This window comes from Variovorax sp. 01T432 (assembly GCF_056398605.1).
Genome location: NZ_JBFTPS010000024.1, coordinates 1 through 105,511, shown reverse-complemented (window position 1 = coordinate 105,511; position 105,511 = coordinate 1). Strand labels below are relative to the sequence as shown.

Genomic DNA, 105,511 nt, shown 5'->3' with positions numbered 1-105,511 from the left:
GACCTTGCCGTCCTCGCGGTAGCTGCGGCGCAGCAGGTGGGTGCGATAGACCTGGTCCTTGTAGGTGCGCGTCGTAGTGACGACGTGAGCGGTGCCGGTACGAGCTGCCATGAAGAGAAATATAGTCGAACGATGTGAATCATTCAAGTCATTTTAGTGACTACATGTATCACCCGAAAAAATCCTCCGCAGAGGAGGATTCATCAGCGGCGACAAGTACTTGCCGTCGGTGGAGTGACTACAGAGAGCAGGGAACTTGCGCTTAGGAGCGCGGCACTCTGGCGCATCAAGCCGGAAACAGCGCGAAACCGGCTGCGCCGGGCCGCTGGTGTAGCCCCCTGCAAGGAGGTGGGCGGCCACACGAAGTGGGCAAGCCTGGGGGTGCGCCAGCTACTGAAGCGTTTCCTTGAGAGCCGGCGGAAGCGGCAGCGAAAAAACCGCGATGCCCTCCTCCCGCAGGGTCTCCGTCTGCTCGCGAGTGGCCTGGCCGCGGATGCCACGTTCCTCGGCTTCGCCGTAGTGCATCTTGCGCGCCTCGTCTACGAAGCGCTCGCCAACATCTTCGGTCTGAGCCAGCACTTCCCGCACCGCGCGCATCCAGCGCGCCTCGGGCGAGTTTTCGGCGGCGGGCGTGCTCGGCGCCACGGCTTCAGACGGCGGCCTCGGGCTGCCCAGATTCAGGCGCGGGGCCGCCAGGAGCTTGGTGATCTTCGTGTCGCCGCACAGGGGACACTCCACCAAGCCGCCCGCCAGTTGGGTTTCGAATGCTTCATGCGACGCGAACCAGCCTTCGAATCCGTGGCCGTGCGCGCATTGGAGGTTGAGGACCTTCATGCACGGATTATCAAGCCGCGCCGGAAAAGCTGTGCGTTTGCCAATCGAGGGTCCATGCGCCCGACAGCACGTTCTGCAGCCACAGCGTGCAGGTCAGGGTCTTGGCGTCCGACACGGTCCCGTTGCGGCACCAGTCGATCAGCTCCTCGGGCGTCGCCGTGAACACATCGAGAAACTCGCCGTGATCGAGCTGACGCGCCCCGAGCGAAAGCCCGCGCGCGAAGTAGACGTGGATGATCTCGGTGGAATAGGCCACTGCCAGATGCATCGCGCCGGCATGCGCCCACTCCCGCGCGGAATAGCCGGTTTCCTCGAGCAGTTCGCGCTGGCCGCAAAGAAGCGGATCTTCGCCGGCGTCGAGCTTGCCGGCCGGAAACTCGGTCATCACTCGCGCCACCGGGTAGCGGTACTGGCGCTCCAGCACCACGCGGCCGTCGTCCAGCAGGGGCACCACGACGACGGCACCGGGATGAATCACGTACTCGCGGGTCGCGGTCTGGCCATCGGGCAGGCGCACGGTGTCGCGCATGGCGCGCAGGAAATTGCCTTGCAGCAGCAATTCGCTGGCGGTGCCTTCCTCCCTCAGATGCGCATCATCCATATCAAGCTACTTTCGATGTTTCAGCAGGTAGCGCCAGGTGAAGCCCGGGAACGCGAAGACGATGAAGGTCGCTCCAGTGACGGCATAGAACTCCCACCCCTGCGGCGCGGTCTGGCCGACGCGGCTCTCGAAGAGCAAGCCGACTCCACCGGCCAGGAAATAGAGGATCACGAGTTCTACCACCCGGATCGCCAGCGATTTGACGCCAGCGGACAGCGGTACGACGCCCAGCAGCCGCTCATTGACGAACGGCAGATTGGCCGCCAGGACCGCCACCAGCAACACGACCCAGACCGATGCGCTCTGCGACACGGGACAGGATCAGGTGGCCAGCGTGGCCACGATCGCCTTCGCGCAGAGCGTCATGAGGCCACCGGGCAGGATGCCGAGGATCAGGATCAGCGCGCCGTTGAGCGTGAGGACGGTGCGCACATCGCGCGGTGCCGACACGGTCGTCGCCGTGAGGGGCACATCGAAGTACATGACCTTGACCACGCGCAGGTAGTAGAAGGCACCGATCAGCGACATCACGACCGCATAGACGGCAAGACCGATATACAGGCCCTGCCCCGACGCGATCAGTGCCTGCAGCACTGCCAGCTTCGCATAGAAGCCGACCAGCGGCGGCACGCCCGCGAGCGAGAACATCGCGACCGCCATCACGCCGGCATAGAGCGGGCTGCGCTGGTTGAGGCCGGCGAGATCGGTGATCTCTTCGCTCTCGAAGCCCTCGCGTGCCAGCAGCAGGATGATGCCGAAGCTCGCCAGCGTGGTCAGCACGTAGGTCACGATGTAGAACATCGACGCGCTGTAGGCGAACTCCGCGTTGTAGGTATTGCCGTTGACCACGCCCGCCACCAGGCCCAGCAGCATGAAGCCCATTTGCGCGATGGTGGAATAGGCCAGCATGCGCTTGAGGTTGGTCTGCGCGATGGCGGCGAGGTTGCCGACCAGGAGCGAGGCGATGGCCAGCAAGGCCAGCATCTGCTGCCAATCGATGGCCAGGGGCAGCAGGCCTTCCACCAGCAGGCGGATGATGATGGCGAAGGCCGCGAGCTCGGGCGCCGCACCGATCATCAGAGTGACGGAGGTCGGCGCTCCCTGGTAGACGTCGGGCACCCACATGTGGAAGGGCGCCGCGCCCACCTTGAACGCCAGGCCGGCAACGATGAAAACGAGACCGAACACCAGCACCTGATGGTTGACGTTGCGGCTCGCGATGGCCTTGAACACCTCATTGGTGTCGAGCGAACCGGTCGCGCCGTACATCATGGACAGGCCGTAGAGCAGGAAGCCGCTGGCCATCGCGCCCAGCACGAAGTACTTCATCGCCGCCTCGCTCGCCACGGCGTTGTCGCGGCGCAGCGCGACCAGCGCGTAGCTCGACAGCGTGAGCAGTTCCAGGCCGAGATAGATCAGCAGGAAGTTGCTGCCGGAGATCATCACGAACATCCCCAGCAGGGAGAACATGCTCATGGTGAACATCTCGCCGCCGCGCAGCATGTCGCGGTCGGCCGAGTAGGGCCGGCCGTAGACCAGCGTGACCATCAGTGCCACAGTCGCGAAGCACTTGAGCCAGTTGCCCATCGGGTCGCTCACGACCATGCCGCCGAAGCCGTAGACGGTGAGGCCCGCCGAGGCCTGAAGCCCGGCCAGCACGGCCACCGCCGCGAGCGTCAGCAGGGTCAGCACGTAGGTGCGCGTACGACGAGCACCGGTGGTGGACAGATCGACCAGCGCGATGATGCAGGCCATGACCAGCAGCACCATCTCGGGGTAGATCGTCATCCAGTTGAGCTTTTCAATCATTTCAAGGTACCTTGGAGATCGCCACGTGGCGCAGCAGCTCGGCCACGGAGGCATCCATCACGTCGGTGAAGGGCTTGGGGTGGATGCCCATCCACAGCACCGCGATGGCAAGCAGCGCGAGCATGAGGAATTCACGGGAACCGATGTCGCTCAATTCCTTGACGTGGTCATTGCCCACGGGCCCCAGGTAGACACGCTTGTACATCCACAGCGTGTAGGCAGCGCCGAAGATCAGCGCGGTAGCGGCGCCGGCGCCGACCCAGAAGTTCGACTTGACCGCGCCCAGGATCACCATCCATTCGCCGACGAAACCCGCCGTGCCCGGCAGGCCGCAGTTGGCCATCGCGAACAGCAGCGCGAAGGCCGCGAACTTGGGCATGGTGTTGACGACACCGCCGTAGTCGGCGATCTGGCGTGAATGCACGCGGTCGTACAGCACGCCGATGCCAAGGAACATGGCGCCCGACACGAAACCGTGCGCAATCATCTGCACGATGCCGCCTGACACGCCGAGGTCATTGAAAATGAAGAATCCCAGCGTGACGAAGCCCATGTGGGCCACGGACGAATAGGCCACGAGCTTCTTCATGTCCTGCTGCACCAGCGCGACCAGGCCGACGTAGATCACGGCGATCAGCGAAAGGCCGATCATGAGCCAGGCCCATTCGTGCGCGGCATCGGGAGCGATGGGGATGGAGAAACGCAGAAAGCCATAGGCCCCGAGCTTCAGCATGATCGCCGCCAGCACGGCGGAGCCGCCGGTGGGCGCCTCGACGTGGACGTCGGGCAACCACGTGTGCACCGGCCACATCGGCACCTTGACGGCAAAGGCCGCGAAGAAGGCGAAGAACAGGAAAGTCTGTGCGCTGGCGGGCAGCGGCAGCTTCTGCCACGTGAGGATGTCGAAGCTGCCACCCGAGGTGTTGTACAGGTAGATCAGCGCGATCAGCATCAGCAACGAGCCGAGCAACGTGTAGATGAAGAACTTGAAGGCTGCGTAGATCTTGTTCGGTCCGCCCCAGATGCCGATGATCAGGTACATCGGGATCAGCGTGGCCTCGAAGAAGGTATAGAACAGCACGCCGTCGAGCGCGCTGAAGGCGCCGATCATCAGGCCCGACAGGATCAGGAAGGCGCCCATGTACTGGTTCACGCGCTCCGTGATCACTTGCCAGGCGGAGATCACCACGATCACCGTGATGAAAGCCGTCAGCAGCACCAGCCACAGCGAGATTCCGTCCACGCCGACGTGGTAATTGATATTGAAGCGCTGGATCCAGCTCGTCTTCTCGACGAACTGCATCGAGGCCGTTCCGATTTCGAAGCGCGTATAGAGCGGCACGGTCGCCAGGAAGCTCGCGATCGAACCGATCAGAGCGACCCAGCGCACACCGTTGGCGCGGTCGTCCCGGCCGAACGCCAGCAGCAACGCGCCGACCACGATCGGCAGCCAGATGGCAAGGCTCAACAAACCCATTTTTCTTTTTCTCCAGCGAGAGCGCTTACCGTTTGAACCAGACGAAGTACGTCATGAGTATGAAGATGCCAAGCAGCATCGCGAAGGCGTAGTGATAGATGTAGCCCGACTGCGCCCACCGCACGACGCCCGCGATGCGGCCGACCAGCCGCCAGGAGCCGTTGACGATGGCGCCATCGATGATGCCCTGGTCGCCGCCCTTCCACAGACCGGTGCCGAGCGCGCGCGTAGCGCGTGCGATGACGTTCTCGTTGAACCAGTCCATGTAGTACTTGTTTTCGAGCAGGCGGTACACGGGGCCGAAGGCGCGCTTGATCGCCGCGGGCACTGCCGGATTGATCATGTACATGTACCAGGAGAGGACCACGCCAGCGAGCGCCAGCCAGAACGGCGCGGCACTGAGGCCGTGCAGGGCCATTGCCACCGGGCCGTGGAAGGCCTCGGCGAGCTCCTTCATGGCGGGATGCCTGCCTTCATCGATGACGATCGCGCCCTTGAAAAAGTCGCCGAACAGCATCGGGTCGATGGTCATGAAACCAATCACGACCGAGGGGATGGCGAGCAGCACCAATGGCAGCCACACCACCCACGGCGACTCGTGCGGCTTGTGGTCGTGCTGGTCGCCATGGCCGTGCGCGTCATGGGCATGATCGTCGTGGTGGGCGTCCGGGTTCAGGTCGTAGCGCTCCTTGCCGTGGAAGACCAGGAAGTACATGCGGAACGAATAGAACGCGGTGACGAACACACCAGCCAGGACCGAGAAGTACGCGAAGCCGGAGCCCCACAGGTGGCTCTCGTGCACCGCCTCGATGATGCTGTCCTTCGAATAGAAGCCGGCGAAGAACGGTGTGCCGATGAGCGCAAGCGAGCCCACCAGCGAGGTGATCCAGGTGATCGGCATGTACTTGCGCACGCCGCCCATCCAGCGAATGTCCTGGTTGTGGTGCATGCCGATGATCACCGAGCCCGCGCCGAGGAACAGCAGCGCCTTGAAGAAGGCGTGGGTCATCAGGTGGAACACGGCGACCGAATAGGCCGACGCGCCCAGCGCGACGGTCATGTAGCCGAGTTGCGAGAGTGTCGAGTACGCGACGACGCGCTTGATGTCGTTCTGGATGATGCCCAGGAAGCCCATGAAGAGCGCGGTAATGGCACCGATCACGAGGATGAAGCTCAGGGCCGTGTCGCTCAGCTCGAACAGCGGCGACATGCGCGCCACCATGAAGATGCCGGCCGTAACCATCGTCGCGGCGTGGATCAGCGCGGAGATCGGCGTCGGGCCTTCCATCGAGTCGGGCAGCCAGACGTGCAGCGGGAACTGGGCGCTCTTGCCCATCGCGCCGATGAAGAGGCAGATGCAGATCACGGTGATCAACATCCACTCGGTGCCAGGGAAGCTCAGCTTCGACAGCGCGTCGGCCTTCGCGAAGGCTTCGGCGTAGTTCAGCGTGCCGGCGTAGGCGGCGATCAGCCCGATGCCGAGGATGAAGCCGAAGTCGCCCACGCGGTTGATCAGGAAGGCCTTCATGTTCGCGAAGATCGCCGTCGGCCTGTTGAACCAGAATCCGATCAGCAGGTACGACACCAGACCCACCGCTTCCCAGCCGAAAAAGAGCTGGAGCATGTTGTTGCTCATTACGAGCATCAGCATCGAGAAGGTGAAGAGCGAGATGTAGGCGAAGAAGCGGTTGTAGCCCTCGTCATCTTCCATGTAGCCGATGGTGTAGATGTGCACCATCAGCGAGACGAAGGTCACCACGCACATCATCATGGCGGTGAGGCCGTCGACCAGGAAGCCGATCTCCATCTTCAGGCCGCCGACCACCATCCACTCGTAGATGGTGGCGTTGAAGCGCGCGCCGTCGGCGACCACGCTCTTGAGCGTCATGGCCGAAATGATGAAGGAGATCAGCACGCCGAGAATGGTCAGCGAATGCGTGACCTTGCGGCCGATGTGATTGCCGGCGAACTTGGTGCCCCACAGGCCGGCCACGACGGCGCCGACCAGGGGGGCCAGCGGGACGGCCAGCAGTGTGGATGCGGAAAGCGTTGCGCTCATACTGGTCTCAGCCTTTGAGCGAGTTGAGTTCGTCGACGTTGATGTTCGACTTGTTGCGGAACAGGAGCACCAGCAGCGCCAGCCCGATCGCCGACTCCGCCGCCGCCACGGTCAGGATGAAGAACACGAAGATCTGGCCGTGCATGTCCCCGAGGTAGTAGGAGAACGCGACGAAGTTCATGTTGACGGCGAGCAGCATCAGCTCGATGCACATCAACAGCACGATCAGGTTCTTGCGGTTCAGAAAGATACCGATGACCGACAGCGCGAAGAGCATCGCGCCCAAGGAAAGGTAATGTCCCAGTGTGAGCGTCATGCCTTGGTCTCCCCTGCGGCCGGTGCTTCTTCAACGACGGGCCGAGCCGCCTGCGTGACCGGCATCTGGACGATGCGCACGCGGTCACGCGCCTTCACGCGCACTTGGTCGGCGGGGTTGACGTACTTGCTGTCCTTGCGGGTGCGCAGCGTCAGCGCGATGGCGGCAACGATGGCGACCAGCAGGATGACAGCAGCGATCTCCAGCGGATAGAGGTATTGCGTGTACAGCAGCTTGCCGAGCTCAAGCGTGTTGGAGGTGCCCGGCCCGGACGCCATCAGGTTCTTGGGCTCGCTGGGGCGGAAGCCGCCCATCAGCACGCCGGCCATCTCGAGCGCTATCAATGCGCCGACGCCAGCGGCAAGGGGAAAATGCCGCCAGAAGCCCTGGCGAAGGCTGTCGACGTTGATGTCCAGCATCATCACCACGAAAAGGAACAGCACCATCACCGCTCCCACGTAGACGAGCACCAGCGCAATGGCAAGGAATTCTGCGCGCAGCAGCAACCAGATGGCTGATGCCTGGAAGAACGCGAGCACCAGATAGAGCGCGGCATACACGGGGTTGCGCGCGGTGATGACGCGGAAGGCCGCGAAAAGCAGCACCGCCGCAAACAGATAGAACAGACCGGTCTTGACGTCCATGGATCGAATTCGTTACGTTGGGCCAGACCGCGTCAGCGGTACTTGGCGTCGGCCGCCTTGTTGGCGGCGATTTCTTTTTCGTAGCGGTCGCCGACAGCGAGCAGCATGTCCTTGGTGAAGTACAAGTCACCGCGCTTCTCGCCGTGGTACTCGAAGATATGCGTCTCGACGATCGAGTCGACGGGGCAGCTTTCTTCGCAGAAGCCGCAGAAGATGCACTTGGTCAGGTCGATGTCGTAGCGGGTGGTGCGGCGAGAGCCGTCATCGCGCACATCCGATTCGATGGTGATCGCGAGCGCGGGGCACACGGCTTCGCAGAGCTTGCACGCGATGCAGCGTTCTTCCCCGTTCTCATAGCGGCGCAAGGCATGAAGGCCGCGGAAACGCGGCGACAGCGGCGTCTTCTCTTCGGGGAACTGCACGGTGATCTTTCGGCTGAACGCGTACTTGCCGGTCAGCGCCAGGCCCTTGAACAACTCGAACAGCATGAAGCTGGAGAGGAAGTCCTTGAGCGAGAACGGCTGCGAGGGCAGTTTCGATGAGCGCGCAAGCGCGCTGGCGGTGTGCGCAGACATGGCGGTTCCTGTTATTTCCAGATGTTGTAGGGGGTCTGCATCCAGGCGCCGACCACCACGAGCCACACGAGCGTGACCGGAATGAAGATCTTCCAGCCCAGACGCATGATCTGGTCATAGCGGAAGCGCGGGAAGGTGGAGCGGACCCAGAGGAACATGGTGACCACGGCGAAGGTCTTGATGCCCAGCCAGATCCAGCCCGGAATGAAGCTGAGGAAGGCGAAAGGTGGCAGCCACCCGCCCAGGAACAGGATGACGGTCAGGATCGACACCAGCCACATGTTGGCGTATTCGGCCAGGAAGAACATGGCAAAGCTCATGCCCGAGTACTCGATCATGTGACCCGCGACGATTTCCGACTCGCCTTCGACCACATCGAAGGGATGGCGGTTGGTCTCGGCAAGGCCGGAGATGAAGTAGACGAAGAAGATCGGCAGCAGCGACAGCCAGTTCCACGAGAGGAACCCGATGCCCATCGATGCGAACTGGCCCTTGCCCTGCCCCGCGACGATGTCGCTCATATTCAGGCTGGCGGACACCATCAGCACCACGACGAAGCAGAAGCCCATCGCGATTTCATAGCTGACCATCTGGGCCGATGCGCGCAGCGCGCCAAGGAAGGCGTACTTCGAATTCGACGCCCAGCCGGCGATGATCACGCCATACACCTCCAGCGAGGTGATGGCCATGACGAACAGCAGGCCGGCATTGATGTTGGCGAGCGCGACATCGGGGCCGAAAGGAATGACCGCCCAGGCCGCCAGGGCCGGCATGATGGTCATGATCGGGCCGAGCAGGAACAGGCTCTTGTTGGCGACTGTGGGAAGGATGATTTCCTTGGTCAGCAGCTTGAGCGCATCGGCGATCGGCTGCAGCAGGCCCAGCGGGCCGATGCGGTTGGGGCCGATGCGGATCTGCGTGAATCCGATGGCCTTGCGCTCCCAGAGCGTGAGGTAGGCGACGGCGCCCATCAACGGGATCACCACGACGATGATCTTGATCAGCGTCCAGATGACGGGCCAGGCCAGGCTGGTCCACCAGCCGGCGGCGACCAGGCCCTGGCCGAAACCATGCAGAGCGTCGATCATGCGAGCACCTCCGTCGCAGCCTGGGCTTGCGCCAGGCGCGCATCGGCGGTGAGTTGCAGCGAGGGCGCGCGACGAACGATCGAATCGAGCTGGTAGATGCTGGCGACGACCGGTCCGGCCGCGGCGCCATTGCCGCCTTCGACTGAAGCCGCGGTGGCGTTGTTCAGCCTGTCCGCCGACACTTGAGCGTTCAGGCCGATATCGGCCAGCACGTCGGCCGCCGATTCGTAGGAGAAGCCCGAAAGACCCAGCAGGTTGGCCAGGACGCGCAAGACCTTCCAGGCCGGACGCGCTTCGCCCTGCGGCTTCACGACGGCGTGGAAGCCCTGCACCCGGCCTTCGGCATTGACGAAGGTGCCCGGCGTTTCGGTGAACGGCGCGATCGGCAGCAGCACGTCGCTGAATTCGAGGTTGGCCTTGAAGGGGCTCAGCGTCACGACCATCTGAGCGTGGGCGAGGGCCTCGACAGCCGCGGCGCCCGCGGCGGAATCGAACACCGGTTCGGTGTTGAGCAGCAAGACGGCCTTGAGCTTGCCGGAGAGCATGTCGAGCGCATTCAGTCCGCCATCCTTCGGGAAGGCGCCGACGATCTGCGCGCCGACGGTGTTGGCAGCCTCGGTGAGGTAGCCGACGCTGGCGCCGGTCTGTGCGCCGATCCAGTTCGCCAGCGCCAGCAATGCGCCGGCCTGTGCGTGATGGGCGGCCGCATTGCCAAGCAGGATCGCCTTGCGTTCGCCGCCGAGCAGCGAGGCCGCCATGGCCTTGGCGGCATCACCCGCTGCGGAGGACCTCGCCACGGGTGCGGAGGCGCCGGTGCTTTCGGCAATCGCGCCGGCGAGTTCGGCCAGCGCCTCCACCCAATCCTGGGCGGGAACACGCGCTGCGTTCGCCACGGGAATGGCCCACGCGTCGGCGTCGGCAAACAGATCCGGCGAGGTGATCGCGCTGAGCACGCCGCCCTTGCGCACCGACTGACGGATGCGCTGGGCGAACAGCGGATGGTCCTTGCGCAGGTTGGTGCCGATGACAAGCACTCGCTGCAGCTGGGATAGCGAAGCGATCGAGGTGCCGAGCCAGCGTGTACCTTCGAAGGCAGCGAACTCGGCGTTGCGCAGACGGTAGTCGATGTTGCCGCTGCCCAGTCCGTTCATCAGCAGTCTGGCCAAGTGCAATTCCTCGAGCGTGCTGTGCGGACTGACCAGCGTGCCGATGCTCTGCGCGCCATGGTCGGCCTTGATCTGCTTGAGGCCGTTGGCCACGTATTCCAGCGCGGTCTGCCAATCGACCTGCTGCCACTGGCCGCCCTGCTTGAGCATGGGCTGCGTGAGACGCTCAGGGCCATTCAGTGCCTCGTACGAGAAACGGTCGCGGTCGGCAATCCAGCACTCGTTCACATCTTCGTTCTCGAGCGGGACCACGCGCATGACGCGGTTGTTCTTGACCTGGACGATCAGGTTGGCGCCGGTCGAATCGTGCGGGCTGACCGACTTGCGGCGCGACAGCTCCCAAGTGCGGGCGCTGTAGCGGAAGGGCTTGCTCGTCAACGCCCCGACCGGGCAGATGTCGATCATGTTGCCGGAGAGTTCGGAATCCACCGAGTCGCCGACGAAGGTTTCGATTTCGGAATGTTCGCCGCGCTGCGTCATGCCGAGTTCCATCACGCCGGCCACTTCCTGGCCGAAGCGGACGCAGCGCGTGCAATGGATGCAGCGGCTCATCTCTTCCATGCTGATGAGCGGGCCGACGTCCTTGTGGAAGACGACGCGCTTCTCTTCTTCATACCGGGAAGAGGAGCCGCCATAGCCGACGGCCAGGTCCTGCAACTGGCACTCGCCGCCCTGGTCGCAGATCGGGCAGTCCAGCGGGTGGTTGATCAGGAGGAACTCCATCACCGACTGCTGCGCCTTGATGGCCTTGTCGCTCTTGGTGCGCACGATCATGCCCTGCGTCACCGGCGTGGCGCAGGCGGGCATGGGCTTCGGCGCCTTTTCGACGTCCACCAGGCACATGCGGCAGTTGGCGGCGATGCTGAGCTTCTTGTGATAGCAGAAGTGCGGGATGTAGGTGCCCGCCTTGTCGGCCGCATGCATGATCATGCTGCCTTCGATGATGTCGACCTTCTTGCCGTCGAGTTCGATTTCAACCATTTGTATTTTTCTCGCTCAGGCCTTGACGGGCGTCTTCGGGACGTAGCCGGGAATCAATGCCTCGAACTCGTGGCGGAAGTGTTTGATCATGGCCCGCACCGGCATCGCGGCTGCATCACCGAGCGCGCAGATGGTGCGGCCCTGGATGTTGTCGGCGACCGAGTTGAGCAGGTCCATGTCGGTGGCCTTGCCATGGCCGTTGTGGATGCGGTCCACCACGCGCCAGAGCCAGCCGGTGCCTTCTCGGCACGGCGTGCACTGGCCGCAGGATTCGTGCATGTAGAAGTACGAGAGACGCTTGAGCGACTCGACCATCGAGCGGCTGTCGTCCATGACGACCACGGCGCCGGAGCCGAGCATCGAGCCCGCCTTGGCGATGGAGTCGTAGTCCATCGTGCAATCCATCATGATGCTGGCCGGCAGCACCGGCGCAGACGAGCCGCCAGGGATCACGGCCTTCAGCTGGCGCCCCTTGCGCACGCCACCGGCGAGCTCGAGCAGCTTCGAGAACGGCGTGCCCATCGGCACTTCATAGTTGCCGGGCAGTTCGACATCACCGCTGACCGAGAATATCTTGGTGCCGCCGTTGTTCGGCTTGCCGCATTCGAGGTATGCGGGACCACCGTTGACGATGATCCACGGCACGGCCGCGAAGGTCTCGGTGTTGTTGATCGTCGTGGGCTTGCCGTACAGGCCGAAGCTCGCCGGGAACGGAGGCTTGAAGCGCGGCTGGCCCTTCTTGCCTTCGAGCGATTCGAGCAGCGCGGTTTCTTCACCGCAGATATACGCGCCGAAACCGTGCGCGGCATGAAGCTGGAAGTTGAAACTGCTGCCCAGGATGCCGTCACCCAGATAGCCCGCCGCGCGCGCTTCTTCCAGCGCCTCTTCGAAGCGGACATAGGTCTGGAAGATCTCGCCGTGGATGTAGTTGTAGCCTACGCTGATGCCCATCGCGTACGCGGCAATGGCCATGCCCTCGATCACGATGTGCGGGTTGTACTGCAACAGGTCGCGATCCTTGCAAGTTCCGGGCTCGCCCTCGTCCGAATTGCAGACCAGGTATTTCTGGCCCGGGAATTGGCGGGGCATGAAGCTCCACTTGAGGCCGGTCGGAAAGCCCGCGCCGCCGCGTCCACGAAGCCCGGAGGCCTTGACCTCGGCGATCACCTGGTCTGGGGTCAGGCCTTCACTCAGGATCTTGCGCAGCGCCTTATAGCCGCCGCGCGCCTCGTAATCGGCCAGACGCCAGTTGGTACCGTCCAGACCCGCATAGATCTGCGGCGTGATGTGACGATCGTGAAAGCAGGTCTGGACGCCGGTCGCCTGGAACTGCGAGAGCACTTGCTCGGGGGACATCATTTACCTTCCTCCGCGGTCGAACTGCGCAGGCCGTCGACCAGCTGGTCGAGCTTTTCGTTGCTCATGAAACTGCACATGGTGAGGTCGTTGACCAGCATCACCGGCGAATCGGCGCAGGCGCCCAGGCATTCGCTCTGTTGCAGCGTGAACATGCCGTCAGGCGTCGTCTCGCCCATCCGGATGCCCAACTTCTTCTCGAGGTGCGCCAACGCCACCGCGCCGTCGCGCAACTGGCACGGCAGGTTGGTGCAGACGTTGAGCTTGTACTTGCCCAGCGGGCGCTGGTTGTACATGTTGTAGAAGGTCGTGACCTCGTGCACCGCGATCGGCGCCATGCCGAGATAGGCCGCGATCTCGCGCTCGCGCTGCAGGCTGACGAATCCCTCGTCCTTCTGCACGATCGCAAGGCAGGCCATCACGGCCGACTGTTTCTGGGCCTCGGGGTACTTGGCGACTTCACGGGCAAAGAGCGCCAGCGTGGCTTGCTTGAGCGGAGCGACGCTGCCTTCAGTGCCATGGGTGGTGTCGGAATTCATTTGCACGCTCACCTGTCAATTTCACCGAACACGATATCCATGGTGCCGATCACCGCGACGGCATCGGCAATCATGTGGCCGCGCGACATCTCGTCAAGCGCGGCCAGATGGGGAAAGCCCGGCGCGCGGATCTTCAGGCGGTACGGCTTGTTCGCACCGTCGCTCACCAGGTAGATGCCAAACTCTCCCTTGGGGTGCTCGACGGCGGCGTACGCCTCGCCTTCGGGCACGTGAAAGCCTTCGGTGAAGAGCTTGAAATGGTGGATCATCTCCTCCATGTTCGCCTTCATCGATTCCCGCGCCGGGGCGGCCACCTTGTGGTTGGCCGTGATGACCGGGCCGGGATTCGCACGCAACCAGGCAGAACACTGCTGGATGATGCGGTTGGCCTGACGCATCTCTTCGACTCGAACGAGGTAGCGGTCGTAGCAGTCGCCCGTCTTGCCGACGGGCACGTCGAATTCCATGCGATCGTAAACGTCGTACGGCTGCTTCTTGCGCAGGTCCCATTCGACGCCGGAGCCACGCAGCATCGGGCCGGTGAAGCCGAGATTCAGGGCGCGCTCGGGCGTGACGACGCCGATGCCCACCGTGCGCTGCTTCCAGATGCGGTTGTCGGTGAGCAACGTCTCGTACTCACCCACCATCTTCGGGAAGCGCTTGCAGAAGTCGTCGATGAAGTCCAGCAACGAGCCTTGGCGGTTCTCGTTGAGTCGCGCGATCGCCTTGGCGTTCTTGATCTTGCTGACCTTGTACTGCGGCATCGCATCGGGCAGATCGCGGTAGACGCCGCCTGGGCGAAAGTAGGCCGCATGCATGCGCGCGCCTGATACGGCCTCGTACATGTCAAACAGGTCTTCCCGCTCGCGGAAGCAGTAGATGAGCATGTTCATCGCACCGCAATCCAGGCCGTGCGCGCCGAGCCACAGGAGGTGGTTCAGCAAACGGGTGATCTCGGCGAACATCACGCGGATGTACTGCGCGCGCTCGGGAACGTCGAGGCCCAGGAGCCGCTCGATCGCGAGGCAATAGGCGTGCTCGTTGCTCATCATCGACACGTAGTCGAGCCGGTCCATGTAGGGCAGCGACTGGATGTACGTGCGCGATTCGGCAAGCTTCTCGGTCGCGCGGTGCAGCAGGCCGATGTGAGGGTCGGCGCGCTGAATGACTTCGCCGTCGAGTTCGAGCACAAGACGAAGCACGCCGTGCGCCGCCGGATGCTGGGGACCGAAGTTCAGCGTGTAGTTCTTGATTTCGGCCATCAGTGGAGTCCGCCGTAGTTGTCTTCGCGGATCACGCGCGGGGTGATCTCGCGCGGCTCGATCGAGATGGGCTGATAGATCACACGCTTCTGTTCCGCGTCATAACGCATCTCGACGTGGCCGGACACCGGGAAGTCCTTGCGGAACGGATGGCCGATGAAGCCGTAGTCGGTCAGGATGCGGCGCAAGTCGTCGTGGCCTTCGAACACGATGCCGTAGAGGTCGAATGCCTCGCGCTCGAACCACCCCGCGGCATTCCAGACGCCAGTCAGGGAATCGACAACCGGGAGGTCTTCATTGGGCGCAAACACCTTCAGGCGCACGCGCTGATTCAAACTGACGGAGAGAAGATGGGTGACCACGCAGAAGCGCTCACCCTCCCACTCGCCCTCGCGGTAATCGGAATAATCCATGCCGCACAGGTCGATCAACTGCTCGAAGCGGCAGCCGGGCGCATCGCGCAACAGCGTGGCGGCTTCGAGGTAGTCGGCAGGCGACACAACCACGGTCACTTCGCCCAGGGCGAGCTTCACGCTCCGCGCCTTCGCGCCAAGCGTTTCGGTGATCTGGGTCTGCAGCGCTTCGGGAGAAATCGCAAAATCGGTCATCGTCTATTGCTCTTCAGGCGCGCGCGATCGTGTTGGTGCGGCGGATCTTCTGCTGGAGTTGAATCACTCCATACAGCAGCGCTTCCGCGGTCGGCGGGCAACCCGGCACATAGACGTCAACCGGCACAATGCGGTCGCATCCACGCACGACCGAATAGCTGTAGTGGTAGTAGCCGCCGCCATTGGCACATGACCCCATCGAGAGCACCCATCGGGGCTCGGGCATCTGGTCGTACACCTTGCGCAGCGCAGGCGCCATCTTGTTGCACAGCGTACCAGCCACGATCATCAGATCGGACTGGCGTGGACTCGGCCGGAACAGCATGCCGAATCGGTCGATGTCATAGCGAGCGGCGCCCGCATGCATCATCTCAACGGCACAGCAAGCCAGACCAAAGGTCATCGGCCACAGTGATCCAGTCTTGGCCCAATTCACCACCGAATCGTAAGTCGTGGTGACGAAGCCTTCCTTCATGACGCCTTCAATGGCCATTTTGCGGATTCCTTGTCATTCCCAATCGAGCGCGCCCTTTTTCCACTCGTAGACGAAGCCCACGACGAGGATGGCGAGAAAAATCATCATCGCCCAGAAGCCGACAACGCCGATTTCCTTGAGCGCAATGGCCCAGGGAAAGAGAAAAGCAATTTCGAGGTCGAAAAGAATGAAGAGGATGGCGACGAGGTAGTAACGCACGTCGAACTTCATGCGCGCGTCTTCGAAGGCTTCGAAGCCGCATTCGTAGGGCGCGTTCTTTTGGGCATCAGGCCGGTTCGGGCCGAGGATGTAACCCAGAACCTGAGGCGCGACGCCTACACCGACACCGACCAGGATGAACAACAGGACGGGGAGGTAGGTATCGAGGTTCATCGGGAATTTGACCATTTGTCACCAGCAGGAAGCTTTCCTGCCGGTGAGATTTGGTGCGGTCGGCGAGACTCGAACTCGCACAGCTTTCGCCACTACCCCCTCAAGATAGCGTGTCTACCAATTTCACCACGACCGCGGTTTTCTGTCCGAATGGCATGAGGAACCTTGTGAGGTTTTGGCTTTCCGGACAGCTTTAGAGTTTACCCTGAAATGAAGTCGTTTTCACTGGACGACTGCATCGAAACCTGAAGGATCACTTCGACGGGATCTGAGCGGCGCCCGATGCGGGTGCGACGGGCGTCGGTGCCGGGGCAGTGCCCGATGGAATCGTCGCCGCGCCCGAGGCCGCGGGCGCGGGAATCGCGACCGCGGCGCGTTCGAGCAGGCTGTCGCCACCGGTCGGCCGTGCATGGCTGAAGTAGGCCAGCATGAGGGTGCACGCAAAGAACACGGCGGCGAGAACCGCTGTGGTGCGCGAGAGGAAGTTCGCACTGCCGCTGGCGCCGAAAAGGCTGCCGGCACTGCCGCTGCCGAAGGCCGCGCCCATGTCGGCACCCTTGCCGTGCTGGACCAGGATGAGGCCGATCATCGCGAGTGCGGTGAGCATCTGTACGCCCACCAGGATATTGAGGACCACGTTCATTCGTTCTAACTCCTAATTTGTTCGCAGCGGTGCACGTCTCAGCGCGCCGCTGCAATGATCTGCAGAAAGTCGGGGGCCTTGAGCGAGGCACCACCGATCAGTCCGCCGTCGATGTCTGTCTGGGCCAACAGTTCGGCCGCGTTGGCAGCGTTCATGCTGCCGCCATAAAGAATACGGATGCCCGCGGCGTGCTCGCTCGCCGCGTGGTGCAGTTGCGCACGCAGCACAGCGTGCACGGCCTGCGCCTGCTCGGGGGTTGCCGTCTTGCCCGTGCCGATAGCCCACACGGGTTCGTATGCGACGACGATCTCGCTGATGCAGTGGCCGTTGACGTGGATGATCGCCGCAAGCTGGCGCTTGACGACTTCTTCCGTGCGCCCTGCCTCGCGCTGCGCCAGCGTTTCGCCGACACAGACGATGGGCGTGATGCCATTGGCCAGCGCAGCGGCCGTCTTGGCCGCTACCAGCTCGTCCGTTTCGCCGTGGTACTGACGGCGCTCCGAGTGGCCGACGATGGAATAGCGCACGCCGAAGTCTCTCAGCATGGCTGCCGATTGCTCTCCGGTGAACGCGCCACTGGGATGCGCCGACACATCCTGCGCACCCAGTGCGATCGGCGCGCCGTCGACGAGCGATTGGACCTGGGCGAGGTACGGCGAGGGAACACACACCACGACTTCACACGCCGGCGCGCCGAGCCCCTGCCGCAGGGCCTTGATCAACGCCTCGTTGGCCGCGAGGCTGCCGTTCATCTTCCAGTTGCCGGCGATCAGCTTCTTCTTGGTCATGTCTGTCTTGCTCACCAAGTCAGGACGATCTTGCCGATGTGCTGATTCGACTCCATCAGCGTGTGCGCCTGCGCGGCGCCGCTGGGCTCGCCCGCGGCAGCGAAGACGCCATGGATCACCGGCTTGAAGGCACCGCTCTCGAGCAGCGGCCAAACCTTCTCGCGCAATGCCTTCGCGATCGCACCCTTGAACGCGATCGGCCGCGGACGCAGGGTCGATCCGGTGATGAGGAGCCGCCTGCGCAACACTTGCGCGGCATTGAACTCGCTCTTCACGCCGCCCTGCACGGCAATGATGACGAGCCGGCCGTCGTCGGCCAGGCATTCGATCTCGCGCGCGACGTAGCTGCCCGCCACCATGTCGAGCACCACGTCGACACCCTTGCCGCCGGTGAGGCGCTTGACCTCTTCGACGAAATCGGAGGTCTTGTAGTTGATCGCATGATCGGCGCCAAGCCTCTTGCAGGCTTCGCACTTGTCGTCGCTGCCGGCCGTCGCGATCACGGTGGCGCCGAGCGCCTTGCCGAGCTGGATGGCCGTGACGCCAATGCCGCTCGTACCGCCCTGAACGAGCAGCGTCTCGCCCTTTTGCAGGCGGCCGCGCTCGAACACATTGCTCCAGACGGTGAACACAGTCTCGGGCAGAGAAGCCGCTTCGACCTCGCTCCAGCCCTTGGGCACCGGCAGACACTGCACGACGGGCGCAACACACAACTCGGCATAACCCCCGCCCGCGACCAACGCGCACACGTGGTCGCCGATCTTCAAGCCCGCGTCGCTCATCGCCTTCTCGTCGCCCGCCACGATCTCGCCCGCGACCTCGAGGCCCGGCAAGTCCGAGGCGCCCGGCGGCACCGGATAGTTGCCGGTCCGCTGCAGCACGTCAGGGCGATTCACGCCGCTGGCGGCCACACGAATCAGCAATTCACCCGCGCCTGCAACCGGCGCGGGACGTTCCACCATGCGCAGCACCTCAGGGGCACCGAACGATGTGATCTCAATGGCTTTCATGATCTTCTCTGGCTGCAGCGCCCGCCCCGCCGGCGAAATCGCTGAATCTCGAACGAAAGAGCGACGGCGTCGCCGCCGTCGCGCCTCATCAGGCCTGATGGTCGCCGCGATTCGAATCGTGCAGCGGCAAGGGCTGCTGCTCGGTCACCTGCTCGGCCGGCTCGCCGCCGCGCTCGTTGCTGTTCTCGAAGCGCGGTGCGCGTTCCTGACGCGGCGGGCGGTCGCCACGGTCTTCACGCGGCGGACGATCGCGACGCTCCCCACGATCGCCACCCCGATCCTCGCGCGGCGGACGGTCATTGAACTCCATGCCGGCCGGGCGTTCGCTCAAGGCCTTCATGGACAGCTTCACGCGGCCCTTCTCGTCGGTCTCGAGCACCTTGACCTTCACGATCTGGCCTTCGCTCAGGTAGTCGCTGACCTTCTCGACGCGCTCATGCGCGATCTGGCTGATATGCAGCAGGCCGTCCTTGCCGGGCAGCAGGTTGATCAACGCACCGAAGTCGAGGATCTTCGTGACCGGGCCTTCATAAACTTTGCCGATTTCCACTTCCGCGGTGATCTGCTCGATGCGGCGCTTGGCCTCTTCGGCCTTGGCCGGATCGGTCGAAGCGATGGTGATGGTGCCGTCTTCGTCGATGTTGATCTGCGTGCCGGTCTCTTCGGTCAGCGCGCGGATCACCGAGCCGCCCTTGCCGATGACGTCGCGGATCTTCTCGGGGTTGATCTTCATGGTGAACAGACGCGGCGCGAAGGTGGAGACTTCGGCCTTGGCCTCGCCCATCGCTTCCTGCATCTTGCCCAGGATGTGCATGCGTGCTTCCTTGGCCTGCGCCAGGGCGACCTGCATGATTTCCTTGGTGATGCCCTGGATCTTGATGTCCATCTGCAGCGCGGTGATGCCGTTGGTCGTGCCGGCCACCTTGAAGTCCATGTCGCCCAGGTGATCTTCATCACCCAGGATGTCGGTCAGCACGGCGAAGCGGTTGTCTTCCTTGATCAGGCCCATGGCGATGCCGGCCACGTGCGCCTTCATGGGCACGCCAGCATCCATCATCGAGAGGCAGCCGCCACAGACCGAAGCCATCGACGAGGAGCCGTTCGACTCGGTGATCTCCGACACGACGCGAATGGTGTAGGGGAACTCTTCCTTGCTTGGCAGGCAGGCGACCAGCGCACGCTTGGCGAGGCGGCCGTGGCCGACTTCCCGACGCTTGGTCGAGCCCATGCGCCCGACTTCGCCCGTGGCGAAGGGAGGCATGTTGTAGTGGAACAGGAAGCGGTCTTCGTACTCCCCGGCCAGCGCGTCGATGCGCTGCGCGTCGCGCTCGGTGCCGAGCGTGGTCACGACCAGCGCCTGGGTTTCGCCGCGCGTGAACAGGGCCGAGCCATGGGTGCGCGGCAGCACACTGTTGCGGATCTCGATGGGGCGCACCGTGCGGGTGTCGCGGCCGTCGATGCGCGGCTCGCCGGCGAGGATCTGACCACGGACGATCTTCGATTCGATGGCGAACAGCAGGTCATTGACCTTGCCCGCGTCGAAGGGCTCGCCGCTGTCCTTGAGCGACGTCATCACGCTGGCGTTGGCCTCGCGCAGGGCTTGGGTGCGGGCTTGCTTGCTGCGGATCTGGTAGACGGCGCGCAGCTTTTCTTCGGCCAGGCCCTTGACCTTGGCGACGAAGGCCTCGTCCTCGGCCGGCGGCTGCCAGTCCCACACCGGCTTGCCGGCGTCGCGCACGAGTTCGTGAATCGCATTGATCGCGATGTTGGCCTGCTCATGGCCGAACACCACGCCGCCGAGCATGATTTCTTCGCTCAGTTGCAGGGCTTCGGACTCGACCATGAGCACGGCCGCTTCGGTACCGGCCACGACCAGGTCCATCTGCGAGCCCTTGCGCTCGGTCTGGCCGGGGTTCAGGACGTACTGGCCGTTGATGTAGCCGACGCGCGCCGCACCGATCGGGCCGCTGAACGGAATACCGGAGATCGACAGGGCTGCGCTGACGCCGATCATGGCGGCGATATCGGCATCGACTTCTGGATTGAGCGACAGCGTGTGGATAACCACGTGCACTTCGTTCAGGAAGCCTTCGGGGAACAGCGGGCGGATCGGGCGGTCGATCAGGCGCGAGGTGAGCGTCTCATGTTCGCTCGGCTTGGCTTCGCGCTTGAAGAAGCTACCGGGGATCTTGCCGGCCGCATAGGTCTTCTCGATGTAGTCGACGGTCAGCGGGAAGAAATCCTGGCCGGGCTTGGCGGTCTTGGAGGCGACGACGGTCGCGAGCACCACGGTGCCTTCGATGTCCACGATCACGGCGCCGCTGGCCTGACGGGCGATTTCGCCGGTTTCCAGGATGACGGTCTTGCCGCCCCACTGGAAGGACTTGGTGACTTTGTTGAAGAGGCTCATGTTAGCTCCTGTTTTGATAGCGGCTCACCCTGTGTTGCACACAGATCCCGCGGGGTTGGAGCGCTTTTCAGAACACGATGCCATTCCAGAGAAGCTCGGGGGAGAACTTCGATGGAATGACACAGCTTCGCTCTGTTTGGCACTCCGAAAACGATTCGCGAAGTAAAAAACGCCTGAGCTAGCGGACTAACCCAGGCGTCTTTTCATGCGATTCGGCTTACTTGCGCAGACCCAGCTTGGCGATCAGCGCGGTGTAACGGTCGGCATCCCTGGACTTCAGGTAGTCCAGCAGCTTGCGGCGGCGGCTCACCATGCGCAGCAGGCCGCGGCGACCATGGTGGTCCTTGGCATGCGTCTTGAAGTGGGGGGTGAGCTCGTTGATGCGGGCGGTCAGCAGTGCGACTTGCACTTCGGGACTGCCGGTGTCGTTGGCGGCGCGGGCGTTGTCCTTGACAACTTCGGCCTTGATGGAGGCTGCGATCATGTGAATTTTCCTGTTCCGGAGTGTTTGACTTGCGGTGGGCGCTGGAACTGCACTCACCGTGCGCCTTGCGGCATGCAAAGCCTGGGGATTATAGCTCGCCCCCAGGCTGCGGTACTTCGTATCCTTCGCCCTCCCCCGGCCGGGGGCGATGCCGGCCGCCCGGCGGAGCCGGATCGGCGGCATCTTGCGAACTGCCCGGGCTGCGCCGAACCCTCTTACCGTTGCGTTGCCAGCCAGGTCTTCAGGCGGTTGACGCCCTCGACCAGGCGCTTCGGGTCCTTGGACGCGAAGCACCAGCGCAGCCAGCCTTGCGCCTCCGGCGCGAAGGCATTGCCTGGCGCCAGGCCGAGGCCGGCCTCGGCGACGAGGCGCTTGGCGAGGGCCAGCGAGTCGCCGAAGCCTTCGAGCTGGAAGAAGGCATACATGCCGCCCCGCGCGGCTTGCACCTTCACACCCGGAATCGCGGCCAGCAGCGGAACCAGCGTATCGCGGCACGCCTTGAGGTGCGCAACCACGCGGGGGGTGATGTCGTCGGTGTGCGCCAGCGCGGCCATGCCGGCGCGCTGCGTGAACACGCTCGCGCAGGAAGTGTTGAACTCGATCAGCTTGCCCATGCCATCCATCATGGACTCGGGCAGCACCAGCCAGCCCAGGCGCCAGCCCGTCATGAGGAAACTCTTGGAGAAGCTGTGCGCCACCACGAGCCGGTCATCGGGCGCCGCAACATCGAGGAAGCTGGGCGCGCAACCGTTCGCCGTCGGCTCGAAATAGAGCCGTTCGTAGACTTCGTCGGCCAGGATCCAGGTGCCCGTCTTGCGACAATGGTCCAGGATCGCCTGCTGCTCCTCGCGCGTCAGCGTCCAGCCGGTGGGGTTGTTGGGCGCGTTGACGATCAGCAGCTTCGTCGCCGGCGTGATCGCGGCGCGCAGCGCTTCGAGGTCGAGCGTCCACCGTCCCTCCCTCGGCACCAGCGGGACGCAGCGCACCGTCGCGCCGAGGATCGCCGGCTGCGCGGTCAGGTTCGGCCACACCGGGGTGACGGCCACGACCTCGTCGCCCGCATCGACCAATGCCTGCACGGCCAGCATCAGCGCATTGACACCGCCCGACGTGATGGCGATGCGCGATGCCTCGATCGCCGGATGGTGCGCGCTCATGTACCGCGCAACCGCCTCCCGCAATTCCGGCAGGCCGAGATTATGGGCATAGAAGGTCTCGCCACGCTGCAGCGAATCGATGGCCGCCTGCCGGATCACGTCCGGGGTGACCTCGTCGCTTTCGCCGAACCAGAAGGCCAGCACGTCGTCGCGGCCGAGGCCGGCATTGGCAACTTCGCGGATCTTGGAGGCTTCGAGGTTGAGGATGGCTTCGCGCATGTTGTCTTTCCTAGGAATTCGTCAAGGGACGCTGCATCTTGCAGGTGGTCGGCATTTCGGCGCGCTCGGCGGGGATGGTCTTGATGACGCGGAAACCGTAGCCGGATCCTTCGACGTCGAACCTCACCCCGGGCGTGCCCTGTCTGTCCATCATGCCAACCACCAGCGTCTGCTGGAACTGGTGATCGGCCGCGCGCATCCGGCCGCTTTGCCCGGCCAGCGTGACGTCGGCCCGCTCGAGGGCGCGCGCCACAGCCGTCGTGTCGATACTGGCGGCGCGCTCGATCGCCTGCGCAAGCGACTCGATCAGCAACTGCATGCGCATATGGACGTAGTCGTCTTCCGGCTTCGGAAAGCGCGCGCGGAAAGAACGATAGAAAGCCTCGGACTGCGAGGTCTGGACGTTCGGCAGCCAGTCGGCAACCGCCACCACCCGGCCTATGCCGGCATCGCCGATGGCGGCCGGGGCGCCTAGCGCATTGCCGTAGAAGGTATAGAAAGTCCCGTTGAAGCCCGCCTCGCGCGCCGCCTTCACGAGCAGCGTGAGGTCATTGCCCCAGTTGCCCGTGATGACGGCCTGCGCTCCGCTGGCGATGAGCTTGCTGGCATAGGGTGCGAAGTCCTTCACGCGGCCCATGGGGTGCAGTTCATCGCCGACGATCCGCACATCGGGGCGCAACAGGCCGAGCTGCCGCCGGGACTCGCGCAGCACCGCCTGCCCGAAGCTGTAGTCCTGGCCGATCAGGTAGACACGCTTGAGCGCCGCGTCGCCTTTCACCACATCCATCAGGGCCGTCACGCGCATGTCGGCATGCGCGTCGAAGCGGAAGTGCCAGAAGCTGCAGCGCTCGTTGGTGAGCGCCGGATCGACCGCCGCGTAGTTGAGGAAGAGCACGCGCCGCGACGGGTCGCGTTCATTGTTCTTGTCGATGGCGTCGATCAGCGCGGCGGCCGTGGCCGACGAGTTGCCCTGCAGCACCACGCGGGCGCCGTCGTCCATCGCCGCGCGCAACGCGGACAGTGCCTCCTCGTTCTGCCCCTTGCTGTCGTAGCGCTCCAGTTGCAGCAAGCGGGCGCCGCCGGGCAGCTTGACGCCGCCGCGCGCATTGACGCGCTCGACCGCCCACAGCAGGTTGCGGAACACGGCCTCGCCGGTGTTGGCGAATGGCCCGCTCAGGCTCTCGATCAGCGCCAGGCGGATCGGCGCCGCCGGCTGCTGTGCACACAGCGGCGAAAGCGCCCAAGTCCCTAGCGCCAAGGCCCCGGATTTCAAGGCCCGGCGGCGCCAAATAAAGCTGGAGGTCATTGTCTTGAAACAGATGTCACAGTGCCCTAGATGAGGTGGCATGCGGCAGTCATGTTGATTGAAAGGCCGCGCAGTGTAAGGGACACACGTTTCTTGTCCCCATCGTGTTCATTGTGGAGTTCTCACCATGTTTTTCGCACCCGCCATTCGCACTGCCCGTTTCGTTCCGCGTTCATATGACCGCAGCTTCGAACGCTTCGTCAACGATGCGTTCTCAGGCGCGCGCCGCACAGTCAACATCGAGCAGGACGACAAGGCCTGGACCCTTGCGCTGGACGTGCCCGGGCTGTCGCGTGAGGATCTGAGCATCGGCATCGAAGGTGCCGTGGTCCGGATTGAAAGCAAGGCCGAAGCCAAGCGCCAGTTCCGCGCCGCCTACGAATTGCCCCTGGACATCGATGTCGCCGCCAGCGAGGCAAAGCTGGAGAACGGGGTATTGACGCTGAAGCTCGGCAAGCGGTTGCCGGCGAGCAATGTTGCGCAGCTCGCCATCAACTGACTCGCAACACTCCGGGGGCAAATAGGCAGGTCGGTAACTTTTTGTTGCCGACCTGACTTATTTCTAATTCACAATAAGTGTGTAGGGCGTCACATTTTGGTGGCGTTTTTTTTCAATGCTTTCTTCCTAATTAAGCGTTCGTAGCACTCCTCTGGAAGGTGCAGGGCGCCCGACGAAGCGCCATGAAAACGCACTTGAAGTTCGCTGAAGACGGTTCGCGCTCGGACACCCTCCTGGTGTTCCTCCCGGGGGCGTTCCTGAAGCCCGAGGAATTCGAGCGCGAAGGATTCGTCAGCGCGGTGCGAGAACGCGACCTCGCCGCCGACGCCTTGCTGGTGGATGCCGATGTGTCGTACTACTACGACCAGACCTTCATCGAACGCCTGCAGCAGGACGTCATCCAGCCGCAGCGCGCACTGGGCTACAAGACGATCTGGCTGGTGGGTATCTCGATCGGCGGCTTCGGCGCCTTGATCCATGAACTGGCGAAGCCCGGTACCGTCGACGGCATCATCACGCTGGCGCCCTATCTTGGACGCCGCCCGATCGGTGCCGAAATCCACAAGGCCGGTGGCCTGCGCAACTGGAAGGCACCTGAAGGCCCGCCGCCCGACGAGGAAGTCGACCGCAAGCTCTGGCCCTGGCTTCAGCAGTACGCCGATCCCCAGGCCGCCAAGAACCTGCCACCCCTGTATCTGGGCTATGGCCTGAGCGACCGCTTCGCCTCCAACCACCGCCTCCTCGGGGACGCGCTGCCTGCCGGGCGTGTGTTCACCACGGAGGGTGGCCATGACTGGCCCCAGTGGTCGCAGCTCTGGCGCAAGATGCTTGAGGTGCTGCCCTTGCCCGCGCGCCAGAAGAAAGGCGTCAGGCGACCTGCAAAGGCGCGCTCAGCGACGCGAGTGGCCATCGCGGTTTGACGTCGAAGGCGTAGCGTTCGGACGCGGCCTGCACGCCCGCCTGGAGGCGCATGGCGGCGGCCATCGCGATCATGGCGCCGTTGTCGGTGCAAAGGTGCAGCTCAGGGTAGTGCACGCGCACACCACGCACCGCGCACGCCGCGTTCAACTGCGCGCGCAAGGCCCGGTTGGCGCCCACGCCACCGGCCACCACGAGTCGCTGGAGCCCGGTCTGTTCGATCGCGCCGAGTGATTTCTTCAGCAGGACTTCGACGATCGCGGCCTGTGTCGACGCCGCCAGATCCGCCTTGCGCGCTTCGAGTTCGCTACCGAGCTTCTTCGCCTGCGTGAGCACCGCCGTCTTCAAGCCGGCAAAGGAAAAGTCGAGGTCGCCGCTGTGGAGCAAGGGGCGCGGCAGCCTGAAGGCCGCGGCATCGCCCTCTTCCGCCAGCTTCGCGAGCCACGGACCGCCGGGGTAGGGCAAGCCCATCAGCTTCGCGCTCTTGTCGAAGGCTTCGCCGGCCGCGTCGTCGATGGTCTCGCCGAGCAGCTCATAGCGCCCCACCCCATCGACCCGCATCAACTGCGTGTGCCCGCCCGACACCAGCAAGGCCACGAAGGGAAACTCCGGCGGATCGGCGCTGAGGAATGGCGAGAGCAGGTGCCCTTCGAGGTGATGGACGCCGAGCACCGGCTTGCCAAGTGCCGCGCCCAGCGCGCAGGCCACACCGGCGCCGACCAGCAAGGCGCCCGCAAGGCCCGGCCCCTGCGTGTAGGCCACGACATCGACATCGGCCAGCACCTGGCCGGCCTCGTCGAAGACCGCTTGTGCAAGCGGCAGCACGCGGCGGATATGGTCGCGGCTGGCCAATTCCGGCACCACGCCGCCGTAGGCCTGGTGCATCGCGATCTGGCTGTGCAAGGCGTGCGCCGCCAGGCGCGGCAGGCCACTGGCGCCCGCCTCGACCAGGGCCACGCCGGTTTCGTCGCAGGACGATTCGATTCCCAATACAAACATGCAGCGAGTGTAGGGGGCGCCCATCTTCGGGGCACGGATGTTGCTCATGCCCTTACGATGGGCACTCGCCCGCAGCGTCTGCCCACCCACACGATGAAGTCCGGTTTGAGCTTTCTGGTTGCCGCCCTGCGTTGCGAGATCGACGAGCTGGATCAGCTCGCCCGCACCAGCGAACTGGTCGGGACGATCGGCCACCTGGTCCATGCGCTGCAACGCGAACGCGGCATCTCGAATGTGCTGCTGGCGTCGCTCGGACAACGCTTCGTCGCACAACGCTGCGAACAGATCGCCGAATGCCTGCGGGCCGAAGAAGCCGTTCGCAGGCGTTTCGATGCGCTGGAGGCCGATGCGAGCCGCATCGGCAACGGCGCGCGCCTCTTCAGCCGCATTGCATGGGTGTTGCCGGGGCTCGACGCGCTGCCTGAACTGCGGCGCCGCATCGATGCCATGGAAATCGACGCTGGCGCCGCCACGGCTGCCTTCGGCAAGCTGATCGCGGGCCTGCTCGCGGTCGTGTTCGAGGCCGCCGACGGCGCCACCGACCCGGAGATCTCGCGCCTGCTCGTGGCGCTCTTCAACTTCATGCAGGGCAAGGAGTTCGCGGGCCAGGAGCGGGCGTGCGGCGCCGCGGCCTTCGCATCGGGGCGCAACGACAGCGCCCGGCAGCAGCAATGGCTGCACCTGATCGAATCGCAGGAGCGATGCTTCCAGGTCTTCGCCGAGTTCTCGGGCCCGGGCCTCGTCGAACTCTGGCGCGCCAGCCAACCCGCGACGCAGCAGGCCGAACAGGAGCGACTGCGTCGCATCGCCTGCGCGGCGCCGGCCGGCGTCGCGCTCGATACGGAGTTGAGCCAGACCTGGTTCGACTGCTGCACGCGCCGCATCGACGCCATGCATTCGGTCGAGGACCGCCTGGCCACCGACCTGCGCCGGAGCTGCGAAGAGAAGACGGCGCAGGCGCGCACGGAATTGCAGGGCCACGAGCTGCTGCTGGCAAAGCTCAAGCACGAAGCCGACGTGCCGACCGCCGTGTTCTTCGACCAACCGGCGGTACTCGGGGCACCGCCCCCCGTGCAAGCGCCGGGCAACGCCGCGCCCTATGGCCGCCATCTTGAGCGCTCGATCCTCGACATGGTCCAGGAACAATCGCATCGCCTGCAGGTGATGAGCGACGAACTCGACACCGTCCGGGCCGCCCTCAACGAACGCAAGCTCGTCGAGCGCGCCAAGGGCTTGCTGATGGCGCACCGCCGCCTGAGCGAACAGGAGGCGCACAAGATGCTGCGCCAGACCGCCATGAACCAGGGCCGTCGGTTGGTCGAGGTCGCCGAGTCGGTGCTGTCGATGGCGGAATACCTGCCCAACGATACGGCGCCCTGAAGCCCTCGCCAGCCTGAATTGGTGCAGCGCACAAGAAGGGCGCACGTGCCGGCATCTGAAGAAGATCCGTCGCCAGCACCCGGCCCTTGTGCCAGGAACGCTCTCAATTTGATAGCAGATCGACCTCCTGACCCGCTGGCACGCAGCTTGCATGAAAGCACCGCATAGACCGCAAGGTCTGCAGGCAGGTTGCATCCAACGGCGGGTGCGGCCCACCGAACCGGACAAAGGCGTCCCCACCCGCAAGGGCTCGTTCTCGAGCAGCCCTGCGCGGTGAGGACGCCTTTTTTTGTTTGTGCTTTTTCATTTCGGAGTTCGCCCCATGACCGAGTTGCAGAAATCGACATTGAGTCGCCGCCGCGTCCTGCAGGCCGCCGCCGTTGGCGCGGTCGGACTCAATCCCGCGTTGCGTGCCGCCGTGTATGCGCAAGGCTCCGACAAGCCCGAGAAGGAGGAAGTCAAGATCGGCTTCATTCCGCTGACCGATTGCGCCAGCGTCGTGATGGCCTCGGTCCTCGGCATCGACAAGAAGTACGGCGTGAAGATCGTGCCGAGCAAGGAGGCCAGTTGGGCCGGCGTGCGCGACAAGCTGGTCAACGGCGATCTCGACATGGCGCATGCGCTCTATGGCCTGGTCTACGGCGTGCACCTGGGCATCGCGGGACCGAAGAAGGACATGGCCGTGCTGATGACGCTCAACAACAACGGCCAGGCGATCACGCTGTCGAAGAAGCTGGCCGACAAGGGCGCGGTCGACGCGGCCTCGCTCGCCAGGCTCATCAAGTCCGAGAAGGGCGAGTACACCTTCGCCCAGACCTTCCCGACCGGCACCCACGCGATGTGGCTCTACTACTGGCTCGCGTCCGCCGGCATCGACCCCTTCAAGGACGTGAAGAACATCGTGGTCCCGCCTCCCCAGATGGTCGCGAACATGCGCATCGGCAACATGGACGGCTACTGCGTCGGCGAGCCCTGGGGCCAGCGCGCGATCATGGACGGCATCGGCATCACCGCCGTCACCACGCAGGACATCTGGAAGGACCACCCCGAGAAGGTGCTCGGCACCACCAGCGACTTCGTCAGGAAGTACCCCAATACCGCGCGCGCCGTGACCTCCGCGATCCTGGAGGCGGGCCGGTGGATCGACACTGGCCTGCAGAACAAGAACAAGATGGCCGAGACCATCGCCGACAAGAGCTACGTCAACACCAGTGTCGACGCGATCAACCAGCGCATCCTCGGCCGCTACACCAACGGCCTCGGAAAGAACTGGGACGACCCGAACTACATGAAGTTCTACAACGACGGGTCGGTGAATTTCCCCTACCTCTCCGACGGCATGTGGTTCCTCACGCAGCACAAGCGCTGGGGCCTGCTGAAGGAGCACCCGGACTATCTCAAGGTCGCGACGGAGATCAACCGCATCGACATCTACAAGCAGGCCGCGGCAGCCACGAAGACACCGGTTCCCAAGGAGGCAATGCGCAGCAGCAAGCTCTTTGACGGCGTGGTGTGGGACGGCAAGAACCCGACGCAGTACGCCGATTCGTTCAAGGTCCATGTCTGAGGAGCGAACCATGGTCAGCGCCGTTTTTCACTCTCCCCTCGAGGCCGCCGCCAGCAACATTGCGGCACCCGTGCTCGCCCGCCCGGCCGCCACGGTCGCCGTGCCGCCGGCCCCCATGAAGCAAAGGACGGAACCCGCGATGCGCACGCCGCGCGACTTCAGCGCCCTGTGGACGCGGGTGCTGCCACCCGTCCTCGGCTTCGCGCTTCTGGTGCTCATCTGGGAGCTGGTGGCCCTCAGAAGCAACAACGGCTTTCCATCGCCTCTGGCCACCTGGCAACAGGCGCTGACCGTGTTCAGCGACCCGTTCTACAGCAAGGGCCCCAACGACCAGGGCGTGGGATGGAACGTGCTTTCCTCGCTCAAGCGCGTGGCGCTCGGCTTCGGGCTGGCCGCCGCCGTCGGCATCCCGGCCGGCTTCGCGATCGGCCGCTTCGAGTTCCTCTCGCGCATGTTCAATCCCCTCATCAGCCTGCTGCGCCCGGTGTCGCCGCTGGCATGGCTGCCGATCGGCCTGCTGGTGTTCAAGGGCGCCAATCCCGCCGCCATCTGGACCATCTTCATCTGCTCGATCTGGCCGATGATCATCAACACGGCCGTCGGCGTGCAACGCGTGCCGAGCGACTACATGAACGTGGCCAAGGTGCTGGATCTGTCCGAATGGAAGGTCTTCACCAGGATCCTCTTTCCGGCCGTGCTGCCCTACATGCTCACCGGCGTTCGGCTCGCCGTCGGCACCGCCTGGCTGGTGATCGTCGCGGCCGAGATGCTGACCGGCGGCGTCGGCATCGGCTTCTGGGTGTGGGACGAGTGGAACAACCTCAACGTCGCCAACATCATCATCGCGATCTTCGTCATCGGCATCGTCGGCCTGGTGCTCGAGTTCGCGCTCATCAGGATCGCCACCGCATTCACGTTCGAAGAGGTGAAGTCATGAACGACGATACGAAGTACATCGAGATCCAGGGCGTCGAGCAGCGCTTCAGGACGGCCAAGGGCAGCTTCCTGGCGCTGCGCGATGTGAACCTCGCGGTCGCCAAGGGCGAGTTCATCACGCTGATCGGGCACTCCGGCTGCGGCAAGTCGACCTTGCTGAACCTGATCGCCGGGCTCACCACGCCCACCCAGGGCGCGCTGCTGTGCGCCAACCGCGAGATCAAGGGTCCTGGCCCTGAGCGCGCGGTGGTGTTCCAGAACCACTCGCTGCTGCCCTGGCTCACCTGCCACGAGAACGTTTACCTCGCCGTCGAGCGCGTCTTCGCGGCGACCGAGAACAAGGCGCAGCTCAAGGCACGCACCGAGGCAGCACTGGCGCTGGTCGGCCTCACGCCGGCCGCGCAGAAGCGCCCGGGCGAGATCTCCGGCGGCATGAAGCAGCGCGTCGGGATCGCCCGCGCGCTGTCGATGGAACCCAAGGTCCTGCTGATGGACGAGCCCTTCGGAGCCCTCGATGCTCTGACCCGTGCCAAGCTGCAGGACGAACTGCTCGCCATTGTGCAGAAGACACACAGCACCGTCGTGATGGTCACGCACGACGTGGACGAGGCGGTGCTGCTGTCGGACCGCATCGTGATGCTCACCAACGGCCCGGCCGCCACCGTCGGCGAGGTGCTCGCCGTCGAGATTGCGCGGCCGCGCAATCGCGTCGAGCTGGCCGAGGACCCGGTCTACGTGCACGCGCGCAAGGCCGTGATCGATTTTCTCTACACGCGCCAGGCGCACGTGGAGAAAGTCGCGGCCTGAGGCCGCAGCCAGCCGGCAAAGTCCCCGAAGAACACAGGGCTAGGACATGATGACCTGCAGGCTGTGTTCGTACGAAGCGGTCAGGCGATCGAAGGTCTCCGCCAGCACGTCGCTTGCCCGCACCAGATCGGCGCGCCCTTCGGCCATGCCGGCATTGCGCGCGCCGCGCACGAGCCGCAGCCATTCGTCGCGCGCGCCGGCAAGTGCCTCGCGGATGTCGGGCGAACTCAGCGGGGCTCGTTCCAGTTCCAGCATGGCGGTCTCGAAGGCATCCATGGTCGCAACAAGACGCTCGCCCCATTTGCCTTCGGGAAGCATCGACGCCAGAAGCGCATCCTTGGCCAGACGCTGGGCGCGCATGCGCTGCCGGCCGCAGAGATTGACGATGCGCAGCGCCCTGCGAGCACCGGAGGACTCCAGCACTTCAGTCAACGCCTCGGCGGTAGCCAGCAGGGTCTCGGCGCTGGCATCGATCGACGCCAGCGTCGCCGGCGAGAGGCGCGATTCCATCGTCGCGGTCAGGACGTCCCACGCGGCACGGGCGTTTGCCAGCGCCTGCGCGCCCGAAGTGTCCAACGAGAGGGCCGCGAGATGATCCAGGTTGTCCTGCACGCGGCCCGCCGATTGCGCGCGCAGGGTGCGGCTGCGCCGCGCATCGACGCCCGCGAGAGCCTGCGCGGCCAGGCGCACCAGCCGCTGCGAAAGCATGCGCAGCTGCCCCGCCCGGTTGATCGCCTCGGCCCATTGGGCGGCTTCGACCACCGAGCGCGAGACCTCCCCGACGCGCAGATTGGCATGCATCGCGGCGCCACGCAGCAGACCGAAGGCGTCGTCCTCGCCGATGCCGCGCGCCGACATCAGCAGGCCCTTGGCGCGGTCCACCCACTTTCGTTCGTCCAGATGCGCCAGCGAACGCGCCAACGCGGCGCGCAACGCCGCCTCTCGCCGCCACCGGGCGTGCGCACGGGCGAGCACGGCGCGCAGGCTCGCTGCATCGAGCGCCTGCACGGATGCCCACGCATGCACGCCCAGAGCGACGAGTTCTTCATGCACCTGGGCATCCAGCGGCTCGCTGACCAGGCCAATGGCGCACGGCGGCGCTTCCGCCCAGGCCCGCATCGAAGCCTGCAATTGCGGCACGCCATCCCCGGCGGAGGGCGGCATGTGTATCAGGATGAGATCCGGCACGAGCGCGACCGCCTGCTGCACCATCGTGTGGCAATTGGCGCACCCGATCGGCGTGGCATCCGCACCCGCCATCACATCGCGCAATGCTTCGGGCAGCGCCGGCTCGGCGGCGGATGTGGGCAGGACGACGAGCAGGCGGTGCATGGCGGGCGGATGACTGAAGCGAGTTGCGACAGCAGCATAGGCGATGCACGCCGGAGATTTGTGGCACGCGTCTTGCGTAAGGGATGGTGCGGTGTAACGAAGCACCGCTTTGGTGACGCGCCAGTCCATGGCGCCATGTCGGGCCCGCTGCGGCTCGAGCACCCCCATCCAGCCCTGCCAGGTTCCGGCAGGCGGACCCCACTTCCCATTCACACCACCTGTTCGGCGGCCTTGCTGCCGCGCGGGTGCTTCTGGTATTGACCGACATGTCGAGCTTCAAGTCATTTTTGCGCTCCGGGCACTCCCCCACGCTCTTCGCGGCGTTCTTCTACTTCATGTTCTCGTGCTGCGTCTGGGTGCTCAACGGCGCGATGGCGCCCTTCATCAGCGAAGCGTTCCAACTGGACGCGGCGCAGAAGGGCCTGATGCTGTCGATCCCCATCATCGCGGGCGCCTTGATGCGCTTCCCCTTGGGCATCCTGTCGCAGTACATCGGGCGAAAGAACGCCACGCTGGTGGAAATGAGCCTGATCGCCGTTGCCATGCTGTTCGGTTTCTTCATGGTGCACAGCTTCAACGACCTGCTGGCCATGGGCGTGCTGCTCGGCATCGCCGGCGCCAGCTTCGGCGTCGCCCTGTCGCTGGGCTCGGGCTCGTTCCCGCCGAAGAACAAGGGCCTGGCGATGGGCCTCGTCGGCGCCGGCAACGTGGGCACGGCGCTGTCGGTGCTGGTGGCGCCTCCGCTCGCGCAGTGGCTGGGCTGGCAAGCCGTCTACGGCGTGGCGGCGGCGGCCATCATGCTGCCGATGGCGGTGATGGTGCTGTTCGCCAAGGAGCCGCCGGATGTCGACAGCCATGCCGGCCTGCGCGAACACGTCGCCTGCCTGTTCGAGAAGGACGGGTGGGCCTTCAGCCTGATCTACGGCGTGACCTTCGGCGGCTTCATCGGCCTCACGACCTTCCTGCCCTCGTACTACTACGACCAGTTCGGCGTGAGCAAGGTGCAGGCCGGCCAGCTGACGATGCTCGCCGCCTTCATTGGCGCCGCGGTCCGCGTGATGGGCGGCTGGATTTCCGACCGCTGGGGCGGCGTCAACACGCTCACGCTGGTGCTGATCGTGTCGGCGGTGTCGCTCGCGCTGATCGGCCTGAGTTCGGGTTCGCTGGTGCTCACGACGCTGCTGCTCATGGTGTGCTTCGCGGCGCTCGGCGCCGGCAACGGCGCGCTGTTCCAGCTCGTTCCGCTGCGCTGGCCGTCGACCACGGCCGTGGCCGGCTCGATGATCGGCGAGATCGGCGCGCTCGGCGGGGGGCTGGTGCCCAATGCCATGGGGCTTTCGAAGCAGTACCTCGGCACCTACCTCTGGGGCTTCGTGCTGATGGCCGTTCTGGCCCTGGTGATGCTGGGCGTGATGCGTGTCATGCAGATTCGCTGGACCCGCACCTGGGCGGAGAAAGGCGGCCGCGCGCGCATGGCGCCGGGCGCCGCAGCGCCCGGCAAGCCCATGGGCGCCGCGCGCCGCACGGCCGGACGGTGACGCGCATGCCGCACATCACGACCTCGCTTGCCCGCTCAGCGCGGCAGGAACAGCAGCCAGTAGACGAGCAGCGCGTTGAACAGCACCGAAACGGCCAACAGGATCTTCCAGAGCGAGGCCGGATCGCGCCGGCTGAGCGGCGTGGCAGCCGGCGCACCGATGGGGCGGGCGGCGCCGCGCTCCAGGGCCAGCAGCATCTCCTCGGCGGTCTCGAAACGCTGCCGCGGATCGCGGGCGACCGCCTTGCGCACGAGGTGATCGAGCCAGATCGGCACATCCGGGCGGATGCGCGAGAGGGCAACCGGATCGCGCCGGTAGCGGGCCGCCTGGTAGGGCTCGATCTCTCCATAGGGCAAGCGCCCCGTGAGCCATTGGTAGAGCGTCACGCCCAGCGCGAACAGATCGCTGCCGGCGTCCGCCGTGGCGCCTTCCCATTGCTCGGGATTCATGAAGCTCGGCGTACCGGCGTGCAGCTCGCGCTGCGCCGCGCTCTCCCTGCCGGACAGCGCGGCGCCAAGATCGAGGATGCGCCAACGGCCATCCTCGCCCAGGTGCAGGTTCCCGGGCTTGATGTCGCGGTGCACCACGCCGTGGCGATGCAGCCGGCCGAGCGCCTTGCAGATCTCCACGGCGGCCGCGACCACCTGGGCGACCGGTGGGCGCGCACCTGTCTTGAGCATCTGCTCCACCGTGCGGCCGCCATGCCAATCGAACACTGTGTAGAGCGCGCTGGCGTTCTCGGCACGCTCGTGCACCCGCACGAAGCCGGTCTCGCCGCGCGCGCTCACGCGCAGGCCGAGCCAGGCCTCGTGGGCCAGCATGGCGCGCTCCTGCGGGTCGCTCGCGCGCGTCGGGTGAAGAGTCTTCAAGGCCACCAGGGCACGCGTGCCGGCTTCGCGCGCCTGGTAGAGCCGATGCACGCCGGTGTCGGCAATCAGGGCGGTGATCACATAGCCGTCCAGGACATCGCCCACCTTGAGCGCCGGGGGCGGCGAGAGCCGGCGGACATCGCCCATCTCGTCATGCAACTGGCGCGCGTCCAGTCCCAGCACGCGGATCACCAGGGCCGTGGCGTTGTCGCGGGTGCCCGCCGCCAGCGCGGCATCGACCAGGGCCTGGCTGGCCTGCTGCGCATCGCCGAACAACGCGAGCTCGGCCACGCGCGCAGGTTTCAGAACGCCATGCACCCCATCGGTGCTCAGCACAAGGCAGTCGCCGATGCGCAGTTCACCCTGCGTGTAGTCGACCCGCACATGGTCGTCGAGTCCCACCGCGCGGGTCAGGCGGCTGCGCAGGTCGGGATGGTCGAATGCGTGGTCGACCGTCAGCTGCGCCGCCGGCCCGCCGCCCGCGTTCACGCGCCAGGCGCGCGTGTCTCCCACATGGGCCAGGGTATAGCTCTGGCCTTGCAGGACCAGCGCCGTCAGGGTGGTCAGCGCGCTGGCGCCATGGCGTCGCCGGTTGTGGTCGGCGAGCCAGGCGTTCTGCGCGGCGATCAGCCGGTCGAGCGCCGCGGTCGTCTCCCAGGTGTCCGGCGTGGCGAAATAGTCGCCCAGCAGGCCGATCACGGTGGTCTGCGCCGCCTCCAGGCCATGGCCGCCCGACGAGACGCCGTCGGCGATGGCCGCGATCAGCCCGCGCGCCTCCTCGCCGCGCGGCGCATGCACCGCGCCCGCGAAGTCCTCGTTCAGTTCGCGCGGCCCTTTGCGGCTGCTGTATCCGATTTCAACCTCGAAGCTCATGGCGCGCGATTCTCCACGCAAGCCTTGGGCCCCGTCCTTGCTTGAGTCCAGAAAGGTCCACTCCATGAACAAGATGAAACTCGTGATGGTCGGCAACGGCATGGCCGGTGTCCGGGCACTCGAAGAGTTGCTCAAGATCGAGCCCGACCTGTACGACATCACCGTGTTCGGCGCCGAGCCGCACCCGAACTACAACCGCATCCTGCTGTCCCCGGTGCTCGCCGGAGAGCAGACCGTCGACGAGATCGTGCTGAACTCGTGGGAGTGGTATGCGGAGAACAACATCACCCTGCATGCCGGCAAGAAGGTGGTCGAGGTCGACCGCGTCAAGCGCATCGTCCGCGCCGAGGACGGCACCGAGGCTGCGTACGACCGGCTCCTGATGTGCACCGGCTCCAAGCCTTTCATCCTGCCGATTCCCGGCAAGGACCTGAAGGGCGTGATCGCCTACCGCGACATCGCCGATACCGAGTTCATGATCGAGACGGCGAAGACCCACAAGCACGCGGTCGTCATCGGCGGCGGCCTGCTCGGCCTCGAGGCCGCCAACGGCCTGATGCTGCGCGGCATGAGCGTCACCGTGGTGCACGTGGCCCCCTGGCTGATGGAGCGCCAGCTCGACGACGTGGCCGGCGGCCTGCTGCGCAAGTCGCTCGAGGACCGGGGCCTCAAGTTCATGCTCGAAGCCCATACGCAGGAGATCGTCGGCGGCGCCGACGGCCGCGTGACGGCGGTGCGCTTCAAGGATGGCAGCGAGATACCGGCCGACCTCCTCGTCATGGCCGTGGGCATTCGCCCGAACGTGGAGCTCGCCCAGAAGATGCGCCTGCACTGCGATCGCGGCATCGTGGTCACCGACACCATGCAGACCGTCACCGACGCGCGCATCTATTCGGTCGGCGAATGCGCGGCCCACCGCGGCATCGCCTACGGCCTGGTCGCGCCGCTGTTCGACCAGGCCAAGGTGGCGGCGAACCACCTGGCGCAGTTCGGCATCGGGCGCTATCTCGGCTCGCTGACCTCGACCAAGCTCAAGGTCACGGGTATCGATCTCTTCTCCGCCGGTGACTTCATGGGCGGCGACGGCACGGAGGAGATCGTGATGAGCGACCCCTTCGGCGGCGTCTACAAGAAACTCGTGATCAAAGACGACAAGCTCGTCGGCGCCTGCCTCTACGGCGACACGGTCGACGGCAGCTGGTACTTCAAACTCCTGCGCGACGGCCGCAGCGTGCACGACATCCGCGACAAGCTGATGTTCGGCGAATCCAACATCGGCGACACCGGTCACGAGGGCCACAGCAAGGCGGCCAGCATGCCCGACGACGCCGAGGTCTGCGGCTGCAACGGCGTCAGCAAGGGCACGATCTGCAAGGCCATCAAGGACAAGGGCCTGTTCACGCTCGACGAGGTCAAGAAGCACACCAAGGCCAGCGCGAGCTGCGGCTCGTGCACCGGGCTGGTGGAGCAGATCCTGATGTTCACCGCCGGCGGCGACTATTCCGCCACGCCGAAGAAGAAGGCGGTCTGCGGCTGCACCGACGTCAGCCACCAGGACGTGCGCGACGCCATCCGCAAGGAACACTGGCTCACGCACGACGCGGTGTACCGCGGCCTCGGCTGGCGCACGCCCAACGGCTGCTCGACCTGCCGCCCGGCCATCAACTATTACCTGATCTCGACCTGGCCCAAGGAGGCAAAGGACGATCCGCAAAGCCGCTTCGTCAACGAGCGCAGCCACGCCAACATCCAGAAGGACGGCACCTATTCGGTGATCCCGCGCATGTGGGGCGGCCACACCACGCCCGACGAACTGCGCCGCATCGCCGACGCGGCCGACAAGTACAAGATCCCGACGGTCAAGATCACCGGCGGCCAACGCATCGACCTGCTGGGCGTGAAGAAGGAAGACCTGGAGAACGTCTGGAAGGACATCGGCATGCCCTCGGGCTTCGCCTACGCCAAGTCGCTGCGCACGGTGAAGACCTGCGTGGGCAGCGAATGGTGCCGCTTTGGCACCCAGGACTCGACGCAGATGGGCAAGGACCTGGAGCGCGCGCTGTGGGCCATGTATTCGCCGCACAAGGTGAAGCTCGCCGTCAGCGGCTGCCCGCGCAACTGCGCCGAATCGGGCATCAAGGACGTCGGCGTGATCGGTGTCGATTCGGGCTGGGAGATCTATGTCGGCGGCAACGGCGGCATCAAGACCGAGGTCGCGGAGTTTCTCGTCAAGGTCAAGACCGCCGAGGAAGTGATGGAGCACGCGGGCGCCTTCCTGCAGCTCTATCGCGAGGAGGGCTGGTACCTCGAACGCACGGTGCACTACATCGGCCGCGTGGGACTCGACTACGTCAAGCGGAAGGTGCTGGAAGACCCGGCCAACCGCAAGGCGCTCTGGGAGCGGCTGCAGTTCGCGCTCGACGGCGAACCCGATCCGTGGTTCGAATCCAGCCGTGCGGAAGTCGACACGCGCCAGTTCATCCCGATCGTGGCGGCGCCCGCCGCCGCGAGCGCCTCATCCAGCACGCAAGCCGCATGAGCAAGGAGAAAGACATGAGCGAATGGACCGTCATCTGCCGCGTCGACGACATCCCCGTGCTGGGCTCGCGCCGCGTGGCGCGCGCCAAGGGCGTGGACGTCGCGGTGTTCCGCAACAGCAGCGACCAGGTATTCGCGCTGCTCGACCGCTGCCCGCACAAGGGCGGCCCGCTGAGCCAGGGCATCGTGTTCGGCACCAGCGTGGCCTGCCCGCTGCACAACTGGGCCATCGGGCTCGACGACGGCTGCGCCAAGTCGCCGGACGATGGCTGCACGCCCCGTTTCGCGGTCAAGGTCGCGCAAGGCATGGTGCATCTGGACGCCGGCGAACTCGCCACGCATGCCACCGATCTCGAACGCCCCGTGGCCGGCCCGGCACGCCCGTCCTCTCTCCCGCTGGGAGAGGGCTAGGGTGGAGGCGGCGATGCGCACGCTCGTTTCCCACCGGGAGACCAGGTCCACCTGCCCCTACTGCGGGGTGGGCTGCGGCGTCATCATCGAATCCGAGGGCGCCCAGATCACCGGCGTGCGCGGCGATCCGGACCATCCCGCCAATTTCGGCCGCCTCTGCACCAAGGGCTCGACCCTGCACCTGACGGCCAGCGCGGCAGTCACGCGCCAGACGCGGCTCTTGCAGCCCATGCGGCGCGCCGAGCGCCATGCCGCGCCCGAAGCCATCGGCTGGGACGACGCGCTCGACACGGCCGCCGACAAGTTCGCACAGGTCATCCGCGACCATGGCCCGGACGCCGTCGGCTTCTACGTCTCCGGCCAGCTGCTCACCGAGGACTACTACGTCTTCAACAAGCTGTCCAAGGGCCTCATCGGCACCAACAACATGGACACCAACTCGCGCCTGTGCATGAGCAGCGCGGTGGCCGGCTACAAGAAGACGCTGGGCGCCGATGCGCCACCGGCCTGCTACGACGACCTGAAGCACGCCCAGTGCCTGTTCATCGTCGGCAGCAACACGGCCTGGGCCCATCCGATCCTGTTTCGCCGCATCGAGGACGCGAAGGCGGCCAACCCGGCGCTGAAGATCATCGTGGCCGATCCGCGCCGCACCGACACCGTCGAGATCGCCGATCTGTTCCTGCCCATCCAGCCCGGCACCGACGTCATGCTCTTCAACGGCATGCTGCACCTGATGCTGTGGGAAAGCTGGACCGACCCGCGCTACATCGCGGCGCACACCAGCGGCTTCGACGCGCTCAAGGCGACGGTGCGCGAATGCACGCCCGAGCGCGTGGCGCAGATCTGCGGCATCTCGAAGGAAGACCTGATGAGCGCCGCACGCCTGTTCGCCACCTCGGCGGCGACGCTGAGCCTCTATTGCCAGGGCCTCAACCAGTCCGCGTCGGGCACCGCCAAGAACGCGGCGCTGATCAACCTCCACCTGGCGACCGCGCAGATCGGCAAGCCCGGCGCGGGCCCGTTCTCGCTGACCGGCCAGCCCAACGCCATGGGCGGCCGCGAGGTGGGCGGCATGGCCAACCTGCTCTCGGCGCACCGCGATCTCGCGAACCCCGCGCATCGCGCCGAAGTCGCCGCGCTCTGGGGCGTGCCCGACGTGCCGCAGAAGCCCGGCAAGACCGCCGTGGAGATGTTCCAGGCCGCGGCGGACGGCGAGATCCGCGCCCTCTGGATCGCCTGCACCAACCCCGCGCAATCGATGCCCGACCAGTCGACCGTGCGCCGCGCGCTGGAGCGCTGCGAGTTCGTCGTGGTGCAGGAGGCCTTTTCGACTGCCGCCACCTGCGACTTCGCCGACCTGCTCCTGCCCGCGACCACCTGGGGCGAAAAGGAAGGCACCGTGACCAACAGCGAGCGTCGCATTTCGCGCGTGCGCGCGGCCGTGCCGGCACCAGGCGAGGCGCGCGACGACTGGGCCATCGCCGTGGCTTTCGCGCGGCGGCTCGAGGCACGTCTGGAGACCCGCGCCGTTGGCGAACCCACGCTCTTCCCCTATGCCGGCCCCGAATCGGTCTGGAACGAACACCGCGAATCCACGCGCGGGCGCGACCTCGACATCACGGGCATGAGCTACGCCATGCTCGAAGCCGCGCCGCGGCAATGGCCGCTGCGCGAAGGTGAATCCAGCGGCCGAGCCCGCCTGTACGAGGACGGCGTCTTCCCGACGCCCGACGGCCGCGCCCGCTTCGTCGACACCGTCTACAAACCGGTGGCCGAGGCCCGCGAGGCGCGATTCCCCTTCTCGCTGAACACGGGGCGCCTGCGCGACCAATGGCACGGCATGACCCGCACCGGCACCTTGGGCCGGCTGTTCGGTCACGTGGCCGAACCCGTGGTGCAGATGCATGCGCAGGACATGGCCCGCCGCCAGCTGAGCGAAGGCGCACTGGTGCATGTCACCTCGCGGCGCGGCTCCATCGTGCTGCCGGTCGTGGCCAGCGCGGAGGTGGGCCTGAGCCAGGCCTTCATCGCCATGCACTGGGGCGGCGAATACCTGAGCGGGCGCAGCAGCACCGGCGAGCGCCTGGCGGGCGTCAACGCGCTCACGACGCCGATCTTCTGCCCCGATTCGAAGCAGCCCGAGCTCAAGCACGCGGCCGTGAAGATTCTCAAGGCCGAACTCCCCTGGTCCCTGCTGGCCGCCGCCTGGCTGCCGCAGGAGTCGGCCTTGAGTGTGGCCGATTCATTTCGCGCGCTGATGGACTCCTTTCCCTTTGCCAGCTGCGTGCCCTTCGGCGCCGGAAGCGCGTTGCGCGACAGCGGGCCGGAGCGCACCGGCGTTCTCTTTCGCGCCGCCGCCTACGAGGCACCGCCTGCCAGCCTGCTCACGCAGATCGAGGGCCTGCTCGCGCTGGCCGGAACCGACACCCTGCGCTACGCCGACGTCAAGCGCGGCCAGCGGCGCGCGGTGCGGCTGGTGCGCGAAGGCGCGGACGCCCATCTCGACGGATTCCTGCTGGCCGGCGACACCAGCGCCGAGGCCTGGATCAAGGCGCTCCTGCAGGACCAGCTTCCCGCGCAGGCCTACGGCCGCCAGCTGCTTCGCCCCGGCACCGCCGCGCCCGTCGGCATCGCCGCGCGGGGCAAGGTCGTCTGCAGTTGCTTCGGCGTCACACAGACGGCCATCGGCGAACAGCTCGCCGCCTGCGCCGGCACGGAAGACGGGCGGCTCGCCGCGCTGCAGAGCGCGTTGAAATGCGGCACCAATTGCGGGTCCTGCCTGCCCGAACTCAAGCGCATGGTGCGCGCGAGCGCTCCACCGGCGCTGGCCGAGCTGTCATGAGCGCGCTGGCCGCACCGGCACTCGCCTTCCCTGCGCTCCAGGGCATAAGCGCACGCGGATTGCGGCATAAGCCTTGCGGGACAATCGCCACACCCATGGGAATCAGCCACTACATCAAGGAAATCGGGCGCGGCGCGCGTGGCGCCAGGCCGCTCGCCCGCGAACAGGCCTGCGATCTGTTCGGCCAGGTGCTCGACGGCACCGTCACCGACCTGGAGATCGGCGCCTTCTGCCTCGCGATGCGCATCAAGGGCGAGACCCCCGAGGAAATGGCGGGCTTCCTCGACGCGACACATGCCCGGCTCGCGCGCTTTCCCGCCACGAACCGGCCGCTGGTCGTGCTGCCCAGCTACAACGGCGCGCGCAAGCTGCCGGTGCTGACCCCCTTGCTGGCCATGCTGCTCGCGCGCGAAGGCCTGCCGGTGCTGGTGCACGGAGCGGCCACCGAATCGGCCCGCGTGCTGGCCTCCAACGTGCTCGCCGAGCTCGGCGTGCCCGCACTGGCGGCCGTGGGACCCCTCGCGAACGGCACGGCGGTCTTCGCGCCCACCGAAGTGCTAAGTCCCGGCCTCAAGCGCCTGCTCGACGTGCGCCGCGTGGTCGGCCTGCGCAACCCGGGCCACAGCGTCGTCAAGCTGATGCAGCCGGGCCAGGGCCACTGCGTGGTGGTCGGCAGCTACACCCATCCCGAATACGCGCAGTCGATGGCCGCGACATTCGAGCTCATGCGCATGACCGCGCTGCTCTCGCGCGGCCTCGAAGGCGAAAGCGCGGCCGACCCGCGCCGCACGGCACAGGTCGACGGCTTCGTGCGTGGACGGCGCATCGCGCTGCAATCCCAGCAGCCCGGCACGCAGGCCGACGTGCCCGGACTGCCGAAGGAAATCGACGTGGCAAGCACGGCGGCCTACACGCGGCGCGTGCTGGCCGGCGAGGTGCCGGTGCCGGACGCGATTGCCCAGCAGGTGGCCCACATCCTGCAACTGGCCGAACTGACGCAACAGGCGGAGAACCCATGAGCACCCTTACCCACTACGGCAGCTGCACCCTGGTCGGCGCGGGCCCCGGCGACCCCGAACTCCTCACGCTCAAGGCCGTCAAGGCGATCCAGGCGGCCACCGTTCTGTTCGTCGATGACCTGGTGAACGAAGAGATCCTGACCCATGCGCGGGCGGGCGCACGCATCGTCCACGTGGGCAAGCGCGGCGGCTGCAAGAGCACGCCCCAGGCCTTCATCGAGCGGCTCATGATCACCGCCGTGCAGGAAGGCGAGACGGTGGTGCGCCTCAAGGGCGGCGACCCCTTCATCTTCGGCCGCGGCGGCGAAGAGGTGGAGCACCTGCGCGAAGCGGGCATCGAGGTGCGGGTGGTCAACGGCATCACGGCCGGGCTGGCCGCGGTCACCGCGCTGGGCGTGCCGCTCACGCACCGCGACCATGCGCAGGGCGTGGTGTTCGTCACCGGCCATGCCAAGACCGGGCATGCGGCCGGAGAACATCCGACCGACTGGCGGCAACTTGCCGCCACCGTGCGCGACGCGCGGCTCACGCTGGTGATCTACATGGGCGTCACCGGCATGGCGCACATCCAGGACGAGCTTCTGTACGGACTTTCCGGCGAGACGCCGGTGGCCGTGATCCAGCATGCGAGCCTGCCGCAGCAACGCCACATCACCACCACGCTGGCGCGCCTGCGCCGGGACATGGCCGCCGCCGGGCTGGGCAGTCCCGCCGTGATCGTGGTGGGCGACGTGCTGCGCGGCCTGGCCGCAGCGGGCGTGTCGGCGACGCGATTCGGCACCTGAGCCGGCGCCGCCCGGCCCGTCGGCGCGGGCCGGCCTCACTAGAATCCCTCGCCATGGAACCACTGGCGAAAGCCGCGCCTTGAAATTCGACGTCGTCGTCATCGGTGCGGGCGCGGCCGGCCTCTTCTGCGCCGGCGTCGCGGGCCAGCGCGGGCTGAAGGTGCTGCTGCTCGACCACGGCGAGCGCATCGCCGAGAAGATCCGCATCTCCGGCGGCGGCCGCGCCAACTTCACGAACCGCGACCTCGACGTGCGCGCGCCGCAGCGTCACTTCATCGGCGACAACCCGAACTTCTGCCGCTCCGCCCTGTCCCGTTACACGCCGCAGCAGTTCATCGAGCTGGTGCGGCGCCATGGCATCGCCTTCCATGAAAAGCACAAGGGGCAGCTGTTCTGCGACGGGCCCTCGCAGCAGATCATCGACATGCTGCTGGCCGAGTGCGCGGCGGGCGGCGTGACGCACTGGCAGCCATGCGGCGTGCGCAGCGTCGCTTTCTCGCAGGAGGACGGCTATCGCATCGACACCGACCGGGGCGCCGTCCATGCGCGCAGCCTGGTCGTGGCCACCGGGGGCCTGTCCATCCCCCAGATCGGCGCCACCGACTTCGGCTACCGCCTCGCCGCGCAGTTCGGCCTTCGCGTCGTTGCGCCGCGGCCGGCGCTCGTCCCGCTGACCTTCGGCGGCGAGGGCTGGACGCCGTATGCCGGTCTGGCGGGCCTGGCGCTTCCGGTCCAGATCGAGACCGGCGCCAAGAAGGAACGCATGCGCTTCCTCGAAGACCTGCTCTTCACCCACCGCGGCCTGTCGGGGCCGGCGGTGCTGCAGATTTCGAGCTACTGGCGTCCTGGCGCGCCGCTGACCATCGATTTCGCGCCCGGCATCGACATCGCGGCCTCGCTGGGCGAGGCCAAGCTGCGGTCGCGCAAGCGCATCGGCAACGAGCTCGCCATGCTCGTGCCCTCGCGGCTGGCGGACGCCTGGGTCGGGCAGGACGCGGCGCTTCAGCGCCCGATCAACGAAGCGGCCGACCGCGCGCTCGCCGCGCTGGCCGAACGCATCACGCGCTGGCAGATCACGCCGAGCGGCACCGAAGGCTACAAGAAGGCCGAAGTCACGGCGGGCGGCGTCGACACCCGCGACCTGTCCTCGCAGACCATGGAGTCGAAGCAGCCCGGCCTCTACTTCATCGGCGAAGTGGTGGACGTCACCGGCTGGCTCGGCGGCTACAACTTCCAGTGGGCCTGGGCGAGCGCATATGCCTGCGCCAATGCGCTCTCGCCGGCGCCTGAAGCTGAGGCTATAATGTCGGGCTAACTTTGGCCTTCCCTCAACGGCCTACCCTATTTTCAAGTTGAGGAACCCGGCCCGGGGCCCGATCTTCCCCAAGCCAAAATTCAACAAACCCATTCATCAATGACCACCATCCGCGTTAAAGAAAACGAGCCCTTCGACGTCGCGCTTCGCCGCTTCAAGCGCACCATCGAAAAGCTCGGCCTGCTGACCGACCTGCGCGCGCGCGAGTTCTACGAAAAGCCCACCGCCGAGCGCAAGCGCAAGAAGGCCGCCGCGGTCAAGCGCCATTACAAGCGCGTGCGCAGCATGCAGCTTCCCAAGAAGCTGTACTAAGCACCCCGCTGCGTTGGCCGCCACAGGCCAGCGTCCGGTTCACCCGGATCCGAGCCGCGCCAGGGACACCCTGCCGCGGCTTTTGTTTTTTTGACCGTCAGGAAAGCCAGCCATGAGCCTCAAGGAACAGATCACCGAAGACATGAAGACCGCGATGCGCGCCAAGGATTCGGAGCGCCTCGGCACCATCCGCCTGCTGCTCGCCGCGCTCAAGCAGAAGGAAGTCGACGAGCGCATCGAACTCGACGACACGATGGTCGTCGCCATCGTGGACAAGCTGGTCAAGCAGCGCAAGGACTCGGTGGCCGCCTTCACCCAGGGTGGGCGCACCGACCTCGCCGACAAGGAAGCCGCCGAAATCAAGGTGCTGGAGGTGTACCTCCCCCAGCGCATGAGCGCGGACGAGGTCGCCGTCGAGGTGAAGGCCATCGTGGCCGAACTGGGCGCCAAGGGCCCCGGCGACATGGGCAAGGTCATGGGCGCGGTCAAGACGCGCCTGGCCGGCAAGGCCGACATGGGCCAGGTCAGCGCCGCCGTGAAGGCCGCGCTTTCAGGCGGCTGAGCGGGTGGGCCCCGCCAAGGGGCCGCACCCGAGGCGGGCGCTCAGGACCCGGCAACCTTCATGCGGTTGACCAGGATCGAGCCGGTCGTCTTGGCGCCGTAGTTGTAGGTATCGGCGCCCACCGCCTCGATGCCCATGAGCATGGTCTTGAGGTTGCCCGCGATCGTGATCTCCTGCACCGGGAACGCGATCTTGCCGTTCTCGACCCAGAACCCGCTCGCGCCGCGCGAGTAGTCGCCGGTGACGTAGTTGACGCCCTGCCCCATCAGTTCGATCACGAATAGGCCGGTGCCGAGCTTGGCGAGCATCGCCTCCAGGTCGTCGTCCTTCTTCGTCAGGCGCGAAGTCAGCGTGAGGTTGTGCGATCCACCAGCGTTGCCGGTGGTCTTCATGCCCAGCTTGCGCGCCGAATAGGTGCTGAGGAAATAGCCCTCCAGGCGGCCGGCATCGACCACCTTGCGCTTGCGCGTGACCACGCCCTCGTCATCGAAGGGCGAACTGCCCTTGCCGCGCGGCAGGTGCGGGTCTTCGACCACGTCCATGTGCTCGGGCAGCACCGCCTTGCCGAGCGAGTCGAGCAGAAAGCTGCTCTTGCGATAGAGCGCGCCCCCGCTGGTGGCTTGCACCAGGCCGCCCAGCAGGCCGGCGGCCAGCGGCGACTCGAACAGCACCGGGCATTCCGTCGTCTTGATCTTGCGCGACTTCAGGCGGCTGAGCGCGCGTTCCGCCGCATAGCGGCCGACGGCCTGCGGGCTTGCGAGTTCGTCGGCCGAGCGCATGGAGCTGTACCAGGCGTCGCGCTGCATGTCGTTGCCCTTGCCGGCGATGGGCGCCACCGAGATCGAATGCCGCGAGCTGGCATAGCCGCCGCGGAAGCCGTGCGTATGGGCGCTGAAGAAGTGGCTTTGTTGCGCCGACACGCCAGCGCCTTCGCTGTTGGTGATGCGCTTGTCGGTCGAGAGGGCGGCGGCCTCGCATTCGAGCGCCAGCCTGGCGGCCTCCTCGCTGCTGAGTTCCCAGGGATGGAACAGGTCGAGATCGGGTTGCTCCTTGGCGATGTCGTCTTCGTCCGGCAGCCCGCTCACCGGGTCCTCGGCCGTGAAGCGCGCGATGTCGTAGGCCGCCTGGACGGTCTGCGCGATGGCCGCTTCGGAGAAATCGGAGGTGCTGGCGTTGCCGCGGCGATGCCCCACGTAGACCGTGATGCCGAGCGACTTGTCGCGGTTGCGCTCGACGTTCTCGAGTTCGCCCTTGCGCACGGAGACGCTCAGCCCGCAGCCTTCGGAGGCTTCGGCGCCGGCATCGGTCGCTCCAAGCTTCTTGGCGTGGGCCAGGGCCGTGTCGACCAGGTTTTCGAAAAAGGGGCGGCTGTAGGCGAAGCCGGAATCGGCGCGCGAGGATGATGTGGTCATGTGTTGGCTATGATACTTGCGCCCCCCTGTTCCCGATGGTGCGGCCAAGGATTCACCTCTATGTCCCGCAAACCCAAAAAAGGCTACTTCGTCCGTGGCGAGTTCGTAGCCGAAGGCAGTGAACTCGATCTTGAACTCAAGCGCGAGCTCAAAGGCACCGACGCAGCCAGCCGAACCGACCTCAAACGCGAAAGCACCGAGCTGCAGAAGCTGGGCGAAGCCCTGCTCACGCTGCGCGCGGGCCTTCTCGACAAGCTCGACCTGGGCGAAAAGCTCAAGGACGCGATCGAGGAGGCGAAGCGCATCACCAATTTCGAGGGCAAGCGCCGCCAGATGCAGTTCATCGGCAAGCTGATGCGCGGCCTCGAGCCCGCCACGCTCGATGCGGTCCGCACCGCGCTCGACGAGCAGAACCGCGGTCCGGCCGAGGAAACCGCCGTCCTGCACGATGCCGAACGCTGGCGCGACCTGCTGATCGCCGAAGACGATGCGCTCGGCGGCTGGATCGAAACCCATCCCGGCACCGATGCGCAACAGCTGCGCGCGCTCATCCGCCAGGCACGCAAGGACATCAAGGTCGGCCCGGCCGGCGAAGCGCCGCGCCAGAGCAAGGCGTACCGCGAGGTGTTCCAGATCGTGCGCGCGCAGTTGGGCGTGCACGGCGCGGCCGACCATGCGGCGGAGGCCGCGGAGCAGTCGCGCGAGGAGGATGCATGAGCGCCGCGGCGACGGATGCCGTGCGCATCGGGATCGTGTCGATCAGCGACCGGGCATCCAGCGGCGTCTACGAGGACAAGGGCCTGCCCGCGCTGCAGGAATGGCTCCAGCGCGCCCTGCGCAATCCGATCACTTTCGAATCGCGCCTGATTCCTGACGAGAAGGCCGGCATCAGCGCCGCACTGATCGAACTGGTGGACGCCGGATGTTCGCTGGTGCTGACCACCGGCGGCACCGGGCCGGCCTTGCGCGACGTGACGCCCGAGGCGACGCTGGCCGTCGCGCACAAGGAGATGCCCGGTTTCGGGGAACAGATGCGGCAGATCAGCCTGCGCTTCGTGCCGACCGCCATTCTTTCGCGCCAGGTGGCGGTGATCCGGGACCGCAGCCTGATCATCAATCTCCCCGGGCAGCCCAAGTCGATCGCCGAGACGCTGGAAGGCCTCAAGGGTGCCGACGGCGCGCAGATCGTGCCGGGGATCTTCGCGGCGGTGCCCTACTGCATCGATCTGATCGGCGGGCCCTACCTGGAAACCGACAACTCGGTGTGCAAGGCCTTCCGGCCCAAGTCCGCGATCCGGGCGAAATAAGGCCCGGTCACTTCCCGATCAGCTGCGTCAGTTTCTCCGCCTCGAAGCACTCGTCGCGGGCCGCGTCGCCCGGCACGCAGTCCTTCTTGCCGGGCTGGGTCGAGAGCGACTCGATCGCCTGCCAAAGCAGGGCGATCTGGTGCTCCTGGCTCGCGGCGTTGTCGATCAGCCCGCGCATCGCCAGGGACAGCGGATCGTCGTTCTGCGTCACCCCATAGGCCGAGAAGCCCATGCGCGAGGCCGTTTCCTCGCGGCGCGCGGCGGAATCCGCCTCGATGATCCGGGCGGGGTTCCCCACCGCTGTCGCGCCCGCCGGCACCGGCTTGGTGACGACCGCGTTCGAGCCGATCTTGGCGCCATCGCCCACGGTAAACCCGCCCAGCACCTTCGCCCCCGCGCCGACCACCACGTTGCGGCCCAGGGTCGGATGCCGCTTGGCGCCCTTGTAGAGCGAGGTGCCGCCCAGAGTCACGCCCTGGTAGATGGTGCAGCCGTCGCCGATCTCGGCGGTCTCGCCCACCACCACCCCCATCGCGTGATCGAAGAACACCCGGTCGCCGACGATCGCCGCCGGATGGATCTCGATGCCCGTGAAGAAACGCGTGCATTCCGAGATGAAGCGCCCGAACCATTTCAGCCCGTGGCCCCAGCACCAGTGCGCGATCCGGTGCAGCACGACGGCGTGCAGGCCCGGATACAGGGTCAGGACTTCCCAGCGCGTGCGGGCCGCCGGATCACGATCGAGGATGCACTGGATGTCGGAGCGCAGGCGCGAAAACATGCTGTGTTCTAGTTATGGCTATAGAGGCCGCGCAGTCTAAGGGCTCGGGTCTTCGCGCACGGCCGATGGGGTTTTCGGCCCGCCCCGGGCCGCATCCGCCATCGCCTTGGCGATGCCGCGAAGGATGTGGATCTCCTCCGGCGTCGGCTGCGCGCGGTTGAACAGCTGCTGCAGCCGGGGCATCAGCTTCTTGGGCGCACCGGGGTCGAGAAAGCCGATCTGAACCAGCGAACGCTCCCAGTGCTCCAGCATCCCGGCCACCGCCTGCCCGTCCGCCGCCGGCGAGGGCGCGGTCGCGTCGCGCACCTCGTAGCCCCCGAGCGCGAGGCGCCATTCGTAGGCGACGACCTGGATCGCGGCGCCGAGGTTGAGCGAACCGAAATTCGGATCCGCGGGAATGCTGAGCGCGACGTTGCAGCGGTAGACGTCCTCGTTGCGCATGCCGAAGCGCTCCGAGCCGAAGAGGAAGGCAACATGCTGCTCCCCGCCCCTGGCCAGCGGCTCCAGGTGCTCGCGCGGCGTGCGCGTGGGCGGGCCGAAGTCGCGCGGGATCATCGCGGTCGCGCACAGGTGGGTGACGCCGTCGAGCGCCTCGTCCAGCGTCTCGACGATGCGGGCATTGGCCAGGACGTCCAGCGCGCCGCTGGCACGCTGGATGGTCTCCTCGCGCCGCAGCACGTTGGCCCAGCGCGGCGCGACCAGCACCAGGTCGCCGAAGCCCATGGTCTTCATGGCGCGGGCGGCCGCGCCGACATTGCCGGCGTGGCTGGTCTGGATCAGGATGAATCGGGTGCGCATGTAAAATCCCCCGATTCTCGCCGCCCGCATCGCCGGGCCGCATTCCAGGGAGCGTACGCACCTGGCCCATTCCTGCTCTTCTCACAATCCAATGTCGTCCCCCAACCTGCATCCCATGCTCAACGTGGCCGTCAAGGCCGCCCGCGCCGCCGGCGCCATCATCAATCGCGCGGCGCTCGATGTCGAGGCGGTGCGCGTTTCGCAGAAGCAGGTCAACGACTTCGTGACCGAAGTCGATCATGCGAGCGAGCGAGTGATCATCGAGACGCTGCTCACCGCCTACCCGGGGCACGGCATCCTGGCCGAGGAATCGGGCACCGAGCACGGCGCCAAGGATTCCGACTACGTCTGGATCATCGATCCGCTGGACGGCACCACCAACTTCATCCATGGCTTCCCGGTCTACTGCGTCTCCATCGCGCTCGCGATCCGCGGCAAGATCGACCAGGCCGTCATCTACGACCCCAGCCGCAACGACCTGTTCACGGCCACCCGCGGCCGCGGCGCCTACATGAACGATCGCCGCCTGCGGGTGAGCAAGCGCACGCGCCTGAACGAATCCCTGCTCTCGACCGGCTTCCCCTTCCGCACCGGCGACAACTTCAAGCAGTACCTCGCCATCATGGCCGACCTCATGCCGCGCGCGGCGGGCCTGCGGCGTCCCGGCGCGGCGGCACTGGACCTGGCCTACGTGGCGGCCGGCTTCACCGACGCCTTCTTCGAAACCGGCCTCAACATCTGGGACGTCGCGGCAGGCTCGCTGCTCGTCACCGAAGCGGGCGGCCTGATCGGCAACTTCACCGGCGAGCCCGACTTCCTCGACCAGCGCGAATGCCTCGCGGGCGCGCCGCGCATCTATGGCCAGTTGGTGCCGATCCTGGGCAAGTACTCCAAGTTCGCCAACGTGGACGACAAGCTGCGCGCCAGCGACCGCGTGCGCGCTGTCGACCCCTCGGCCACCGCCGGCGATATCTACGCGCGCAGCACCGTCGAATCCACGCCCTCCTCCGACGCCGAAGCGGCGGGTGAAGCGCCCCAGGCCGCGCCGGCGCAGCGCAAGCTCACGCGCATCCGCCGCGAAGCACCCGCCGCGCCCGCCGAGGGCGACCACTCCGCGAAGTGATGCAGGCGCCGCGCGCCGCCACCGACCGGGGCCGCGCCGCGATGCGCGTGGCGCTCAGTCATTTCATCGCCAACGGCCTCTCGGTCGCGCTCGGCCTGCTGCTGATCTCCGCCGGCGTGCACCTCTGGCTGGGCGCGATTGCCTCTTCTTCCGCCGCGGTAGGCGTCATCGTCAGCGCCCCCCCCGACTTTCCGGCGCCGCGCCGCGGCAAGCTCCTGCAGATGCTGCCGGCGCCCCTCATCGGGCTCCCCCTCTTCTTCGTCGTGCAGCTGCTGCACACGGCGCCGCTGCGTCTGGGCCTGGTGCTGGTGCCATTCACCTTCCTCGCCTTCGTCGCCATGGCCTGGGGCAAGCGTGGAATTCCGATCGCGATCGCGGTCATGTTCTCGATGATTTTCTCGATGGCGACGCCCCCGCCTACCGGCATGGCCGAAGCCGTCGAGCGCACGCTGCACTTCGGCCTGGGGGCCGGACTCTACGTGATCTACGCGACGCTCGCCAACCTCGCGCTCAACGCCCGCTACCGCGTGCAGGCGACCGCCGACGTGCTGCTGTCGCTGGCCGCGCTGATGCGCACGCAGGCCTGCCAGTTCACCCCCCGCGACGATGCCGGCGACGTGCGCGAACTGCCCGCGCCCCTGCTGGGCCAGCTGCTGCGCGAGCAGGCCGCGCTGGCCGACCAGATACAGGCCACGCGCGACATCGTCCTCGAATCCCCGCGCACGCCGCGCCGCCAGCAGCTTGCCGGCATGCTGGTGACGGTTCTGGAGCTGCGCGACCTGCTGCTGGCCAGCGAACTCGACCTGGACGCGCTCAAGTCGCACCCCGGGCATGCCCGGGCGCTCAACGAGATGCGGCGCATCCTCGAGGAGCTGGCCGACGAGACCGCGGCGCTCGCCGATGCGCTGCTGCTCGCGCGCCAACCGCCGCGCGTGGAGGACCGGCGCCCCGCCCTGGCGGCGATCCGCCTGGACGAAGGAGCCGACAAGCCGCCGCGCACCAGTCACCTCGGGCCGACGCCGGCCGTGCTCGCACGCGGACTGGCGAACCGCATCGGCCACATCAACGACGAGGTGATGCGGCTCAGCGGGCTGGCGCGCGGCGACATCCAGCCCGACCTCGCGATCGTGCGCGCCAACTGGCAGATGTTCGTGAGCCCGACCGAATGGTCCTTCCGCCCCTTCCTCACCCTTTGGCGCTGGGACGCGCCGCCGCTGCGGCATGCCATCCGCGCCGCGCTGGCCATCGGCACCGGCTACGCCATCGCGGTCGTGCTGCCCTGGGGCTCGCATGACTACTGGATCCTGCTGACCATCGTCGTGGTGCTGCGCGGGAGCCTTTCGCAAACGCTGGAGCGGCGCAACAACCGCGTGGCCGGCACGCTGCTCGGCTGCGTGTTCGCGGTGGGGCTGCTGTCCGTGCATCCCTCGGCGCTCGTCCTCCTGGCCGCGATGACCGTGGCACAGGCCGTCGCCCATGGTTTCGCGGTGCGGCGCTATCTCATCACCGCAGTGGCCGCCACCGTGCTGGGGCTGACCCAGGCGCACATGCTCAATGTCGGCATGAGCCCCACCTTCGCGCTCTTCGAGCGCGTGGCCGACACACTCATCGGCGCGGCCCTGGCGTGGGCCTTCTGCTATGTGCTGCCATCCTGGGAGCGACGCCAGATCCCCGCGCTGGTGGCACGCACCCTCGCGGCGCAGGCGCGCCATGCGCGGCTCGCGCTCGGCCTCGGCCAGCTGCGCTCGGCGGAAACCACGCCCGAACTCGAATGGCGGCTCGCGCGCAAGGAGGCCTACGACAGTCTCTCCGCGCTGGTGCAGGCCACGCAGCGCTCGCTGTCGGAGCCGCGCGCGGTGCGCCCCCCGCTCGAGCCCCTCGAACACCTGCAGGCGCACAGCTACCAACTTCTGGCGCAGCTGAGCGCCGTCAAGTCGATGCTGGTCCTGCGGCGCGACCGCCTGACGCCGGCCGAGGTCGAGGGCCCGCTGGCCCGCACGGCCCAGCGCATCGAGGCCATCATCGGGACGCCACCCACCACCGGCCCCTCCATGGCGGAAGGTCCCGCGACCACGCTCTCCGAGCCGATTTCGTTGCCCGACCCGTTCGACAACGACATCAGCCCGTGGCTGCTGCGCAGGCTCGACCTCGCGACCGCCATCGCCGCGCAATTGCGTGACGACGCGGCCCGCATCCTGCAACGCCTGGAAGAAAACACGCCCCGCGCACCCCAGCCCGCCGCATGACGAAGGAGATGCTGCTCGCCCATCCGTGGTTCGGCCCCGGCCTTGCCGCCGTGGTCGCCGTGCCGCTGGCGCTCCTTGCCCACCGCCTGGGCGGCCTCGTTCTCAGGCGCGTCACGCGCTCCATGCCGGTCCTGCACGCCATGCTGATTGCAATCCAGGCGCCCGCGCGCGCCGTGCTGCCGCTGGTGGCGCTGCAGATGGTGTGGCAGGCCGCGCCGGACGATGTGCGCTTCATCGACAGCGTGCGGCACCTCAATGGCCTCCTGCTCATTGCCGCCGTCACCTGGCTCGCGGTGCGGGCCGTCGGCGGCATCGCCGATGGCGTGCTCGCCAAGCATCCCTACGACGTGACGGACAACCTGCAGGCCCGCCGCGTGCTCACGCAGACACGGGTGCTGGCGCGGACCGCGAACGCCATGCTGCTGGTCGCCGGCGGCGCGCTGATGCTCATGACCTTCCCGGGCGCGCGCCAGGTCGGCGCCAGCCTGCTGGCCTCCGCCGGCGTGATCGGCATCGTGGCCGGCCTGGCCGCCAAGCCCGTCTTCAGCAACCTGATCGCCGGCCTGCAGATCGCGCTGGCGCAGCCGATTCGCATCGACGACGTGCTGGTGGTCGAGGGCGAGTGGGGACGCGTCGAGGAGATCACCGGCACCTTCGTGGTGCTGAAGATCTGGGACGACCGACGGCTCATCCTGCCGCTGTCCTACTTCATCGAGAAGCCGTTCCAGAACTGGACGCGCCACTCCTCTCAGCTGTTGGGTTCGGTCTTCATCTACGCCGACTACGGCATGCCGCTCGCGCCGATGCGGGAAGAAGTCGAGCGCCTGGTGAAGGCGGCGCCCGAGTGGGACGGGCGCTTCTTCAACCTGCAGGTGACCGACGCGACCGAACGCACAATGCAGATCCGCGTGCTGTGCACCGCCGCTTCCTCGTCGCTCGCCTTCGATCTGCGCTGCAAGGTGCGCGAGGGTGTGATCGATTTCATGCAGCGCGAATATCCGCAGTTCCTGCCACGCATGCGCATCGAGGACGGCGTGTCCCCATCTCGCCCCATGTACAGCCCCTAAGCCCTTCGCCGCCCGCGAGCGGCCTTCGGAAGATCCGCCCCGGCAGCGACCGCCTCGGCACGCGCCTGAAACAGCCTCACCGATTCGTCGGCCCGCTGGTGCGGCATCATGAAGGCCGTGAACTTCCAGGCCAACGATCGACCCCCCCATGCCCACGCAACGCCCCAACATCATCTTCATCGTCGCCGACGACCTCGGCTACGCCGACCTCGGCTGCTACGGCGGCCGCGACGCCGACTTCGGCCCCGTGTCTCCGGTGCTCGACAGGCTGGCCGCCAAGGGCATCAAGTTCACGCAGGGCTACGCAAACTCGCCCGTGTGCTCTCCCACGCGCTTCGCGCTGATGACCGCGCGCTACCAGTACCGGCTGCGCGGCGCCGCCGAGGAGCCGATCAATAGCAAGAGCCGCGGCAGCGCCACGCTCGGGTTGCCGCCGGAACACCCGACGCTGCCTTCGCTGCTGCGCGGCGCGGGCTATCGGACGGCACTCGTAGGCAAGTGGCATCTGGGCTACCCGCCGAATTTCGGACCGCTGCGCTCGGGCTACGAGGAGTTCTTCGGCCCGATGTCAGGCGGCGTCGACTATTTCACCCACTGCGATTCGACCGGGCGTCACGACCTCTGGTCCGGCGAGGAGGACAAGCAGTCGGACGGCTATCTCACCGACCTGCTGTCGCGACGTGCCGTCGACTACGTCGAGCGCATGGCGGGGCAGGAGGCCCCCTTCTTCCTCAGCCTGCACTACACGGCGCCGCACTGGCCCTGGGAGACGCGCGAGGACGCAGCCAAGGCGCCGCTGGTGAAGGACAACCTGTTCGACCTTGCCGGCGGCAACATCCACACCTACCGCCGCATGATCCATCACATGGACGAAGGCATCGGCTGGATCATGGCCGCCCTCGAGAAACACGGCCTCGCCCACAATACCCTCGTCGTGTTCACCAGCGACAACGGCGGCGAACGTTTCTCCGACAACTGGCCACTGGTCGGCGGCAAGATGGACCTGACCGAAGGCGGCATCCGCGTGCCCTGGATCGCGCACTGGCCCGACGCCATCCGCGCCGGCGGCGAGAGCGCCCAGCACTGCCTGACGATGGACTGGTCCGCCACCATGCTTGACGCGGCCGGTGCAGTGGCCGACGCCCGCTACCCGCTCGACGGCATCTCGCTGATGCCCGTGCTGCGCGACGCCTCGTATGGCTTTCGCCGGCCGATGCACTGGCGCATGAACCACCGCGACCAGCGCGCCCTTCGCGACGGCGACTGGAAATACCTGAAGGTCGACGACAACGAATACCTGTTCGACATCCCGGCCGACGAGCGCGAGCGCGCCAACCGTGCCAAGCGGGAACCCGAGCGCCTGGCCGCGATGCGGCAGGCGTGGCAGGCATGGAACGACGCCATGCCGCCGATTCCGCAGGATGCGACCGTGAGCCTGGGCTATTCGGTCAAGGACATGCCCCAGCGCTGAGCGGGCATTCCGGGCCGCCTATGCGGCAGGCTTCACGGGCATGCAAAGGGTGCAGGTGAATGCGCCCTTGTCGTCCGCTCCGAGGTCCTTGCGATAGAGCTCGATCGGTGCGGCATCCGCGGGCTGATAGCCGCTTTCGGGCAGCCACTTGCACAGCTTCAACCAGGCTTCGAAGATCTCGGTGGGCGCGGTGGCGAACTCGGCGCAGGCAAAACTTCCGCCGCGCAGCGTCTGCACGCCGATCTCACCCTGGGGCTGGAAGTTCTCGTCGACTTCGATGCAGGCGTCATAGCGGCTGACGCCATACATCGCCCGATGGGGCTCCATCAATCCCTGCTCACTGCACCAGGCCGCGAAACGTTGCCAAGTCTGCTGGATGCCAGCATCGCCGTAGGGACCTACATGTCGCATGTAGGCAACGCCGACATCAGGCAGTTTCTTTATTTCAACCGTCACCTTCATTTCCGTACCGCCGAATTGTTGGGAAAGACGTGTGGGCAAGGAGGGCTCATCCTGATCATTGGTCTGGGCGGGGGCTTGACCTGGCTTGCGCTCGGCTTGATGAATCTTGCTGACTTCGCTTCGATAGCGCTCCGTCCATGATCGGAATACGTCCCGGCGCCACTCGGTCGGCGTGGCGCCGAAGTGCGCGCGAAAAGCACGCGTGAAGACGGCTGCGGAGCCGAAGCCAACGTCGAGCGCGATCGCCAGCACGGGTTCATCCGGCGAGCTGAGCAGCCGCCCGGCGGCCACCTCCAGCCGGCGCCGCCGCACGTGGGCCGCCGCCGTTTCGCCGGTCAGGGCTTGGAAGACACGATGGAAGTGCCACGAGGAGAAATTGGCCACCGAGGCCAGCGTGGCCAGATCGAGCGGCTCCGCCAGGTGCGCGTTGATGTGGTCGAGCACCCGTTTGATGCGCGCGGCATAGGCGCGTCGCGGCCTCATGGCCGCATCACCTTGACTTCGATATTATTTAGACATATCTTTATCAATTCAGATAACAACATCGAGGTCCGCCCATGCGAGGTTTCAGACGCTTTTTACACGGCACCCGTCGGGGTGAGCATGGCGACGGCCTGGGTGGCGGGCAGGCCGAAGGCCTCAACGTGCGCGGGAGCATGCGCAGTGGGCGCGGCGGTGGCCGCGTCTTCGGCCACGGCGGCTTGCGCTACGTGCTGCTGCAACTGATTGCCGACAAGCCCAGCCATGGCTACGAACTCATCAAGGCCATCGAGGAACGCCTCGGCGGCAGCTACAGCCCGAGCCCCGGCATCGTCTATCCCACGCTCACGCTGCTGGAAGAACTCGGCTGCGTCAGCGTCGACGCGGCCGACGGCGGCGGACGAAAGCGCTACAGCATCACGCCCGCCGGCAGCCAGTTCCTCGCCGCCAACCGCGAGATCACCGACGAGATGATGGCTCGCATGCGCGGGGGCGTCGACGGTGCCGGCCCGCGCGACCGCAGGCCGCCGCAGGTCGTGCGCGCCATCGAAAACCTCAAGCTCGCGATGCGCATGCGCCTGTCGCGCGAACCCCTCACGGAACAACAAGCCCACGAATTCGCTGCGGTGCTCGACAGCGCCGCCCAACAACTCGAACGCATTTGATTGAATCAACGGATGACCCCGACAGCAGCCGCACCCTCCACCGCCACCCCCGACCGCCTGCCGCGCCGCGTGCGCCATGACTTGCGCTTTCGCAAGCTCGAAGTGCGCAAGGTGCAGCGGCTCACGCCCCACCTGATCCGCGTCACCCTCGGCGGCGATGCGCTGGCCGGCTTCGCCAGCCCGGGCTTCGACGACCACGCCAAGATCTTCTTTCCCGACCCCAGGACCGGCGCGCTCGCCCTGCCCACGGCAGGCCCGGACGGACCGGTGTGGCCCGAGGGCCGGAGGCCGACCATGCGCGACTACACGCCGCGCCGCCATGACGTCGCCGCCGGCACGCTGGAGATCGACTTCGCGCTGCACGATGCGGGCCTGGCAACCCAGTGGGCCGAGAAGGCCAGGCCAGGCGACCTGCTCGGGGTGGGTGGCCCGCGCGGCTCCTTCATCATTCCGACCGCCTTCGACTGGCACCTGCTGATCGGCGACGACACCGCCCTGCCCGCGATGGCGCGGCGGCTGGCCGAACTGCCGCCCGGCGCGCGCGTGCGGGTCCTGGCCGAGATCGACGACGAAGCCGACGAGATCGACTTCGAGACCCGGGCCTTGCTCGAACTGCAATGGGTGCATCGCCACGGCGCCGAACCCGGCACCGGCACGGCCCTGCTCGATGCGCTGAAAGCACTGAAGCTGCCGGAGGGCGATTTCCACGCCTGGATCGCATGCGAGTCGATCGCCGCCAAGGCCTTGCGCGCGCACCTCGTCGGTGAGCGCGGTGCCCACCCGAAGTGGGTCAAGGCCTCCGGCTACTGGCGGCGCGGCGCCGTCGCCACACACGATACGCACGAAGACTGAGCCGAACACAATCCCCCGAACGCCCTATGCCGCGCGGCTGTTTGACTATCCACTGACGCGCGTCCAGAATTTCCCGGCCTGAGTACTTAAGGGTTAAGGTCGAGAACGGGAGTGAAGAGATGCATGTCGGACTTGCGGAGTGGCAGTTCCTGGTGGCCTTGCTGACGGGCGTCCTGCTCCTGGTCGCCATCGTCTGGTTTGCCATGGTTCGCGTCGCTGATCGGCGCGAGGCGGAACGCCGCATCACCGCGGCGCGCGTGAGATCGGGCCATGTTCCGCTCGAGATCCCGACCGTGCGCGGCGGACACAACCCCGCTGGGGAAAGCTCTCCGGACACCTTGCCCGAGTGGTTCATCCAGGGCAAGGGCGAGTACGCCGTCGTCGACGAACAGCCGCGCATCCGCGTGCGCTACATCGACCCCCATGGCAAGAAGGCCGAATGCACGATGCAGGTCGATCACCTCGATGTGCAGAAGAAATACATCCTCGGCCACAGCGAACTGCCCGGCGACATCCGCCGCGTGCCGCTGCACAGGATCACCGCCGCGCGCATCGCGGATTCGGGGCAGCGCTTCAACATCGACACCTGGGTCGACGCCGTGCGCGTGGCCCGGCGGCGCCGCGAAGCCTGAGGCGCGGCCGGCCGCCAGGCCGCACACAATGACGGGCGCCAGCCGAGAGGCTGGCGCCCGTTCCTTATGATGCGTGCCGGCCGGTTCATCGGCCGCGCACCGACCGATTCTTGATGACCCTCCCCGCGACCGCCCCTCACACGCCGATGATGTCCCAGTACCTGGGGCTCAAGGCCGACCATCCGGACACCCTGCTGTTCTACCGGATGGGCGACTTCTACGAACTCTTCTACGGCGACGCCGAAAAGGCCGCGCGCCTGCTCGACATCACGCTCACGCAGCGCGGCCAGTCGGCCGGGCAGCCCGTGACCATGTGCGGCGTTCCCTTCCATGCCGTCGATACCTATCTCGCCCGGCTCATCAAGCTGGGCGAATCGGTCGCCATCTGCGAGCAGGTCGGCGAGGTCGGCGCGAGCAAGGGGCCGGTCGAGCGCAAGGTGGTGCGCGTGGTCACGCCCGGCACCCTGACCGACGCCGAGCTCCTCAACGACAAGAGCGAATCTCTGCTGCTGGCCGTGCACGCGGGCTCGCGCAATTTCTGCGGGCTGGCCTGGCTCAGCGTCACCGGCGCCGAACTGCGCCTGGCCGAGTGCCCCTCCGACGCGCTCGAAGCCTGGATCGCGCGCATTGCGCCCAGCGAGCTGCTCTACAGCGCCGAGGTGACGCCCGCCTTCGAACAACGGCTCAAGGCCGCTCGCGGCGTCACGCCCTTCACGCTCTCGCTGCGGCCCGCCTGGCAGTTCGACGGCGGCCTGGGCGAGCGAAAGCTGTGCGAGCAGATGGACAGCGCCAACCTCGCCGCCTGGAACGCCGAGTCGCTGACCAACGCGCACGCGGCCGCCGCCGCGCTGCTCGGCTATGCCGAGCACACCCAGGGCCGCGCGCTGTCGCACGTGCAGCGGCTCTCGGTCGAACGCGACGGCGAGTCGATCGAGCTGCCGCCCACCACGCGGCGCAACCTTGAACTGGTGCAGACCTTGCGCGGCGAGGATTCGCCCACGCTCTTCTCCCTGCTCGACACCTGCATGACCGGCATGGGCAGCCGGCTGCTCAGGCGCTGGCTGCTCTCCCCGCGCCGCGACCGAAGCGAAGCGCAGGCGCGGCTCGAAGCCATTGCCGCACTGCAATCCACGCTCTCCGGCGGCACCACCGCGCCCTGGCGCACGCTGCGCGAGCAACTGAAGAACACCAGCGACGTCGAGCGCATTGCCGCGCGCATCGCGCTGCGGCAGGTGCGCCCGCGCGAGCTTGTGGCGCTCCGGCTGGCGCTCGCGAAGGCCGCTCAGCTGGCGCCCGCGATTCCCGCCCTTTCCACGCTCGCGGCCGCGGTGCCGCTGCTGGCCCGCATCGCGGAGCAGCTCGCTCCGCCCGCGGGCTGCGTCGACCTGCTGGTGGCCGCGATCCACCCCGAGCCGGCCGCGCTGGTGCGCGACGGCGGCGTCATCGCCACCGGCCACGACGCCGAACTCGACGAGCTTCGCGCCATCAGCGAGAACTGCGACGACTTCCTGCTCAAGCTCGAAGCCAGCGAACGCGAGCGCACCGGCATCAGCAACCTGCGCGTGCAATTCAATCGCGTGCACGGCTTCTACATCGAGGTCACGCAAAGCGCCCTCGCCAAGGTACCGGACAACTACCGCCGCCGGCAGACGCTGAAAAATGCCGAACGCTTCATCACGCCCGAGCTCAAGGCCTTCGAGGACAAGGCGCTGTCGGCGCAGGACCGGGCCCTGGCGCGCGAAAAGTGGCTGTACGAGCAACTGCTCGATGCCCTGCAGCCTTCGGTGGCCGCGCTCACGCGGCTCGCCGGCGCGCTCGCCACGCTCGACGGACTCTGCGCACTGGCCGAGCGCTCGCACACGCTGCACTGGCGGGCACCGGTGTTCGTGGCGCATCCCTGCATCGAGATCGACAAGGGCCGCCACCCCGTCGTCGAGGCCCGCCTGGCCGAGAAGTCGGCCGGCGCATTCATCGCCAACGACACGCGCCTGGGCCCCCAGCATCGCATGCAGGTCATCACCGGCCCCAACATGGGCGGCAAATCGACGTACATGCGGCAGGTCGCGATCATCGTGCTCCTGGCCTCGATCGGCTCCCACGTGCCGGCGGATGCCTGCCGGCTGGGGCCGATCGACGCGATCCACACGCGCATCGGCGCGGCCGACGACCTCGCCAACGCGCAGTCGACCTTCATGCTCGAGATGACCGAGGCCGCGCAGATCCTGCACGGCGCCACGGCCCATTCGCTGGTGCTGATGGACGAGATCGGCCGCGGCACCAGCACCTTCGACGGCCTCGCGCTCGCCGCCGGCATCGCCGCTCAGCTGCACGACCGCACCCGCGCCTTCACGCTCTTCGCCACCCACTACTTCGAACTCACCGAGTTCCCGGCCACGCACCACGGCGCGGTCAACATGCACGTGAGCGCCACCGAGGCGGGCCGCGACATCGTCTTCCTGCACGAAATGCAGCCCGGCCCGGCGAGCAAGAGCTACGGCATCCAGGTCGCGCGTCTGGCCGGCATGCCGGCCGCCGTGGTCAACCACGCGCGCCAGGCGCTCGAAGCCCTGGAGGCCCAGCAGACCCGGACGCGCGCACAGGTCGACCTCTTCGCGCCGCCGCCGGTGGCCGAGACGCCCGCGCACAGCGCCGTAGAATCCGCGCTGACGGCGCTCGACCCCGACACCATGAGCCCACGAGAGGCCCTGGAAGCGCTCTACACACTCAAAAAACTGCACGCGCGCGAACAGAGCCAGGGCTGATGGTCCGATTCGTGCGAGACGACCTCATGACGTACTGCGTAGGCATCAAACTCAACGCCGGACTGGTGTTCCTTTCCGATTCGCGCACCAATGCGGGCGTGGACCACATCAGCACCTTCCGCAAGATGATCGTGTACGAGCAGCCCGGCGACCGCGTCATGGTGCTGCTGTCGGCCGGCAACCTGAGCATTTCGCAGTCGGTGCGCGAGATCCTGCAGATCGAGGAGTTGCGCGAGCACCGCGACGACGGCGAGGAAGGCCCGCCCATCACGATCTGGAACGCCCGCAGCATGTTCGACGCGGCGCGCGTGCTGGGCTCGGCCGTGCGCCACGTCTACGATCGCGATGCCGAGGCGCTCAAGCATGCCGGGCTGGACTTCAACGTTTCCTTCATCTTCGGCGGCCAGATCAAGGGCGAAGGCATGCGGCTCTTCCTGGTCTACGCCGCCGGCAATTTCATCGAGGCGACCACCGAGACGCCCTACTTCCAGGTCGGCGAGTCGAAATACGGCAAGCCGGTGCTCGACCGCGTGCTGACGCCCGAGACGCCGCTGGACGAAGCCGCCAAGTGCGCCCTGGTGTCGATGGATTCGACGATGAAATCCAACCTTTCCGTGGGCCTGCCGCTGGACCTCGTGGTGTACGAGGCCAACAGCCTGCAGACCGACAAGGTCGTCTGCATCGATGCCGAGAACCCCTACTACCGGATGATGCATAACAGCTGGGGACAGAAGCTGCGCGAGGTGTTCGACAGCATCGAAGACCCGGTCTGGGACGACGCCTACACGGCCCATCCGCTCAAGATGCCGGCCACGCGCCACAGTCCGCTGCGCAAGATCTCGACGCCCGAAGAAAAGCTCATCTGAGCCATCCAGAGGGCATGTCTGCGGTCATCTTCTCCCACGGAAACAGCTTCCCGGCCGGCACCTACCGCGTGATGCTCGACAGCCTGCGCAATCGCGGCTTCGAGGTCGACGCGCTGGAGAAGTTCGGCCACGACCCGAAATACCCCGTCACGGACAACTGGCCGCACCTCGTCGAGCAACTGGCCGACTTCGCGCGGGCCCATGCGAAGAAGGCCGGCGAGCCGGTCTTCCTGGTCGGCCATTCGCTCGGCGGATTCCTCAGCCTCATGTGCGCGGCGCTGCACCCCGGGCTCGCCAAGGGTGTCGTGATGCTGGACTCCCCGCTCGTCGGCGGCTGGCGCGCCGGCACGATCGGCCTCATGAAGCGCACGCCCTGGATGAAGAACGTGTCGCCAGGCACCATCAGCCGCAAGCGCCGCAACACCTGGGAGCACCGCGAGGCGGTGTTCGCGCATTTCCGCGGCAAGAAGGCCTTCGCCCGGTGGGACGAGCGCGTGCTGCGCGACTACATCGAGCACGGCACCTTCGATGCCAACGACGAGCGGGCCCTGAGCTTCGACCGCGACGTCGAGACCGCCATCTACGACACCATTCCGCACAACCTCGGGACGCTCCTGCGCGAGCACCCGCTCAAGTGCCCCGTGGCTTTCGTCGGCGGGCGCCAGTCCGTCGAGATGCGGCGCGTCGGCATGGCGATGACGCAGCGCGTCACCAAGGGGCGGATCATGATGCTCGACGGCACGCACCTGTTCCCGATGGAAAAGCCCATCGCCACCGCCGCCGCGGTGGAGGCGGCGCTGCGCAACATGGCGGATTGAGGACTATTGGGGAGGCGGCGGTGGCCGGTAGCGGGCGACGAGCCTCTTCCCGTCCCAGGACAGCGCACCCCACCGATCGAAGCATCTCCTGAGCGTCGCGAAATCCACGAAGTTCTTTTCCGCGAAATCCAGCAGGGCCTGATCGCTCTGAGAGGCCTTGAGCTCCCGCACCTTGTCCAGCAGGGACGGCACCACGGTCCGGACCGCGATGCCCTTTCGCCCCCACTCCTGCAGGCGCTCGACATTGATGCCATGGGCCGTCAGCCTGCCCGTCCTGTCGATGAACTTCCTCGCGGCCGTCGCCGTGTAGGCCTTGCCTTCGCAAGCCTGCGCCAGGCTCCTGCCCTGGGCGATCTGGTTGTGAATGTCCAGCAGGATTTCCGACGTGAAACGCAAGGGCCTCTGCTTCTTCGACAGCAAGAAGACTTCGCCGGCCGGCGTGAGCGCACCGTCCGCCTTGAGGAGCGTGCGAACGGCGTTGGGCGACACCCCGAACAGGCCTGCCGCCGACAACAGGGGCGCTCCGCTCAGGGACGCGATCTGGCGGGCCTTGACCATGGCCTGCAGTTCCCGCACCGCGGCGACCGTGATGCGCCTGTACTGGACGCCCGGCAGCGCATTCGCGGCCGCTTCCACGATCATCTGGCCCTGCGGCCTCAGAGCGCCGTTCAGGCCGATGCACTTGCGCAGATAGCTGATGGAGACGCCATGCGCATGGGCGTGCGCGACGATCACGTCATCGGAGATGACCAGGCGCTCGGGCCCGAGCGCCCGATCGCCCGATCGCGCAGGCTCTTCAGAAGATCGGCGCCGACCGGGCGCAGCCGGAAGCCGGATCGCTCACATGCGCCTCGCTGCAGAACGGCACGCCCGGCCAGCTTGATCTCGCCGTGGGCACCGATCCAGCGCTGGAGGGTCAGGACCTCCTCCCCATGCTGCCTGGCGAACCGGCGCAGCCGCGCGGCATTGCCGGCGGGATCGCCCGGCACCATCAGCGCCCGGAGCTGGCCGAGCAAGGCCGCATTCGCCTTGGCGTTCCCCGCTCGGGGCCCCTTCTGCCGGGCCTGCGCGACCTCGGCAGCGGCCGTCGGCGCAGGGGCATCTCCAACCAGGTCGGGCAGGCGTTCCGCCGCGGGGCCGGGGCGCCGGGAAGCCGCCTGCGCGATCTTTTCCAGGTCGACCCACTGCGCGATCTCGTGCGGGCTGTTTCGCACGAGGCTGGCCAGATCCAGCCGCAGGAGGCGGGCCTCGGCATCGGCCTCCTCGCGGCTGGCCGCGGGTGCCTTCGGATCGGCGTCGTGCATGGCGCGCAGCACCGCGTGGAAGAAGCAATTGCCGTCGCCCGAAACCTCCACCTTCGCTCGGTCCGGACCCACCAGCGCCTGGTAGTGGTTGTCCTCGCGCCAGACCCGCACGGGCGCCTTGCCGGCCTCCGAAGGGCCGAAGGCATAGGGCTTGCCCGGTCGCTCTGGCACATGCACCTCCAGCGCCCGGCCGGCGGGCCAGTTGGGCACACGGGTGATGAACTGGGGGGCGATGTCGCCCGCTTCGCTCGCTCAGTGGCTGTCCTGGATCCAGCCGACCAGGACATCGAGGCCCTTCAGGCGTACCTTGTCCAGCGCGGCACCCACCGGCCCGGTGGCGCAGAGGGCGTCCGTGCGCGCCCGCTTGGGGGAAGGAGCCTCGAGAAGGCCCCGCAAGACCGCGGTGGACGAATGGCGGGCGGCGACAGCGTCCGCCTCCGCCGCTGACGACCTGGGCAGCGCCCGCTTCCGGAAGGGAAGGCTCATCGGCAATGGCGGCGTCGCATCCGCGGGCGAGGAATCCCGCAGCGACAGGTTCAGGGGAAGGTCTTCAACGGGCGCCGGCTGCCAGGCCGGGGGCGACAGGGAGGTGATGGGCTTGGGCATTCGGTGCGGGGCGTTGGGTTGCGTCAGCGGCTGCGGGATGATCCAGCCCGTCCGCCGCGATGCCGCACACCCGTGCGAAGCCCCGCACGCCCATCCGAAACAGCGAGGGCCCGGGCGGCGAGGCCGGGGCCCTGCCGAAGCGCCTGGCCCCTACTCGGCCCAGACGACCATCCCGCTCCAGGCCGTCGCCAGCACCACGATGCCGAAGGCGATGCGGTACCACGCGAAGGGAATGAAGTCGTGCGTGCTGATGTACTTCAGCAGCCAGCGCACGCACAGCCACGCGCTGAGGAAGGACACCACCAGCCCGACGAGAAACAGCGGGATGTCGGCCGCCGACAGCAGTGCGCGTTCCTTGTAGAGGCTGTAGACGCCGGCGCCGATCAGCGTCGGGATCGCCAGGAAGAAGGAAAAATCGGTCGCCGCCTTGCGCGAGAGCCCCAGCAGCATGCCGCCGATGATGGTCGCGCCGCTGCGGCTTGTGCCCGGAATCATCGCGAAGCACTGCACCAGGCCGACCTTGAGCGCGTCCCAGGGCGTCATGTCGTCGACGTGCTCGACGCGCACCGAGCCGGGCGGCCGCTTCTCGGCCCACAGGATGATGAAGCCGCCGATGATGAAGGTGCTGGCCACGACCGCCGGGATGAACAGATGCGCCTTGATGGCCTTGCCGAAGAGCAGCCCCAGCACCACCGCGGGCAGGAAGCCGATCAGCACGTTGAGCGCCAGGCGCCGCGCCTTGGGCTGGCGCGGCAGGGCCACCACGGTCGAATGGATCTTCTCCCAGTAGACCAGGATGACGGCAAAGATCGCGCCGGTCTGGATCGCGATGTCGAAGACCTTGGCCTTTTCGTCGTCGAAGCCGAGCAGCGAGCCGGCAAGGATCAGGTGACCCGTCGACGAAACCGGCAGGAACTCGGTGAGCCCCTCGACGATGCCCATGATGACGGCCTTGGCCAGCAAAACAATATCCACGCGCGCTCCTTGAAAGAGCGCCGATTATCGCGAGAGCGAAGTCAGGCGTCGTTCAGTCGGCTGCGAAGCGCGCGCACCGCGCTGTCGACCGTCGTCAGTACCGGCAGGCCGGCGGCTTCCTCGCAGGCGCCACGGGCGCGCGCCATGCTGAACTGGGCGAGCGCGATGCGCGTGCAGCCGCGCCCGCGCAGCACCCGGGCCTGTGCCGCGACGAGTTCGTCGTGCCGCTTCGTATCGCCGGCGTTCAGGGCATCGAGCGCGCCTTCGGCCAGTGCGAGTTCGAGCGCGACGCCGGCCGGGAATTCCGGCGGCATCGAATCCAGCGTCGGCTGGAAGGTGGCGAGAAGCCCGAGCTTGCCGGTGCCCGCTGCCGCCTCCGCGACCATGGCCTCGTTGGGCTTCAACACCGGCATGCCCGCGTGCCGGCGCGCCACCGCTTCGATGCAGGGCCCGAAGGCCGAGCAGGTGAACAGGATGCCCCGGGCCCCCGTGTCGACCGCATACTGCGCCAGCCGCTGAAAGCGCTCGTGCATCGCCGCATCGAGCCCCCGCCCGCCGCGCGCGAGATCGGCCGAGAGGCTGTCGTCGACCAGGTTCATCCGCGTCGCCTCGGGCCACTCGCGCGCGAGCGCGTCGTTGATCGGGGCGATCGAGTGGGTCAGTGCGTGGATCAGGGCGATGCGGGTCATGGGTAGTCTTCAGATGCCTTTGGAGGAAGGATGGGCGAACGCGTCCCTCGTCTCGGCGTTGAGCGGGTAGTTGGTGTTGATGTTCTTCGGCGGGATGGGCGACATGAACCACTTGTCGTAGAGCTTTTCCATCTCGCCCGATTTCATCATGCCACCGACCACGCGATCGACCAGCGCCTTGAACTCCGGATCGTCCTTGCGGAACATCAGCGACTGGTTCTCGGTGCGCAGGCTCTCGCCGGCGATGATGAAGTCCTTCGGATTGCGCGCGTTCGCGATCTGGCCCGCCAGCAGGATGTCGTCGAGCACGAAGGCCTGGGCACGGCCGGTCTCGACCAGCACGACCGTGCCGTTGACCACCAGCGGAATGCGGTTGCCCGAGGTGACGGCCTGGCAGCGGACCTCCACGTCCGGCATCCTGAGCTCGGTCTTCACCGCCTCCACGATGCGGTTGCAGATCTCGATGCTGTCGCCCACCGGCTTCAGGTTGGCGTCGAGGTAGGAGAAGCCGAAGGACGACTCGCGATAGCCGAAGCTGATGCTGCCGCTCGCCTTGATCTTGGCGAGTGTGCCGCCGTCCTGCGCATGGACGGCGGCGAAGGGCAACAAGGTACAGGCGGTCACGAGGGCAGTGCCCACCAGAAAGGACAGACGTGCGGATGCCATGGAAGAACTCCTCGGGACGAGGTTGAAGAACAGGTGGGGAAACCGGGCGCGCGTCAGGGCGAGGTCGGTGCGCTGTCGACGCGCGTAACCGCGTCGATGGCGCAAGCCAGTCGCGCAGCGATCTCGCGCAGGTCCTCGCGGGTCGCGATGAAGGGCGGCGCCAGCAGCACGTGGTCGCCCCGCTGGCCGTCGACCGTGCCGCCAGCCGGATAGCACAGGAGGCCTTGCGCCATCGCTTCCTTCTTGATCCGCACATGCAGGTTCCGCTCGGGCGCGAAGGGTCTCTTGCCCTGGCGCTCGGCCACCAGTTCGACGCCCCAGAAGAAACCGCGCCCGCGGATGTCGCCCACGTGCGGATGGCCGCCCAATGCCTCGCGCAGCATGGCGCCGAAGCCCTCGCCGCCATCGCGCACCTTCGCGAGCAGGCCGTCGCGGTGGATCACCCGCTGCACCGCGAGGGCGGCGGCACAGGCGACCGGATGGCCCAGGTAGGTGTGTCCATGCTGGAAGAAGCCGCTGCCCCGCGACATGGCCTCGACCAGCCTGCGCTGCGCCAGCGCTTCGCCGACCTGAGCCCTGCCCTGCGGCAGGTCGCGAAGTACGTGCTCGACCATCCGAACGACGTGGTGACGCGTTCGATGCGCAACGTCGGCACGCGCGCCGACAGCACGCCCGCCACGCTGGTGCGCTTCGCCCAGCACCTCGGCTATGCCGGATGGCCGCAGTTCAAGGAAGCGGTGGCGTCGGAGATGGGCCTCGGGCCGCAGGCCTACGGCCAGCGCCCCAAGACGCTCATCGGGCGCGCCAGGGACCAGGGCCTCGCGGGCGAGATGTTCGAAGTGCAGCGCCGCAACCTGGAGTCCACGCATCGCCAGAGCGAGGCAACGTTGCAGAATGCCTGCGCGGTGCTGGAGAAGGCAAATGCCGTCCACGCCGCGGGCTTCAGAGCCTGCTTCGCGATCGCGTTCTCATTCGTCTACGTCTACCGGATCTTTCGCGCCAGCGTGCATCTGGTCGACGGCCAGGGCGGCTCGCTGGAGATGCAGCAGCGCGCCTTCGCCAAGGGCGACGCGCTGCTGGTGGCCAGCTTCGCCCGCTACTCGCGCGAGGCACTGCAGGTGGCCCAGGCCGCCGGCGTCGCGGTGACCGAAGCCCTGGTCGAGATGCTGGCGAGCCGCGCCGGAAAGGCGGCGGTCCGGCGCATCGACGAAGCGGAGTCGCGGCTCTTCGAATCGGGTGCCTACCTGCAGCCGCCGCGCACGCGTGGAAGTTGAGGCGGCGCGCGACTCGCGTGCAGTCAGTCGCAGCGCGCGGTCATCCCGCCATCGACCAGGATCTCCGCGCCCGTGACGAAGCGTGCTTCGTCCGAGGCCAGGAAGAGCGCCGCATTGGCGGTGTCGCGGCCATCGCCCATGAAACCCAGCGGAATGCGCGACTGGCGCTGCGCCAGCAGCGCCTGCACGTCGCCGCCCGACCTCTGCCCCGCCAGCCGGCTTTCGACCAGCGGCGTGTGCAGCTGGCCGGGGATCACGGTGTTGACGCGGATGCCTCGGCCGGCGTATTCGACCGCCGTGACGCGCGAGAACTGCAGAACCGCCGCCTTGGCGCACGCATAGGCGATCTGCGCGGCGCCGGTCCAGCGCAGGCCCGATGCCGAGGCCGTGTTCACGATGCTGCCGCCACCGCCCGCTTCCATCGCCGGAATCACGTGCTTGCAGGCGAGGAACACGCTCTTGAGGTTGACCTCGAGCTGCCGGTCCCAGACGGCCTCGCTCATCTCGACCGCACCGCCCCTGGCCGAACCGCCGACGTTGTTGACCAGCACATCGATGCGCCCGAAGCGCGCAAGACAGGCTGCCACCATTGCGCAGACGTCGGCATCGCTGGTGACGTCGCAGACGTGGGCCTCGACTTCGCCATCGGCCTGCGCGATGAGCGCCAGCGTCTCGGTCATCGCTTCGGCGTTCTGATCGACGGCGAAGATGCGCGCGCCTTCCTGCGCGAAGCGCACCGCCACTGCGCGTCCATTGCCCCATCCTGGCGCGATGCAGCCGGCGCCCGTGACGATCACGACCTTTTCCTCGAGTCTTCTTGCCATCGCGTTCCTCAGGGTACAGGCGTCAGGGCGCCATCCATGGCAACGACCGCGCCGCTCACGTAGCTCGCGCGCGCGGACGCCAGGAAGAGGACCATGTCGGCGATCTCGCGCGGCTGCGCCAGCCGGCCCAGCGGCATGGCCCTGGTGCGCTCCTTCACGATGTCTTCGACCGTCACGCCCTGGGCGGCGGCCTCGACCACCGCGCGCTGCACGAAGCGGTCCGTCTCGACGATGCCGGGGTTGACCGCGTTGACGCGGATGCCGTACTTTGCGTAGGCGTTGGCAAGGCCCGTGCTCGCCAGCATCAGGGCCGCATTGGCGGCGCCCCCGGCCAGGTGAACGGGCGACGCGAAGCGCCCGCCCATCCCGACCACGTTCACGATCGCGCCCGCCCTGCGCTCCACCATGCCGGGCAGCACGGTTTCCATGGCATGGATGTAGGTGAAGTACTTGGCCTGCATCGCCGCGTGCCAGTCGGCGGCGGTCAGCGACTCGGCCTGCGTGCGCTGGGCCGCGCCCGCGCTGTTCACCAGCACTTGCACCGGCCCGAGGGCCTGCTCGACTTCCGCGCGCATGCGCGCGGCGTCCTTGGGGTCGGTCAGGTCCACGGACACCGGGTGCGCGGCGATGCCGTCGTCGGCCAGTGCCCGCACGGCCTTCTCCAGCGTGGATGGATTGCGCGCCGCGATGGCGACGCGCGCGCCTTCGGCGGCGAAGGCCCGCGCGCAAGCCAGGCCGATGCCCCTGCTGCCCCCGGTGACCAGCACGACCGCGTTCCTGAGTTCCATGTCCATGACGATGTTCCTTTGCTTGTTCAACCACGCTTGCAGAGCAGGCCGCCATCGACCGGCAGCAGCACGCCGGTAATGTAGGCCGCGTCGTCCGATGCCAGGAAGAGCGCCGCGTTGGCGACGTCCCACGCGGTGCCCATGCGGCCGATCGGCACGCTGGCGTCGCGTTCCTTGCGGATCACCTCGCGCGAGACGTTGCGCTCGCGCGCGCGCCGGTCGATCGCCATCGGCGTGTCGATGAGGCCGGGCAGGATCGCGTTGGCGCGCACGCCGTGGGGCGCGTTCTCCATCGCCAGATGCTGCGTGAAGGCGTTGACCGCGCCCTTGCTCGTCTTGTAGGTGACGGTGGGCCGCGCCGCCATCGACGCGGTCGACGAGATATTGATGATGCAGCCCGACTTCTGCGCGACGAAGTGCGGCAGCACGTACTTGCAGGTCAGGAACATGCCGCGCAGGTTCATCGCCATGATCGAATCCCACACGCTGGCCTCGACATCGACCGTGCGCGCATCGCCCACCGAGCGGCCGACGTTGTTGTGCAGGATGTCGACGCGGCCGAAGCGGGCGATGCACTGGTCGGCGATGGCCTTGCAGTCGGCCTCGCGGGTGATGTCGGCAGTGAAGGTTTCGGCGCGGATGCCCAGGGGCTGGACGGCCTTCAGCGTGTCGGCTGCCCACTCGGGGTTGATGTCGACCAGGAACAGGTCGGCCCCTTCCTGCGCGAAGCGCTCGGCGGTGGCGCGGCCATTGCCGATGGAGCCGCCGGGCTGCTGACCCGCGCCGACGATGATCGCGACCTTGCCGCGCAGTTTTCCGGACCCGGCGCAGCCGGTGCTTGGGTGTGTCATGCGAACCTTCAATGCCGGATGTCCAGCGCCACCAGCAGGCGCGAGACCATGTTGTACGAGGCCACCGTCGCCACGGCGTCGAGCAGGCCGCGCGCATCGAAGCGCGACTGCAGCGCATCCATGATCGCGGACGGGACGACGATATCGCGCGTCATCGCATCGGTCAGTTCGATCAGCAGCTGTTCGGTCTGCGTGAAGACCGCCGCGGGCGCCGCCTGCTGCAGCGCATCGATCTTCTCCTGCGCCATGCCCGCCGCGAGCGCATGGGGGATGTGGGCATTGAGTTCGAAATCCGCGCCGTTGAGCACGGCGACCCGGATGATCATCAGCTCGCGCAGGTCGGCCGGCAGCGAGTTCTGGTTGCGCACGGCGGTGAGCAGGCGCTCCCAGCCGGCCGCCACCAGCGGGCTGTTGAGCAGCGCCTGGTAGAGGATGGAAACGCGGCCGCGCTCGGCCATGATGGTGCCTTCGATCGCGGCGAGCTCCGGGCGGGTGCCCGGCTCGATGAAGGGAACGCGCGCGGGGTGATGCTTCGCATGGGTCATGGTCGAGGTCTTCTTCCTGTTTGTTCAATCGATCTTGACGCCCAGCTTGCCCACGATGCCGTGCCACTGCGTGATTTCCCGGCCGATGATGGTCCCGAACTGCTGGGGGGTGCCGCCCGCGACATAGGTGCCGTCGATTTCGAGCTTGGCCGGCGTTTCCTTCTTCTCGAGGATCTTGTTGACCTCGGCGTTCATGCGCTCGACGATGGCCGGCGGCACGCCCTTGGGGCCGACGAGCCCGTACCAGAGCGTGACCTCGTAACCCGGGAAGCCCGACTCCGCGATGGTCTTCACGTTCGGCAGCGCGGGCAGCCGCTGGGCGCTCGTCACGCCGAGCGCCGTCAGCTTGCCGCTGTGCACGAAGGGCATCACGCCCGTGGGGCCGGCGAAGTACAGGTCGACCTGATGGCCCAGCACGTCGGTCACGGCGGCGCCGCCGCCCTTGTACGGAATGTGGGTCATCTTCACGCCGGCGCGGTCCGCGAAGAGCGCGGCAGCCAGGTGCAGCACGCTGCCCTGGCCGGAGGAAGCGTAGGTGATCTTCTCCGGGCTGGCCTTGGCGAGCCGGACGAGGTCTTCCATCGAGTTCGCGCCGAGCTCCGGGTTGGCGACCACGAGCATCGGTCCCTTGGAGATCTGCACGACCGGCGTGATGTCCTTGATCGGGTCGAAGCGCAGCTTGTAGAGGCTGGGGTTGACGGTGTAGCTCGACGAGATCAGCGTGAAGGTGTAGCCATCGGGCGCGGCGGCGGCGTTGGCCTCCGAGCCGATCACGCCGCCCGCGCCGGTGCGGTTGTCCACGATGACCGGCTGGCCCATGGATTCGGTCAGGCCATGCGCGATATAGCGCGCCAGCGAGTCGGCGGTGCCGCCGGCCACGTAGGGCACGATGATCTTGATCGCTTTCTCCGGATAGCCGGCAGACCACGCGGGCGCCCCGAAGACGAGAAGCGAAGAAGCGATGACCGCGAGGGATGCGGCGCGGCGCGTGAGCGTGGCGGCCCGGAACATGAACATCTGTTGTCTCCAATTTGCAGCTGCGCATTCTTGGTGAGGGCGATTGTTTCGTCCAATACATATTTGGAAACCCAGTCATTCCCGTTCGGAATAAGATCGTCGCCCATGGATCTCCGACTGCTGAAGCACTTTCTGGTGCTGTCCGAAGAACTGCATTTCAGCCGCGCGGCCCGGCGCCTGCATGTGTCGCAACCGCCGCTCACCAAGCAGATCCAGCAGCTCGAATCGTTGATGGGCGCAAGGCTCTTCGATCGTGATCAGCGCAACGTCCGCCTCACCGCGGCGGGGGAAGTGCTGGCACGCGAAGCGCGCGCCGTGATCGCGCAGATGGAGTTCGCGCAGCAGGCTGTCAGCCGGGCGGACCAGGGGCAATCGGCGCGGGTGCGCATCGGCTTCGTTCCCGCCGCGCTCTTCATGGACATCGAGCGCGTGTTCCGCCAACTGCGCACCGAGATGCCGGGCATCGAGACGGTGTGGGAAGAGATGGGCACGGCCGAACAGGTGCGCGCGCTGCAGCAGAACCGCATCGACCTCGGCTTCGCCAATGCGGCGCAGGGCATGGGCGGCATGGCGGGGCGCGTGGTGGCACGGGTGCCGCTGGTGATCGTGCTGCCCATCGGCCATGCGCTCGCGGGGCACGCGTCCCTGCCCCTGGCGGCACTGAAGGAGCAACACTTCGTCATGGTGCCGCGCGAGATCGCGCCGGGCTTCCACGACCAGGTGGTGACGGCCTGCTTCAATGCCGGCTTCAGCCCGGACATCCGCCACCACGCGAAGCACTTCCTCTCGGTCATCAGCCTGGTGGCGATGGGCCAGGGCATCTCCATCGTGCCGCAGACCCTGCTGAAGGCGGCCGTGCCCGGTGTCGTTCTGCGCCCCATCGAGGCGCCCTGCCCCGAAGCCGCCTACGAGGTGCTGTGGCATCCGCAGCGACCGCTGGCGGGCTTGAAGCGGGTGCTGGAAATGCTGGGCGTGCAGGTGCCCGAGGGCGACTGAGCGGCAGCCGCGTTCAGTGCCGCGCGCCTGCCTCGCCCGAGTCCTTCTTCGCCGGTTCGCCCAGCAGCAAGGCGACGAGCATGTCCGCCGTCGCATGCAGGCGCGCCTCGTCCTGGTACACGCGCTCGATCACGACGAGACCGCGCGTGAAGGTCACGATCAACTGCGCGGCCTCCGCCGGCGGAACCCGCAATGCAACGCCCTTCTCGGCCCGCGAGAGCCTGTCGGCCAGCATGGCTTCGAGTTCGTCGAGCATCGCCTGCAGCGCCTGGCGGATCGGGGCCTCGAGGACCTCGCCGCCCAGCGCGGTCTTGGTCGACAGGCAACCCCGCGACGGCTCGCCGGTGCGCATCGAAGCGATCACGCCGTCGAAGAATCCGCTCAACGCATCCCGCAGCTTCGGCTGGGCGAGCGCCTCGCGCAGCTGCGACAGGAAGCGGCCCCGATACACGTCGAACACCCGCAGGAAGAGCGCTTCCTTGCCCTGGTACGCGTTGTAGAGGGAGCCGCGCTGGACGCCGGTCGCGGCGGCCAGTTCGGGCATCGAGGTCGCGCAAAGGCCCTTGCGCCAGAAGAGCGCCAGCGCCTTTTCGAGCGCCTCGGCCTCATCGAACTGACGCACACCCGCCATGTCACCGCTCCGTTCGCGTGGCCCTGAATACCTGGATTGGAACCAAACTTGACAGCCATGTCAACAATGACTGCCCTGTCAATGTTGGCCGGGAACCGGCGTCCGTCAGGCGCCGTCTGCCCACGGCGCATGCCACCCGCCGCCCAGCGCCTGGATCAGCGCCACGGCGGCCGTCTGCCGGTTGACCTGCAGTTGCACCAGCGTGCGGCGCGCGCTGAGGGCCGCGGCCTGGGCGGTCACGACGTCGGTGTAGCTGACCTGTCCCTGGCGATAGCGGTTGAGGAACTGCTGCTCGGTCTTGTCGGCCGCGACCGAGGCCGCGCGGCGCAATACTTCCTGCCGCGCGAGGCTGTCGCCCGCGGTGAGCTGGTCCTCGACGTCCTGGAAGGCGGCCAGCACGGTCTGGCGGTAGCGCGCGATGGCGGCGTCGCGCGAGGCCGTCGCCGCGTCGACGCGCGCGCCGATGGCACCGGCATCGAACACCGTCTGCGCCACCGAAAGGCCCAGCGACCAGAGCATGTTCGAGACATTGAACAGATCGCCCACCCGGCTCGCGCTGCTGCTGATCGCGGCGCTCAGGCTGAAGTTCGGGAAGTAGGCCGAGCGCGCGATGCCGATCTGCGCGTTGGCGGAGGCGACGTCGCGCTCCGCCGTGGCGATGTCGGGACGGCGCTGCAGCAGCGTCGAGGGCACGGCGATCGGCACGCCCGGCACGACGGGCGTCCAGCTGGCGGCGGGCAGCCTGAAATCGGCCGGCGCCGCGCCGGTCAGCACGGCGATGGCGTGCTCCAGCGTGTCGCGGGTGCGTTGCAGCGCGACGCGTTCGGCCCGCGTGTTCACGAGCAGCGTCTGCGCCTGCAGCACGTCCGTCTGGGCCGCGATGCCGGCGGCGTAGCGGTTGCTCGTGATCGTGTAGCTTCGCTCGTAGCCCTCGAGCGTGCTCGCGAGGAGCTGCAGTTCGGCGTCGGCCTCGCGCAAGGCGAAGTAGTTGCTGGCGAGCGCGCCGATGGCCGACAGGCGCGCGGAAGCCAGGTCGGCCTCGCTGGCCTGCGCGCCGGCCTGTGCGCTGCTGACCGCCAGCCCCAGCCGGCCCCAGACATCGGGCGCCCAGTCGGCGTTGATGGAAGCGGTGGCCGCCGTGCGCGGCGAGGTGTTGCGCGCACCGGAGCGGGTCACGGCGGCGCCGGCCGTGACCGAGGGGAACAGCGCCGCGCGCTGCTCGCGCACCAGGGCCTGCGCCTGTGCGTAGCTGGCGACGGCCGCCGCGATGTTCTGGTTCGAGACCTGCACGCGCGCGGCGAGTTCGTCGAGCGCGGGGTCGTTGAAGAGCTTCCACCACTCGCCGCGGTCCAGCGCGTCGGCCGGCGCGGCAGGCAGCCAGCCATCGGCGGGCGGCGCCTCCTTCCAGGCCGCGGGCAGGGCCGTGCTCGGCTGCTGGTAGCTGGGGCCGACCGCGCATCCCGCGAGCAGGGCGGCAAGCGCCAGCGCGAGGGCGCCAAGCGGGATCGGACGGGTTCTTGGGATCATCGGGTTCTCATCCTCCGGCCGGATTCGCGGCACGGCTCAGGTTCTTTTCGTTGGCGGTGCGGCGCCGCAGCTTGTCGAGCAGGACGTAGACGACCGGCGTGGTCAGCAGCGTGAGCAACTGGCTCGCAATCAGGCCGCCGATGATCGCGACGCCCAGGGGCTGGCGCAGCTCCGCGCCCAGCCCGAAGCCGATGGCCAGCGGCAGCGCGCCGAGCGCGGCCGCCAGCGTGGTCATCAGGATCGGGCGGAAGCGCAGCAGGCAGGCTTCGCGCACCGCCTCCGTGGCGCTCAGGCCGCGCGAGCGCTCGGCCTCCAGCGCGAAGTCGATGATCAGGATCGCGTTCTTCTTGACGATGCCGATCAGCAGGAAGACGCCGATCAGCGCAATGATCGAGAACTCCATGCGAAACAGCAGCAGCGCCAGCACCGCGCCCACGCCGGCCGAGGGCAGCGTGGTGAGCACCGTGATCGGATGCACCAGGCTCTCGTAGAGCACGCCCAGCACGATGTAGATCACGACCAGCGCCGCGACGATCAGGAACCACTGCTGGCCCTGCGACTGCTGCGCGGCGAGCGCGGTGCCCTGGAAGCTGCCGCGCACGTTGATCGGCATCGCGATGTCGGCCTCGGCCTGCGCCACGACGCGCTTGCCCTCCTCCAGGCTCACGCCCTCGGCCAGGCTGAAGGAGACGGTGCTGGCGAGCTCGGTGTCCTGGTGGTCGATGGAGGTCGGGACCGCCCGCTCGCTGAGCTTGGCGAAGGCCGACAGCGGCACCATGAGCGTGGTGTTGGTCGCGACCTGCTGGCCCGCCGACGAGGTACGCGAGGCCGGGTTGGCCGAGGTGGCGGTCGAGGTGCCGGTGCTCGTGTCGGTGGTGCTCTGGAGCGAGCTGACGATGGTCGCGCCGCTCGCCGACGTGGTCGACGTCAGCGTGGAAGGCACGTACAGGTCCTTGAGTGCGACCGGCGCGCGCTGGAAGCGCGGCGCCCATTCCATGATCACCGCATACTGGTTGAGTTCGTCGTAGATGGTCGCCACGGCGCGCTGGCCATAGGCGTTGTAGAGCGCGTTGTCGACCGCGCTGGAGCTGACGCCCAGGCGCGCGGCGGCGTCGCGGTCGACCTCCACGAAGGTCTCCACGCCGTTGTCCGCATCGTCGCTGTCGACATCGGTCAGCGCGCTCTCCTGGCGCAGGCGCTCGGCCAGGCGGGTCGACCACCGGCGCAGGTCGCTCAGGCTGTCGCTCTTGAGCGTGTACTGGTAGGTGGAGTTGCTGCTGCGCCCGCCCATGCGCAGGTCCTGCACGGGGCTCAGGAACACGCGCAGGCCGGTCAGCTGGCTGAGCTGCGGGCGCAGGCGATCGATGACCGCGGCGGTCTTTTCGGTGCGCTGGGAGACGGGCTTGAGGTTGACGAACATGAAGCCGCCGCCGGCGCGGCCGCCGCCCGAGAAGCCCACGACGGTGTCGACGGCCGGGTCCTTGCGGATGATGTCCACCGCCTGCTTCAGTTTCTCGGCGATGGCTGCCGAGGAAATGCTCTGGTCGGCGCGCAGTCCGGCGTTGAGCTGCCCGACGTCCTGCTGCGGGAAGTAGCCCTTGGGGATGGCGCTGAAGAGGTAGACGTTGAGGCCGATGACCGCGAGCAGCACGACGACGACGACGCCCTTGCTCGCGAGCGCCCAGTCCAGGCTGTGGGCGTAGGTGCGCAGGATCCGCTGCCAGGTGCTTTCGGCCACCGCGCCGAGCCAGGCGCGCACGCGGCCGGGCTTGCGGCCGCCTTCCTCCGCCTCGCTGCGCAGCAGCAGCGCGCACATCATTGGCGTGGTGGTCAGCGAGATCACGAGCGAGATCAGGACCGACGCCGACAGTGTGACGGCGAACTCGCGGAACAACCGACCGACCTGTCCGCCCATGAACAGCAGCGGAATGAAGACCGCGACCAGCGAGAGGCTGATGGACAGGACGGTGAAGCCCACCTCGCGCGCGCCGCGCAGTGCCGCCTCGACGCGGTTCATGCCGGCTTCGATGTGGCGGGTGGTGTTCTCGAGCACGACGATGGCGTCGTCGACGACGAAGCCGGTGGCGACGGTGAGCGCCATCAGGCTGAGGTTGTTGAGGCTGTAGCCCAGCATGCGCATGACGCCGAAGGTGCCGAGCAGCGAGACGATGGTGGCGACGGCCGGGACGATGGTTGCGCGCGCCTTGCGCAGGAAGAGGCCGACGACCAGCACGACGAGCGCGATGGAGATCATCAGCGTCACTTCGACCTCGTGCAGGGAGGCGCGGATGGAGTTGGTGCGGTCGGAGGCGACCTGGATCTCGATGTCCGCCGGCAGCTGGGCTCTCAGCTCGGGCAGCAGGTTGCGCACGCCGTCGACGGTCTCGATGATGTTGGCGCCGGGCGCCTGGGTGACCAGCACCACGACGGAGGGCTCGCCGTTGAACAGGCCCAGCGTGCGGGTGTTCTCGACGCTGTCGATGACGCGCGCGACGTCGCCCAGGTGCACGGCGGCGTTGTTGCGCCAGGCGATGACCATGTCGCGGTAGTCGGCCGCGTGGCGTCCCGGGGCAGGCGTGTAGACCTGCAGCCGGCGGTTGCCGCTTTCGATCGCGCCCTTGGGCCGGTTGGCGTTGTTGGCCTGGATCGCGGCGCGCACGTCCTCGGTGCTGACGCCCATGCGGTTGAGCGAAAAGGGTTCGAGTTCGACGCGCACCGCGGGCAGCGAGCCGCCGCCGATCTCGACCTCGCCCACGCCTTCGACCTGCGAGAGGCGCTGGCTCACGATGTTCGAGACGGCTTCGTAGATCTGCCCGGGCGTGCGCGTCTTGGAAGTGAGCGCCAGGATCATCACCGGCGCTGCCGTGGGATTGCGCTTGCGGTAGGTGGGGTTGCTGCGCAGCGTGGCCGGGAGGTCGACGCGCGCGGCATTGATGGCGGCCTGCACTTCGCGCGCGGCGCTGTCGATGTTGCGGTTGAGGTCGAACTGAAGCGTGATTCGGGCGGAGCCGTTGGAGCTGGTCGAGGTCAGCTCGTTGACGCCGGGGATGATGCCCAGCCTGCGCTCCAGCGGGGTGGCGACAGTGGCCGCCATCGTGTCGGGGCTGGCGCCCGCGAGGCTGGCCTGCACCGAGATGGTCGGGAAGTCGACCTGGGGGAGCGGGGAGACCGGGAGGACGAAGAACGCGACGATGCCGGCCAGGGCGATGCCGATGGTCAGCAGGACCGTGGCGATGGGGCGCTCCACGAAGGGCTTGGAGAGGTTCATGGCCCGCTCATGGATGCGAGGGGCGCGTCGGGGGAACGGCGTGCCTTTGACCGTCGGGGGTGCGGCGGGGGGCGGTGTGCCCCCCACCGTGGCCACGTTGGGGTCTATCCCTCCGCCGGACGCTTCGTTGTTGCGCGGAGGTTGATCCGCTGGAGGCGCCCTCGGTGTTTGCACACCCCGCAGCCCGGTATGCGGTGCGTGCTTCCATGGGAACGAAGTTCAAGGCCCTCACGCCGACACACCTTCTTCAGCGCGCCGCCCACCGCCGAAGCGACGTCCCAGCCTGTCGAAGGCCAGATAGATCACAGGCGTCGTGAACAGCGTCAGCACCTGGCTCACCACCAGCCCGCCGAAGATCGCCAGGCCCAGCGGCCTGCGCAGCTCCGCGCCTTCGCCCCATCCGAACATCAGCGGCAGTGCCGCGAACAGGGCCGCCAGCGTCGTCATCAGGATCGGCCGGAAGCGCAGCAGCGCGGCCTGGTGGATCGCCTCGCGCGGCGACTTCCCCTGGTGCCGCTCGGCGTCGATCGCGAAGTCGATCATCATGATCGCGTTCTTCTTCACGATGCCGATCAGCAGGATGATCCCGATGATCCCGATCACGCCCAGGTCGTTGCCCGTCACCATCAGGGCCAGCAAGGCGCCCACCCCCGCCGAAGGCAGCGTGGAGAGGATGGTCAGCGGATGGATGTAGCTCTCGTAGAGCACGCCCAGCACGATGTACACGCACACCACCGCCGCGAGGATCAGCCACAGCTGGTTGGTCAGCGACTTCTCGTAGGCCGCGGCCGCGCCGAGGAAGGTCATCGTCACGCTCGCCGGCATGGCGATGTCCTTCGCCGCCGCGCGGATCGCCGCCACGCTCTTGCCCAGCGCCACGCCCGGCGCGGTATCGAAGCCCACCGTCGCCGCCGGGTACTGCGCCACGCGCGTCACCGCCAGCGGCGCGAGCTGCTCGCGCACCGTTGCCAGCGAAGACAACGGCGTCGCCGTGCCCGCGCCGGTGCGCAGCTGCAGGTTGCCCAGGCCTTCCGTCGATGACAAGGATTCACGCTGGGCTTCGAGAATCACGCGGTACTGGTTGGTCTCGGTGAAGATGGTCGAGACGATGCGCTGGCCGAAAGCGCTGTAGAGCGCATCGTCGACCGAACTGGCCGTGACCGAGAGGCGCGAAGCCGTGCTGCGGTCGATGTCGACATAGGCCGCCAGGCCCTGCGCGCCGGCGTCGGTGGTGGCGTTGCGCACCTGCGGCGTCGTCGCCAGGCGCTGGACCAGCTTCTTCGCCCAGTCGTTCACCACCGTGGTGTCGGCCCCCTCCAGCGAAACGCGGAACTCGGTGGGGCCGGTCTCGGCATCGATCGTCAGGTCCTGCGTCGGCTGCAGATAGAGCGTCACGCCCGCCACGTTCGCGCGCACGCGGTCGCGCAGGCGCTGCATCACCACCGCCTGCGCATCGTGGCCGCTGCGCATGTTGATCAGCATGCTCCCGATATTGAGCGCCGTGTTGTTGGCCGCGTCGACGCCCACCACCGAACTCAGGCTGCGCACGTCGGGATCGGCCAGGATCGCGTTGGCCGCCGCCTGCTGCAGCTCGGCCATGCGCGTGTACGACACCTCCTGCGCCGCCTCGACACGCGCCGCCAGCTGCCCCGTGTCCTGCGTCGGGAACAAGCCCTTGGGTATCGCCACGTAGAGCAGCACTGTCAGCACCATCGTCAGCAAGGCCACCACCAGCGTGAGCGGCTGGTGGCGCAGGACCCACTGCAGCCAGGTGTCGTAGCGCCCGATCACGCGTTCGAAGAAGCGCTGCACGCCCGCGCCGAAGCGCCCGCCCTCCTCGGCCTGCGGCCGCAGCCAGCGCGCCGACATCATCGGCACCAGCGTGAGCGAGACGACGGCCGAGATCAGGATCGTGATCGCCAGCGTGACGGCGAACTCCCGGAACAGGCGCCCCACCACGTCGCCCATGAAGAGCAACGGGATCAGCACCGCGATCAGCGACACCGTCAGCGAAATGATCGTGAAGCCGATCTGGGTCGCGCCCTTGAGCGCCGCCTCGAAGGGCGGCTCGCCCTCCTCCAGGTAGCGCGCGATGTTCTCGATCATCACGATCGCATCGTCCACCACGAAGCCGGTCGCGATGGTGAGCGCCATCAGGCTCAGGTTGTTGAGGCTGTAGCCCATCAGGTACATGAGTCCGAAGGTGCCGATGAGCGAGATCGGCACCGCGATGCTGGCGATCACCGTCGCGCGCAGGCTGTGCAGGAAGAAGAAGATCACCAGCACCACCAGAACGACGGCCAGCGCGAGCTCCAGCTGCACGTGGCTCACGGAGGCGCGGATGCCCGTGGTGCGGTCGCTCAGCACCTCGACGTTGATCGAGCCGGGCAGCGAGGCCTGCAGCTCGGGCAGCTGCTTCCTGATGGCATCGACCGTGCCGATGACGTTGGCGCCGGGCTGGCGCTGCACGTTGAGGACGATCGCGGGGTACACCCTGGCATCCTGCCCATCGGCGCCCGGGCCCGAAGCGGCGGCCGGGCGCGTGCCGGCCCAGGCGCCCAGCTGCGTGTTCTCGGCGCCGTCGACCACGCGGGCCACGTCGCTCATGCGTACCGGCGCGCCGTTCTTCCAGGCGACGATCAGGTTCTTGTAGTCGGCCGCGGCGACCAGCTGGTCATTGGCGTTGATGGTGTAGGCGCGCTTGGGTCCGTCGAAGCTGCCCTTGGCGCTGTTGGCATTGGCCGCCGCGATGGCGGTGCGCAGCGTGTCCAGGCCGATGCCGACCGAGGCCAGCGCGTTGGTGTTGGCCTGGATGCGCACCGCCGGCCGCTGCCCGCCCGAGAGCGACACCAGTCCGACTCCCGAGACCTGGCTGATCTTCTGCGCGAGCCGCGTGTTCACCAGGTTCTGCACCTCGGCCAGCGGCATGGTGTCGGAACTCACGGCGAGCGTGAGGATGGGCGAGTCGGCGGGGTTGACCTTGGCGTAGACCGGCGGCGCGGGCAGGTCGGCCGGCAGCAGCGAGCCGCCGGCGTTGATGGCGGCCTGCACCTGCTGCTCGGCCACGTCCAGGGTCTGGTCGAGCGCGAACTGCAGCGTGACGATCGACACCCCGTTGGCGCTGACCGAGCTCATGCGGTCCAGCCCCGCCATCTGGCCGAACTGGCGCTCCAGCGGCGCGGTAACGGTACGGCTCATCACCTCCGGGCTGCCGCCGGGGTAGAGGGTCTGGACCTGGATGGTCGGGTAATCGACCTGCGGCAGCGCGGCCAGCGGCAGAAAACGGAAACCCACCAGGCCGGCCAGCACGATGGCCAGCATCAGCAGCGCGGTCGCCACCGGACGCTCGATGAAGGGCCTTGAAGGATTCATGGGTTCGGGGCCGAGGGAAGTGTCATGGCCTCTTTCGGCGCGAGCCGGAGGCCGCCGAACGCGGTCCGGATGCGCCCGGGCGGGGCCCGAAGGCCGGCTTGTCGCCCTGCAGCAGCACGCGGGCGCCGTCCTTGATGCGGTCGCCGCCTTCGGTCACGACGTTCTCGCCGGCTTCCAGGCCGTCGCTGATCGCCACCACGTCGACCGTGGACTCGCCGCGCTTGACGGTGCGCATCGACACCGTGCGGTCTTCGTTGATCACGTAGACATAGGTGCCGTTGGGGCCGGTGCGCACGGCCGTCACCGGCACGACGATGGCATTCACCATGCGCAGTGTCATCTGCACGTTGACGAACTGGTTCGGGAACAGCGTCGTGGCGGCGTTGCCGAAGCGGGCCTTGGCCTTCACCGTGCCGGTGCTGGTGTCGACGGTGTTGTCGAGCGTGGAGAAGGTGCCGGTGTCCAGCGTGACACTGCGCACGCGGTCCAGCGCCTTGACCGCCAGCGGCGCGCCCTTGGCGAGCTGGGTCTGGATGTCGGGCACGCGATCCTGGGGCACGGCGAACTGGACATCGATCGGGTTCATCTGGGTGATCGTGGCGATGCCGGTGCTGGCATTGGCCGTGACGGTGTTGCCCGGGTCCACCGCCCGCAGCCCGATGCGGCCGGCCACGGGCGACGTGATCCGGGTGTACTCGAGGTTGAGCCTGGCCGACGCCTCCGAGGCCCGGTCGGTGATCACGGTGCCTTCGAGCTGCTTGACCAGCGCGGCCTGCGTGTCCACGTCCTGCCGGGCGATCGAGTCCTGCCCCAGCAGCGTGCGGTAGCGCGCGAGCGTGACGCGCGCGGCGTCGAGCTGCGCCTCGTCGCGCACGCGGGTGCCCTGCGCCTGCATCAGCGCCTGCTCGTAAGGACGCGGGTCGATGCGCGCCAGCAACTGGCCCTTGGCAACGGTCTGGCCCTCGGTGAAGAGCACCTCGGTCAGCACGCCGCCCACCTGCGGCTTGAGCGTGATCGTCGCTAGCGGCGTCACGGTGCCCAGGGCGTCGATGATGATCGGCAGCTCGGCCTGCCGTGCCGTCGCATGGCCCACGGTATTGCTGGCGCCCGCGAAACCGGCGCCGCCGGGCGCCGGCGCATTCGAGCGCTTGACCAGGTACCAGGCGGCTCCCCCCAGGCCCAGGACCAGCACCAACGCCAGGCCGGCGCCGAACCAGCGCCGCCCCCGGGAGGGTGGCCGCGAAGCGCGATCAGGGTCGGGCAGGACGGTGGACGGCTGGTCGGGCATGGGGAATGGCATCGGGCGATTGGGCAGCAAGGCAGGCCCGTAGTGGAGCGCCGAATCGTAGCGCCCCGCCCTTACCAACCGTAAAGCCCCGGTAAAGCACGCGTTTCGCAATGCATCCGGCGCCGCTGGCCTGCAGTTCGCGCCGCCATCGCGCGCTTCGTCGCATGGCGGTGGCCGGTGCCCGCAGCCGCCGGCACAGTCCACCCATCGACCCACCATCTCCGGAGAAATCCATGCTGCTTCAGATCCTCGCCCATACCCCCCGCTGGGTTTTCGTGCTCTTCGCCATGCTGGTCTGGCTCGGCGCCAAGCAATTGCTCGCCAGCACCGTGAGCCTCGCGCGCATGACCCTGCTGCCCGTGGCCATGGCCGGCCTGTCGATCTATGGCGTGCTCTCGGCCTTCGGCGATTCCTCCACCGCCCTGCTGGGCTGGGCGGCCGGCGCGGTGATGCTGGCGCTCTTCGTGCTGCAGCGGCCCCTGCCCGCCGGCACACGCTACGACACCGGGGCGCGCAAGTTCCATCTGGCCGGCAGCCCGGTACCCCTTGCGCTCATGATGGGCATCTTCTTCACCAAGTACGTGGTCGGTGCCATGCTCTCCATGCACCCCGAGCTGCGGCACCAGGCCTCCTTCGCCGTCGGCATCAGCACACTTTACGGCGCCTTCAGCGGTATCTTCGTGGCCAGGGCCTGCCGCCTGTGGAAGCTGGCGATGCGCGAGGACCGCATCGGCAACGAGCTGGCCGCGACCCGCCTGGGCTGAAATCGCGGCATTCTTGACCGCAGGAAATCTCATTCGACCCATGACCGAGGCAACACCATGAACCGCGACTCCTCTCCCGGCGACCCCGTCGAACGTCTGGCCCGCCGCCGCGCCGGCGCCAAGCTGGGCTGGTACATCCACGCCACCGTCTACGTGCTGGTCAATCTCTTCCTCGTGATCCTGGCCGCTTCGTACAAGCAGAACTGGGCCGTCTATCCGCTGCTCGGATGGGGCCTGGGCCTGCTGATCCACGGCGCGGTGGTGTTCTTCGTGGCGCCGGGCGGCGGCCTCTACGACCGGCTGCTGGCGCGCGAACGCAGGACGCTCGGCGGCGGAGACCCCTGGTGATCGAGACCTTCAGGCGCAACTTCTCCCGCGCGAGCGCCCTGGACATGCTTCGGCATGGCCTGGGCACCGCTCTTTTCTCGAGCCTGATCGCGCTGGCCCTCTCGGTCTCGGCGCATGGCACGTGGGCATCGCATTTCGTCTATTCGCTGTCGATCGGCATGATCAGCTGGTTGTTCATCGACCTGGGCCGGCTGGCGCTCAGCACCGACGGCAGCAAGCTCTGGCCGCACGGTGCCAGGGGCGTCGCGCTGGTGGCCGTGGGCATCGCCGTCGGCTTCCTCGGCGGCAACGCCGTCGGCGATGCCTGGACCGGTTCTCCCCCATTTGATTTCCTGACCTTCACGCCGGACAAGTTCGGCTCCACCCTGGTCATCACGGTGGCCGCCGGCATCGCGGTCTGCTATTTCTATTACAGCCGCGGCAGGAGCAAGTACCTCGAAGGCCAGATCGCGCTGGCCCAGCGCGACGCCACCGAAGCGCGCCTCAAGCTGCTGGAGACCCAGCTTGAGCCGCACATGCTCTTCAATACGCTGGCCAACCTGCGCGTGCTGATCAGCTCCGACCCGCCGCGCGCCGTCGCCATGCTCGACCGCCTCAACAGCTACCTGCGCGTGACCCTGAGCGGCTCGCGCGCGCTGGCGCATCCGCTGGCGGCCGAGTTCGACCGCCTGGCCGACTATCTCGAACTGATGTCCGTGCGCATGGGCGCGCGGCTGCGCTACACGCTGGATCTTCCCGCCGACCTGCGCGACGTGCCGGTGCCGCCGCTGCTGCTGCAACCGCTGGTGGAGAACAGCATCCGCCACGGCCTGGAGCCGCGGGTCGAAGGCGGCGAGATCATGGTGCGCGCGCGGCGCGAGGGCACGTGGCTGAGCATCGAAGTACGCGACACCGGCGCCGGGCTCGACCAGGCGGCCGTGCCCTCCGAGGGCGGCGGCTTCGGTCTGGCCCAGGTGCGCGAACGGATCGCCACCGTCTATGGCACGCAGGGCGCGATACGCATGAGCCCCGTGCCCGGCGGCGGAACTTGCGCCATCATCACCTTCCCACTGCCCGCATGAACCCCTCCGCCCCCACCGCCCCCACCGCCATCCTCGCCGAAGACGAGCCGCTGCTGGCCCAGGCCCTGCGCGCCGAACTGGCCGCCGCCTGGCCCGAGCTGCAGGTGCTCGCCGTCGTGGGCGACGGGCGCAGCGCCGTGCAGGAGGCGCTGCGGCTGCTGCCGCAGGTGCTGTTCTTCGACATCCGCATGCCCGGCCTGGACGGCCTGGGCGCCGCCGCCGAGCTGGCCGACGCCTGGCCCGCCGACGAGGCACCGATGCCGCAACTGGTGTTCGTGACCGCCTACGACGAATACGCCGCCCGGGCCTTCGACGCCCAGGCCATCGACTATGTGCTCAAGCCCGTCCAGCCCGAGCGCCTGCAGCGCACCGTCGCCCGGCTGAAACAGGCGCTGGAACTGCGCGGCTCGGCGGCCGTGCCGGCCGACGATGCGCTCTCCAGCACGCTCGCCCAGTGGCGCAAGCTGCTGGCCGCCGCCGGCGCGGGCGCCCCGCCGCAGGGGGCCGGCGCGGCGCCGCTCAAGCTGATCGCGGCCAGCGAGGCCGGCTCATCGGGGAACGTCGTGCGCATGGTGCCCGTCGACGAGGTGCAGTACTTCGAGGCCGCAGACAAGTACGTGCGCGTGTTGACGGCGACCGGCGAGTACCTGATCCGCACCCCCCTCAAGCAACTGCTGCCGCAGCTCGATGCCAGCGTCTTCTGGCAGGTGCATCGCGCCATCGTGGTGCGCAGCGAAGCCATCGAGTCGGTCCACCGCGACGAGGCCGGCAAGCTGAACCTGAGCCTGCGCGGGCGCGCCGAGAAGATCCCCGTCAGCCGCCTCTACGCCCACCTGTTTCGCGCCATGTAGGGCCGCACGAAAAAAGCCGGCCCCCTCTTGCGAGCAGGCCGACTCTTCGTGCGACAGCAGGGGATCGTTTATCGAAACCGGCTGTCCGGCTCAACGCCAGTGACCATGACCATGGCCACGATAGCCGTGGTAGTAGCCGGGGCCCGGGCGGTAGTAGCCGTAGCCGGGACCGTAGTACACCGGCGGCGGTGCGTAATACACGGGGGCCGGACGGTAATACACCGGCGGCGGGGCATAGTAGACGGGCGGCGGGTTGTAGTAGACCGGCGGCGCGCCGATGCCGATCGCGACGCCCGGCACATTGATGCCGACACCCACGTCCACGCGGGCGCTGGCCGACGATGCGGCGAAGAGCGCACCCGCTGCGACGGCCGCGGCGGCGGCCCATTTGAAGAATGTGGAACGTGTGACGCTCATGGTTAGAACTCCTGTTGTATACGGTGTTGACCACCGATGCCTCTATTGAACGCGGCTGATGTCAAGGCGGTGCACCTTCCTCTGTGAAGAGCGTTGCAGAAAGTAACTCCACGGGGTGCCACCTAGAATGAACAGATGACTTCCCCTGCAGACAACGACACCGCCAAGCCTGGCAATTTTCTCCGCCACGTGATCGAAGGCGACCTCGCCCAAGGCACCTATTCACAGCGTAAGTGGGGCGGCACGCCGGGCGATGCCAGACATCACGCCAAGGGCATGCAGGACCCGGCGAAGGTCCGCATGCGCTTCCCGCCGGAGCCCAACGGCTACCTGCACATCGGCCATGCCAAGAGCATCTGGCTCAATTTCGAGCTCGCCAGGGAATACGGCGGCGTCTGCCACCTGCGCTTCGACGACACCAATCCCGAGAAGGAAGAGCAGGAATACGTCGATGCCATCCGCGACGCCGTGAAATGGATGGGCTACGACTCGGTGCTGGCCGACAACCCGGCCGAGCCCGGCGCGCCCAACGAGCACGTGTACTTCGCGAGCAACTACTTCGACTTCATGTACCGCGCCGCCGAGTACCTGATCGAGGCCGACCTGGCCTACGTCGACGAGCAGAGCGCCGAGGAAATCCGCATCAACCGGGGCGACTTCAACACCCCCGGCACCGACAGCCCCTACCGCACCCGCATCCCGCAGGAAAACCTGGCGCGCTTCCGCGCCATGCGAGACGGCAAGCTCGAAGACGGCGCCGCCGTGCTGCGCGCCAAGATCGACATGGCGAGCCCGAACATCAACATGCGCGACCCGGCGCTCTACCGCATCCGCCGCGCGACGCACCACAACACCGGCGACAAGTGGTGCATCTACCCGATGTACACCTTCGCGCACCCGATCGAGGATGCGCTGGAAGAGATCACGCACAGCATCTGCACGCTGGAATTCGAGGACCAGCGTCCGTTCTACGACTGGCTGCTGGACCGCCTGGCCGAAGGCGGCCTGGTCGCCAGCCCGCACCCGCGCCAGTACGAATTCGCGCGCCTGAACGTCACCCACATCATCACCAGCAAGCGCAAGCTGCGGCAGCTGGTCGAGGAAGGTCACGTCGACGGCTGGGACGACCCGCGCATGCCCACCCTCGCCGGCCTGCGGCGCCGTGGGTACACGCCCGAGGCGCTCAAGCTGTTCTGCGAGCGTTCCGGCGTCACCAAGTCCGGCGGCTGGATCGACTACGCGAGCCTCGAGGCCGCCTTGCGCGACACGCTCGACCCGATCGCGCCACGCGCGATGGCGGTGCTGGACCCGGTGAAGCTGGTCATCACGAACTGGGCCGAGCTGATGGGCGGCGACGATGTGCTCGACGAGTGCGCCGCCCCCGTGCATCCGCATCATCCCGAGATGGGCCGCCGCGCTTTCAAGCTGGGCCGCGAGGTCTGGATCGAGCGCACCGACTTCGAGGAAGTGCAGCCGAAGGGCTTCTTCCGGCTCTTTCCCGGCAACAAGGTGCGGCTCAAGTACGGCCACGTCATCGAGTGCATCGGCGGCACCAAGGATGCGCAGGGCAGGCTGGTCGAGGTCCAGGCCAGGCTGGTGCCGGACACCAAGAGCGGCACGCCGGGCGCGGATGCAATCAAGGTCAAGGGCACCATCACCTGGGTGGCGGCGGCCGATGCGCTGCAGGCCGAAGTCCGGCTCTACGAGCGGCTGTTCGCCGCGGCGCAGCCCGGCGCCGGCGAGTTGCTCGAGGAGCTCAATGGCCAGAGCCTGCTCACGACCACGGCCTATGTCGAGCCCTCGCTGGCCGAGGCGGGTAACGGCGTTCCCTTCCAGTTCGAGCGGCACGGCTACTTCGTGCCCGATTCCCATGCGGCCACCGGTGGAATGCGCGTGTTCAACCGCGCGGCGGGGATGAGGGACAGCTGGGGGAAATGATCCACAACGGCGGCTGCCGGGGGGCGATGGCGGTTTCCCGGGCGCTCTCAACGTCCCGAAGTACCTGAAGATGGTCGATGCCTCCAGGGCCACGGCGACGCGCGATCCTTTTTTCCAATCTTCCTCATGCCCACTCCGCACCGCGACTTCCCCCCACGCGCACCCAGCCGCCGCTGCGCCCTCCTGACCACCCTGGGCCTGCTGGCGTGGCCCGCGATGCGCGCGAGCGCGGCCCCGACGCCACGAACGCCCGACGCGTGGCCGCATGCCTCCCAGGTGCCGGGCGGCGTCGCCCGACTGTCATTGGGCCCGGCGGCAACGCGACCCGTGGCGCACGCGGGCGATGTGCCGCTGCTGGTGCTGGGTGACGCGATCGAATGGACGGCGCTGGTCGGCATTCCGCTCGCGGCCGCCCCCGGCGAGGCCGGCATCTCCGTGCGAACGGCCCAAGGCGGCCAGCGGCAGTTACCGTACATGGTGGCACCCAAGCAATATCGCGAGCAGCGCCTGAGCGTGGCGCCGCGCACGGTCGACCTCTCGCCCGAGAACCTGGCCCGCTACGAACGGGAGCGCGCGCACCAGGCAACGGTGATCGCGACCTTCACCGAGCCGCTGCCGGCCAACTTGCGCATGGCCGCGCCCGTGCCGGGGCGGCGCTCAAGTTCCTTCGGTCTGCGCCGCGTGTTCAACGGCCAGGCCCGCAGCCCGCACAGCGGTATGGACATCGCGGCCGGCACTGGCACGCCGGTGCGCGCGCCGCTGCCCGGGCGGGTGATCGACATCGGCGACTACTTCTTCAACGGCAACACCGTCTGGCTCGACCATGGCGGCGGGCTGCTGAGCATGATGTGCCACCTGAGCGTCATCGACGCCAGGCCCGGCGACCTTCTGCAGACCGGCCAGCGCCTGGGCGCCGTCGGTGCCACGGGCCGCGTGACAGGCCCGCACCTGCACTGGTCCATCAGCCTGAACCGCGCGATGGTGGACCCGGCGCTTTTCCTGGACGCCTGAGCCGCCTCGCGGGCCCGGCCGCGGCCCGGCGCCTACCACTTCAGAGAAGCTGGAAGTTCCCGCGTCCGCATGAAGGCGGCGCCCTCGGGCTCCAGATCACCGAGGGGATTGATCATCGCCTTCAGGACCGCCTGCGGTATCGCGTGCGTGACGGCAATGTGCAGGTAGTCCCGATCAGCGAGCGGCGGATCGCGACGGCGGGCCCGGTTCCCATCGGCCAGATTCGCGAGCCCCGTCAACGCCAGGGCCGTTCTCTCGACGATCAACTCATCCGAAGCCCGCCCCCTCAGCGCGAATGGCGAGCGGGTCGCTGCAAGGGGGCGCGACCCGAGCAGTTGCCGGACGTGCGCTTCGACGGGGACCGGCCGCGCCCGCGCTTCATCGCCCGCCTGCGCGGGAGGAGCGGTCCGCGGCGCGTCCGCGGGAGAGACCGTTTGCGCCGGACGAGACGCGAGGCCAGAGAGCTTCTGCATGGTTGGGTGCTGCGATGGCATGCCCGAGCGGGCTGCCTGACGTGGAAAGGGCCGCCCGAATGGCCTCGCCCTGGCAGCACCGATGCTGCGCGCCCGCACGTCCGTCCGCGCGCGCCATGCGGAAGCGAATGCCGGGAATCCGAAGGCCGGCCGGCCCTTCGCCCGCCCCCGGGACCGGCAAGCCGTCCCCCTAGCGCTGCCGCGGATCCAGCGCGTCGCGCAAGCCATCCCCCAGCAGGTTGAAGGACAGCACCAGCAGGAAGATCGACGCGCCCGGCCAGATCGCCATCCAGGGCGCGTTGTCGATGAAGTTCTTCGCCGTGTTGAGCATGCTGCCCCAGCTGGGCGTCGGCGGCTGCTGGCCGAGGCCCAGGAAGGACAGGCTCGCCTCCGCGATGACGGCGGCGGCGATCGCCAGCGTGGACTGCACGATCAGTGGCGCCGTGATGTTGGGCAGCACATGCCGCAGCGCGATGCGCAGCGGCGAATTGCCCACCGCCCGCGCCGCCTCGATGTAATCCTCGACCTTCACGTTCAGCACCTGCGCGCGCGTCAGCCGCACGAAGATGGGCGTGGCCGAGACACCGATGGCGATCATCGCGTTGGTCAGGCTGGGCCCCAGGAAGGCCGCCAGCGCGATCGCCAGGATCAGGAAGGGACAGGCCAGGAAGGCATCGGTGACGCGCGAGATCAGCCCGTCGACGAAGCCGCCCAGAAAGCCCGCCGCCAGCCCGATCGGCACGCCCAGCATCAGCGAGATCGACACCGACACCACGCCAGCCAGCAGCGAAGCTCGCGTGCCCCAGATCACGCGCGACAGCACATCGCGACCGATCTCGTCGGTGCCGAACCAGTGCTCGGCGCTGGGCGCCTTGCGGATCGCGCCCCAGCTGGTGGCGATCGGGTCCTGCGGCGCGATCCACGGCGCGAAGAGGGCCAGCGCGACGAAGATGAGAACGACGGCAAGCCCCAGCAGCGCGCCGCGCCGGCGGCGCAGCCGGCGCCATGCGCGGCGCCAGGGCCCGGCCTCGCCGGGGGGCGCGCCCTGCGTGCTTGCGGAAACGGGAAGAACAGCGGACATGGTCTCAGCGCCTCAGCCGCGGATTGACGAGGAAGTAGGCCAGGTCGGCCAGGAGATTGAGCAGGATGTACGCACTGGCCGTGACCAGCACGACACCCTGCACCACCGAATAGTCGCGGTTGAAGACCGAGTCGACGATGAGCTTGCCGAAGCCCGGAATGGTGAACACCTGCTCGGTGAGCACCGCGCCCGACAGCAGCGTGCCGAGCTCCAGCGCGCCGAGCGTGATGATGGGCGTGAGCGCATTGCGCAGCGCATGCTTGAGCACCACCGTGCGCTCGCTCAGGCCCTTGGCGCGCGCGGTGCGCACATAGTCGGCCGACAGCACCTGCAGCATCGCGCTGCGCGTGTGGCGCATCAGCACCGCGGCGATGGCGTTGCCCAGAACGAAGGCCGGCATGATCATCGCGGCCAGGTTGGCGCCCAGGTCCTCGAAGGGGCTGACATAGCCCGAGGCCGGCAGCCATCCGAGCTGCACCGAGAACAGCAGGATCATGAGGATGCCGAGCCAGAAATTGGGCGTCGACAGCCCCCACAGCGCGAACACGTTGGCCGCATAGTCCCAGGGTGTGCCGCGGCCGACGGCCGAGACGATGCCCGAGGGAATGCCAATGAGCAGCGCGATGGCGAAGGCCAGCAGCGCGAGTTCGAGCGTGACGGGCAGCTTCTGCAGTACCAGATCCAGCACCGGCTGCTGCGTGCGCACCGATTCGCCGAGGTCGCCGCGCAGCACGCCGCCCACCCAGTACGCATAGCGCAGCGGCAGCGGCTCGTCGAGGTGCAGCTTGGTGTGCAGGTAGGCGATGACCGTCGGGTCCTGTTCCTCGCCGGCAAGGATCTTCGCCGGATCGCCGGGCAGCAGTTGCTGCAGCCCGAAGATCAGCATCGACACGAAGATCAGTGTCGGCACCAGGGTGACCAGGCGCTTGACGAGGTACTCGAACATCTCTGGTTCAGGGCGCCATCTTCAGGCCGCTCACGCGCAGCAGGCCGTCGGGCACATTGCTGACGCCGCTCAGCTTGGGCGAATAGGCCCACAGCCAGTTGCGGTGGTAGAGATAGATGATCGGGCGCTCCTTCAGCACGCGCGCGGCGATCTGCTCGTAGACCTTCCTGCGCTCGGCCGGCTCGCGCAGTTCGCGCGACTGGTTCAGCAACTTGTCGGTCTCGGCATCGCAATAGCCCGCGTAGTTCAGCGGCTGCCTGCAGGCGTCGAAGCTGAAGAGGTTGCCGTCCGGGTCGGCCCGGCCGCTCCAGGCCAGCAGGTAGGCCTCGAAATCGCCCTTGTCGGCCATGTTCAGCGAGGTCGCGAACTCGGTCGACAGGATCTTGACGTCGAAGCCGGCTTCGCGCGCCATGGCCTGCACGACCAGCGCCAGCCGCTGCGCGTCCGAGGTGGTCGGCGTCACCAGCGTGAAGCTGGGGTTGGGCTCGCCGGCCTCCTTCAACAGGGCCTTGGCGCGGGCGACGTCGCGCTTGGGCACCGGCACGTTCTTCGCGTAGTAGCTGTTGTTCGGCGCGACCCACTGGTTGCCGACGGCCGCTTCGCCGTCCATCACCACCTGGGCCAGGCCTTGCCGGTCGAGCGAGAGTTCGAGCGCCTCGCGCACGCGCGGGTCGCGCCCGAGCGCCGTCTTCTTCGCCTGCTCGCTCTTGCCGACGTTGATGGTCAGGCCCTGGTAGCCGATCTCGGTGATGCGCGAGATCTTGAGCTTCTTCTCCGACACGATCTTTGCCATGTCGCTCGGCGCCACGCGCTCGATGAAGTCGAGCTGGCCGGCGCGCAGGTTGGCCAGGCGCACGGTGGCGTCGGGGATGGGCGTGTAGATGAGCTTGTCGAAGTGGATCGCATCCTTGTTCCAGTACTGCGCATAGCGCTCCAGCACGATGCGGTCCTGCGCGACGCGCTCGCCGAACTTGAAGGGGCCGGAGCACACCGGCCGGGCGCCGAACTTGTCGCCCTCGGCCTGCGCGGCCTTCGGCGACACCATCATGCCGGCGCGATCGGCCAGCTGCGCGAGCAGCGGCGAGAACGGCGCCGAGAGATTCAGGCGCACGGTGGCCGGGTCGACCACGTCGACGCTGGTGACGGGCGCGAGCTCGCCGCGGCGGTTGGAGCCGGGCATGTTCTTGTGGCGTTCGATGTTGAACTTGACCGCCGCCGCGTCGAACTTCTCGCCGTCGTGGAAGGTGACGCCCTGGCGCAGCTTCATCGTCAGCGACTTGTTGTCGGCCGACCATTGGTAGGAGGTGGCGAGCTGCGGCACGATGTTGAGCTTCTCGTCGACATCGAGCAGCTTGTCGCACAGCGCGCTGAAGACGATGCGGCCGACGAAGGTGCGCGCCAGCGTCGGGTCGAGCACGTCGGGGTCTTCGGCCAGGCCGACGCGCAGCGTCTGGGCCTGGACCATCAGCGGCGCGAGCGCGAGCAGCAGCGCGGGCCAGAAACGTCGGGTGGTGATTTTCATGAGCGGATCTCCAGGGGGGTCACAAAGGGGGCGACGAAGGCGGACTGCAGCCGCTCCAGGCGCATCTGCGTCGTCGTGCGCGCGGCACGCGCGGGCAACACGGCGGGCGAGGGAATCTCGCGCCAGAAATAGCAGGCCACCTGCTGGCCGCCGGCGTCTTCCAGCACCGGCGTGCGTTCCGAGCACAGCGGCCGCGCATGCGGGCAACGGGTATGGAAGTGGCAGCCGACGGGCGGGTTCAAGGGGCTGGGCACGTCGCCGGCCAGCAGCACGCGCTCGCGCTGGAGGCCGGGCTCGGGCAGCGGAATGGCCGAGAGCAAGGCCTGCGTGTAGGGGTGCCGCGGCGCGGCGAAGAGGCTGCGCTTGTCGCCGATCTCGACGATGCGGCCCAGGTACATCACCGCGATGCGCGTGGCGATGTGCTTGACCACGGCGAGGTCGTGCGCGATGAACATGTAGGCCAGGCCGTACTGGCGCTGCAGGTCCTGCAGCAGGTTGACCACCTGCGCCTGCACCGAGACGTCCAGCGCCGACACCGCCTCGTCGCACACGATGAGCCGGGGCTCGACCGCCAGCGCGCGCGCGATGCCGATGCGCTGGCGCTGCCCGCCGGAGAACTCGTGCGGATAGCGCTGCGCGTGCTCGCGCGCCAGGCCCACGGTGTGGAGCAGCTCGGCCACCCGCTCGGCATGGCGGCCCCTGTGCAGCCCGTGCAGCATCAACGGTTCGGCCAGGGTCTGGCCGACCGTCATGCGCGGGTTCAGCGACGCATAGGGGTCCTGGAAGATGATCTGCATCGCGCGCCGCCGGCTGCGCAAGGCGGGGGCATCGAGCACGCCGAGATCCTGGCCTTCCAACTGGATGCGGCCGGAGGTGGGCTCGATCAGCCGCAGCACCAGGCGCCCGAGCGTGGACTTGCCGCAACCCGATTCGCCGACCACGCCCAGCGTCTCGCCGCTGTCGATGCGCAGGTCGACGCCGTCGACCGCGCGCACCGCGCCCCGCACCCGGCCGAGCACGCCGCGGCGCACGGGGAAGTGCTTGACCAGGCCCTCGACCTGCAGCAAGGGCTGGCCCTGCGACGGCGTACTTGAACCGCTCATGCCAACGCCACCTCGGCCCGCCCGGCCATCAGCACCGCCGGATCCAGCGGCGCCTTCCAGCAAGCCGACAGATGGTCCATCCCCACTTCGCGCAATTCCGGCGCGGCGGCGCGGCATTGCGCGTCGGCGAAGGGGCAGCGCTCGGCGAAGCTGCAGCCCGCCGGCCGCCGCAGCGGACTCGGCACCTGGCCTTCGATGGAAGCGAGGCGCGTGCGCTCGCCGTCCAGGCGCGGGATCGAGCCCAGCAGGCCGATGGTGTAGGGATGCTGCGGCTCGTCGAACAGCGCCCGCACCGGTGCGCGCTCGACCACGCGGCCGGCATACATCACCACCACCTCGTCGGCCACTTCGGCGACCACGCCGAGATCGTGCGTGATCAGGATGATCGCCGTGCCCGTCTCGCGCTGCAGCTCGCGCATGAGATCGAGGATCTGCGCCTGGATCGTCACGTCGAGCGCGGTGGTCGGCTCGTCGGCGATCAGCAGGCGCGGCTCGCAGGCCAGCGCCATCGCGATCATCGCGCGCTGCCGCATGCCGCCCGAGAGCTTGTGCGGGTGCTCGTGAAAGCGCTGCTCGGGCGCCGGAATGCGCACCTTGCCCAGCATCGCGAGCGCGCGCTCCCGGGCCTCGGCCCGATGGATCCTGCGGTGCCGCATGAGGCCTTCGACGATCTGCTCGCCGATGGTGAACACCGGGTTCAGCGAGGACATCGGCTCCTGGAAGATCATCGCCATGCCGTTGCCGCGCAGGTCCTGCATCTCGCGCTTCGGGGCGCCGACCAGCTCGCGGCCCTCGAAGCGGATGGAGCCGCCGCGGATGCGCCCGGGCGGATTCGGCACCAGGCCCATGATCGACAGCGAGGTCACGCTCTTGCCGCAGCCGGACTCGCCCACGATCGCGAGCGTGCGTCCGGCCTCGACGGAGAAACTGACACCGTCGACGGCCGGGAACTCGCCCTCGTCGGTCGTGAAATGCGTGCGCAAGTCGCGCACCTCGAGCAATGCCGTCATTCGGATTCCGCGTCTATCGTTGGGAGGCGTGAAAGCGCTCGATGCGCGCCTCGATCTCGGCGCGGTCGGTCAGGCCCACGGCATCGTGGCGCCCGGCCAGGCAGGCCATGAAGGGCTGGTAGCGTTCGAGACTCTTGGCATGGAGGCGTTGCAGCTCGAGGATCGGCTCCTCGTGGTCGTCGACACGGATGTCGAGCTGGGGGTAGTCCTCGTCCGCATGGATGCGCAGCGCCGCCGCCTGCTTGCCGCGCTTGTCGCCGCCCGCGGCTTCACCCGCGGCCATCGCGGCGAGCAGGCGCTCGGCCAGGGGCAGCCCCTGCGCTTCGAGGTAGGCCTGGGCCGTCGCCTCGATCACCTGCGGTCCGGCGAGCATGTTGCCCGCCACGCTGAAGTCTTCCAACACCCGGTGGCCGCACCAGTCGATGCAGGACGCCCCGGTGGAAGCCGCCGCCGGGCCCGAGGCCGGCAGCATGTGCAGCTGGCGATGGGCGCGGCCCGCGTCGCCGCCGACGAGCGTCTTCACCGCCTCGTCCGCGGAGTGGCCGGCCTCCAGCAGCGCAAGGCCGGCACTTCCGTACAAGGGGTTCATCAGGGCCTGCGTGGCCAGGGCGCCCACGCCCCTGCGCGTGTGCACGCACAGCGCGCCCACGGCGAAGAAGCGGCTGGCGATCGCCACACCGAGATGCCCCTGGCCATCGCGTGCCAGGATCGACCAGGTCATCGGGACGCCACGGATTCCGACCGGAGGCCCACGGCTGATCTCGAGTTGAACGACATGCGTGTCGTGTCGCAAGAGACATGCCATGGGGCCGCGCGGCGCCCGCTCATATCGGCCTCGTGAGGTACACCGCTTCGCGCCCGACGATCGGCGCGCGCGTGGGCATGAAGATCGTGCAGTCGTCGCAGGGCGCGCGGATCTCGTCCGGGCCGTTGGTCGCGATCAGCTCGCCCTTGGCGAAGGTCTCGAAGCCGACCAGCGGGCGCACGAAGGCGAAGTCCGCGGACTTGACCATGTGCGTTTCCAGCAGCTGGAACCGCCGCTGCGCCGGGGGTGCGGCGGCTGCCGGATCCTTGTCGACCAGGCCGAAGTGCGCGAGGAAACGCATCGTCACCGCGGTCGCCAGATCGGAGGCCGAGCGCTTGAAGTGCTGCCCGCACTCGACCACCATCGCCGCGCCCGGCGCATCGGCGCCGGCATGCAGGCCGTGCTGGATCAGCGGCGTGCCCGAGCCGAGGCCATTGGGCATGACCAGATGCACGGCGGGCAGCCCGATCGCCAGCGCCACGTCGGCATTGCGGGCGAAGTCGGGGTAGACCCAGAAAGGCACCACGTCCTGGCTGGTCGAGTGGATGTCGAGGATGTGATCGGCCGCGGCCACCACCGGGCGCAGTTCGCGCGCGCGGCGCAGTTCGGGGCTGTCCTCGGGGCCGTCGAGCCATTCGTCGGACCAGATGCGGTTGAGGTTGTGGACGATCTGGCGGTTGTCGAAGGGCTTCTCCGGGTCGAAGGCGTTGTACGCCTCGATGTGCGCGAAGCTCACCGTCAGCGTGCCGATCTTCGGACGCACGCCGGTGTCGAGCAGGTGGGTGGCGGCGACCATGCCGCAGATCTCGTTGCCATGGGTCAGCGCATTGATCAGCACATGCGGCCCCGGCTTGCCGGATTCGAAACGGTGCACGTAGTCGACACCGGTGTTGCCCTGGCGGTAAGAAGAAAGGTCGCGCGGCAGCACTTCGAGTGGAGGCGGGTTCTGGGTCATGGGGATCTGTTCGCTTCGGGGCGTGTGTTTGTCGAGTCGGGCCACGAGTGTCCTACAGCCGGCAAAACGGCGCCATGGCTGTAACCCGGGGTCGATGGAAGCACCGATTTGGCCCGTAGACTCGCGATCCACCATCACAAGCAATTCACGCGCCTTGCCCCATGCCCCTGACCGCTGACATGCGACGGTCCATCGACCAGATCCGCGACTACCTCTTTGGCGGCGGCTAACCGGACCCCGTGAGCAACGCCGAGCAGCTCGCCTTTCTTTTCTTCTTCTATCTCGTCGAAGGCATCGATGCCGAGAACGAGCGGCAAGGTGCTGGAGGCGGCGGCCGGCAACCCCAGCATCCCGCGCAGCCTGTTCCGCTGGTCGGTCTGGAGCCGGGCCATGGAGGGCGAAGTGCTGACGCGTTTCGTGCGCGACGAGGTCTTCCCCTTCTTCACCGAACTCGGCGAGGCGGCGGCGCACAACTTCATGCTCGGCGCGCGCCTGGGCATCAACGAGCCGACGGTGCTCGAGCAGGTGATCCGCCTCGTCGACGGCCTGCGGCTGGACGAGGCCGACGCCGACACGAAGGGCGACCTCTTCGAGCACGTGCTGCGGCAGATCAAGCAGGCCGGCGAGCTGGGCCAGTTCCGCACGCCGCGCCACATCATCCGCGGCATCACCGGCATGGTGGACCCCCAGGTCGGCGAGACCATCTACGACCCGGCCGCGGGCACGGCCGGCTTCCTGGTGGCGGCCTACAACCACATGCGGCTCGCCAATTCCTCGCCAGCGGCCATCGTCGAGGCCGAGGTCGAAGGCAAGCGGCAGCGGCGCGGCTTCGGCGACCTGCTCACGCCCGAGCAGCGCGCCACCTTGCAGCAGGGCACCTTCTTCGGCAACGACGTCGATCCGAAGATGGTGCGCTTGGCGACGATGAACCTCACGCTGCGCGGCCTGTCCAACGTGCGCATCCTGCAGCGCAACGTGCTGACGACGGCGCTCGACGCCCAACACAAGGCCGCGCTGGGCCTGCCGCCCGAGGGCTTCGACGTGGTGCTGGCGAACCCGCCCTTCTCGGGCCGGGTCGACAAGGACCGCATCGTGGACGAGGTCCGCGTCGGCGCCACCAGCAGCACCGAGCTGCTCTTCCTCAAGTACATGCTCGACAGCCTGCGCCCCGACGGCCGCGCGGCGGTGGTGGTGCCCGAAGGCGTGCTCTTCGGCTCCACCGCCTCGCACCGGGCCCTGCGCCGCCAGCTGGTGGAGAGCAACCGGGTGGAAGCCGTCATGAGCCTGCCCGGGGGCGTGTTCCAGCCCTACTCGGCGGTCAAGACCTCGGTGCTCTTCTTCCGCAAGGGGCGCAGCACCGAGAACGTGATGTTCCTGCATGCCGAGCACGACGGCTATGCGCTCGATGCCAACCACGACAAGCCCATCGAGGCCGACGACCTGCCCGAACTCGCCAGCGCCTACGCGGGGCGCGAGTCCTCGCTGGAGCGATGGCGCTCGCGCGACCTGCAGGCGGAGTGGTCCGAGAAGTGGTGGTTCGCCGACACGGCCGCGCTGAGCGTCAACGACTACAGCCTCTCGGCCAGCCGCTACCGGCCGACGAGCGAAGCACAGGCCGGGCATCGGCCGCCGCGCCAGCTGCTCGACGAGATGCTGGCGCTCGAGACGGAGTTCTCCAAGGAAATGGAAGCGCTGCGCATCGCGATCTCGGAGCTCGATCCATGAGGCATCCGGAGACAAGCCCATCCCGAGGGCCCGGCGCCGCGGGCCCGCGCCCCCTTCCCCAGGACGCGCCATGGGTGGCCCTGAGGGAGGTGGTCGAGGCCAGGACAGGCACCCTGAACCCCAGGGCCTGGCCGGACGACCCCTTCACCTATGTCGACGTCACCGCGGTCGACAACAAGCTGAAGACCGTGACCGGTGCCCGGAAGCTGCCGGGCGCGGAAGCGCCGAGCCGCGCGCGCAAGCTGATCCGCACCGGCGACGTGCTGGTCTCCACGGTCCGCCCGAACCTCAATGCGGTGGCGCTGGTGCCCGAGTCGCTCGACGGCGAAGTCGCGAGCACCGCCTTCTGCGTCCTGCGCGCCACGGCGCGCGTGCTGCCGGAGTACCTGTACTTCTTCGTGCGCTCCCGCACCTTCCTCGAAGGCCTGCGCAGGCTGGTCAAGGGCGCGCTCTATCCGGCGGTGTCGGAGTCGGTGATTCTGGACCGCAAGCTCCCCCTGCCCGACATCGACGCGCAGCGCCGCATCGCGGACATCCTGCTGTGCGCCCAGCGCGGCGTGCAACTGCGGCGCGACATCCAGGCCAACAGCATGCGGATGGACAGCGCGGTCTACTTCGACGTCTTCGGCGACTCGCTGACCAACCCGAAGGGCTGGCCCATCGCCGAGCTCGGCAGCGTGCTCGCGGGCACGCCGCAGAACGGCCTCTACAAGCCGCAAACGGACTACGGCTCGGACACGCCCATCGTGCGCATCGACAGCTTCCGCGACGGCGAGCTGCGCGACCCGGCCTTCATCAAGCGCGTGCGCCTCGACGAGGCCGAGCTGCGGCGCTATGCGCTCGCCGAGGGCGACATCGTCGTCAACCGCGTCAACAGCCCCGAACTGGTGGGCAAGAACCTCTACGTGCCGGCGCTGCCCGAGCCGACCGTGTTCGAGTCGAACATGATGCGGCTGCGCATCGACACCGAGAAGGCCCTGCCCCGCTACGTCATCGCGGCGCTGCAGACGACCCGGACCCGGCACCACTTCCTCGTCAACACCAAGCGCGCCATCAGCCAGGCCAGCCTGAACCAGCAGGACCTCAAGAGCCTGACGCTGATGCTGCCGCCGCTGGAGAAGCAGGCCGCGTACGCGCGCTACGCCGACGCCTCCGCGGCCAGCATGGACCGGCAGCGCCAGTTGCTCAAGGCCACCGAGGCGACGCTGGCGGGCCTGTTGGAGCACTTCTTCAGGCCGGCGGGTTGAAGGCCTCGCAGACCGACACGACGAAGTCCAGGAAGGCGCGCACCTTGGCGGGAGGGTGATGGCGCGAGGGATAGAGCGCATACAGGGGAAAGCGCTCATCCGGCCAGTCGGGAAAGAGATCGACCAGCTTGCCTGCGGCCAGCAAGGGCGTGATGCCCAGCGCCCCGATCTGGATGATGCCGTCGCCGGCCTGGCACACGCTGAGCAAGGTGCCGACGTCGCTGAGCGTGAGGCGCCCCCCGGTCGCGGCCACCAGCTTCCTGCGCCCGCGATGAAACTCCCACGCGAAGGGGCGGCCGGTCTCCGGATCGCGGAACTGGATGCAGTCGTGGCCGGGGCCTTCGAGATCCGCCGGCACGCGGGGCCGGCCGTGGCGCTTGACGTACGCGGGAGAGGCCACGGTGACGATACGCGTTTCGAGCAGCTTGCGGCCCACCAGGGTGGAGGCGCGCGGATGGCCGAAGCGAACGGCCAGGTCGAAGCCCTCCGCGACCATGTCGCCCAGTTGGTCGCGCGTGACGACTTCGAGCTGAACCTCCGGGTGGCGCTGGAGGAAGGCGCCCAGGCGCGGCCCGAGGATCTGGCGCGAGAAGTAGGGGTCGACATTGACGCGCAGGCGCCCGCGAACCGCCTTCGCTCCCTGCCCCGCCGAGGCGGCGGCTTCCTCGAGGCTGGCGAGCAGCGGGACGACCTGCTCGTAGAGGCGCCGCCCCTCGTCCGTCAGCGTGACGGAACGCGTCGTGCGGTCGAAGAGCCGGATGCCCAGACGGGCCTCGAGCCGCGCGACCGAGCGGCTGACGCCCGATTGCGACATGTCCAGGATGTCGCCGGCGCCTGCGAAGCTGCCGCTGTCGACGATGGCCGACATCACGCTCATTCCGTTGAGAACCCGTTCGTCGAAGGCCATCGTCAATGATCCCTTGTCATTTTCCAAATGACATTCATGCTATCGCGAAATAGCCCGCCAACGCCCAGACTCCGTCCCATTCATCAGACAGGAGTCAGACATGTACGCGATCACAGGCATCACAGGACAGGTAGGCGGCGTCGTGGCCCGCACATTGCGCCAGGCAGGCAAGCAGGTTCGCGCCGTCGTGCGCGACCCTGCCAATGGCGCGAACTGGAAGCAGCAAGGTTGCGAAGTGGCGCTCGCGGACATGGGAGGCGCGCCGGCCCTGAAGAAGGCCTTCGCCGCCACCGAGGGCGTGTTCATCCTCCTTCCGCCGATCTTCGACCCCTCCCCCGGCTTCCCGGAAGCGCGGCAGCTTGTCGCCGCCGTGCGCGAAGCCCTCGATGCGGCAAGGCCGCCGAAGGTGGTCTGCATCTCGACCATCGGCGCGCAGGCCACGCGGCCCAATCTGCTGCAGCAATTGCAGATACTCGAACAGGGCCTGGCATCGCTTCCCTTGCCGGTCACGTATCTGCGCGCGGCCTGGTTCATCGACAACGCGGCATGGGACGTGGCGCCCGCGCGCGCGCGCGGCGTCATCCCGAGCTTTCTCCAGCCGCTGGACAGGCCGGTGCCGATGGTCGCCGCCGCGGACGTCGGGCGCACGGCCGCCGAACTCCTGCAGGAGAGCTGGCAGGGCCATCGCGTCGTCGAACTCGAAGGTCCGCGACGCCTCTCCCCCAACGACCTCGCCGCCGGCTTCGCGCGCGTGCTGGGCCGCGAGGTGCGCATGGAAGCCGTGCCGCGCGACCACTGGAAGGCACTCTTCATGGCGCAAGGCATGAAGAACCCGACGCCGCGCATCCAGATGCTGGAGGGCTTCAACGAGGGATGGATCGATTTCGAGGGCGGCCAGGCCGCGACCCGCAAGGGAACGCAGCCGCTGGACGCCGTCCTTGCGCTGCTCGCCGCGCGCGCGGATTGAGAAGCGCGCGAAGGCGCGGCTCAGCCGACCAGCTTCGCGATCAGGTCCAGATCGGCAATGCCCGTCGGGGGCAGGCCGTGCGCGGACTGGTAGTTCTTGATGCACTTGAACAGGGCCTGGCCGAAGACGCCGTCGGCCAGGACGTTCTCGCCCAGGTCCGACAGCGCCAGCTGAAGCAGGCGGACGTCCCGCCCGCATGCCAGCGGCGAGGACAGTTCCAGCACGCGCGTGCCGGGCTGCGGGCCGTCGTAGCAACCGGCGGGCGTGCCCGCCAGGGCGGCCTCCGATATCTCGCGGCCGCGAACGACAAGCGGCAACGTCAGGCGCCAGAGCCCCTGGTCGACAAGGCCCTGGAATGCGTCCATGCGGTAGACCGTCGCTCGGATGTCGGCGCGCTGATGCCTGGCGAGCCAATGTCTTCGGTTTGCGACGTAGGTCTTGATCCACCTCTGCTCCCCCGCCGCGCCGGGCCGCCCCACCGCCGCGATGGTTCTGTCGCGGATGAGGCCCCAGGAACCGTGCACCAGACTGTCGTACACCACGGCCACACCCAGCGGCGAGACGATGCCCAGCCTGTGGGCGGCCTCGACGGCCGGCCGCCAGTAGACCTCGTCGAAGAAGGCATCCTGCGTGTCGCGCATCAGCGGATCGTCGGCGCAGGCGCGCAACAGGTTGTGCAGCTTCCGGTCCTTGTCGAGCGTTCGATCGCGCCGCTTCAGGCGCGGCAGGTACTGCGCCAGCCACGCGCCGAAACGCGCGCCAGGATCGGCGCAATAGCGCTGCAGCATCAGGGCGAGGTTGCCGGAACTGAGGGTCGTCTGGGAACGACCGTAGGTCAGATGACCGGTGTCGCCTTCGATCAGCGTCACCAGGCCGTAGCCACCGAGCACCAGGCCGGTCTCGAACACGTTCACGATCGCCTGCGCCGATTTCACCTCGGTCGCGGTCAAGGTGCCGTTCGTCGTCCTGGCGGCCGGCTGAGGCGAGATCGCGACGAGGGCGGCCAGCGGCACGCTCGGCATCGGGGCTCGGTCTCCTCCTGCGCGGCGATCTCGCCATCCTGGAAACTCAGCACGCAGAAGCCCGGATCGCCCGGGTCCGGGCTGCAATCCAGCACCTTGAAGCCGAGGGTGCGAAGCTGCCTGGTCTGCCGGGCGCAGTCGTCGCAGCGGACGCTGGTGGTTTGCGTTTCGTTCATGGCATCTCCCTTCCTCAATTGGGGGCAAGGCCGCAGACGAAGCCCTCGTGGCTGCGCAGCGAAGCCGTCATTTCCGACGAGCGCGCGCGCGGGATCGCCAGGTACTTCGTGTAATAGGCGCGCGCGTCCCGCGGTGCCCTCGCGCGCAGCTGGGCCAGCACGCGGGCGTCGCGAAAGACCAGGGCGTCCGCGCTGGTCCAGACCTCGTTCAACCGGGCGTCATCGACGCGCGCGAGACAGGCCAGGGTGCCGATCGTCAGCAGGTTCTGCTCGTGTTCGTCCTCGTCGTAGCGCGCCAGCGTCGAGGTCTTAACGCGGTCCTCGAAGGCGCGCCGCACGGCCGGCAGGCCCGCGAGCTGATCGGCCGCCGTGCCCGTCGCGAAGAACTGCGACAGGCCGAGTTCCGAATCCGCCCGCGCCGCCGCCGGCACGTCCGTCTCCAGCATCGACAGCACGGAGGGAAATCCCGTGGTGCTGATCGGGATCACCGAGATCTCCTTGCGCTTGTAGCCCAGGACCATGTTGTCGATGCCGGTCGGCGCGAAGCCGAGCTGGAGGCCCAGGACCGTGCTGGTGCCGAAGAACATGGTCCTGTAGACCTCCTTCGAAGGCGTCTTGTCTTCGGCCCCATCGGCGGGGTTCCGGGGCTTGACCGCACCCGTGGCGATCAGGGCCGCCTTGCCGGTCGCATACACCTGTTTGATGTCGCGATCGAAGAGCTTGCCGTTGGTCGACAGCGAGCCGGCGACCGGCGGTATCGATCCGTCCTCGAAGCGCGGGCCGATGAATCCTTCCACGCGGTCATAGGCGAAGCTCGCGCCGGCGGGCGTGCTGTCCACGTTCAAGCCCAGGGAGGTCTTGGTGACGAAGATCACGTGGTCCGTGGCGGTCGCGCATGCCGTGAGCAGCAACAGGCCGGACAGCGCGATGCAGAGGCGGCGCGTGTTCATCATGCGCCTACTAAGAAACTCATGCCATCGAACGCCGAATTTGACTGTGRCCCCGGTTTCATGCCCCGGGGTCAGGCCTGCCTGATGGCGAACTACTAAGAAACTCATGCCATCGAACGCCGAATTTGACTGTGACCCCGGTTTCATGCCCCGGGGTCAGGCCT

99 protein-coding genes, 1 tRNA gene and 1 pseudogene are annotated in these 105,511 nt (G+C 67.5%); 38 read left to right on the top strand and 63 right to left on the bottom strand.

Annotated features, from left to right (window positions below; all coding sequences use genetic code 11):
• Positions 1-390: 390 nt before the first annotated feature.
• The 25 genes from AC1DNF_RS19160 to AC1DNF_RS19040 all read right to left on the bottom strand — a co-directional run bounded on the left by AC1DNF_RS19160 (position 391) and on the right by AC1DNF_RS19040 (position 24,200).
• A complete protein-coding gene (locus AC1DNF_RS19160; RefSeq protein WP_478150193.1) occupies positions 391-834 on the bottom strand; it encodes a DUF1178 family protein in 444 nt (147 codons plus the stop codon).
• A gap of 10 nt (positions 835-844) precedes the next feature.
• Positions 845-1,435 (bottom strand): NUDIX domain-containing protein, encoded by a 591-nt coding sequence (locus AC1DNF_RS19155; protein WP_478150192.1) that lies wholly within the window; start codon positions 1,433-1,435, stop codon positions 845-847.
• 6 nt (positions 1,436-1,441) lie between these two features.
• Positions 1,442-1,747, bottom strand: a complete 306-nt coding sequence (locus AC1DNF_RS19150) for a DUF2818 family protein (protein ID WP_478150191.1) — start codon at positions 1,745-1,747, stop codon at positions 1,442-1,444.
• A 9-nt stretch (positions 1,748-1,756) separates the two neighbouring features.
• The gene (gene nuoN, locus AC1DNF_RS19145; RefSeq protein ID WP_478150190.1) at positions 1,757-3,244 is read right to left on the bottom strand and encodes an NADH-quinone oxidoreductase subunit NuoN; all 1,488 of its coding nucleotides are present in this window, start codon (positions 3,242-3,244) and stop codon (positions 1,757-1,759) included.
• A gap of 1 nt (position 3,245) precedes the next feature.
• A complete protein-coding gene (locus AC1DNF_RS19140) occupies positions 3,246-4,721 on the bottom strand; it encodes an NADH-quinone oxidoreductase subunit M (protein ID WP_478150189.1) in 1,476 nt (491 codons plus the stop codon).
• 25 nt (positions 4,722-4,746) lie between these two features.
• Entirely contained in the window at positions 4,747-6,780 is a 2,034-nt protein-coding gene (gene nuoL, locus AC1DNF_RS19135) for an NADH-quinone oxidoreductase subunit L (RefSeq protein WP_478150188.1), read from the bottom strand.
• Between the two features lie 7 nt (positions 6,781-6,787).
• Positions 6,788-7,096 (bottom strand): NADH-quinone oxidoreductase subunit NuoK, encoded by a 309-nt coding sequence (nuoK, locus tag AC1DNF_RS19130; RefSeq protein ID WP_478150187.1) that lies wholly within the window; start codon positions 7,094-7,096, stop codon positions 6,788-6,790.
• Complete coding sequence (locus AC1DNF_RS19125) at positions 7,093-7,740, bottom strand: NADH-quinone oxidoreductase subunit J (RefSeq protein WP_478150186.1); 648 nt, start codon at positions 7,738-7,740, stop codon at positions 7,093-7,095. The genes nuoK and AC1DNF_RS19125 overlap by 4 nt, the downstream gene beginning before the upstream one ends.
• Before the next feature lie 32 nt (positions 7,741-7,772).
• Positions 7,773-8,315: an NADH-quinone oxidoreductase subunit NuoI gene (gene nuoI / locus AC1DNF_RS19120; RefSeq protein WP_478150185.1), complete on the bottom strand. Its 543-nt coding sequence runs from the start codon at positions 8,313-8,315 to the stop codon at positions 7,773-7,775.
• A gap of 11 nt (positions 8,316-8,326) precedes the next feature.
• On the bottom strand, positions 8,327-9,403 hold the full coding sequence (gene nuoH / locus AC1DNF_RS19115; protein ID WP_478150184.1) for an NADH-quinone oxidoreductase subunit NuoH: 1,077 nt from the start codon (positions 9,401-9,403) through the stop codon (positions 8,327-8,329).
• Entirely contained in the window at positions 9,400-11,550 is a 2,151-nt protein-coding gene (gene nuoG, locus AC1DNF_RS19110) for an NADH-quinone oxidoreductase subunit NuoG (RefSeq protein ID WP_478150183.1), read from the bottom strand. The genes nuoH and nuoG overlap by 4 nt, the downstream gene beginning before the upstream one ends.
• A 15-nt stretch (positions 11,551-11,565) precedes the next feature.
• The gene (gene nuoF, locus AC1DNF_RS19105) at positions 11,566-12,906 is read right to left on the bottom strand and encodes an NADH-quinone oxidoreductase subunit NuoF (RefSeq protein WP_478150182.1); all 1,341 of its coding nucleotides are present in this window, start codon (positions 12,904-12,906) and stop codon (positions 11,566-11,568) included.
• Positions 12,906-13,445, bottom strand: a complete 540-nt coding sequence (locus tag AC1DNF_RS19100) for an NADH-quinone oxidoreductase subunit NuoE family protein (protein WP_478150181.1) — start codon at positions 13,443-13,445, stop codon at positions 12,906-12,908. Before AC1DNF_RS19100 ends, nuoF begins: the two co-directional genes overlap by 1 nt.
• Positions 13,446-13,453: 8 nt before the next feature.
• A complete protein-coding gene (locus AC1DNF_RS19095; RefSeq protein WP_478150180.1) occupies positions 13,454-14,707 on the bottom strand; it encodes an NADH-quinone oxidoreductase subunit D in 1,254 nt (417 codons plus the stop codon).
• The gene (locus tag AC1DNF_RS19090) at positions 14,707-15,315 is read right to left on the bottom strand and encodes an NADH-quinone oxidoreductase subunit C (RefSeq protein WP_478150179.1); all 609 of its coding nucleotides are present in this window, start codon (positions 15,313-15,315) and stop codon (positions 14,707-14,709) included. Before AC1DNF_RS19090 ends, AC1DNF_RS19095 begins: the two co-directional genes overlap by 1 nt.
• Positions 15,316-15,328: 13 nt before the next feature.
• Positions 15,329-15,808 (bottom strand): NuoB/complex I 20 kDa subunit family protein, encoded by a 480-nt coding sequence (locus tag AC1DNF_RS19085; RefSeq protein ID WP_012748606.1) that lies wholly within the window; start codon positions 15,806-15,808, stop codon positions 15,329-15,331.
• A gap of 15 nt (positions 15,809-15,823) precedes the next feature.
• Positions 15,824-16,183 carry an NADH-quinone oxidoreductase subunit A gene (locus AC1DNF_RS19080; protein WP_478150195.1) on the bottom strand — a complete coding sequence of 120 codons (360 nt, stop codon included), beginning with the start codon at positions 16,181-16,183 and terminating at the stop codon, positions 15,824-15,826.
• Between the two features lie 51 nt (positions 16,184-16,234).
• Positions 16,235-16,319, bottom strand: a tRNA-Leu gene (locus AC1DNF_RS19075).
• Positions 16,320-16,436: 117 nt separating this feature from the next.
• The gene (secG, locus tag AC1DNF_RS19070) at positions 16,437-16,826 is read right to left on the bottom strand and encodes a preprotein translocase subunit SecG (protein ID WP_478150178.1); all 390 of its coding nucleotides are present in this window, start codon (positions 16,824-16,826) and stop codon (positions 16,437-16,439) included.
• 38 nt (positions 16,827-16,864) lie between these two features.
• Positions 16,865-17,614: a triose-phosphate isomerase gene (gene tpiA / locus AC1DNF_RS19065; RefSeq protein ID WP_478150177.1), complete on the bottom strand. Its 750-nt coding sequence runs from the start codon at positions 17,612-17,614 to the stop codon at positions 16,865-16,867.
• Positions 17,615-17,625: 11 nt separating this feature from the next.
• Positions 17,626-18,624 (bottom strand): NAD(P)H-quinone oxidoreductase, encoded by a 999-nt coding sequence (locus tag AC1DNF_RS19060; protein WP_478150176.1) that lies wholly within the window; start codon positions 18,622-18,624, stop codon positions 17,626-17,628.
• Between the two features lie 88 nt (positions 18,625-18,712).
• The gene (pnp, locus tag AC1DNF_RS19055) at positions 18,713-21,034 is read right to left on the bottom strand and encodes a polyribonucleotide nucleotidyltransferase (RefSeq protein ID WP_478150175.1); all 2,322 of its coding nucleotides are present in this window, start codon (positions 21,032-21,034) and stop codon (positions 18,713-18,715) included.
• Positions 21,035-21,251: 217 nt separating this feature from the next.
• A complete protein-coding gene (gene rpsO, locus AC1DNF_RS19050) occupies positions 21,252-21,518 on the bottom strand; it encodes a 30S ribosomal protein S15 (protein ID WP_183026594.1) in 267 nt (88 codons plus the stop codon).
• A gap of 215 nt (positions 21,519-21,733) precedes the next feature.
• Positions 21,734-22,894, bottom strand: a complete 1,161-nt coding sequence (locus tag AC1DNF_RS19045; RefSeq protein WP_478150174.1) for a pyridoxal phosphate-dependent aminotransferase — start codon at positions 22,892-22,894, stop codon at positions 21,734-21,736.
• A 10-nt stretch (positions 22,895-22,904) separates the two neighbouring features.
• Entirely contained in the window at positions 22,905-24,200 is a 1,296-nt protein-coding gene (locus AC1DNF_RS19040) for a branched-chain amino acid ABC transporter substrate-binding protein (protein ID WP_478150173.1), read from the bottom strand.
• Positions 24,201-24,327: 127 nt separating this feature from the next.
• Between AC1DNF_RS19040 and AC1DNF_RS19035 the strand changes: the two genes are divergently transcribed.
• Positions 24,328-24,699, top strand: a complete 372-nt coding sequence (locus AC1DNF_RS19035; protein WP_478150172.1) for an Hsp20/alpha crystallin family protein — start codon at positions 24,328-24,330, stop codon at positions 24,697-24,699.
• Positions 24,700-24,881: 182 nt separating this feature from the next.
• Positions 24,882-25,619, top strand: coding sequence for an alpha/beta hydrolase (locus AC1DNF_RS19030; protein ID WP_478150171.1), 738 nt, complete (start codon positions 24,882-24,884; stop codon positions 25,617-25,619).
• Here AC1DNF_RS19030 and tsaD read toward each other — a convergent pair.
• Positions 25,567-26,616 (bottom strand): tRNA (adenosine(37)-N6)-threonylcarbamoyltransferase complex transferase subunit TsaD, encoded by a 1,050-nt coding sequence (tsaD, locus tag AC1DNF_RS19025; RefSeq protein ID WP_478150170.1) that lies wholly within the window; start codon positions 26,614-26,616, stop codon positions 25,567-25,569. The genes AC1DNF_RS19030 and tsaD overlap by 53 nt on opposite strands.
• A gap of 93 nt (positions 26,617-26,709) precedes the next feature.
• Between tsaD and AC1DNF_RS19020 the strand changes: the two genes are divergently transcribed.
• The 4 genes from AC1DNF_RS19020 (at position 26,710) to AC1DNF_RS19005 (ending at position 31,306) form a co-directional block, all read left to right on the top strand.
• Positions 26,710-27,996, top strand: a complete 1,287-nt coding sequence (locus AC1DNF_RS19020) for a nitrate- and nitrite sensing domain-containing protein (RefSeq protein ID WP_478150169.1) — start codon at positions 26,710-26,712, stop codon at positions 27,994-27,996.
• A gap of 322 nt (positions 27,997-28,318) precedes the next feature.
• Positions 28,319-29,563 carry a CmpA/NrtA family ABC transporter substrate-binding protein gene (locus AC1DNF_RS19015; protein ID WP_478150168.1) on the top strand — a complete coding sequence of 415 codons (1,245 nt, stop codon included), beginning with the start codon at positions 28,319-28,321 and terminating at the stop codon, positions 29,561-29,563.
• A gap of 10 nt (positions 29,564-29,573) precedes the next feature.
• Positions 29,574-30,500, top strand: coding sequence for a nitrate ABC transporter permease (ntrB, locus tag AC1DNF_RS19010; RefSeq protein WP_478150167.1), 927 nt, complete (start codon positions 29,574-29,576; stop codon positions 30,498-30,500).
• Positions 30,497-31,306, top strand: a complete 810-nt coding sequence (locus tag AC1DNF_RS19005) for an ABC transporter ATP-binding protein (protein WP_478150166.1) — start codon at positions 30,497-30,499, stop codon at positions 31,304-31,306. The genes ntrB and AC1DNF_RS19005 overlap by 4 nt, the downstream gene beginning before the upstream one ends.
• A 39-nt stretch (positions 31,307-31,345) precedes the next feature.
• Here AC1DNF_RS19005 and AC1DNF_RS19000 read toward each other — a convergent pair whose 3' ends face one another.
• On the bottom strand, positions 31,346-32,638 hold the full coding sequence (locus tag AC1DNF_RS19000) for a type IV pili methyl-accepting chemotaxis transducer N-terminal domain-containing protein (RefSeq protein WP_478150165.1): 1,293 nt from the start codon (positions 32,636-32,638) through the stop codon (positions 31,346-31,348).
• Between the two features lie 266 nt (positions 32,639-32,904).
• Between AC1DNF_RS19000 and AC1DNF_RS18995 the strand changes: the two genes are divergently transcribed.
• Entirely contained in the window at positions 32,905-34,176 is a 1,272-nt protein-coding gene (locus AC1DNF_RS18995; RefSeq protein ID WP_478150164.1) for an MFS transporter, read from the top strand.
• A gap of 35 nt (positions 34,177-34,211) precedes the next feature.
• Here AC1DNF_RS18995 and AC1DNF_RS18990 read toward each other — a convergent pair whose 3' ends face one another.
• Positions 34,212-35,918, bottom strand: a complete 1,707-nt coding sequence (locus tag AC1DNF_RS18990; RefSeq protein ID WP_478150163.1) for a bifunctional protein-serine/threonine kinase/phosphatase — start codon at positions 35,916-35,918, stop codon at positions 34,212-34,214.
• Positions 35,919-35,982: 64 nt separating this feature from the next.
• On the opposite strand from AC1DNF_RS18990, the gene nirB reads away from it, so the two are divergent.
• From nirB to AC1DNF_RS18950, 8 genes are all read left to right on the top strand, one after another.
• Positions 35,983-38,457: a nitrite reductase large subunit NirB gene (gene nirB, locus AC1DNF_RS18985; protein WP_478150162.1), complete on the top strand. Its 2,475-nt coding sequence runs from the start codon at positions 35,983-35,985 to the stop codon at positions 38,455-38,457.
• Between the two features lie 14 nt (positions 38,458-38,471).
• Positions 38,472-38,867 carry a nitrite reductase small subunit NirD gene (nirD, locus tag AC1DNF_RS18980; protein WP_478150161.1) on the top strand — a complete coding sequence of 132 codons (396 nt, stop codon included), beginning with the start codon at positions 38,472-38,474 and terminating at the stop codon, positions 38,865-38,867.
• Positions 38,868-38,880: 13 nt separating this feature from the next.
• Positions 38,881-41,712: a nitrate reductase gene (locus AC1DNF_RS18975; RefSeq protein WP_478150160.1), complete on the top strand. Its 2,832-nt coding sequence runs from the start codon at positions 38,881-38,883 to the stop codon at positions 41,710-41,712.
• 95 nt (positions 41,713-41,807) lie between these two features.
• Positions 41,808-42,731: a DNA-binding protein YbiB gene (ybiB, locus tag AC1DNF_RS18970; protein ID WP_478150159.1), complete on the top strand. Its 924-nt coding sequence runs from the start codon at positions 41,808-41,810 to the stop codon at positions 42,729-42,731.
• Positions 42,728-43,516 carry a uroporphyrinogen-III C-methyltransferase gene (gene cobA / locus AC1DNF_RS18965; RefSeq protein WP_478150158.1) on the top strand — a complete coding sequence of 263 codons (789 nt, stop codon included), beginning with the start codon at positions 42,728-42,730 and terminating at the stop codon, positions 43,514-43,516. Before ybiB ends, cobA begins: the two co-directional genes overlap by 4 nt.
• A gap of 79 nt (positions 43,517-43,595) precedes the next feature.
• Positions 43,596-44,831, top strand: a complete 1,236-nt coding sequence (locus AC1DNF_RS18960) for a BaiN/RdsA family NAD(P)/FAD-dependent oxidoreductase (RefSeq protein ID WP_478150157.1) — start codon at positions 43,596-43,598, stop codon at positions 44,829-44,831.
• A gap of 99 nt (positions 44,832-44,930) precedes the next feature.
• Positions 44,931-45,143, top strand: a complete 213-nt coding sequence (rpsU, locus tag AC1DNF_RS18955; RefSeq protein WP_007833691.1) for a 30S ribosomal protein S21 — start codon at positions 44,931-44,933, stop codon at positions 45,141-45,143.
• 112 nt (positions 45,144-45,255) lie between these two features.
• Positions 45,256-45,705 (top strand): GatB/YqeY domain-containing protein, encoded by a 450-nt coding sequence (locus AC1DNF_RS18950; protein WP_478150156.1) that lies wholly within the window; start codon positions 45,256-45,258, stop codon positions 45,703-45,705.
• A gap of 41 nt (positions 45,706-45,746) precedes the next feature.
• Here the strand turns inward: AC1DNF_RS18950 and pmbA are convergent, their stop codons facing one another.
• Positions 45,747-47,117, bottom strand: coding sequence for a metalloprotease PmbA (gene pmbA, locus AC1DNF_RS18945; RefSeq protein ID WP_478150155.1), 1,371 nt, complete (start codon positions 47,115-47,117; stop codon positions 45,747-45,749).
• A 60-nt stretch (positions 47,118-47,177) separates the two neighbouring features.
• Here pmbA and yjgA point away from each other — a divergent pair, with 60 nt between their 5' ends.
• Complete coding sequence (yjgA, locus tag AC1DNF_RS18940) at positions 47,178-47,834, top strand: ribosome biogenesis factor YjgA (RefSeq protein ID WP_478150154.1); 657 nt, start codon at positions 47,178-47,180, stop codon at positions 47,832-47,834.
• On the top strand, positions 47,831-48,424 hold the full coding sequence (gene mog, locus AC1DNF_RS18935) for a molybdopterin adenylyltransferase (protein WP_478150153.1): 594 nt from the start codon (positions 47,831-47,833) through the stop codon (positions 48,422-48,424). Before yjgA ends, mog begins: the two co-directional genes overlap by 4 nt.
• 7 nt (positions 48,425-48,431) lie before the next feature.
• Here mog and cysE read toward each other — a convergent pair whose 3' ends face one another.
• Both cysE and AC1DNF_RS18925 read right to left on the bottom strand, forming a co-directional pair.
• Positions 48,432-49,205 carry a serine O-acetyltransferase gene (cysE, locus tag AC1DNF_RS18930; RefSeq protein ID WP_478150152.1) on the bottom strand — a complete coding sequence of 258 codons (774 nt, stop codon included), beginning with the start codon at positions 49,203-49,205 and terminating at the stop codon, positions 48,432-48,434.
• A 36-nt stretch (positions 49,206-49,241) separates the two neighbouring features.
• Positions 49,242-50,003, bottom strand: a complete 762-nt coding sequence (locus AC1DNF_RS18925) for an RNA methyltransferase (protein ID WP_478150151.1) — start codon at positions 50,001-50,003, stop codon at positions 49,242-49,244.
• Between the two features lie 91 nt (positions 50,004-50,094).
• On the opposite strand from AC1DNF_RS18925, the gene AC1DNF_RS18920 reads away from it, so the two are divergent.
• The 4 genes from AC1DNF_RS18920 (at position 50,095) to AC1DNF_RS18905 (ending at position 55,910) form a co-directional block, all read left to right on the top strand.
• Positions 50,095-51,126 (top strand): inositol monophosphatase family protein, encoded by a 1,032-nt coding sequence (locus tag AC1DNF_RS18920; protein ID WP_478150150.1) that lies wholly within the window; start codon positions 50,095-50,097, stop codon positions 51,124-51,126.
• Positions 51,126-53,372, top strand: a complete 2,247-nt coding sequence (locus AC1DNF_RS18915; protein WP_478150149.1) for an FUSC family protein — start codon at positions 51,126-51,128, stop codon at positions 53,370-53,372. Before AC1DNF_RS18920 ends, AC1DNF_RS18915 begins: the two co-directional genes overlap by 1 nt.
• Complete coding sequence (locus AC1DNF_RS18910) at positions 53,369-54,439, top strand: mechanosensitive ion channel family protein (protein ID WP_478150148.1); 1,071 nt, start codon at positions 53,369-53,371, stop codon at positions 54,437-54,439. The genes AC1DNF_RS18915 and AC1DNF_RS18910 overlap by 4 nt, the downstream gene beginning before the upstream one ends.
• Before the next feature lie 148 nt (positions 54,440-54,587).
• Complete coding sequence (locus AC1DNF_RS18905) at positions 54,588-55,910, top strand: sulfatase family protein (RefSeq protein WP_478150147.1); 1,323 nt, start codon at positions 54,588-54,590, stop codon at positions 55,908-55,910.
• Between the two features lie 18 nt (positions 55,911-55,928).
• Here the strand turns inward: AC1DNF_RS18905 and AC1DNF_RS18900 are convergent, their stop codons facing one another.
• Positions 55,929-56,855 (bottom strand): AraC family transcriptional regulator, encoded by a 927-nt coding sequence (locus AC1DNF_RS18900; protein ID WP_478150146.1) that lies wholly within the window; start codon positions 56,853-56,855, stop codon positions 55,929-55,931.
• A 74-nt stretch (positions 56,856-56,929) separates the two neighbouring features.
• Between AC1DNF_RS18900 and AC1DNF_RS18895 the strand changes: the two genes are divergently transcribed.
• From AC1DNF_RS18895 to AC1DNF_RS18870, 6 genes are all read left to right on the top strand, one after another.
• Complete coding sequence (locus AC1DNF_RS18895) at positions 56,930-57,517, top strand: PadR family transcriptional regulator (RefSeq protein ID WP_478150145.1); 588 nt, start codon at positions 56,930-56,932, stop codon at positions 57,515-57,517.
• A gap of 12 nt (positions 57,518-57,529) precedes the next feature.
• Positions 57,530-58,369, top strand: coding sequence for a siderophore-interacting protein (locus AC1DNF_RS18890; RefSeq protein WP_478150144.1), 840 nt, complete (start codon positions 57,530-57,532; stop codon positions 58,367-58,369).
• 119 nt (positions 58,370-58,488) lie between these two features.
• The gene (locus AC1DNF_RS18885) at positions 58,489-59,001 is read left to right on the top strand and encodes a hypothetical protein (RefSeq protein WP_478150143.1); all 513 of its coding nucleotides are present in this window, start codon (positions 58,489-58,491) and stop codon (positions 58,999-59,001) included.
• Positions 59,002-59,114: 113 nt separating this feature from the next.
• A complete protein-coding gene (gene mutS, locus AC1DNF_RS18880; protein ID WP_478150142.1) occupies positions 59,115-61,763 on the top strand; it encodes a DNA mismatch repair protein MutS in 2,649 nt (882 codons plus the stop codon).
• Between the two features lie 26 nt (positions 61,764-61,789).
• Entirely contained in the window at positions 61,790-62,629 is an 840-nt protein-coding gene (locus tag AC1DNF_RS18875; RefSeq protein ID WP_478150141.1) for a peptidase, read from the top strand.
• Between the two features lie 14 nt (positions 62,630-62,643).
• Entirely contained in the window at positions 62,644-63,447 is an 804-nt protein-coding gene (locus AC1DNF_RS18870) for an alpha/beta hydrolase (RefSeq protein ID WP_478150140.1), read from the top strand.
• A 3-nt stretch (positions 63,448-63,450) separates the two neighbouring features.
• Here AC1DNF_RS18870 and AC1DNF_RS18865 read toward each other — a convergent pair whose 3' ends face one another.
• From AC1DNF_RS18865 to AC1DNF_RS18835, 7 genes and pseudogenes are all read right to left on the bottom strand, one after another.
• Complete coding sequence (locus AC1DNF_RS18865) at positions 63,451-64,182, bottom strand: hypothetical protein (RefSeq protein WP_478150139.1); 732 nt, start codon at positions 64,180-64,182, stop codon at positions 63,451-63,453.
• Complete coding sequence (locus AC1DNF_RS18860) at positions 64,179-64,961, bottom strand: OTU domain-containing protein (protein WP_478150138.1); 783 nt, start codon at positions 64,959-64,961, stop codon at positions 64,179-64,181. Before AC1DNF_RS18860 ends, AC1DNF_RS18865 begins: the two co-directional genes overlap by 4 nt.
• A gap of 42 nt (positions 64,962-65,003) precedes the next feature.
• Complete coding sequence (locus tag AC1DNF_RS18855; RefSeq protein WP_478150137.1) at positions 65,004-65,357, bottom strand: hypothetical protein; 354 nt, start codon at positions 65,355-65,357, stop codon at positions 65,004-65,006.
• 150 nt (positions 65,358-65,507) lie between these two features.
• Positions 65,508-66,332 carry an undecaprenyl-diphosphate phosphatase gene (locus tag AC1DNF_RS18850; protein WP_478150136.1) on the bottom strand — a complete coding sequence of 275 codons (825 nt, stop codon included), beginning with the start codon at positions 66,330-66,332 and terminating at the stop codon, positions 65,508-65,510.
• 41 nt (positions 66,333-66,373) lie between these two features.
• Positions 66,374-67,021 (bottom strand): aspartate/glutamate racemase family protein, encoded by a 648-nt coding sequence (locus tag AC1DNF_RS18845; protein WP_478150135.1) that lies wholly within the window; start codon positions 67,019-67,021, stop codon positions 66,374-66,376.
• A gap of 9 nt (positions 67,022-67,030) precedes the next feature.
• A complete protein-coding gene (locus AC1DNF_RS18840) occupies positions 67,031-67,687 on the bottom strand; it encodes a transporter substrate-binding domain-containing protein (RefSeq protein ID WP_478150134.1) in 657 nt (218 codons plus the stop codon).
• A 53-nt stretch (positions 67,688-67,740) separates the two neighbouring features.
• A pseudogene (locus tag AC1DNF_RS18835) lies at positions 67,741-68,256 on the bottom strand (aminotransferase class III-fold pyridoxal phosphate-dependent enzyme); the annotation flags it as partial.
• On the opposite strand from AC1DNF_RS18835, the gene AC1DNF_RS18830 reads away from it, so the two are divergent.
• Positions 68,188-68,961, top strand: coding sequence for a MurR/RpiR family transcriptional regulator (locus AC1DNF_RS18830; protein ID WP_478150133.1), 774 nt, complete (start codon positions 68,188-68,190; stop codon positions 68,959-68,961). The pseudogene AC1DNF_RS18835 and the gene AC1DNF_RS18830 overlap by 69 nt on opposite strands.
• Positions 68,962-68,984: 23 nt before the next feature.
• Here the strand turns inward: AC1DNF_RS18830 and AC1DNF_RS18825 are convergent, their stop codons facing one another.
• The 5 genes from AC1DNF_RS18825 to AC1DNF_RS18805 are packed head-to-tail and all read right to left on the bottom strand — an operon-like array spanning position 68,985 to position 72,986.
• The gene (locus AC1DNF_RS18825; protein WP_478150132.1) at positions 68,985-69,785 is read right to left on the bottom strand and encodes an SDR family NAD(P)-dependent oxidoreductase; all 801 of its coding nucleotides are present in this window, start codon (positions 69,783-69,785) and stop codon (positions 68,985-68,987) included.
• Positions 69,786-69,793: 8 nt separating this feature from the next.
• Positions 69,794-70,579 (bottom strand): SDR family oxidoreductase, encoded by a 786-nt coding sequence (locus AC1DNF_RS18820; protein ID WP_478150131.1) that lies wholly within the window; start codon positions 70,577-70,579, stop codon positions 69,794-69,796.
• A 20-nt stretch (positions 70,580-70,599) separates the two neighbouring features.
• Positions 70,600-71,424, bottom strand: a complete 825-nt coding sequence (locus AC1DNF_RS18815; RefSeq protein ID WP_478150130.1) for an SDR family NAD(P)-dependent oxidoreductase — start codon at positions 71,422-71,424, stop codon at positions 70,600-70,602.
• An 8-nt stretch (positions 71,425-71,432) separates the two neighbouring features.
• Positions 71,433-71,969, bottom strand: a complete 537-nt coding sequence (locus AC1DNF_RS18810) for a carboxymuconolactone decarboxylase family protein (protein WP_478150129.1) — start codon at positions 71,967-71,969, stop codon at positions 71,433-71,435.
• A 24-nt stretch (positions 71,970-71,993) separates the two neighbouring features.
• On the bottom strand, positions 71,994-72,986 hold the full coding sequence (locus AC1DNF_RS18805) for a tripartite tricarboxylate transporter substrate binding protein (RefSeq protein WP_478150128.1): 993 nt from the start codon (positions 72,984-72,986) through the stop codon (positions 71,994-71,996).
• Positions 72,987-73,091: 105 nt separating this feature from the next.
• Between AC1DNF_RS18805 and AC1DNF_RS18800 the strand changes: the two genes are divergently transcribed.
• Positions 73,092-73,982: a LysR substrate-binding domain-containing protein gene (locus AC1DNF_RS18800; RefSeq protein WP_478150127.1), complete on the top strand. Its 891-nt coding sequence runs from the start codon at positions 73,092-73,094 to the stop codon at positions 73,980-73,982.
• Between the two features lie 13 nt (positions 73,983-73,995).
• On the opposite strand, the gene AC1DNF_RS18795 is transcribed toward AC1DNF_RS18800, so the two are convergent.
• From AC1DNF_RS18795 to AC1DNF_RS18775, 5 genes are all read right to left on the bottom strand, one after another.
• The gene (locus tag AC1DNF_RS18795) at positions 73,996-74,613 is read right to left on the bottom strand and encodes a TetR/AcrR family transcriptional regulator (protein WP_478150126.1); all 618 of its coding nucleotides are present in this window, start codon (positions 74,611-74,613) and stop codon (positions 73,996-73,998) included.
• Positions 74,614-74,718: 105 nt separating this feature from the next.
• Positions 74,719-76,140: an efflux transporter outer membrane subunit gene (locus AC1DNF_RS18790; protein ID WP_478150125.1), complete on the bottom strand. Its 1,422-nt coding sequence runs from the start codon at positions 76,138-76,140 to the stop codon at positions 74,719-74,721.
• Between the two features lie 7 nt (positions 76,141-76,147).
• Positions 76,148-79,408: an efflux RND transporter permease subunit gene (locus AC1DNF_RS18785; protein WP_478150124.1), complete on the bottom strand. Its 3,261-nt coding sequence runs from the start codon at positions 79,406-79,408 to the stop codon at positions 76,148-76,150.
• A gap of 228 nt (positions 79,409-79,636) precedes the next feature.
• Positions 79,637-82,780 carry an efflux RND transporter permease subunit gene (locus tag AC1DNF_RS18780; RefSeq protein ID WP_478150123.1) on the bottom strand — a complete coding sequence of 1,048 codons (3,144 nt, stop codon included), beginning with the start codon at positions 82,778-82,780 and terminating at the stop codon, positions 79,637-79,639.
• Between the two features lie 22 nt (positions 82,781-82,802).
• A complete protein-coding gene (locus AC1DNF_RS18775; RefSeq protein WP_478150122.1) occupies positions 82,803-84,080 on the bottom strand; it encodes an efflux RND transporter periplasmic adaptor subunit in 1,278 nt (425 codons plus the stop codon).
• Positions 84,081-84,301: 221 nt separating this feature from the next.
• On the opposite strand from AC1DNF_RS18775, the gene AC1DNF_RS18770 reads away from it, so the two are divergent.
• The 4 genes from AC1DNF_RS18770 to AC1DNF_RS18755 are packed head-to-tail and all read left to right on the top strand — an operon-like array spanning position 84,302 to position 87,092.
• Entirely contained in the window at positions 84,302-84,832 is a 531-nt protein-coding gene (locus AC1DNF_RS18770; RefSeq protein WP_478150121.1) for a DUF6622 family protein, read from the top strand.
• 57 nt (positions 84,833-84,889) lie between these two features.
• Positions 84,890-85,180, top strand: a complete 291-nt coding sequence (locus tag AC1DNF_RS18765) for a 2TM domain-containing protein (protein WP_478150120.1) — start codon at positions 84,890-84,892, stop codon at positions 85,178-85,180.
• Positions 85,174-86,241, top strand: a complete 1,068-nt coding sequence (locus AC1DNF_RS18760; protein WP_478150194.1) for a sensor histidine kinase — start codon at positions 85,174-85,176, stop codon at positions 86,239-86,241. Before AC1DNF_RS18765 ends, AC1DNF_RS18760 begins: the two co-directional genes overlap by 7 nt.
• Positions 86,238-87,092, top strand: coding sequence for a LytR/AlgR family response regulator transcription factor (locus AC1DNF_RS18755; protein ID WP_478150119.1), 855 nt, complete (start codon positions 86,238-86,240; stop codon positions 87,090-87,092). Before AC1DNF_RS18760 ends, AC1DNF_RS18755 begins: the two co-directional genes overlap by 4 nt.
• 90 nt (positions 87,093-87,182) lie before the next feature.
• Here the strand turns inward: AC1DNF_RS18755 and AC1DNF_RS18750 are convergent, their stop codons facing one another.
• The gene (locus AC1DNF_RS18750; RefSeq protein ID WP_478150118.1) at positions 87,183-87,509 is read right to left on the bottom strand and encodes a hypothetical protein; all 327 of its coding nucleotides are present in this window, start codon (positions 87,507-87,509) and stop codon (positions 87,183-87,185) included.
• A 135-nt stretch (positions 87,510-87,644) separates the two neighbouring features.
• Here AC1DNF_RS18750 and AC1DNF_RS18745 point away from each other — a divergent pair, with 135 nt between their 5' ends.
• On the top strand, positions 87,645-89,447 hold the full coding sequence (locus AC1DNF_RS18745) for a glutamine--tRNA ligase/YqeY domain fusion protein (RefSeq protein ID WP_478150117.1): 1,803 nt from the start codon (positions 87,645-87,647) through the stop codon (positions 89,445-89,447).
• A gap of 126 nt (positions 89,448-89,573) precedes the next feature.
• Positions 89,574-90,458 carry a peptidoglycan DD-metalloendopeptidase family protein gene (locus tag AC1DNF_RS18740; RefSeq protein ID WP_478150116.1) on the top strand — a complete coding sequence of 295 codons (885 nt, stop codon included), beginning with the start codon at positions 89,574-89,576 and terminating at the stop codon, positions 90,456-90,458.
• Positions 90,459-90,490: 32 nt separating this feature from the next.
• Here AC1DNF_RS18740 and AC1DNF_RS18735 read toward each other — a convergent pair whose 3' ends face one another.
• The 9 genes from AC1DNF_RS18735 to AC1DNF_RS18695 form a co-directional block, all read right to left on the bottom strand.
• Entirely contained in the window at positions 90,491-90,931 is a 441-nt protein-coding gene (locus AC1DNF_RS18735; RefSeq protein ID WP_478150115.1) for a hypothetical protein, read from the bottom strand.
• A gap of 190 nt (positions 90,932-91,121) precedes the next feature.
• On the bottom strand, positions 91,122-92,012 hold the full coding sequence (locus tag AC1DNF_RS18730) for an ABC transporter permease (RefSeq protein WP_478150114.1): 891 nt from the start codon (positions 92,010-92,012) through the stop codon (positions 91,122-91,124).
• A gap of 4 nt (positions 92,013-92,016) precedes the next feature.
• A complete protein-coding gene (locus AC1DNF_RS18725) occupies positions 92,017-92,958 on the bottom strand; it encodes an ABC transporter permease (RefSeq protein ID WP_478150113.1) in 942 nt (313 codons plus the stop codon).
• A gap of 7 nt (positions 92,959-92,965) precedes the next feature.
• On the bottom strand, positions 92,966-94,480 hold the full coding sequence (locus AC1DNF_RS18720) for an ABC transporter substrate-binding protein (protein WP_478150112.1): 1,515 nt from the start codon (positions 94,478-94,480) through the stop codon (positions 92,966-92,968).
• Positions 94,477-95,583 carry an ABC transporter ATP-binding protein gene (locus tag AC1DNF_RS18715; protein WP_478150111.1) on the bottom strand — a complete coding sequence of 369 codons (1,107 nt, stop codon included), beginning with the start codon at positions 95,581-95,583 and terminating at the stop codon, positions 94,477-94,479. The genes AC1DNF_RS18720 and AC1DNF_RS18715 overlap by 4 nt, the downstream gene beginning before the upstream one ends.
• Complete coding sequence (locus tag AC1DNF_RS18710) at positions 95,580-96,593, bottom strand: ABC transporter ATP-binding protein (protein WP_478150110.1); 1,014 nt, start codon at positions 96,591-96,593, stop codon at positions 95,580-95,582. The genes AC1DNF_RS18715 and AC1DNF_RS18710 overlap by 4 nt, the downstream gene beginning before the upstream one ends.
• Before the next feature lie 13 nt (positions 96,594-96,606).
• Positions 96,607-97,314 (bottom strand): DUF1028 domain-containing protein, encoded by a 708-nt coding sequence (locus AC1DNF_RS18705; protein WP_478150109.1) that lies wholly within the window; start codon positions 97,312-97,314, stop codon positions 96,607-96,609.
• A gap of 103 nt (positions 97,315-97,417) precedes the next feature.
• A complete protein-coding gene (locus tag AC1DNF_RS18700) occupies positions 97,418-98,353 on the bottom strand; it encodes a M14 family metallopeptidase (protein ID WP_478150108.1) in 936 nt (311 codons plus the stop codon).
• A 134-nt stretch (positions 98,354-98,487) separates the two neighbouring features.
• Positions 98,488-98,670, bottom strand: a complete 183-nt coding sequence (locus tag AC1DNF_RS18695) for a hypothetical protein (RefSeq protein ID WP_478150107.1) — start codon at positions 98,668-98,670, stop codon at positions 98,488-98,490.
• Between AC1DNF_RS18695 and AC1DNF_RS18690 the strand changes: the two genes are divergently transcribed.
• Both AC1DNF_RS18690 and AC1DNF_RS18685 read left to right on the top strand, forming a co-directional pair.
• Entirely contained in the window at positions 98,651-100,078 is a 1,428-nt protein-coding gene (locus AC1DNF_RS18690; protein ID WP_478150106.1) for an HsdM family class I SAM-dependent methyltransferase, read from the top strand. The two genes, AC1DNF_RS18695 and AC1DNF_RS18690, sit on opposite strands and share 20 nt — an antisense overlap.
• 74 nt (positions 100,079-100,152) lie before the next feature.
• Positions 100,153-101,325: a restriction endonuclease subunit S gene (locus tag AC1DNF_RS18685; protein ID WP_478150105.1), complete on the top strand. Its 1,173-nt coding sequence runs from the start codon at positions 100,153-100,155 to the stop codon at positions 101,323-101,325.
• Here AC1DNF_RS18685 and AC1DNF_RS18680 read toward each other — a convergent pair.
• The gene (locus tag AC1DNF_RS18680; RefSeq protein ID WP_478150104.1) at positions 101,309-102,232 is read right to left on the bottom strand and encodes a LysR family transcriptional regulator; all 924 of its coding nucleotides are present in this window, start codon (positions 102,230-102,232) and stop codon (positions 101,309-101,311) included. The two genes, AC1DNF_RS18685 and AC1DNF_RS18680, sit on opposite strands and share 17 nt — an antisense overlap.
• Before the next feature lie 100 nt (positions 102,233-102,332).
• Here AC1DNF_RS18680 and AC1DNF_RS18675 point away from each other — a divergent pair, with 100 nt between their 5' ends.
• Complete coding sequence (locus AC1DNF_RS18675; RefSeq protein ID WP_478150103.1) at positions 102,333-103,199, top strand: NmrA family NAD(P)-binding protein; 867 nt, start codon at positions 102,333-102,335, stop codon at positions 103,197-103,199.
• A 20-nt stretch (positions 103,200-103,219) separates the two neighbouring features.
• On the opposite strand, the gene AC1DNF_RS18670 is transcribed toward AC1DNF_RS18675, so the two are convergent.
• From AC1DNF_RS18670 to AC1DNF_RS18660, 3 genes are read right to left on the bottom strand one after another with little or no spacing between them, the layout of a single operon-like run.
• Entirely contained in the window at positions 103,220-104,149 is a 930-nt protein-coding gene (locus AC1DNF_RS18670; protein ID WP_478150102.1) for a chitosanase, read from the bottom strand.
• On the bottom strand, positions 104,146-104,397 hold the full coding sequence (locus AC1DNF_RS18665) for a hypothetical protein (RefSeq protein ID WP_478150101.1): 252 nt from the start codon (positions 104,395-104,397) through the stop codon (positions 104,146-104,148). Before AC1DNF_RS18665 ends, AC1DNF_RS18670 begins: the two co-directional genes overlap by 4 nt.
• A gap of 14 nt (positions 104,398-104,411) precedes the next feature.
• Complete coding sequence (locus tag AC1DNF_RS18660) at positions 104,412-105,347, bottom strand: hypothetical protein (protein WP_478150100.1); 936 nt, start codon at positions 105,345-105,347, stop codon at positions 104,412-104,414.
• Positions 105,348-105,511: the final 164 nt, after the last annotated feature.

Coding starts and splice junctions, on each gene's coding strand:
- AC1DNF_RS19160 (WP_478150193.1), bottom strand. CDS start 834: ATGAAGGTCCTCAACCTCCAATGCGCGCACGGCCACGGATTCGAAGGC.
- AC1DNF_RS19155 (WP_478150192.1), bottom strand. CDS start 1,435: ATGGATGATGCGCATCTGAGGGAGGAAGGCACCGCCAGCGAATTGCTG.
- nuoN (WP_478150190.1), bottom strand. CDS start 3,244: ATGATTGAAAAGCTCAACTGGATGACGATCTACCCCGAGATGGTGCTG.
- AC1DNF_RS19140 (WP_478150189.1), bottom strand. CDS start 4,721: ATGGGTTTGTTGAGCCTTGCCATCTGGCTGCCGATCGTGGTCGGCGCG.
- nuoL (WP_478150188.1), bottom strand. CDS start 6,780: ATGAGCGCAACGCTTTCCGCATCCACACTGCTGGCCGTCCCGCTGGCC.
- nuoK (WP_478150187.1), bottom strand. CDS start 7,096: ATGACGCTCACACTGGGACATTACCTTTCCTTGGGCGCGATGCTCTTC.
- AC1DNF_RS19125 (WP_478150186.1), bottom strand. CDS start 7,740: ATGGACGTCAAGACCGGTCTGTTCTATCTGTTTGCGGCGGTGCTGCTT.
- nuoI (WP_478150185.1), bottom strand. CDS start 8,315: ATGTCTGCGCACACCGCCAGCGCGCTTGCGCGCTCATCGAAACTGCCC.
- nuoH (WP_478150184.1), bottom strand. CDS start 9,403: ATGATCGACGCTCTGCATGGTTTCGGCCAGGGCCTGGTCGCCGCCGGC.
- nuoG (WP_478150183.1), bottom strand. CDS start 11,550: ATGGTTGAAATCGAACTCGACGGCAAGAAGGTCGACATCATCGAAGGC.
- nuoF (WP_478150182.1), bottom strand. CDS start 12,906: ATGTCCCCCGAGCAAGTGCTCTCGCAGTTCCAGGCGACCGGCGTCCAG.
- AC1DNF_RS19100 (WP_478150181.1), bottom strand. CDS start 13,445: ATGAATTCCGACACCACCCATGGCACTGAAGGCAGCGTCGCTCCGCTC.
- AC1DNF_RS19095 (WP_478150180.1), bottom strand. CDS start 14,707: ATGGCCGAAATCAAGAACTACACGCTGAACTTCGGTCCCCAGCATCCG.
- AC1DNF_RS19090 (WP_478150179.1), bottom strand. CDS start 15,315: ATGACCGATTTTGCGATTTCTCCCGAAGCGCTGCAGACCCAGATCACC.
- AC1DNF_RS19085 (WP_012748606.1), bottom strand. CDS start 15,808: ATGGCCATTGAAGGCGTCATGAAGGAAGGCTTCGTCACCACGACTTAC.
- AC1DNF_RS19080 (WP_478150195.1), bottom strand. CDS start 16,183: ATGAACCTCGATACCTACCTCCCCGTCCTGTTGTTCATCCTGGTCGGT.
- secG (WP_478150178.1), bottom strand. CDS start 16,826: ATGAACGTGGTCCTCAATATCCTGGTGGGCGTACAGATGCTCACCGCA.
- tpiA (WP_478150177.1), bottom strand. CDS start 17,614: ATGACCAAGAAGAAGCTGATCGCCGGCAACTGGAAGATGAACGGCAGC.
- AC1DNF_RS19060 (WP_478150176.1), bottom strand. CDS start 18,624: ATGAAAGCCATTGAGATCACATCGTTCGGTGCCCCTGAGGTGCTGCGC.
- pnp (WP_478150175.1), bottom strand. CDS start 21,034: ATGAGCCTCTTCAACAAAGTCACCAAGTCCTTCCAGTGGGGCGGCAAG.
- rpsO (WP_183026594.1), bottom strand. CDS start 21,518: ATGATCGCAGCCTCCATCAAGGCCGAAGTTGTCAAGGACAACGCCCGC.
- AC1DNF_RS19045 (WP_478150174.1), bottom strand. CDS start 22,894: ATGCGCGAAGCCATCCTCAACCTCGAAGCCTCCAAGATCCGCGAAGTT.
- AC1DNF_RS19040 (WP_478150173.1), bottom strand. CDS start 24,200: ATGACCTCCAGCTTTATTTGGCGCCGCCGGGCCTTGAAATCCGGGGCC.
- AC1DNF_RS19035 (WP_478150172.1), top strand. CDS start 24,328: ATGTTTTTCGCACCCGCCATTCGCACTGCCCGTTTCGTTCCGCGTTCA.
- AC1DNF_RS19030 (WP_478150171.1), top strand. CDS start 24,882: ATGAAAACGCACTTGAAGTTCGCTGAAGACGGTTCGCGCTCGGACACC.
- tsaD (WP_478150170.1), bottom strand. CDS start 26,616: ATGTTTGTATTGGGAATCGAATCGTCCTGCGACGAAACCGGCGTGGCC.
- AC1DNF_RS19020 (WP_478150169.1), top strand. CDS start 26,710: ATGAAGTCCGGTTTGAGCTTTCTGGTTGCCGCCCTGCGTTGCGAGATC.
- AC1DNF_RS19015 (WP_478150168.1), top strand. CDS start 28,319: ATGACCGAGTTGCAGAAATCGACATTGAGTCGCCGCCGCGTCCTGCAG.
- ntrB (WP_478150167.1), top strand. CDS start 29,574: ATGGTCAGCGCCGTTTTTCACTCTCCCCTCGAGGCCGCCGCCAGCAAC.
- AC1DNF_RS19005 (WP_478150166.1), top strand. CDS start 30,497: ATGAACGACGATACGAAGTACATCGAGATCCAGGGCGTCGAGCAGCGC.
- AC1DNF_RS19000 (WP_478150165.1), bottom strand. CDS start 32,638: ATGCACCGCCTGCTCGTCGTCCTGCCCACATCCGCCGCCGAGCCGGCG.
- AC1DNF_RS18995 (WP_478150164.1), top strand. CDS start 32,905: ATGTCGAGCTTCAAGTCATTTTTGCGCTCCGGGCACTCCCCCACGCTC.
- AC1DNF_RS18990 (WP_478150163.1), bottom strand. CDS start 35,918: ATGAGCTTCGAGGTTGAAATCGGATACAGCAGCCGCAAAGGGCCGCGC.
- nirB (WP_478150162.1), top strand. CDS start 35,983: ATGAACAAGATGAAACTCGTGATGGTCGGCAACGGCATGGCCGGTGTC.
- nirD (WP_478150161.1), top strand. CDS start 38,472: ATGAGCGAATGGACCGTCATCTGCCGCGTCGACGACATCCCCGTGCTG.
- AC1DNF_RS18975 (WP_478150160.1), top strand. CDS start 38,881: ATGCGCACGCTCGTTTCCCACCGGGAGACCAGGTCCACCTGCCCCTAC.
- ybiB (WP_478150159.1), top strand. CDS start 41,808: ATGGGAATCAGCCACTACATCAAGGAAATCGGGCGCGGCGCGCGTGGC.
- cobA (WP_478150158.1), top strand. CDS start 42,728: ATGAGCACCCTTACCCACTACGGCAGCTGCACCCTGGTCGGCGCGGGC.
- rpsU (WP_007833691.1), top strand. CDS start 44,931: ATGACCACCATCCGCGTTAAAGAAAACGAGCCCTTCGACGTCGCGCTT.
- AC1DNF_RS18950 (WP_478150156.1), top strand. CDS start 45,256: ATGAGCCTCAAGGAACAGATCACCGAAGACATGAAGACCGCGATGCGC.
- pmbA (WP_478150155.1), bottom strand. CDS start 47,117: ATGACCACATCATCCTCGCGCGCCGATTCCGGCTTCGCCTACAGCCGC.
- yjgA (WP_478150154.1), top strand. CDS start 47,178: ATGTCCCGCAAACCCAAAAAAGGCTACTTCGTCCGTGGCGAGTTCGTA.
- mog (WP_478150153.1), top strand. CDS start 47,831: ATGAGCGCCGCGGCGACGGATGCCGTGCGCATCGGGATCGTGTCGATC.
- cysE (WP_478150152.1), bottom strand. CDS start 49,205: ATGTTTTCGCGCCTGCGCTCCGACATCCAGTGCATCCTCGATCGTGAT.
- AC1DNF_RS18925 (WP_478150151.1), bottom strand. CDS start 50,003: ATGCGCACCCGATTCATCCTGATCCAGACCAGCCACGCCGGCAATGTC.
- AC1DNF_RS18920 (WP_478150150.1), top strand. CDS start 50,095: ATGTCGTCCCCCAACCTGCATCCCATGCTCAACGTGGCCGTCAAGGCC.
- AC1DNF_RS18915 (WP_478150149.1), top strand. CDS start 51,126: ATGCAGGCGCCGCGCGCCGCCACCGACCGGGGCCGCGCCGCGATGCGC.
- AC1DNF_RS18910 (WP_478150148.1), top strand. CDS start 53,369: ATGACGAAGGAGATGCTGCTCGCCCATCCGTGGTTCGGCCCCGGCCTT.
- AC1DNF_RS18905 (WP_478150147.1), top strand. CDS start 54,588: ATGCCCACGCAACGCCCCAACATCATCTTCATCGTCGCCGACGACCTC.
- AC1DNF_RS18900 (WP_478150146.1), bottom strand. CDS start 56,855: ATGAGGCCGCGACGCGCCTATGCCGCGCGCATCAAACGGGTGCTCGAC.
- AC1DNF_RS18895 (WP_478150145.1), top strand. CDS start 56,930: ATGCGAGGTTTCAGACGCTTTTTACACGGCACCCGTCGGGGTGAGCAT.
- AC1DNF_RS18890 (WP_478150144.1), top strand. CDS start 57,530: ATGACCCCGACAGCAGCCGCACCCTCCACCGCCACCCCCGACCGCCTG.
- AC1DNF_RS18885 (WP_478150143.1), top strand. CDS start 58,489: ATGCATGTCGGACTTGCGGAGTGGCAGTTCCTGGTGGCCTTGCTGACG.
- mutS (WP_478150142.1), top strand. CDS start 59,115: ATGACCCTCCCCGCGACCGCCCCTCACACGCCGATGATGTCCCAGTAC.
- AC1DNF_RS18875 (WP_478150141.1), top strand. CDS start 61,790: ATGACGTACTGCGTAGGCATCAAACTCAACGCCGGACTGGTGTTCCTT.
- AC1DNF_RS18870 (WP_478150140.1), top strand. CDS start 62,644: ATGTCTGCGGTCATCTTCTCCCACGGAAACAGCTTCCCGGCCGGCACC.
- AC1DNF_RS18855 (WP_478150137.1), bottom strand. CDS start 65,357: ATGCCCAAGCCCATCACCTCCCTGTCGCCCCCGGCCTGGCAGCCGGCG.
- AC1DNF_RS18845 (WP_478150135.1), bottom strand. CDS start 67,021: ATGACCCGCATCGCCCTGATCCACGCACTGACCCACTCGATCGCCCCG.
- AC1DNF_RS18840 (WP_478150134.1), bottom strand. CDS start 67,687: ATGGCATCCGCACGTCTGTCCTTTCTGGTGGGCACTGCCCTCGTGACC.
- AC1DNF_RS18830 (WP_478150133.1), top strand. CDS start 68,188: ATGCTGGAAGAAGCCGCTGCCCCGCGACATGGCCTCGACCAGCCTGCG.
- AC1DNF_RS18825 (WP_478150132.1), bottom strand. CDS start 69,785: ATGGCAAGAAGACTCGAGGAAAAGGTCGTGATCGTCACGGGCGCCGGC.
- AC1DNF_RS18820 (WP_478150131.1), bottom strand. CDS start 70,579: ATGGACATGGAACTCAGGAACGCGGTCGTGCTGGTCACCGGGGGCAGC.
- AC1DNF_RS18815 (WP_478150130.1), bottom strand. CDS start 71,424: ATGACACACCCAAGCACCGGCTGCGCCGGGTCCGGAAAACTGCGCGGC.
- AC1DNF_RS18810 (WP_478150129.1), bottom strand. CDS start 71,969: ATGACCCATGCGAAGCATCACCCCGCGCGCGTTCCCTTCATCGAGCCG.
- AC1DNF_RS18805 (WP_478150128.1), bottom strand. CDS start 72,986: ATGTTCATGTTCCGGGCCGCCACGCTCACGCGCCGCGCCGCATCCCTC.
- AC1DNF_RS18800 (WP_478150127.1), top strand. CDS start 73,092: ATGGATCTCCGACTGCTGAAGCACTTTCTGGTGCTGTCCGAAGAACTG.
- AC1DNF_RS18795 (WP_478150126.1), bottom strand. CDS start 74,613: ATGGCGGGTGTGCGTCAGTTCGATGAGGCCGAGGCGCTCGAAAAGGCG.
- AC1DNF_RS18790 (WP_478150125.1), bottom strand. CDS start 76,140: ATGATCCCAAGAACCCGTCCGATCCCGCTTGGCGCCCTCGCGCTGGCG.
- AC1DNF_RS18785 (WP_478150124.1), bottom strand. CDS start 79,408: ATGAACCTCTCCAAGCCCTTCGTGGAGCGCCCCATCGCCACGGTCCTG.
- AC1DNF_RS18780 (WP_478150123.1), bottom strand. CDS start 82,780: ATGAATCCTTCAAGGCCCTTCATCGAGCGTCCGGTGGCGACCGCGCTG.
- AC1DNF_RS18775 (WP_478150122.1), bottom strand. CDS start 84,080: ATGCCATTCCCCATGCCCGACCAGCCGTCCACCGTCCTGCCCGACCCT.
- AC1DNF_RS18770 (WP_478150121.1), top strand. CDS start 84,302: ATGCTGCTTCAGATCCTCGCCCATACCCCCCGCTGGGTTTTCGTGCTC.
- AC1DNF_RS18765 (WP_478150120.1), top strand. CDS start 84,890: ATGAACCGCGACTCCTCTCCCGGCGACCCCGTCGAACGTCTGGCCCGC.
- AC1DNF_RS18755 (WP_478150119.1), top strand. CDS start 86,238: ATGAACCCCTCCGCCCCCACCGCCCCCACCGCCATCCTCGCCGAAGAC.
- AC1DNF_RS18750 (WP_478150118.1), bottom strand. CDS start 87,509: ATGAGCGTCACACGTTCCACATTCTTCAAATGGGCCGCCGCCGCGGCC.
- AC1DNF_RS18745 (WP_478150117.1), top strand. CDS start 87,645: ATGACTTCCCCTGCAGACAACGACACCGCCAAGCCTGGCAATTTTCTC.
- AC1DNF_RS18740 (WP_478150116.1), top strand. CDS start 89,574: ATGCCCACTCCGCACCGCGACTTCCCCCCACGCGCACCCAGCCGCCGC.
- AC1DNF_RS18735 (WP_478150115.1), bottom strand. CDS start 90,931: ATGCAGAAGCTCTCTGGCCTCGCGTCTCGTCCGGCGCAAACGGTCTCT.
- AC1DNF_RS18730 (WP_478150114.1), bottom strand. CDS start 92,012: ATGTCCGCTGTTCTTCCCGTTTCCGCAAGCACGCAGGGCGCGCCCCCC.
- AC1DNF_RS18725 (WP_478150113.1), bottom strand. CDS start 92,958: ATGTTCGAGTACCTCGTCAAGCGCCTGGTCACCCTGGTGCCGACACTG.
- AC1DNF_RS18720 (WP_478150112.1), bottom strand. CDS start 94,480: ATGAAAATCACCACCCGACGTTTCTGGCCCGCGCTGCTGCTCGCGCTC.
- AC1DNF_RS18715 (WP_478150111.1), bottom strand. CDS start 95,583: ATGAGCGGTTCAAGTACGCCGTCGCAGGGCCAGCCCTTGCTGCAGGTC.
- AC1DNF_RS18710 (WP_478150110.1), bottom strand. CDS start 96,593: ATGACGGCATTGCTCGAGGTGCGCGACTTGCGCACGCATTTCACGACC.
- AC1DNF_RS18705 (WP_478150109.1), bottom strand. CDS start 97,314: ATGACCTGGTCGATCCTGGCACGCGATGGCCAGGGGCATCTCGGTGTG.
- AC1DNF_RS18700 (WP_478150108.1), bottom strand. CDS start 98,353: ATGACCCAGAACCCGCCTCCACTCGAAGTGCTGCCGCGCGACCTTTCT.
- AC1DNF_RS18690 (WP_478150106.1), top strand. CDS start 98,651: ATGCCGAGAACGAGCGGCAAGGTGCTGGAGGCGGCGGCCGGCAACCCC.
- AC1DNF_RS18680 (WP_478150104.1), bottom strand. CDS start 102,232: ATGGCCTTCGACGAACGGGTTCTCAACGGAATGAGCGTGATGTCGGCC.
- AC1DNF_RS18675 (WP_478150103.1), top strand. CDS start 102,333: ATGTACGCGATCACAGGCATCACAGGACAGGTAGGCGGCGTCGTGGCC.
- AC1DNF_RS18665 (WP_478150101.1), bottom strand. CDS start 104,397: ATGAACGAAACGCAAACCACCAGCGTCCGCTGCGACGACTGCGCCCGG.
- AC1DNF_RS18660 (WP_478150100.1), bottom strand. CDS start 105,347: ATGAACACGCGCCGCCTCTGCATCGCGCTGTCCGGCCTGTTGCTGCTC.